This is a genomic window from Microcoleus sp. PH2017_09_SFU_O_A, from assembly GCF_020738625.1.
In the GTDB taxonomy this organism is placed as follows: domain Bacteria; phylum Cyanobacteriota; class Cyanobacteriia; order Cyanobacteriales; family Microcoleaceae; genus Microcoleus.
Map to the genome: position 1 here is coordinate 57,672 of NZ_JAEQCF010000035.1, position 90,098 is coordinate 147,769.

The following is a 90,098-nucleotide window of genomic DNA, read 5'->3' on the forward strand; positions in this document are numbered from 1 at the left end:
TTTTGCAAAGTTGAGTACAACTCCCAAACTTTCGGGAGATTCCCAAGTTTGACTAACTTTGCTAGTTTCAATAGTCAGTTTGTGCCAAAAACTGCCGATAACTGATTCGGGTAAATCGAATTGAGAGAGGGTTTCTAAAGGTGTGGCGGCGCTGGAAAAGTCATTTTTATTAAAATTGTCGTTTTGTTCTGCAAGCAAGACATTGCGGCCGGATTTGGCTAGAATTCTTGCACAGTGGCCTCCTGCTGGGCCGGCTCCTACTATTACTATATCAAAATTTTTTAAAGTCATCTTGCTATTAATTCGCTTCTAATGTCAAAACACCCGCCGAAATATCAACTACCAAGCGCCGATTTTTCAGCCATTGCCGGCCGATTAAAATTTCCGGTACTCCGTCACCTACGTGAACAGGAATATCGAATTCTTGATTGTCAATTCTGATTTTTCCTGCATAAAGGTCGAAATTAAATTCTCCCTTAGCTGTTCGCATTTTTTGTCGTCTAATATAAATCCAATCAAGTCCCTCTAAATCCTGAATATCCATTGCTAGCCAGCCCGAGAAACCTGTATCTAGCAGAGCATCAACAGGTAATTCTAAGCCGTTATCAGCAATCAATTCAATTTCAAAAAATAGCTCATCCTCATTACCAAATGTGCCTTGAATCATATCGTGCCACAAACCCCTGTAGGGTTGATGCGGAACATGAACGGGATAGCATTTGGGTGTTTCTGGCGGCACATTTTGGTGGCCACCATATCATCCTTGTCGATAAAATAGTCCCCGCTGTCGGGTTCAACTGCCATATACCAGTTGTAGTGGGTTTTAATCAATTCTGGTTTTAGGCGATCGAATGTTGGTTTGCAGCGCTGATAAAATGCTTCTCTTTCAGCGCGCCACTGCGCTTTCTTTTCTTCTGACCACTGAATTTCGGGGAATAACCTTCCGCGCCGTACTGTACGATTAGGCTTCACGTTAGTCATTGTTGATTCTCCTTTTGTGCAGTAAAGCTGAAGTAAGGTGGGCAGTGCCCACCCTACAATTCTAGCTAATTAGACGCTAACTGGTGACTTTTGGCGGCTAAATGTTGCTAAAATGCGATCGCACATTTGCGACGGATTCAATCCCAAAGTTGCAAAGGATTGCTCAGGCGTAGCATGATCCACCAATGTATCAGGTACACCCAAGCGCATTAATGGAACCAGGATATTGTTATCCATCAAAGCTTCGGCTACTGCTGAACCAAAGCCACCCATTAAACAGCCTTCTTCCATCGTGACAACTTTGCCGATTCGCTGTGCCAAAGGTAAGATTAATTCGGTGTCTAAAGGCTTGACAAAACGCGCATTAATCACAGTTGCTTCAATGCCATGTTCGCTCAACATCTCGGCGGTTTGCATTGCCGGATACACCATTGAACCGTAACCTAAGATTAGCACGTCATCGCCGTTGCGAAGGATTTCCGCTTTGCCGATCGGCAATTCTTCCCAACCTTCTTCCATCAGAGGCACGCCGTAACCGTTACCACGCGGGTAACGCATCGCGATCGGGCCTGTCGTGTGGTTGATGCCAGTGACTACCATCCGCTGCAATTCTGCCTCGTCTTTTGGCGCCATAATTGTCATATTTGGCAGACAGCGCAAGAAGGAAATATCGTACATTCCCTGGTGCGTGGGGCCGTCGGCGCCGACAATCCCAGCGCGATCCAAACAGAAGAACACTGGCAAGTTTTGGATGCAGACATCGTGAACTATTTGGTCGTATCCCCGCTGCAAAAATGTCGAGTAAATTGCGACAACCGGACGCATTCCTTCGCAGGCTAAACCTGCCGATAAAGTCACTGCGTGCTGTTCGGCAATCCCAACATCGATGTACTGTTTAGGTAGTTTTTCCTGAAGCTTGTCCAGACAAGTTCCGGTTGCCATGGCAGCGGTAATGCCGACTATTTTGGGATTATTTTCTGCTAGCTTGACCAGGGCGTGGGCAAAGACTTTCGCGTAAGCTGGAGGCTTGGGTTTTGTGGAAGGGATGCCTTTCCCCGTGGCTAAGTTAAAGGGATTTTGGGCGTGATATCCTACTTGGTCTTTTTCGGCGATCGCATATCCTTTCCCCTTCACCGTCACCACGTGAACTAACACAGGGCCTTGGATAGTATGACCTTGTTTGAAAGTGGCAATTAACTCTTCCAAATTGTGTCCGTCAACTGGGCCCATGTAGGTAAAGCCCAATTCTTCAATTACGGCTCCAACTTTCGATACGGCTAACCGTTTCATGCCTTCTTTGAGGCGTTCCATTTCTGGGGTAAAAGTTTCGCCAACAAAGGGAATTTGTTTGAATTGTTCCTCTAGGTTATCTTTGAGAAATTGCACCGGCTGCGAGAGTCGCATTTTGTTCAAATAGCGGGTAATTGCGCCGACATTGGGCGAGATTGACATCTCGTTGTCGTTGAGCACTACCATCACATTAGTTTTCGGCATATGGCCTGCGTGGTTGATCGCTTCGAGTGCCATACCCCCTGTCAGCGCACCGTCGCCAATGACTGCTACAGTTTTAAAGTTTTCGCCCTTGAGGTCGCGCGCCATCGCCATCCCTAAGGCTGCGGAGATGCTCGTGGAAGCGTGACCGGCGCCGAAGTGGTCAAATTTGCTCTCGCAGCGCTTGAGATAGCCTGCAACGCCGTCTTTTTGGCGCAGGGTGTGAAAATTGTTGTAGCGACCGGTGATCAACTTGTGTGGATAAGCTTGGTGGCCGACATCCCAGGTAACTTTGTCGCGATCGAGGTCGAGTGTTTGGTAGAGTGCTAAGGTGAGTTCCACTACACCCAATCCTGGGCCAAGGTGTCCGCCGCTAGCGGCTACTGTTTCTAAATGCTTTTCTCGAATTTGTCGGGCAATTTGTTCGAGTTGATGAATCGACAGGCCGTGTAATTGGTTTGGATGAGTCAGTTCGCTGAGATGCATATTTTAAAATCCCGCTCCTAAGAATTAGGACGAATCCTTAACAGATAATAGTTTGAGCCTGCGGCGTTCGGTACGCGCAAACTTAGAATATTTTACCTGTTATTTGAGAAAAACTGTTAGGCGTAAGATTTTTATTATTTTTGACCTGGTAATTATAATAAGTAAATCGCAAAGAGTCAATATAAAAAATGCCTAATTTGTTAGTTGCTAACGGCTAATTATTAGCTGCACGGGGATTATTATCGATTTAAAACAGTTTTTTGTAATGATGGCTGACTTTTTAACCATTGGGTTTCTGCAAGCGGACTGTGATGCAAAATCATTAACTGCGATTTCTTAAGAGCTTCTCGTGCGTAGGTACAACCTTGCAAATCGCTAAATTCAACTGGGAGCATCTCAGTTTTGCATTTATGCGAGCGTCCCCGCTCGCGTATTATAGGATACGCGAGCGGGGACAGCACTATAAGAAAAAAATGCTTTTTACAAAAATGAGATGCTCCCACTCAACTTCAACAAATTCTGCATCGTATTCATCAACTACTGTTCCCACTTGACCTCGATATAAGCCATGTTCGGGTAAGTCTTCTAGTAATGCAACGACATCAAGCAGTTTAATTATGAAATTCATTTTTAGATACCTTATTCATGGCACATAACATAGCAGAAGTCAAGTTGAATTGAGAGATTTTGCTTATTCTAATTGACGAGGATCTTCCGCAGGTGGATGCCAACCACCTTCTATAGCCTTTCTCAAAAAGGTGAGGTATGACTGACAGGTTATATAACCACTGAAACCAAGAGGGCCCAAGCCCAACAACGTACCTGATCTTTCTGAGAACCGCTATACCCAAAACCTGCGCGATCGCCGAATCGAATCCTCTTCATTTCATCATAACGTTCGTCATTAAGGTCAAGCCGATTGCAAGTTGCTCGATCTACTGAAGTTTTACTGACAATATTTAGACCATCTGCTGTCCAGATGAAATGTTCTGATCATTGCTGATGACGAGGATTAAATAAGAAAAATTCTTGCTGAGTTTCCTGGTCAATTCCCTTGGTGAAATTGTAGTGGCGTTCGTTGCAACGACGGCAAGCTAATGCTAAATTTTCACTGTCATCAGATCCGCCGAGAGATTTGGGCATGAGATGATCTATGGTAAAGCGATCGGGGCTTAGGTATTCTGGAGAGTGACAGTATTCGCAGAGGTATTTAGCTCGTTGTCGTATAAGTTGTGGAGTGCGATCGGACACCATTTGGCTTGGGTAGAAAGTTCGGCGTTAATCAAGGTAAAAATTCGGGATAGTTCGATGATGCCAGCTAATTCAGGAACTTCATCGGCAGTTAGTAAATCTAGTTTTTTTCTCTCTAGCAGTTCTTCCATGCGAGATTGAAGATCGTCGGTAAATCTGAATAAGTAAATATTCCCAAACTCTACCATTTTGAGACCTTGGGGCATCAAGGAGGAAGGTTTCACCATTAATTGAGTATTCATAGGAATTAAAGCTCGTAGATACTCTTGGAATATTGTAGCTTATAAGTTGCTAATTGAATTTGCAGAAGGAGCCATCTGATATCTTACACCATTCTTAATTACTTGTTTAGAAACAGGCAAGATGCCTGTTCCACAAGAAAATTTATCTTTTGTGGAACGGGCATCTTGCCCGTTCTTCACAATGGTGCAACATCTCAGATCGATCGCACTTCCGGCAATTTCTCGGCCCCAGTCGTATCAAAGACGATCGCGTGTTTAGTCGCGGGTACTAACCGCCGTAAAACTTGGATGTATCCCTCTGCATCGCCCCGGCGGTGGAAGCGCGCCACAACCAATCGCTGCATATTTGGCAATTGCCGCACAATACAGCAGGGATGAGAGTTTAATTTGGGCTTTGATGTTGGTATCATAGGAAAATCGTGCCCCGCGTTTGCGGGGTTGGGTAGAAAAGCGATCGCCCTCAAGTTTTCGACGCTAGGTGGGCGATCGTTTTCAGTGTACATAGATATTATCCGGTATATATGCACCGAAGTCAAGCAAAAAAATGGGCTACGTGAGACTGCGGATTCGAGAACTAGCTGAGCAAAGAGGTTGGACGTTCAAAGAAGTTGCCGATCGATCCGGAGTCAATTACAACACGGTAAAAAGCTACGGGAGGCGCGATGCTTTGAACACAGTCGATTTGTCTGCTGTCTACAAAATTGCTCGCGCCTTAGACGTGACGATGGAAGATTTAGTCGAGATTTTGGAATAGTAAGGGCGCGCTAATGGGATACGTGAGGCTGCGGATTCGAGAACTAGCTGAGCAAAAGGGTTGGACGCTAAAGCAAGTTGCCGATCGATCGGGAGTGAATTACAACACTGTTAGAAGCTACGTTCAGCGCGATGCTTTGAACACGGCCGATATTTCTGCTGTCTACAAAATCGCCCGCGCTTTCGACGTGACAATGGAAGATTTAGTTGAGATTTTGGAAGATTGAGGGCTCAGAAATGGGGCGAGTCAGGCTGAAGATTCAAAAGTTGGCTCAAGAAAAGCGCCCGACACTGCAAGATGTGTCTCCTCGATCGGCACAAGGTTTGCTTAGAAAAATGTATCAAACTTTTACAAATAAACCGATCGCACTCATAAAGCCGCTATCTTCGTGACAAAAGCACTTCGTCAGCATGAGTCCGGTTCTCTAACTTTGGATTATTCGACTCTACACCGCCCCCAACACCCGAAAGATGAAGATTTGTAATGTTTTGTCAACATCTTTGGGTTGCTGAATTAAAATCTTCTCATAAAAAAGACGAGCTTCTAGCAGGCAAAATTATGAAAAAAAATTTAAAACTCAGCTTATGAGATGGAATTCGCTGCTCTGACAAGGTGCAATAACAATGTAACTAATGTAACTTTTGATGCAAGAACCACTAGCATTAACCTTGTTGAAGGTCACAGGCCAATTTCTCGCCGTGCCTTCTGAAAATCGCTTTCCTCGTCGATCGCATCAAATTTCAAGTGCCATTACTTTGTTTGCACGACGGGAACCGCAGATGTAAAGGAAAAATTTAAGTCCAAAGCTGACGCACCAGAACTTTGAGCGACGGTTTTTTGACCGGCAACGAGGACAGAAACACAGTTTTTTCCTCCATCAAACCTGGTTTTTACGTCCAAAACTCAACTCGAATGAATGCAGTCGCAGCCAACATTTAGTTAGATGTTGCGATACAGCAAGTTGCGCGCTTGTACAGGGAGCTAACGGCAGTGATGGATCTCGATTGTTTACCTTACGGCGCAGGCCACGCCCAGGAAGGGGTCTGTCTGCTAGTGCGAATGGGGCCGTACCGCATTTTACTCGACTGCGGTATAGAGGATGTCGCACCCCTGTCAGCGACACTAGATCGATCGCCCCCAGTCGATTTCGTAGTGTGCACCCACGCCCACTCCGATCATGCCAGAGGTTTGCTCGCACTCCACCAGGCTTTCCCCCTGTTGCCAATTTACGCCAGCGAAGTCACAGCGCGACTGCTACCGCTTAACTGGCCGGCCCAGTCTCAGCAGCCAGAGTCGCATTTCTGTGAGGCTCTACCCTGGCAGTCGCCGATCGAACTGCGCCGAGGACTGAGCGTGCAGTTGTTCCCGTCGGGCCATTTGCCCGGAGCGGCGACTGTACTCTTGACCTATGAAGCCCCCCATCGCACCTACACCCTGGTTTACACCGGCGACTTTTTTCTATCGAATTGTCGTTTGGTGGAAGGTTTGCCGCTGGGACAACTCCGGGGCATGAAGCCCGACGTGTTAATTTTGGAAGGTAGTTACGGCACAGCGCGCCACCCTCACCGCCGACAACTGGAAAATCAGTTAGCCGATCGCATCCACCGCGCGATCGCCGACGGATGCTCGGTACTGCTACCCGCACCCGCCCTCGGTTTGGGTCAAGAACTGCTGATGCTGCTCCGCAGCCACCACTACTTCACCGGGCGCGACTTGGATATTTGGGTAGACGGCACTGTCGCCGACGGGTGCGACGCTTATCTGGAACTGCTGCCCCATTTTCCCACCGCCGTTCAAAACTTTGCTCTCCACCAACCTTTGTTTTGGGACGAAAGGGTGAAACCTCGCGTGCGCCGGTTGTCTGCCGAACAGCGCTCCGAATTGGGGAAAACCCCGTGTATTGTAATTACTGACCAAATTTCCGATTTGGGTTTGTACGTTGCCGATCGCACAAATCCTTGGATTTTACTCGCACCTCAAAAACCCGGATATCCCGTCAGGGAATGGTTTGCCAACTGGCAGGAATCAGGAGTTCGGCTCATTGAAACTTATCTGCTAGCCGAACACTGCGACGGGCCGGGAACTACCCAGCTCATCCACAATTTGCGTCCGCAGCACGTAATTTTAGTGCACGGTTCCCCTGCATATTTGGCTGACTTGGCTAACTTGGACGAGCTGCGAAACCGCTACCAGTTGCACACTCCGGCGGTAGGGACTGTTGTCGAATTGCCGATCGGGGAAATGTTTTTGCAGCCCGCTATCCCCGAAACTAACTATGAGGGAGAACTCAGCGAATTGGGGACAGAGGTAGCAATTAGCTTGCCGAGTCCGATTACAGCCGATCCTCGGTGGGCAAATTTTGCCGATACAGGTTTAGTAGAAGCGCGCTGGCAAGGCGAAGAACTGGTACTGCGCGGCATCTCCCAGCGGGAACTGCTATTTCAAGGCAACGCCGTTCAGGCAAACCTCGAATGCTGTGGCAATTGCCAGCACTACCGCGGCCAGCGCTGTTGGAACCAGTCCAGTGCTTTGTTTGGCTTTAAAGTCACTCCCGACGGTTTCTGTCCGGTGTTTGAAGCGATACCGGAGTCTGAATTTTTCATAGATGAGGAATTAGATGCGGAATAAACCTATTGTTGTCATTGCGATCGACAGCTTAGCGCGCTTTCTGATGAGGCGATCGCAGTATTTGTTGTTCGTCGGTTCTGCGTCTGTGACTGCTCTGGTGGCTCAGAGGCGAAAACTGGCGATCGAACTCAAATTTCCATCCTAAATAGCTTATTTGGTGACAATCCAGCAGATTTTTCGGCAAAACCCGAGTTTTGCCCCATTCCTCGACAAAAAAGGGAGAAAAGTCGTTTTCTTTTCCCCCAACTATTTTTTGTGACTCAAGCTAAGGATCAAAACTATTCTAAATTCGAGTCCGGGTAGTGATTGCGAATTTGCTCGGCTTCGGGACAATCGTCAGTAACTAGGGGTTCGCAGTTAGTTCTCGACACCGAAGCCAACTTCTGGGACACAGCTCCAATACTTTCTAGACGCACCATTTCTTCCCAGGAGCTAATTTCGTCTTCTTCGTCGGTTTCGTAGCGCAGCGTGACTAGATCCCCTTCAATATCTAGGATACGAGCGCGCTCTATCCAACGTTGCTGATCTCGAAGAAAAATAGAAACCTCACGACCATCACAACAGAGTTGATAGATTTTGCGCTGTAGCATTTGTCAGTTCTCCTGCGCAGTGTAACTTGCTTAAAATATGGCCTGTTTACAGTAACGTACTTTGAGTTTTACATCGGAAGGCACAGCCCTATGGACTGGCCAGTTTGACGTTTTCCGAAACTTTGGCACCTATGGGGGTTACCATATTTCATTTTACCACTAAATCTATCTTGTACGCTATTTATCTAAGTGCAGATTTTCGGGCCGGCGGCATCCCTCGCAAGAGGCATTTACCAGAATAGATGCCAGAATCAGGACTTGATTCGGGCCAGCCACCCTCCAAGCGGACTGTGCTGCGAGTCGCTCTCAATTGCTCCTTATGTTTCCCAGAGACATTACTAGATAGCGGTTTAATTCACATTTGGCGATCGCACGGACATTGCGGAGGCTCTCATCGGGGACGATCGCAAGGGCGATCGCCACCATTCCTGTGCTAACAACGGTAAAATCTCAAATGTAATCATACCTTGACATCGAACCCACGCACTCGTATACGCCATCAGACTAGAACTAAAACTCCCTCCCTTGTGCCGTGGCGTTAGAAAACCTACAGGTATAGACTTAGGAATGAGAATTAAATAACTTACATTTTTTATTGTTCTTGTGGGATGGGCGTCCCGCCCGTCCAGAAAAGACGGGTTCTTCTGGCCCATCCCACTTTCAAGAGTGTAAATTATTTAATTCGCGATCCTTAGGAATATCGACGTTTGCCAGCTTTGAGTAATGGTAAAAAATACAACTGCCAGTTTCCCTAAAAAAGCCGAAAATCAAGCTAGGGAAATTTCAGTATATCTCTTCAAACAAACAGTTAGGCAACCGACAATCAGAAATACAAGCCTCAAAAAATACCCCCAAATATTATCGAAGGCTCGCCCAAAAATAGGGAAAAATTGCCAAAAACTGACGAACTATCTGCAAAAAACTACAACAAAAATTAGCTATAAATACAGTCCAAATCTGGGTATTTTTGAAGGCTATCGAGCTCATTGCCAGCGCCTTATTATTTGGAAATATGGACACTGCCCAATGAAACATTCTCTACATATACGATGACAGAGCGTTGCTGCTTCTATTTGCAGGAAGTTCAGCAAATTACTTTCCTAGGGTTTGCTCTTCCTCTTTGTCCTTGTCCTTCTGGGTAGATTCATCATCAGCTTGACCGACCCCTTCCTTAAAACTCCGCAGCGTTTTGCCCAAAGCATTTCCCAACTCAGGAATTTTCTTGGGGCCAAAAATTAGAATAGCGACTACCGCAACAATGCCCAATTCGGGCAATCCCAGACCAAACATACAAAATCTCCGCGCTTACCTACTTTGCTTTTTCCCTGCGAATTACCGCTAGTGCATTTATTTTAGCGGAGAGTTTCCGGAAATCTTACTCATTACTCGGGTTTTTATGGCAATTTATTGCCCTGTGCCACTGTGAATACCTAGACTAATGTCACAGGGCTTTCAATAAGAGGGCAGATTTTTTTGTAAAACTTACTCGATCGCACGTCGAACTGCTGATATCCTTAAAAGTATCTACCTTGTTTACTGCATCCTGCAACCGTAGAATGAAGTTTTATTAAGCGATCGCCCGATAAATAAGAATGTTAGAAACATCCAAGCCTTCCCTGCGCGACCAACAGCACTACCTTATCCGCGAATTAGCCGATCGGATAGAATCAGTATGGCGTCGATACCTCGACCTCGAACCCTACCACCTCCCCGCTGAGTTGGGATACGTGGAAGGGCGGCTGGAAGGAGAAAAACTGATCATAGAAAATCGCTGCTATCAAACTCCCCAATTCCGCAAAATACACTTGGAACTGGCTAAAGTCGGGCCGCTGCTGGATATCCTCCACTGCGTGATGTTTCCCAGACCGAATTATGCTTTGCCGATGTTCGGCACAGACATCGTAGCAGGCAAAGGTCAAATTAGCGCCGCGATCGCAGATCTTTCTCCCCTCAATCCCGATCGAACTTTGTCGGAAACCTACCGCACTCGACTGCAAACTTTGCCCGTCAACCAGTTTTCTTGTCCCCGCCAAATTCCCGAATGGGGCGATATTTTCTCAGAGTTTTGCCTGTTTGTGCGCCCCGATTCACAGGAAGAAGAAAGCCGATTTCTAGACATAGTTGAATCCTACGTCGAAATTCACTGCAAACTCGCAGTCGCTTCGGAACCAGTTTCTGTAGCCGAAGAAGCAAAAATTCTCGACGCTCAAATTTACTACTGCACCCAGCAGCAGCAAAACGACAAAACCAGGCGCGTACTCGAAAAAGCTTTCGGTCAAGATTGGGCAGAACATTACATGACCGAGGTGCTGTTTGATTACCCTAAATAGCTAAAATCTGTTTACAATTGTTCCTACCTGGTTGGCAACTCCCCGCTCTCTCAAAGACGGAGATGCTCTAAAATTTCAGGATGTTCCGCTTCCTCACTCAGTCATTCATTAATTCAGCAACGCCGCAATTTATTACGGCGAAGTTGTGTTAATGAATTAGCATTCTGCGTCTGGTAAAACAACTTTGTTAACCTTAATTCGAGTTTGGCGATCGATATTTAGGGAGGTTTGGCAAAAGAACAGCCCTGCACTATTTTACTCGTCACCCACGACAACCGTATTTTAGACATAGCCGATCGCATTATTCCAATATAGCGCGAAAGATTGTAAGTGAGATATTCAACAATTCATTAACAATCCCCTCAATCGCCCAATCTAAAATCTCAAGCTATACCTCATGTACCTGAGAAATGCTATAGAAGACGGTCACCTCGCACAAGACACACAAACACCCGCTGCAACTGACCTTCTTTCAGCACAATTATTGTGATTTTGCTCAACTTATTTCCGAGATCCGGGACGTTTTGCTCCTACCTTCGCAGGGCTTTTTGTTCCACCTTTAGCTGCACTTTTAGAACTACTTTTAGCATTTTTTTGACCCTTGGCTCCTGCCAACTGGCTCTCATTTTCATTAGCCGGTCTGCCGGCAGGCGTTCTCGTAGTCCTAAAGGTAACATTCACCCCTTCATTCGACTGTTCCAACACCAACATCGGCGTCGGCTTCGCTTTTTGATCCCATTCAATGTGAACGATGCGACCTTGAATAGTCGGCTGCCAACTATCATGGTCATCTGAAGGACTCAGATAAGTTTCCAAACAATCAATAATTTGATTAATTGTCGCCGATGTTGCCTGAGTCGGCAGTTTCATCAGCTTAATTTGAATCCGAAACAGCACTCGCCTTTCTATTTTTACGGCTGGATCGCCAGTTTCGTATTCGATATCAAACATCGAATCTACTTGCCTGCCGCTGCCAGCAGTCCCGTTTTTATCTCCTACTGCACTCTGAGTCGGGCGCAGGGCAATACTAATTTTGTCTTTGACTTTTACTTTAATCTGGTTGACAATGGCAAAGTGAAAGACTTCTTCCGCCATCCGCATTCTCAGGTAGTCTAAATTAAAGTCTCGCGAGTGAATGAGGTCGGGGTTTTTTTCCATCTTTGATATGGTTTCCAGAGCCATTTTGTATTTTTTCTGGAGTTCTCTATTTCTAAACTCTTCAAATTTGAGCTTCTTACTCAAATCATCTAGTCTTAGCTTGGTAAATACCGCTAAACCGAGCAGCAATAATAACAGTAATCCCGACGCTCCCATCAAGATTTGGTCGGGGGACGGAGATCCTGGTTTAGCCTGTTTAGGTTTGGGAGAGGCTACTGCCAACCTTGGTTCTACAAGGATGATTTGGGTTGACATGGGCTTTTAAAGGGTAAATTTTGACGCTATATTTATACAGGATTCCAGAGTAGAGCTGGCAGTGTAACTCGATCGACCAACATTGACATCATTCCACCACCATCTTGCTATAACTGGATTTCTACAACTCGAACAGGCACCCTCTAATTAATACTTTATCTTTAACTGCAAGCAGGTTTCCGAAATATCGGAAAATCCCGCGCTGGCACCGGCAAAAAGAAATGGTGAATTGTCTGTGATAGATTATACCAATATAGGTCAAAAAAAAATTGTTCCGCAGCCTCCGTTTCTAGAAAAAGAAAAATAAGTACACATAAATCAATACTAACTCTCTCCAGCGATCGCCAAAAACACTTCTGGAGAACAACCGATCGAGAAGCGGACTCTCCTATCGGGTGCTAATTACTACTGTTCGATCGCTCCCGCCCTGCCAGCCCACCGGGAGGCTGGCTGTGAGAATAGAGCTATCGCGCGATCGAACAACGTGTCCTTAGCTAAGATTACAGCTAATACCACAAATATTCGATCGTGACCTACGAACCCCTGCATCACAAGTATCGCCCTCAGACATTTGCCGAATTAGTCGGTCAAGAGGCGATCGCCCAAACTCTCACCAGCGCCATCCTGCAACAGCGCATAGCACCAGCATATCTATTCACCGGCCCCAGAGGCACCGGTAAAACCTCTAGTGCCAGAATTTTTGCCAAATCCCTCAACTGTATTTCTACCGGCGCCCCTACCCCGACACCCTGCGGCAAATGCAACGTTTGTCAAGAAATTGCCCGAGGTTCCACACTAGATGTCATCGAAATCGACGCCGCCAGTAACACCGGAGTAGACAACATTCGGGACTTGATCGAACGAGCCCAATTTGCCCCCGTACAGTGCCGCTATAAAGTATATGTAATCGACGAAGTTCATATGCTCAGTACCCAGGCATTTAATGCCCTATTAAAAACCTTAGAAGAACCGCCAGATCGCGTCGTATTCGTCCTCGCCACCACCGACCCCCAAAGAGTATTACCAACCATCATTTCTCGGTGCCAAAAATTCGACTTCCGCCGGATTCCCCTCGACTCAATGACCTCTCATTTACACAAGATTGCCCAATTAGAAAATATCAATATTGCCAGCGATGCCGTACAAATGGTTGCTCAACTCGCCCAAGGAGGACTGCGAGATGCAGAAAGTTTGCTCGACCAACTCAGCTTATTTCCCGGTCAAATAACCATCGAAAAAGTTTGGGATTTAGTCGGCGCCGTCCCAGAAAATGACTTGATGGAACTACTACAGGCGATCGCAAACGATAACGCTACAGCATTAATAGACATGACCCGGCACCTCATGGATCGCGGACGGGAACCACTAATCGTGCTGCAAAGCCTCGCCAGCTTTTACCGAGATTTGCTAATAGCCAAAGCAGCACCACAACGGTCAAATTTAGTAGCTTTAACCGCCGCAACTTGGGAAAAACTCTGCGATTTTGCCCGCAATTGGGACGCCGAGTTAATTCTGGCAAGTCAGAAACACTTGCAAACCCACGAAGTACAAATTAAAAACACCACTCAGCCGCGATTGTGGCTGGAAGTAACGCTGTTGGGATTGTTGCCTTCAGCCATTAGAACTCAGCCACAACCAGCAGCCCAACCAGGTAGAAATATTGCTCAATCCCAAATTCACCCCCCCGAACCCCCCCAAGCTTTGGGGGGGAGTTCCACAGCTAATATCGAACAGCCTCCCGCAGCCAAACCTCAAAATCCGCCACCGACTTCGCAACCTATTGTCGATCGCACACAAAGCACACCTCCTGCCCCGATTCCCGAAGCGATACCAACTGCTGAAACGAGTCAAACCAATTATTCACCAACTAATTTAGGTAGCGAAATTGATTTAGATAAAGTGTGGCAACAGGTACTCGATCGCGTGCGGCCCCACGGGACTCAATCGCTACTCCGGCAACACGGACAGCTAGTAATGTTTAGCAATGATACGGCTTATGTTAAGATTAGTTCGCAGCCGTTGCTGAATATGGTTAAAGACAAAGTACCTAATATTGAAGAAGCTTTTTTGCAAGTGTTTAACAGTCGAGTAGCAGTAAAAGTAGTTTTAACAAATCCCGCTGCAACTAATAGTTCCCGCACCCAAGATTTGCCAAATTATAACGAACGTGTTGCCGAAACTCCTCGGAATTCTCCTGCTGCGATCGATGAGAATCAACAGGTGGAGCACCCGGGTAATTCTGAGATGGCAGGTAATTTTTTGGGGGACGGAGGAGAAGAGCAAAAACACTCTTGGGCGAACGAAAATACTGCTGCTAATGTGCCAAATGTTTCTGAACCGTTGCGGCAGATCAACACTTCTACAGACTCTCAGAATGAGTTAAATGCTCAGGCTGTAGCGGTACGGGCTGATGCTCAAGCTGTCGCGAATACGAGCAAGCAATGGGCTGATATGTTTGACGGGCAAGTAGTCGATTTGTCGGATGATTTAGAGATTTGGGAGTCGGAAACTTTTAGATTGGAATCTGAACCGGATTTTCCTGAGTTATCTTCTGATGTTGATGAGGATGATTTAATCGATTGGTAATCGATTGATTTTGGGAGTTCAATCAAGATGTTTGTAGTGAGGACTTTAGTCGGCCAATTTAGGGCTTGCTGAAAAAGTGTACGTACTGGAAAAACGAGGCTACACAGATTAACAAATAGTAGGTTTCTGGCTAAATTTCCCAAATTTAGCCATCAACGAACAAGGACAGTGCAAGGGTTTTGAGAATCTATAATCCTATAACTTGCACTTGTGAGAGTTTCAAAAGATTGAAGCCGTTATCTGGAAAACTTTCTACTTTTATTCAGCAAGCCCTAATTTAGATGCGGACTAAAGTCCTCACTACAAACCTATTTGACAGGTGTTTTACTGGGGCGGGAGGGAAATGTGGAGAATTTCGTCGTTGGCGCAGCCCTCGGAGCCGATCGCCGAAAATCCCGCCCTAGTGTAAACTCGAAATTCCTGCTCGTGTAGCGTCATCAAAAAAGCCACCGTAACACCCGCGTCAAAAGCCTCTCGCAACAACCGCGCCGTCAAAGCCCCTGCAATACCCCGCCGCCGAAAAGCAGCCGGCACACCAATTCCCGCGATTTCCGTCGTCTGGTTTTGCGGTGGCGTGCAGATTCCAGCGCCCGCAGGTTCGCCCGTTGCTGCGACGCGGGCGAGTACCGCAATCCCACCCGCCGCCAGAGTTTTCCGAAGACTGTCAACATCTTCAGGGCTGGGTGCAGCCTCTCCATAAGCCTCGTTTTGCGCCGCCACAGTACCCAAAAGTTCGTCATCGGAAACTGGCAGAATTAGCTCGATTTCCGGCGGAATCGGCAGCAATTTCTCCGATCCCGGAGTGCAAATCATCAGCGGTAAGCGTCCCTCAACGGTGAAACCAGCGGATATCAGGGCTTCTTCGACAGCGGGCGCGAGTTTCGTGACATACTCCAAACGTGGCTGTCGATCGCGGTCAGAGTACGCAGCAATTAGTGCGTTAACATCGGCGAGGGAGGGTGTGGCGCCATCTTCGGGAATCGCATAATTCAGATAAGGGTTGGTGGTGTGGGGGCTGAATGTAGCGAGGAAGGGGCCGATATGCTCGGTGTCGCGCTGCTGGCTGGCGGCAAAACGCAGGTATGCTTGAATGCGAGATTCCATAGATTTATTGCAAAAATAGTTAGGACGGGCAGGATGCCCATCCCACAAAAACTTTTTTTCTTCTTGTGGAACGGGCATCTTGCCCGTCCAAAAATAAGACGGGCAGGATGCCCATCCCACAACATCCCACAAAAACTTTTTTTCTTCTTGTGGAACGGGCATCTTGCCCGTCCGAAAATAAGACGGGCAGGATGCCCATCCCACAAAAACTTTTTTTTCTTGTGGAATGGGCATCTTGCCCGTCCGAAAATAAGACGGGCAGGATGCCCATCCCACAAAAACTTTTTTTTCTTGTGGAATGGGCATCTTGCCCGTCCGAAAATTTGATGAGAAGGAATTTTACAATTTTGTACGATACAATTGCTATCCTGAAAACCGATGCTTTTAAGCCGATTCTGGTTTTGGCAACGAAGACGGAAGCACCAACAATTCGGCAGTCGATCGCTTCTCAACCATTTCCTTAGTTATCGTACACCGCGTCACATCCTTGCGCGACGGCAACTCGTACATCACATCTAACATCAACTCTTCGACAATTCCCCGCAGTGCCCGCGCTCCTGTTTTGCGGCGGTATGCCTCTTGCGCGATCGCCCGAATCGCATCCGTCTTAAACTCCAACTGTACATTATCCATTTTTAGCAGCTTTTGATACTGCTTCACCAAAGCATTGCGGGGCTCCGTCAAAATCGCCATCAGCGTTTCCTCATCCAGCGGCTCTAACACCGCCGCCACCGGCACCCGCCCGATAAACTCTGGAATCATCCCATATTTTACCAAATCGTCCGGTTCCAGTTGCTTGAGCACATCAGCGGCCCGCTTTTCCTTCGGCTGAGCTTCTCCCGGCTGAATAAAACCCATTGACTTTTTACCCGTTCTCTGCTCGATCACTTTTTCCAAACCGACAAAAGCGCCACCGCAAATAAACATAATATTGCTGGTATCAATTTGGATGCAATCTTGATACGGGTGCTTGCGGCCGCCTTGGGGTGGTACATTGGCGATCGTCCCCTCCAGCATTTTCAGCAAAGCCTGCTGCACTCCTTCCCCAGAGACATCCCGAGTAATCGAAGGATTTTCGCTCTTGCGGGCAATTTTGTCAATTTCATCAATATAAATAATTCCGCGCTGCGCCTCTTCCACGTCCATATCTGCCACTTGCAGCAGCCGCAGCAAAATATTTTCCACATCTTCTCCGACATAGCCGGCTTCCGTCAGCGTCGTCGCGTCAGCCACCGCAAACGGCACGTCCAGCATATCCGCCAAAGTCTGAGCCAGGAGAGTTTTGCCGCAGCCCGTCGGCCCGATTAACAAAATATTCGATTTTTGTAGTTCTACTTCTTCCGGCGGGTGCTTGCCGCTATTTTTGGCATGGATAAAGCTGAGGCGCTTGTAGTGGTTGTAAACTGCCACCGAGAGGACTTTTTTCGCCTCCTCTTGACCGATCGCATTTTCGTCGAGATAATTTTTAATTTCCCTCGGCTTGGGAATTTGGCTCATCGAGATACTTTTGCCCGAGGTAGCGCGGCGTTTTTGCGTTGTTTCCTGCTTCGGAACCGCTGCTGCTGCGGGCACAGCACTCGAATCAAACAACTCCTCATCTAAAATTTCATTGCACAAATCAACGCATTCATCGCAGATATAAACCCCGGGGCCTGCGATTAACTTTCGCACTTGCTCTTGAGACTTGCCGCAAAACGAACATTTTAGATGGGAGTCGTACTTAGACATAACAGCCTCTTAATTCAGTGCAGTGACGTTTTCTCCCGCAGCCGGAAGGTTTTCTTTTGCGATAACTCGATCGACCAATCCGTAATCTTTGGCTTCATCGGCTGACATAAAAAAGTCGCGTTCTGTATCTGCCTCTAATTTGTCGATCGGTTGACCCGTGTGGTGCGCTAACAATTGATTCAGCTTACGCTTATGATAAAGGATTTCTTTGGCTTGAATCTCAATATCTACTGCTTGACCTTGAGCGCCTCCGAGCGGCTGGTGGATCATAATCCGGGAACTCGGAAGAGACATCCGCTTTCCGTGGGCTCCCGCTGTCAGCAGAAATGCGCCCATACTTGCAGCCAAACCGTAACAAATCGTCACCACATCCGGGCGAATTTGCTGCATGGTATCATAAATTGCCATACCCGCCGTTACCGAGCCGCCGGGGGAATTGATGTACATTTGGACATCTTTTTCTGGGTCTTCGGCATCTAGATACAATAGCTGAGCTACGATCGAGTCAGCCACTTCGTCGGTTACGGGAGTTCCTAAAAACACAATGCGCTCCCGCAGCAAGCGCGAGTAAATGTCAAATGCCCGCTCGCCCATCCCCGACTGTTCTAGTACCATCGGCACTACATTGCTGGGGCTGGAGCTGACATCAAAATCGTTATAGCTTGTAATTAGGTAATTGGAAGATTGAGATACCACCATAAGACACCAGTCAAGGATTCTAGACAATTTGCTGCTGATGAAAGCTTGAAATTAAGCCGCCAGCTTTTAACTATTATGCCTCTTCTGAAGCCAGATGGGGGGAATGGAGAGTTTTGAGCGATCGAGATTGATGGCTGCGATCGGCGTAACGCTGGTAGAGTGAATGAGTTAAAAGAGTTACTCACCAATCGTGGCTGTTTTTAGTATGCGCCAACCGAAACCCGGTTTCTGTTGCAAAAACTTGGTTTGACTGCGTGACCCTAAGAAACCGGGTTTCTAGCCCCCGCGCGCCATGTTATAGCAAGCATCAGGTGCGAGGCATTCGTATCAATTTAAGCTTAAGAGTTGATAAATATTCGTTTGCCCCCTAGGCTAAATCCCCCTTAAGAAGGGGGAATTTGAGTACCTCCGGATCTGGACCACACCATCCAACAACAATCTATAACTGCGTTTGACGTGCTTTTTAGCACAAATCTACGCGTTGTGCACCCTACGCTGGTAGTTTCTAGAAGCAAAACTAGAAGGTTTTACTCTTGGCCTACCACTTCCACGTCGATCGCGCTCGTGACTGCTTCAGCAGACTCTTCGGCGTCTGATTCTTCTGCTTCTTCCTCTGCTGCTGGAGTCAAAGAGCCTTCAGGTAGGAGTTCAATTGTCCCTTTTTCTTCCAACCATTTCAGGGTTTTTTGTTTTAGCAAGTCTTCTGCTACAAATTCCCGCAACTTTTCAGGGTCAAAATTCCCTTTGGGAAACTGCTTTCTGACTTTTGCTACTTCTGCTACTACTTCTGCTGGTTCAACAGATAAGGATTCCAGCTTGGCTACTTCTGCCAGAGCTAGAGTTTGTTTGAGCCTTTCTACTGCTTCCGGACGAGAGCGTTCCCGCATCGGCCCGATATTTTCTTCGGTAAACAGTTGGTTGATATCTATGCCATAATTTTTCAACTGCATGGCTTGTTGGTTGAGCAAATAATCGATTTCGCGATCGACCATTGTTGCGGGAATTTCCACATCTATGAGCTGAACCAGTGCTGCTGATATGGCTTTTTCCTTATTAACTGATAACTTGTTTTCTTGCTCTGTTTTAAACCGAGTTTCGAGGGATTCGCGCAGTTGTGCTAAAGTTTCAAACTCGCTAACTTCTTGGGCAAAGTCGTCGTCCAACTCCGGCAATTCCTTTTCCTTCAGTTCTTTCAGAGTAATCGTAAATACTGCTGGTTTTCCCGCCAATTCTTCACTGCTATATTCATCAGGGAACTGGACGGAAACTTCTCTAGTTTCTCCGGGGTTCATCCCGATCATGCCTTGAATAAAGCCCGGTACAAACTGATTCTCCGACAATTCTACTTGAAAGTCTTCGGCATCGCCGCCGGGAATTTCTGCGGGAGTTTCACCTTCGGCTGCTTCGGCAAATTTACCTGCGAAATCAACCAAAGCCATGTCTCCCAATTGAGCTGGCCGGCCTTCTACGGGGATTAAAGTCGCTTTGTCCGATCGATATTTTGCCAGTACCTCATCTACCTGAGCCTCATCATACTTAACTTCTTCTGCTTGAAGCTGCAAGCCGGTGTACTGACCCATTTTTACTTCGGGTTCTACATCAACCTTAGCCGAAAAAGTCAGAGGCTGTTCTGGATCGAACTTTCCTAGCAATTCTTCAAACTCAGTGCGGAGTTCAAAACTGCCAATTGCCGGAATTTTTTCTTGTTCGAGAGCTTTTTGCAGTGAATCATTAATCAAATTTTCCAAAGCTGTAGCTTTCAAGCGAGTCTGGCCCAGGCGCTGTAGCAAAACTTGGCGGGGAACTTTGCCTTTGCGGAACCCAGGAATATTGACCTCGCGAGCGAATTGTTTAATTACCTGCTCGTAAGCTTGTTTTGATTTTTCTGATGGCACTTCGATTTCCAAACCAATTTGACTGGCTGGAAGTTTTTCCTGGGTTACTTTCATCGGCTTTTGTGATATTTAACAATTTTGATAAAATACATACAAATCTGACTTTGCTTGCATTTTAAGTTTGTACGCTTTGACTTGTAGCGACATAACTACCAACACCTCTACCGGATGAGACTGTAAGTCGTTTCCGGCTACTTTTTTCGCTCTTGCCAAATAGTTTTGGTTTGAGGATACTAGGTTTTGCTGCTAGGAATGTGGAGGTTAAGTCCAGTGACGCTCCTACACCAATTGCAAGCGTTATGGTGTAGGCATCTGAGTCCTGTTAAGGATATCCAGATCTTCCTTCAAGGTACTCCAATTGTTTCCCTCTACGGCATTTTATAGTGAGGAACACGTCCCGCCCCACTCTTGGTTTCAAAAATGAAATTCCAAGCACCTTCGTGCCTTGAAAATTTTACTCGCAGGAGGCCGCCACAATTAAATGTGTCACTTCCCTACGAAACCCCCTATCTTCAGTTGTCAAGGTTCAGTATATTGGTAGCATTTTCGGCTGCCCAATAACTACAATCGTAGCATTCAAACCCTTACTGGGGAAAGTTTTGGTTCTATTTGCTCGTCTCCTGATTCACCCGCCCACTCCCAAGACCTGCGCTTGTTGGCAGGCGGGTGGAATCGTCATCTCGCTCGCCTTTCATCCCACAGTAAGTGGAGTATTACTATACTGTGGGGATTTCCGTCTGTCGAGCTAATAGCCGATGCACCATAGCATATATCGCCCTCGGATGTCAATCCGACCGGCATGAGCGGGCGATCGGATTGAATGGATGCGTTTGCTCAAATGCAGGTATCCCAAAACCAACTTGATGTGGATTGGGCGCGAGCAGATGGCAAAAGATGCTAAACTAAGATTGAGTACGATCGACCACCTCGGTTACTTGCACCCTTGCCATCTGCTCGCGCCCTGATGTCGCATAAAATTAATTTAGTTCGATCGGCTACTGTGCATTGAAATTGTATATTTCCTAAACCGATCAAAAATCCTCTCTCTCCCCCTCTCCCCCTCTCCCCCTCTCCCCCTCTCCAGATGCACAAAAGCTTATTCAGTATTGCAGTTATTTAAATTTTAGATTTCGATCGTTTAGACTCTAATTTGTGGAGGAAACTAATTTGTCTCAATCCTATCGAGTTGCCATTTTAGGAGCCACCGGCGCAGTCGGTGCCGAGTTACTAGAACTCCTGCACAGCCGGAGTTTTCCCATTTCAGACTTGAAGCTGCTGGCTTCGGAACGTTCAGCAGGCACAACTTTGCCCTTTGGCGGCGAGATGTTGCCGGTCGAAGCTGTATCGGAGCGATCGTTCGATAATGTAGATCTAGTGCTCGCCTCCGCCGGCGGTTCTATCTCTAAACTGTGGGCTCCGAAAGCAGTGGCAGCCGGGGCCGTGGTAATCGACAATTCCAGCGCTTTCCGTATGGATGCGACGGTACCTCTAGTTGTTCCCGAAGTCAATCCCCAAGCTGCGGCAACTCACCGAGGTATCATTGCTAATCCCAACTGCACCACGATTTTGATGGCAGTTGCCGTTTGGCCGCTGCACAAAGTTAAACCAGTCAAGCGCATAGTTGTAGCGACTTACCAGTCTGCCAGCGGCGCGGGCGCCAGGGCAATGGAGGAAATGAAAGATCAAGCCAGAGCAATTTTGGCAGGGGAAATTCCCAAAACCGATATTTTTCCCTACCCCTTGGCTTTTAACTTGTTTCCGCACAATACACCAATTAACGATTTAGGGTATTGTGAGGAAGAGATGAAAATGGTCAACGAAACTCGGAAGATTTTTGGTACTGACGAGATTAGAATTAGTGCGACTTGCGTCCGGGTTCCCGTACTCCGCGCCCATTCGGAGGCGATTAATCTGGAGTTTGCAGAGCCTTTTAGCCCGATCGACGCTAGGGAAATCTTAAAGGAGGCGATCGGCGTTAAGCTGGTAGAAGACTGGCAAGCTAATTATTTCCCGATGCCCGTCGAGGCCAGCGGTAAGGATGAAGTGCTAGTCGGCAGGATTCGCCAAGATATTTCTCACCCCTGCGGGTTGGAGATGTGGCTGAGCGGCGATCAAATTCGCAAAGGGGCTGCTTTAAATGCGGTGCAAATAGCTGAGTTGCTAGCAGACAAAGGTTTGCTGCAAATCCAACAAGCAGCGGCTATTTCTACTTAGGGCGAGTGGGCCCAAAAAATAGATGCAAGTCCCCTACGTCAGGAGTGGAGATCTCAAAATTTTAGAGCCTAGTTGAAGAACCCAGATTCATCTGTGGAGTCAATTTAACATCTAAAATTTAACATCTAAAATCGACTGAATCTGACAATAGGGCAATTGAAATGAAGATTTTAGATAAATCTTGCATCTGAAATCAAAAATTTAAAATCAAAAATCAACAGTCTAAAATCGGAGAAAGTGTGGTAAAGTTTGGACGGGTTCTGACTGCAATGATTACGCCGTTTAAGGAAGACGGCAGTGTTAACTATGCGGTAGCAGAACAATTGGCAATTCATTTAGCCGATCGCGGTACGGATAGCTTGGTAATGTGCGGAACTACGGGCGAATCTCCCACTATGAGCTGGGATGAAGAGTACCAATTATTTCAGGTGGTACAAAAGGCAGTAGCCGGTAAAGCTTTGGTAATCGCAGGAGCCGGGTCGAATTCGACCTCAGAAGCCATCGAAGCTACGCAAAAAGCAGCTAAACTCGGGTTAGACGGCTGTTTGCAGGTAGTTCCTTATTACAACAAGCCGCCGCAAGAAGGTTTGTACAATCATTTTCGGGCGATCGCGCAATCTGCTCCAGAATTGCCTATAATGTTATATAACATCCCCGGTCGCACTGGCCAGAATATGTTGCCCGAGACAGTAGCTCGATTGGCAGAAATCCCCAACATTGTGGCAGTCAAAGAAGCAAGTGGCAACCTAGATCAAGCAAGTCAAATTCGGTGCTTGACATCACCGGAATTTGCGATCTATTCTGGAGATGATTCCCTAACTTTGCCAATGTTGGCGGTAGGAGGATCTGGTGTAGTTAGCGTAGCCAGCCATCTGGTAGGAGAGCAACTGCAACAGATGATTAAAGCTTTCGAGGCCGGTCAAGTTCAAGTCGCTACCCAGATTCACTTGCAACTTTTTGACCTGTTTAAAGCTCTTTTTCTCACCACAAATCCCATTCCCGTTAAGGCAGCTCTTAAACTTCAAGGCTGGGATGTGGGTTCCACCCGTCCGCCCCTGTGCGCTCCGCCCGTTGAGGTAACTCAAAAGTTAAAGGACGTACTGAGTCAGCTAGCCGCAGTATCTGCTAGCTAGATAGGCGAGAACGAGTTTTCAGACAACTGAATATTAGTTGCGATCGGTCAGTAGTGCGAGCCTCGGAACTCGCGAACGTCATCAGTCATTAGTCATTAACTGTTAGTAAGTAACTGACTGTCAAGGATTAAAGACTGGGAATTAAAGACTCAAGACTGAAGACAACTGACTGTACGGGTTCGCAAAACCCGCAGGGGAGTTTTCCATCATAAATATGTGGAAAAAAATCGCCCTACTAACCAACAGCCGAAAAAAGACGACAGACAAAAGACAACAGACAACAGACTCATAACAAAAATAACTAACAAAGGATACGCATGATCAAAAATACAACTGCATCAGCTCTAAAAGTTATTCCCCTCGGCGGGCTGCACGAAATCGGTAAAAACACTTGTGTGTTCGAGTACGGCGACGAAATAATTCTTTTAGATGCAGGTTTAGCTTTCCCCACAGATGGAATGCACGGTGTAAATATTGTCCTCCCAGACATGACTTACCTGCGGGAAAACAACCACAAAATTAAAGGTATGATCGTGACTCACGGTCACGAAGATCACATCGGTGGCATCCCCTATCACCTCAAACAATTTGAAATTCCAGTCATCTACGGCCCGCGCTTGGCGATGGCTTTGCTCGCCGGAAAATTGGAAGAAGCCGGAGTGTCTCACCGCACTGAATTGCGGACTGTTCGCCCCCGGGATACGGTCAGAATTGGTAAGCATTTCTTAGTTGAATACATTCGCAACACTCACTCGATGGCCGACAGTTTCACTGTGGCAATTCACACTCCCGTCGGAATTATTATTCACACTGGAGACTTTAAAATTGACCACACTCCTGTAGACGGCGAGCATTTTGATTTGCAAAAGCTGGCGGAGTACGGCGAAAGAGGCGTGCTGTGCTTGATCAGCGATTCTACTAACTCGGAAGTTCCTGGTTTTACCGCTTCAGAACGTTCTGTAGCTCCGAATTTAGACAGAATTATCGCTCAAGCAACGGGACGAGTGATGCTGACGACTTTTGCTTCTTCGGTACACCGATTGCAAATTGTTTTGGAATTGGCTAAGAAAAACAATCGGTATGTCGGAGTGGTTGGCCGCTCGATGCTGAACGTCATCGCTCACTGCCGCAATCTCGGCTACATCAAATGCGAAGATAGTATTTTCAAACCGTTGAAAGAAATCCGCAATTTGCCAGATGACAAGGTTTTGATTTTAACTACAGGTTCCCAAGGCGAACCGATGGCGGCGATGACTCGCATTGCTAACGGCGAACATCATGAAGTGAAAATCAGAAAGGGCGATACAGTCATTTTCTCGGCTAATCCGATTCCTGGAAATACGATCGCAGTGGTAAATACGATCGATAAACTGATGATGCTGGGAGCAAACGTGGTTTACGGCCGCGACAAAGGAATTCACGTTTCCGGCCACGGCTGTCAAGAAGACCAAAAGTTAATGATTAACATGACTCGTCCCAAGTTCTTCTTACCCGTCCACGGAGAACACCGGATGCTGGTTCAGCACTCCAAGACTGCTCAAAGCATGGGCATTCCCGCGAGCAATATGGTGATTATTGACAACGGCGATGTGGTTGAGTTGACCGAAAATTCGATGCGACTCGGTACTAAAGTGCCTTCAGGAATTGAATTGGTAGACTCTTCGCGATCGGGCGTAGTCAAAGCAAACGTCCTCAAGGAACGTCAGCAGTTAGCCGGAGATGGCGCTGTAACGGTAGCGGCAGCTGTGAACTGGGAAGGCAAGTTAGTCGCTAAGCCAGAAGTCCACTTAAAAGGTGTAGTGACATCCGCCGATCGCGCGGAAACGATCGGACTAATCAATCAAACCATTGAAACAGTTTTGAGCGATCGCTGGTCGGAATTTGTCCTACCTGCTACTGCTGAATCGCCAGTTAATGTTGACTGGGTAGGAGTTCAAACCCAAATCGAAAAAGCAATTGGGCGAGTGCTGCGCCGGCAACTGCAAAGCAATCCGATGCTGGTATTCCTGATGCAAATTCCTGAAGAAGCAGTGCGATCGGAATTTGTGCAAAGAGCTCAGCTTTCGATTGAAGCACCTAAGCTAGCATCATCATCATCACCATCATCATCATCATCATCACCATCATTGCCATCCCCAGTACCAGTCCCGGCTAATGCAGTAACAGGTCGTCGTCGTCCTCGGACTGCTGCAAAAGTAGCTTCCGTTGTCTCCTAGTATTAGTAATCCCTGGCTTTGCGCCAGGGATTTGTTTTTCAACGGCAGATAATATCAAATCCGGTAGCATTGGAATTATAAGAGTGCGATCGTCTTAGCGATCGATCTATGTCGCTTTTCGATCCGCTCGCACTCTCACCAAAAGAATGGGTCTGAAGCCCCGTCCTTATAGGACGGCTTTAATTCTCTTTAATTTTATCGATTAGATCAATAATATATGGTATGGTCGAGTAAATCAAACAGCAAAAAATAATGAAAGCAAGGTATCAGTACAGAATCTATCCAACCGACCAACAACGACAGAGCTTGGCTCAATTGTTTGGCTGTGTTCGAGCTAGCCTGGAACGATGCTCTTGCACTTTGCAAGCAATCAGAAAGAAGATTTAAATCAGCAGAACTCCAGAAAATAGTAATTACTCAAGCCAAGCAATCCGAAGAAAGAGCCTGGCTAAGGGAAGTATCGGTAGTTCCTTTGCAGCAATCCGTAGCCGATTTGGAGACAGCTTTTAAGAACTTTTTCGATTCCTGCAAAGGCAAGAGAAAAGGACGTAAAGTTGGGTATCCCAAGTTCAAAAAGAGGACTAACAATTAATCTGCTAGATTTACTCTTCGCGGTTTCTCCAGGTCGGAGGACGGTGGTGTCTATTTAGCCAAGATTGGGATTGTCAAGCCGATTTGGTCGCAAAAGTTACCATCTGAGCCTAGCTCTGTCACGGTAATCAAGGATTGTACAAACCGCTATTTCCTGAGTTTTGTCGTAGAAGTTCAGCCAATTCAGTCTGAGGCTAAGAATCCAAGTATCGGGATTGATTTAGGGATTAAAACCTTTGCGGTGATGAGTAATGGCGAGAAAGCCGAAAGTCCTAGCTATAAAAAGTTAGACCAGAAAGTTCGCAAACTGCAACGCAAATTAGCCCGCCAACCAAAAGATTCTAGGAGAAGAAATGTAACTCGCATCAGAATTGCCAAGTTGCACAATCAAATTGCCGATACCCGTAAAGATTTCCTGCACAAATTGTCAACCAAAATAGTTAACGAAAACCAAGTGATTGTTTTGGAGGATTTGAACGTGTCGGGCATGGTCAAAAACCGGAAGCTTTCCAGGGCAATTAGTCGGCAAGGATGGAGAGAATTCCGAACACTTTGCGAGCGTCAGTCGGAGAAGTTTGGTAGGGAGTTCAAAGTAATTAGTAGATGGGAACCTACCAGTCAAGTGTGTGCAGACTGTGGGTTTAAATGGGGCAAGATTGATTTATCTATTCGTTCGGTTCTTTGTTTAAGTTGTGGCACCGAGCAAGATAGAGATGAGAATGCTGCTAAGAATATAGAACAAGTCGGGATGGGGAATCGCCACGACTTTAAACGGACGCGCTCGGGACTGTAAGACTACTTCGGTAGCTTTTCCCCGATGAAGCGTCAAGAATCACCGTTCCTTCAGGTCGGTGAGTATTTCAATCATCCAAATATATTATTCGGATGCCACCGGGAACGATCTAAATCCTATCGACCCTAAAAAGAAGGATTAGCTATTAAATTGGATCGATTTTTCATGGTATTTATTAAACAATGGGAGTGGTGGTAAAAGTTTTATTTTTACCACCACTCCCATTATTTAATTTTACTTAATTAAATGCTGAAACTTAAGCATTTATAGCAACCGCTTTCCTCAGTTATACCGTTTCAGTGTGAATGTTTTATAAAGCATCGAAAGTTAATTTTACCGAGCAACTAGGGCATCGGTTCAGTAAAAGAAATTGACACAAGTGGCATAGTATGTATGTTGATGTAGACCTTGGCAGGGCGATCGCATGAGGAAAAAAAAATGGTTGGCGATCGCGTCGCGATCTACTGTCGCCCTCATGCGATCGCCCCTACATAACACATATTTCGTTCTTTTTGTCAAAATATTCTACTGTACCGACGCCCTAGGGTAGACTATAAATAAGGTGTGACACCAATAAACTTTATGAAACGTAGAACATTTAATACACTACCTTTTTTTGCACTTGGACTCGGCTTCACAAGCTGCAATCCATTCCCATTTCATTCTGATTCCCCTCCTAAAGAGCGCGGTATTGAGTTGACTGGTGAAAATGATTCAAATTCCTTTGCTGCTCAAAATCAGCTTAACTGGATGGGGCACTGGTTAAGGGAAGATAAACGCGAGGTTTTGGTACGAGAAGTGGCACAAGAGTTCTCATTTTTACATCAGAATATCGCTCTCAAACTTAAATTTTGGCAACAACTGAATTTGGCGCATAAACCGGGGACAGCCAAAGCGATCGCATCTGCAATTCGATCGGGAAAGTTAGATTGGGATATTGTTTGGTTGGATGAAGATATTTACACCCTAGTTTCAGAAGAGTTAGGCAATCCTAAATGGGGAGAACAACATCTCGTCAACTTTGAAGAAGTTGCAGGATTTACAGAAACACAAAAACCTTTTATTATTCAAGATCCGAGCTATCGCAATCAAACCGGGGGATTTTTAGTCGGCCCTTATATAGAGGGATATTATCATGCGCTGTTTTATAATAAAAATGTTGCCGCTCAAATAGGCATTAAAATCAAATATGAAGGAATGACTTTTGATGACCTCCTCGGTTATGCTGAAGCTGTAAATCTCTACAATCGCCAAACTAAAAATAACATCGCCACATTTTATGAGAGCAAAGATTGGATGACACTAGAGATTCTGTTTCAAAATTTAGTCAAATCAGAAATTTTAGATTTTAAGGAAGCCAAATCGGAAGTCGGTTCATCTGAAAAGAATGCTGCCCTCTTCAAAACATTACAAGCATTAGAAACGCTAGGTAAGTTTAATCCATTGATTCCATCGCATCGAGAAAATAATTGGGCAAATACCCGACATCTCATGTTGGACGATCGCGCTCTCTTTTATGTCAATGGCACTTGGATGTACAGCCACTGGCACGGAATGGATGCTCAAAAAATGTCTAAGATTGTCCCTGTAGAACTGCCTTCTTTTCAAAAAACTAACCATTATTTAGGAGGTTATATCCCAACTTGGGGAGTCTTAAAAAACTCTAAAAATCGCGATAGCGCTATTAAATTGCTGATGAATTGGTGTACACCAAAAGTTGCAGAAAAATGGGTTCGCTATACCAGAAATCCGACGGGAATTAGGGGAAATCTCGCTGTTGCTGAATCTGGGATAGATAGTTTCGGAGAGTTTCAAAGTGATATCACTGCCCGGTATGGTGCCAATGTGCATTATTCTAACTACACGGGTTATCTATTTGGAGCCAAAAATCGCAATTTATCGAAGGTGCTTCATCAACAAATCAGAAATCTTCTAGCGGGTGAGATTACTGCTAAAAATTCCTACCAACAAATTTTATCGAAAATTCAATAAATCATGAAAAAGTTTTGGCAAAGCTTAGCATTTAAGATTGGGACAGCAGTCATTGGTGTTGAGATCGTTGCACTCACTTTAATGGGTTCTTACTATGTCAATCGATTTTCTAATGAGATTGATAAAACACTCACAACACAAATCCAATTGCCAGCAAAACTAATTGCTCAAGGGTTGCTAAATTATGAAGCAGTCAGAGATCGCGCTGTGATGGAAAACCTTGTGGGAGAAAAGTTATTAGATACATTAGCAATTGGAACTAACGGCAAAGTCTATTATTCGATGAATTCAGAGGATGTAGGCAAATCGGTTAAAGCGATCGCAGGCTTCAAGATTGAGGAAAACTTCGAGCAAACCTTTAAGGTGAAGCAAGTCATCGCAGTTTCCGATGGATTAATCCACATTGCACCGCTGCGTCTAGAAGATGGAAAATTGATTGGTTTTTTGTATATCAAAGCTGGAATCGAGCGAATTCAAAACCGCAAGAAAGACATTATTATTATATTTTTACTGGGGTCATCTGCTTGTATTGCTGCAACATCTGCTGCAATTTTATTGCTGTTTAATTCTACAATATTTAGCAGAATTAAAGAAATTTTACAGATTCTCAAACAAGTTGAATCCGGCAGTCTAGATGTGCGCTGCGATCGCAAAATTCAATCCGATGAAATAGGAGAGCTGCAATTGGGTGTGAACTCTACAATTGAGCGATTATCCGATTTGCTAAGTAACTTAGAACAGCGAGTTCGCGATCGCACTGAACAATTAGCAGGGGCTTTAAAGGAAAATAAAATTTTACTTGAAGAATCCCAACAGCGCGCGATCGAACTCAAACAAGCTAAAGAAGCTGCCGACAATGCCAATCAAGCCAAAAGCGAATTTCTCGCTAATATGAGTCACGAACTGAGAACTCCACTCAACGGCATTCTTGGTTATGCCCAAATCCTTCAACGTTCCAAGCACTTGGAGAAAAAACATAAAAAAGGATTGGGGATTATTTATCAATGCGGATATCACCTTTTAACTTTAATTAACGATATTTTAGACCTCTCTAAAATTGAAGCTCGCAAACTAGAACTCATTCCCACAGATTTCCATTTTCCCTCTTTTTTAGAAGCAGTTACCGAAATTTGTCGCGTCCGTGCCGAAGAAAAAGGAATTGACTTTATATACGTACCCGAATCTAACCTACCTGTCGGTATTCATGCTGATGAAAAGCGGCTGCGACAAGTCTTAATTAATTTGCTGGGAAACGCCATCAAATTTACAGAACAAGGTGGCGTGACTTTCGCGATTCAAGCACAGGCGATCGCATCAGATCCATCAACCTATCGCTGGCGCTTCCAAGTTAGCGATACAGGAGTTGGGATGACTCCAGAGCAATTAGACACAATTTTTCTACCCTTTGAACAAGTGGGAAATACGAAAAAACAAGCAGAAGGCACTGGCTTGGGACTGGCAATTAGTTGGAAAATTGTGGAGTTAATGGGCAGTCAAATTAAGGCACAAAGCCAACTGGGTAAAGGAAGTATTTTCTCTTTCGATATAGAAGTTCCAGAATCGCAAAGTTGGGCAACAATTTCTCGCACCTCTCAACAAGGTACGATCGCAGGATATCGAGGCACAAAACAGCGCATTTTAGCGGTGGATGATAAGTGGGAAAATCGTGCAGTATTAGTTAATCTTCTTGAACCAATTGGATTTGAAGTTATCGAAGCAAGCAATGGAAAAGAAGCGCTAGAAAAAGCCGTTACACAGCCACCCGATGCAGTGATTACAGACTTAATGATGCCTGTAATGCACGGCTTTGAATTGCTGCAACACCTGCGCCAATCGCCAACATTGAAACAAGTCGTTGCGATCGCCTCCTCAGCCAGTGTCTTTGAAGCCGATCAATTTCAAAGTTTGGATGCGGGTGCAGACGACTTTTTGCCCAAACCCATTGACGCAGAATTGTTGCTGGCTTTGCTACAAAAATATCTGAAGTTGGAATGGGTGTATGAAAATGTGGCGACACCAGAACCGACACCTCCTGTATCCGACATCCGAGAGTCGCAGCTACCCCCAGCCAACCTTCTAGCGCAACTGAACGATTTAGTCAAATGGGGGGATTTAGACGAACTTGCCGAAGTTGCCGCATATGTACAACAAACTCATCCGGAATGCGCTGCTTTCGCTCAACACTTGATTCAACTGGCACAAAATTGTCAGGTGAATGAGCTAAGACAAGTATTAGGAAAAGCTGTTAATGCGTAAATATTTGAGATTAGACTATTGACTGATTTTATGATGCAGATATAGCAATCATTGCAGGAGTCGTAAAAGTTTTACCCCTCCCAACCCTCCCCTTACTAAGGGGAGAAAGTAAGAAATTCACAAATGATTTAGGATTGCTATGGTCAGAATACTGAACAAGAAAACAAGAAGTTGCTCTTTCGTCCTCCGACTATCAGGGGGATGCGAGGGGGATCTCCGGGGAATTAACAGTGTTAACTGAACCGTATTGATTCATAAATCAGCTTTTTTAGTGTCAAATTTTCTCAAAAAAAATCAATCGATTTTAACCACAAATAAACGCAGATAGATTTAACAACTATCTGCGTTCATCTGTGTTTATCTGCTTAAATCTGCGGTCAAAAATCAACCACCAGCAACGGCTGGGACAATACTCACTTCATCACCATCTTTAAGAGCAGTTTCCGTACCTTCCAAAAACCGGATGTCTTCGCTGTTGACGTAGAAGTTGAGAAATCTTCGAGGCGATCCTTGTTCGTCGCACAGGCTTTTTTTGATGCCGGGACAATTTGTTTCTAACGCTTCAATCAGTTCGGAAATGTTTGCACCACCGCATTCTATTGTGGCTTGATTGTTAGTGAATTTTTGCAGTGGTGTGGGAATTAAAACTTTAACGGTCATGGTTAGTTGTTAATTGTGAGTTGTCAGTTGTGAGTTGTCAGTTGTTAATTGTTAGTTGTTGATTCCAATAACCAATAACCAACAACCAATAACTATTAAACAGAAGCTTGCTGCCATTCCAAACGTTCGAGTGTCCGGGCGCGTTCGAGGGCGCGCTCGAAGGCTTCCAGTTTTGGTTCGAGGGTGATGGGTTCGCCGATGTAACCTTGGACGGCTTCTTGGGTTTTCAAGCCGTTGCCGGTGATGTAGGCGACGGTGGTTTCTTCGGGGTCGATTTTACCTGCTTCTACGAGTTTTTTCAAGACTGCGATCGTCGTGCCGCCTGCGGTTTCGGTGAAGATGCCTTCGGTTTCTGCTAGCAGTTTCATGCCTTCGATGATTTCGGTGTCGCTGACGGATTCGATGTTTCCGCCTGTTTTGCGGGCGATGTCGAGGGCGTACATTCCGTCTGCTGGATTGCCGATCGCGATCGATTTAGCAATTGTATTCGGTTTGACTGGTGTTACGAAGTCGCGACCTTCGCGGTATGCTTGGGCGATCGGGGAACAGCCGTCAGCTTGAGCGCCGCTGAACCGGACTTTCTTGCCTTCAACCAAGCCGACTTCGGTGAATTCGTTGAAGCCTTTATAGATTTTGGTGAACAAAGAACCGGAAGCGAGGGGAGCAACTACGTGATCGGGCAATTTCCAACCTAGTTGTTCGATAACTTCGTAGCCGAGGGTTTTCGAGCCTTCGGAATAGTAGGGGCGCAAGTTGATGTTGACAAATCCCCAGCCGTGTGTATTGGCTACTTCGCAGCAGAGGCGGTTAACTTGGTCGTAGTTGCCGTGAACTGCCATCACAGTCGGATTGTAAATTAAGGTGCCTAGGACTTTGCCTGCTTCTAAGTCGGAGGGGATGAAGACTACGCAATCTAGTCCGGCGTGGGCGGCGATCGCAGCCGTGGAGTTAGCTAAGTTGCCAGTGCTGGCACAAGATACTGTTGTGAAACCCAATTCTCTCGCTCGGCTGAGGGCGACTGACACCACTCTGTCCTTAAAGCTCAGAGTGGGCATATTGACGGCATCATTTTTAATGTAAAGATTTTTGAGACCGAGGCGGCGCGCTAAGCGGTGGGATTTTACTAAAGGAGTCATCCCCGTGCCGACATCGATGACGTTTTCTGTAGCGACTGGTAAAAATTCGCGGTAGCGCCAGATTGAGTTGGGGCCTGCTTGGATGGTTTGGCGAGTGACGCGGCGGCGGATGGCGTCGTAGTCGTACTTGACTTCTAGCGGGCCAAAACAGCAATCGCAGACGTGCTTGGCTTGGAGTTCGTACTCTTCGCCGCATTCTTTACATTTGAGGGCTGTGAAGGTTGCTGCTGTGGATTGGGTTCTGGTCGCCTGGGTCATAGCTCAACTCTCTAGTTTTGCGATGTTTTCTTAAGTCTTAGGAAAGATTAGCACGCTCGATCTACCCCGTCAACTATACCCGATTTTTTTAGTCGGGATTAATTTTTGGCAGTTTCTTGCCCGAAATTGGAGGTTGACTGATAGTCCTCAATCTCTTTCTCAGAAAGGGTTTTAAGCTCTGCTGGGGAATGCTGGCCCAGAGGAAAATTATCTCAATTAACCGAACTCAAGAACAATTTTGCTGCAAAACTAATTTCAAAACTTTATAAAGTTTTTTGTGCTGGGTAAGTCCTAGACGCAACTCTCATATTTAAAGCAAAGGTACGTTGTTGCGATGCAAGCGCTCTTTCATAGATATAAAGAAAGAGCGCTGAAGCGCAACTACGTACCTTGAGGAAATCCAAAATTGTATTATCCACCGCTGACGGGGGGGATGAGTACAACTTCGTCGCCGTCTTGGAGGATGGTGTCGGGGGAGACGAATTCTAGGTTGACGCCGAAGCGGGTACGATCGCGCCACTGTTCTAATTGAGGGTATTGGCCGATCGAGCTTTCGAGCACTTCAGATACCGGGGTTTCGGGAGGAAGTTCTAGTGTAAGTTCCGAAACGCCGTAGGCTTCACTGAAGGCGGCGAATAGTTTAACGGTGATGGTAATCGAAGAGTTAGACACGGCTGTTTTGTGCGATCGACAGTTTGGCAATAATCAACTACACCATACAATTAATTGAGAATTACGCGCACCCAGGCTTAGAATTGAAAGCGGCAATCTTTAGTTAATTTTTAGCAGAGCTGGTAAAAATGACCGTTGATTGCAGCATAAAATCCGAACAGTCTTGTATGCCCATCGCTCTTACCAACCAGGCGTTAGAAGCAGTTGGCATCCACTTAAATGCAGCTAGCGAAGATTGAGTTAGCTGGTGTTGAGCCGAGGGCAAGACTACTTTTTGAGGAGGCGGTATCGATACTTCCCCGTAATTGTGGGAGAGTAGCAAAATATCGAACTAACTTTAGCGAGTAACAAAGCAGACTATGCTCTGCTAACTGGCTGATTCCCGACGAAAAATCTGGTTGTCCAGTCCAGCTTATAATTTCCAAAGCTTTGCTCCGCTTAGGAAGCGTGCCCTTCGATCTCAGAATAATAGTCAAGTTAACGCGAACCTGATATTTATGGCAAGTAACGATTTTAAAGTGCTTCAAATTATTGAAGCTAAAGGCTGGTATGCCTTTGGGAGTACGAAGCAAAGCCAGCACGTTGAGAGGTGGGTAAGGCCTGTGGTGTGTTGGGTTTTAATAGAAGATAAAAAAAAGCGGCGGATTGTGACTGCTACCGCTAGCTATCAGATCCAGATTGATGACAAAGAAGTCGAGTTTTTTGCCCATGAAAGCGAAATTCAAGATATCGAGAGCCTCCCCAAGTCTGTCTCGGTATCGGAATTTCTCAAAACAGAAGATTGAGATCGGGTGCACAAGGAGATTGTTTAACAAGTTATTAATCATTCCTTAGTAATTCCTTAAACTTGCTGCCGGATGCTTTTTCAATTGGAGGCAAAATCACTCTAATTGAGGAGAGGAGGAGAATTTATACTTTTGCCTTGCCTTCGGTATCTCTAGCCAAAGGTCTTCGGTACCCCAAAAAATAAAGAGGCCGGAAGATTGCTGGCATTGCCAACACGCTTCCGACCTTTGCTGAATAACAGGGTATGCATATGTTTTTAAAGTATGGCAGGCAAGCCTTATAAATATCAAGAGGACTATTGCAATCACCCACAGTAATTCCTTAAACTTGCTGCCGGATCCTTTTTCAATTGGAGGCAAAACCACTCTAATTGAGGAGATGCCAGATGAGAAGATAGCGAGAATTTATATTTTTGAGTTGCCTTGTGCGTCTCTAGCCGAAGGTTTTCAGTACCCAAAAAATAAAGAGGCCGAAAGATTGCTGGCATTGCCAACACGCTTCCGACCTTTGCTGAATAACAGGGTATGCATATGTTTTTAAAGTATGGCAGGCAAGTCTTCTAGATATCAAGAGGACTATTGCAATCACCCACTTTTACTTTTTGGGTATGTTTGCAAGGCTTCTACTATTTTAGACTGGAATTTTGAAATTTGAGGGCGGTGATGGTTACAGGTTAAGGATTCTAGCTATTTTTGTGTAGCACTCGCTACATAAAAAAGGCGGGTCGATCGCACATCCTGCCTAAATTGTTTGCATTCAAAGAGCAAAAGTGCGATGGCTACACCCCGGCTTGGGTGCTGCGAGTTCAAACGCCACTAGCAACAGGTTCAGGCATCTGCTGCCGCATCCGTCGCCCCAGGAAGGCCATCCGCACACCGCCCGCCGGCCCTAAAGTCACCCCTCGGCGTTTGGCTTGTACGGGCTTTTTCTCGGCTAAGGTTAAGTCGAAATCGCGCAAAATGGTTGCGATCGCCAGTTTCATTTCCAACTGCGCCAGCGCTAAGCCGATACAACGGCGACTACCGCCCCCAAAGGGCAAATATTCGTAAGGCGAGAATTGCCTCTCCAAAAACCGTTCAGGCTTGAATTGCAGCGGTTCTGGATACAAATCTTCCCGGCGGTGGGTTAAATAAATTGAGCCGAAAACCACCGTACCCGGTTCGAGTTGATGGCCCATTAGTTCCACGGGTTCCCGCACTACTCGCGGAAATGTCAGCATTCCCACTGGGTAAATTCGCAGTGTCTCTTGACAAACTGCACTCAGGTAAGGCAAGCGGGAAATCTCCATTGGGTCGGGGTTTTCGCCCAAACTGTCCAATTCTGGCAGCAGTTTCTGGCGTACCGAGGGCAAACTGTGAATCCAGTAAAAGGCCCAAGCTAGCGCTGTTGCTGTGGTTTCGTGGCCAGCAAACAACAGCGTCATTAATTCGTCGCGCAATTCTTCATTCGTCATTGGTTCGCCGTTTTCGTCGCGGGCGGCCATCATTAAGCTGAGAATGTCGGTACGATCGGCATTTGGTTGCTGTTTGCGCTCTTCTATTTCGCCGTCCATCAGTTCGTGAATTTTTTGGCGCTGCTGTTTCATGCGTCCCCAAGGACTCCAAGGGCCCCAATCTTGCTGCAACCAGGGCAGAAATAGGATACTCGATCGCACCGGAGAGCCGGTCATATCGATAATTGAAGCCAGCAGCGGGGAAAGTTGCTGCAACCGCGGCCCTTCATTCAGTCCGAAGACTACTTGCAAAATTACCCGCATGGTGATTTCCTGCATGGCTGTGCGGGCGACAAAAGGTCGATCGACCTTCCACTTGCTAGCAACATCTTGGGTAATATCGCAAATTTGCTGGCCGTAGTTTCGCATCCGTTCCCCGTGAAAGGGTGGCATCAATAATTGACGTTGCCGTTTGTGCTTTTCTCCGGAGATTACAATCATCGATTGTTCCCCCAGGACTGGTTTGAGAATACCGTTGATATCGCCTGGAGCATCAAGCGCCTTGCTGTTGAGCATTTCCTGGATCGCTTGCGGGTTGTGGATCATCACGAAGGGTTCAAGGTTGCCCCATCGAGTCGTGAAAATCTCCCCGTACTTTTTGGCGTTGCCGTCCATGTATGTCAGCGGATCGCCAATCCATTGAATTAGTTGCAAGAAGGGGGGGTTTTCGGGGCCGTCAGGTAGGGTCATAAAAATTTTGTTGGTGTTACAAGAGGCGGGCACCATCCATAGGAATTACGTAGAAACTGGTTGTACGCTCTCCCATAATTTTAAGGGATTATTCTCGAACGGTACTCACAATGTCCTGTCCGAGCTCTGTAAAACGGACTGTTTTAATTTGCCAAGGAGCATAACTGGTTAAGGTTTGGCGCACGCCTCCGAACAAACCTAACATCTGACAGCTTGACAGATTTTGCAATTTCTGGCGCGAATTCCCTGAGGCCCGTAAATCTACGGTAGCGATGCCGAGGTCGCGATCGATTTTAAGCCGATAACCAACTAAACCCAGACTAGCGAAAATCTCCTGCTTTAATACTTCATTAACGGCCGATGACATTAACTGGTTATCTGGGCCTGTAACTGTTGCTGGCTTCAGACTTTGACAAAGATTGTCTACCTCATAAACCGTAACTGTAGCTGTGCTTTCTGGTACTTTGGTACTCGGTAAAACCGAGCTAACAGAGTTAGAGGGCTCCGGTGGGGCCGATCGACTATCAAGTTGATTGCCGGTTAGCTGTAGGTGCGGGAACTGACGGGTTCTTGCTGAGGGTTGGCTCTGGTTTTCGGCTGATTTAGCTGCTGCATCGTAGCTAGAACAACTGCTACCCCCGATCAAAATTAATCCAGTCGCTAAATACCCGAACTGTTTGCAGATAAGGTTCATAACTTTTTAATACTCAACTAAACGTCAGTGTAGGTCGGGCAGAATTTTGGTGGTAGCAAGCACTTAATCCCTAATTACACTCACTTAGAAGTATTTCCGCAGTATGAAGACGAAAATAAGTTCAGAGTTATTGTTTAATAGTCCGGACAGTTTTTAGATCGCAGCCTGAAACCCTTGATTTACCCGAAAGCGTATCGTGTGCCTCGTTAGCGTAGCCCTCGCAGAGGATCGCCATGAAACCCTGATTCTACGGTCGGCAATCAAAAATGTCCGAAATATTGCTTGCTAATACCTTTATTTTAGTGTTAGATTACACAAGAGGGGTATCTCCCCTCATTGGTGCAACCCTGCCGTCTTCGTATCTCCGCAGATCGACCTCGCGATTTAAATCACAAGTTAGATCAAATACCTTGTCAGTGGTGTGATGTACCCGATGCAAATTTAGCTATTCCAAGGTCTGAGGTAACAGCCTCTTTCCGGTTGGCGAAAGCTTGAGTTTGATAGTAGTAATGACGACAGAATTTAGAGTTGGCCACGTATTGTGGCATGGTTCAACAACCGCGCCGAAAGCACCGCGATAAGGAATGTACAAGTAGCGAACAACATACAGAAGATTTCAGCAAACTGAAGTACAAAAAAAACTGGTTTCCGTAAGGCTGCACCTGTGAGTGTCGGCCATGATTCCGAGTTTCTGATGTGCAGTCGATCGAGCTGAAATTTGCTGTGATTTGGATCTCTAATTAACTTGCGTATCAAGATTATTATCGCAGAATCAGGTGCTTTTTGTAACAAATTTACTAAAAATCGAGCGAAAACATGATCGAACAGCAATTAACAAAAGTTTTGGCGACAGCAGCGATCGCCCTGTGCGCTCTGACAGTGGCTTCTGCGCCAAGTTATGCCCGGCCGACAGTGGGGGAAAGCGGATTTTGGTGCAGCACCTCGACAGGTGCGCCGGTGACGCTGTACCAAAACCCTCAAGGTGCAGTAGAGCCTTGGATTGAGTGGACTTCTGATTATTTTTCCGGTTCGGGCTACGATCCGGCAACTCGGTGTCAATTGGTCAGCCAACGCCTCGAAAGCTATCGCCGCAACCGAATGCTGAGGTACATTACCGTTGGTCAGATGAACGGCCAAAATGTCATCTGCACGGCGAATCAAGTCAATGGTGTGTGCCAAAATTTGATTTATACCCTGCGGCCGGGCCAAGACCCGATCGGCTCTTTGTATAATTTGTTAGCTTGGCGTCAAGGACAGGTGGGGATGCCCTCTACGGAGGAAAGCAGCCAAATTCCTTACATTGATGTGAGAGAAAAGCTAGGGGAAAAACTAGGGGAAAATATGGGCGATCGGGCGCAACTGCCCCCTTTTTCTGGGCCCTCGGAACTGCGGTAAAGACTGGAAAATTGCCAATCTCATTGCCAATTCCCGGGGGTGACGTGGAAAACTTGGCGCGACAGGCGACGATACGCATCAAGACCTCGAAATCCTCGGGTTCTGGGGCGATCGTCCAGCGCCAGGGACAAACGTATACTGTGTTGACTAGCTGGCACGTTGTGGCTTTCGACAAGGGCGATCGCACAATTATCACGAGCGACGGCCAGATCCACCAACTGTTGGGAGTTCCGCAGCGACTGGGCGATACCGATCTGGCGATCGCTAAATTTCGCAGCGCGATCGAGTATAAAGTAGCGCCGATTGGCGCGCAGCAGCCAGCGGTGGGAGAGCCGCTGCTGGCGGCCGGATTCCCTGCGGAGACTGGGGCGTTGGCCGTAGCGCAGGGGTTCGTAGAACTGCTGCTGCCAAAATCTTTACCTGAAGGCTATAGCTTGGGCTATACAAATGAGGTTAAAATTGGCATGAGCGGCGGCCCGATTTTTAATGCCAAAGGTTTCTTGGTTGGGATTAACGGTCGAGGTAAGTATCGAGATCCCGGTTTTGGCGTCTATGCTTTTGAAGATGGAAGTGAACCGACGCCGGAATTATTGGAAAAGATGGTTAAATCTAGTTGGGGAATTCCTATCAGTACATATTTGCAGTTCGTCTCGTCTCATGTGGAGAGTTAGCGATGAATTCGTGGGGTTTGCGGTTTGATGCGCTGACAGTCATTTTGACCGGTGCAGTAACGGCGGCAGCAATTGTCGGCCCACAATATGCTGCTTGTGCTAAAACAGCCCAAGAAATTGCAGAGGTAGCGATGTTCACAACTGTAGAAGTGAACAACACGCTGGGTTTTGCGGCTGGTGGCTCAGGAGTAATTATTGCTAAACAGGGGAATATTTACACTGTTCTGACGGCGAATCACGTAGTGGCAAGTCTCGCCCAAGAATACAGCATTCGCACTCATTCGGAAAAAAGCTATACAGCAATCAGAATACAGCGACTCCCGAAAAACGATCGCGATATAGACTTAGCTTTGATCCAGTTTCAGAGCCGAGATCGGTATCCAGTAGCGCCGATCGGTGAATCGCAACGTGCTGTTGTCGGTTCTACTATTTACGTTGCTGGCTATCCGCTACCAGTCGCCTCTGGATCTGAAAGAAAACTCGAATTTACTGCTGGTATTATCTCTTCTCGCGTCGGTCGCGCATCATCCGGGTACGGATTGCGCTATCAAGCTGTGACAAGGCGTGGGATGAGTGGCGGGCCTGTATTTGATGCTGATGGCAGGGTTGTGGGAATTCACGGCCAGGGTGATACTGTTGGTACGGTGCAGAGCCAGTGGAACGGTCAGACTGAGGAAATTAAAACTGGGTTGAATGCCGCAATCCCGATCGATGCTTTTACGGCGTTGCGATCGCAAACCTTACCTAACGGGTTTGATATTCTCAGCAATATTGCCATCAACCGCAGCTCTCCCCAAACTCAACCGAATCTCCAGCGGGGGGGATTTGTGTGCGATACCTCAACGGGAGAACCAGTGACTGTATATCAAAATCCCCAAGGGTTTAGAGAGCCTTGGATTCGCTGGAATTCTAATTTCTTTTCTAGTGCTGGCTACGATCCTCTGACTCGCTGTCAACAAGTGACTCAACGCCTAGATAATTATAACCGCAACAAACAGCTTAATTATGTCACTGTCGGTCTGGTAAACAATCAAAAAGCGATTTGCACGAGCAGCCGGATTAACGGGCCCTGCGAAGGTTTGATCTACACGTTGCGTCGCGATCAAGATCCAGCTCCTGCACTTAGCACTTTCTTTGTTTGGCTGGCGAATCAAAAGGCTAGACCGTCTCTTTTTGAAAGCGGCGCTCCGATTTATATTAATCTTGGGGAACGACTAGATGTAGATATTGCCGAGCCCTAAAGAAACAGTTTGTAGTGCGGACTTCAGTCCGCTTTATGCTGCGGACTGAAGTCCGCACTACAAACCTTACTTATTGGAGTCAATCGATCGGACGCGATAGAAAGGTTGCGCTCAGAGTAAAAAAAGCAGATAGCCTTTCGGCTTCGCTCAAGGTAAAAAGAAGGAAGACGGAAGAAGGAAGAGGGAATAAAATTAATGGTTTCAGCAATCAACAAAGTTGTCACCGCTTTGGGGATTGCTATAAAAATTTGAGATATTTGACAGATTTATGATTCGACATAGCAGAAGTGATGATTTTTTGCAACACAAAAGCTATAAAATTACTGTTACTTAATCCAAGTCAAATTTTTCAGGTATAAAGAAGCATGACTGCAACTACGCCGAAGGCAACGTCAGCAATTCCTAGTTTTTGTGAAGGAATCCAGTATTTCTCGGAGAATGTGCCGGGTTTTGAGACTTACGGGAAAACACCTGCGATCGCCCAAGGAAGCAATTCGATCGCCGATCCAGCAGATCCAGCCGCCGTCTTTCAAACGATGCTCGGAGCAGACGCCCTGCGCTACTTAACGCTGCAAATCACAGCCAGCAAGGCATCGGGACATCCGGGGGGTTTTGCCAGCCAAGCTGAGGCCTACGCTGCGTTGGTGATGTTGGGACACAAGAACATTGTCACCGAAGTCGGGCACCACGCGCCAGGATTTTATAGTGCCATGTTTCTCGATCGATCTTTAGAAGACATGGGAATTACCAAAGTACAGCAAGCGCGCGATAAATTCCGCGAAAAAGACGGTTTGTTAGGACATCTTTCCGGTTTCATTCCCGGCCTTTTAGCACCAGCCGGCCCCCTCGGACAAGGACAGCATTTCGCAATGGCGGGCGCACTTTTGCACCCCGACAAACTGTTTCCTTTCACGATGGGCGACGGTGGGATGGGCGAACCCTATCCGATGAGCAGCATGGGACATTTCCACACAGCTTATCCGAAAGCTACTAACTTTTTGCCAGTGTTAGTTTGGAACGGATATTCCCAAGAACATCACAGTATGGTTTCGACTAAAACTAATGCTGAAATGATTGCTTATTGGCAAGGAAACGGTTTTAAAGAAGTCATCTTAGTTGATGCTAAGGAATTTGATGACAAAAATCAACCGGAAGCTTATGTTGACAGCACGGCTTTTTCCCTCGAACAGCGGATGGCATTTACCAAAGCTGTTTTAGAAGGAGTTGACAAAGCGGCAAAATCTGCTCTCGGCGGCAAATTAACTGTGTTTATTATCAAACAGTTGAAAGGTGCTGGCGTACACGCACGCGGAGCAAAATCTCACAACCTTTATCCCAAAGATACCCTCGATGCTCCGCACATTGTCAGCGCCTTAAAACAGCGGGCTTTGACTGCTGAGGCGTGGCAGTTGGTGCGGACAAATTGCGAACGTGCTGGTGGCGGGCCTGCTGCGAAAACCGTTGTTACTGAGTTTGCATTGCCGCTAGCAGATTTGGGAGAATTGCCTTTAGAAGAATTTGCGGTTGGTGGAGAAGCGAAGATTTCGACAACTGCAATGGGACGTTTGGTGGGAACTGTCGGCGAGCGCGATCGCACTTTTCTTGTCACCAATGCAGACGGCAACGAAGCATCAGCAATTGCCAACATCAACCAAGCTCTCAAAATCATTCACCCGACGACGGATGATTTGTACAATCAATCGCCCAACGGTCAAGTTTACGAACCTTTGAGCGAAGATGCTTGCGCGGGTTTGGCAGTAGGATTGTCGCTATTTGGAGCGCGGAGTTTGTGGTGTTCCTACGAATCTTTTGCCATCAACGGTTTACCAATTTGGCAAACTGTAACGCAAGCAATGGCAGAATTGCGCCGTGCAACTCCGGCAACTGTCACCTTATTTACAGCGGGTGCATTGGAGCAAGGCCGCAACGGTTGGACGCACCAACGCCCGGAAATTGAGGCTTATTTTGCGGCGATGATGCGTAACGGAAATGTGTTTCCTTTGTTTCCACCGGATGCTAACAGCATTCAAGCTTGTTACGATTGGGCTTTGAGTGCCAGAAATAAGGGAGTTGTGATTACTGCGAGCAAGTCGCCGCTGCCAATTCGTACTACTTTTGCACAGACTCGCCAAGGTTTAGAAGATGGTGGAATTGTGTTGCACGAAACAACCGGAAATAAGAAAGTTGTGTTTGCTGTTGTCGGCGATATGACTTTAACGCCGGTGTTTGAAGCGGCGGCATCATTGGAGAAAGAAGGCTTGGGAGTGCGGATTGTTTCTGTTGTGAATCCCCGCCGTTTGTACCGTTCCAGCGATGTTGCTTGGAATACTTGTTCGGAAGCTGACGGTGGCTTTTTGAGCGATGAGAAATTTGCCGAAATGTTTGGTGGAGATGCCTTGATTGGCGTGACAGGCGGTGCTTCTGGGATGTTGGAGCCGGTGATGCTTCGCAGCAATTGCCCGCGCGATACTTTCGCATGGAAGCGGGGGGAAACCACTGCTAGCGCTGGTGAGTTGATGGCGTTTAATGGGTTGACGGCTGATGCTTTGACGAAAAGGGCGATCGGGCTAGTTGGTTAGGTTATAATTTTCAAGTCTCCCGGTTTGTTACCGGGAGATTCTTAAGGATTGAAAAGGTATGTTGTTGCGATGCAAGCGCTGTTTAATAATCCAAGAAAGAGCGCTTAAGCGCAACTACGTACCAAGAAAGGTATGTTGTTGCGATGCAAGCGCTCTTGAATAATCCAAGAAAGAGCGCTTAAGATGCAAGCGCTCTTGAATAATCCAAGAAAGAGCGCTTAAGCGCAACTACGTACCAAGAAATATGATAATTATATCCTGCGATTATTGTGGCAAAGACTGCCCGGACGACAATCGTTTAATGCCTTCCATCGCCGTAGTTTCTCCAGCTTTATCGCCGCCATCGCGGGCAATTTTCAAAGCTCGCTCGTAGGAGTTGAGAGCTTTAGGATATTGACGGAGACTTTCATAAATCGCGCCCATATTGTTAAACAAGCGTCCCATACTTGTCTTGTCACCGATAGCTTCAAACATCGGTATTGCTTGCTGAAAATAGATCAACGCTTGAGTATCTTTGCCTTGTTTGCGACAGGTAAGTGCCATGTTGTTGAGGAGGCGGGCGACGCCAGCCCTGTCTCCGATTTCCCGGCGAATTGCTAAGGCTTGATGGTAAAATTCCATCGCTCTGTTAAAGTCGCCGATGTTGTAATAGACGCCGCCCATGTTATTGAGGGTACGGCCTAAATCGCGCCGATCGCCCTCTGTGGTGCGAATCGTCCGCGCTTGCTGGTAAAATTCGATCGCCTTTGCGTAATTTACCTGCTCTGCGTACACTGCCGCGATGTTGTGAAAAGATTCTGCTATTTGAATTTGGTCGTTGGCAATTTTTGCAAGTTCCAAAGCTTCTTGGTGCAGTTTCATCGCTTCGTCAAAATTGTCCGCAAGTCGGTTGACGAAACCGATGAGATTGAGAGTGTGGGCAATGCGGGGCCCTTCGCCGATTTCTCGGTGAATGGCTAAAGCTTGTCGCAAAACTTCCAAAGCTTTGGACTGCGAACCCATTTCGGTGTAAACTTCCCCGATATTGTTGAGGGTTTCTCCGATTCCCGGTTTGTCGGCTAGTTGCTTGCGAATTGCCAAAACTTGCTCAAAAGTCTGGATTGCTTCTCGAAACAAACCCTCACGGTGCTGTTTGACTCCTGTTTCAAAGAGTTTGTCTGCTTCCGTTTTGGGATCTGTTGCTTGGGCACGCGGGGCGAAGCTATCCCGTAGGGAATCGCCCGATCGAGCTGGCCTGGCATTTATAATAGGGGCAAATGCCCGAGCGTCTGAAATTTCCAGCAAGCTGAGTGCGGGCGATACCACAATACTTATAGCTGCGAGATAGCTGAAGCGGTAAGAGTGGCAATACACCGATCGAGTCCTCCAAAAGCCCATTTATAAATAAGATAGACCTCTTTGGGGTGTTTCTGCCAAGTTTTTTTCTGTGTCGCTAGCCTCTGATACCAGTTTCAACAAAGAATGCAACTTTAAGCAAGTTGCAAACTCATGCACAAGCAGTCAATTCCACTTCTTCAATCCAAAATCGAAAATGGCTTGGCTTGGCTTATGTCTTACCATAAAGAATTGGTTGAAAGCCCGCCCGATCGGGAGAAATTAAAATCAGACTATTCATTACTCCAATACTCGGACTTAAGGGTAGAGGTAGCTCTCAAACTGTCAACTGTCAACTGTCAACTGTCAACTGTTGAACAGACTGCCATAATCAGCGGCATATAGTTGAGAGCGGAGATGACAGCAAAGTTTTTGCTCGGTGGAAGCGATATTTTTTCTGGACTGTGCAAGATGATGTCCTGTTTGTCAACTGTAATCCAAGCAATTCCTGACAAGACTTGAACTTCTCGATGATTTTGAGGCAACCTATACACCTCGTTTTTCATGAGGATTATGCGATCTGGCGCTGCACATTCGGAATATCTTTGAAGCATAGCATCTCCTTTGGAATTAATTATCCAAAATCAACAATTTCCCCGAATTTTCTGGCGGGCTGGTTTATCAAAATCTTGGCTGCTCGCAAACAATCGAAACTCCCCCACACAAGCAATAATCTACTATTGGCAATAACGCCGATCGATCCAAGCGCGTATTTCGTCATCTGTCGCCGCGCTCTTAGAGCGACCAGTCGCGCGATCGCAACCGTGCCAGCAAGTGTTACCATTGCGATCGCAGGTTTGCCAAATTCTGACCTCGTTTTCGCCAGCAGCGGCGGTGAGCAAACCTTGCCAAAGTTGATTGATAGCTGAAAAGAGCGATCGGCTTTTTGGCTTTTTGGCATATTTAGCTCGCTCGTTAATCGAAACAACGCTTGTTTTTTCGGGATACCGCACTTTTTCGTAAGTTGACATAACAAACACCTTCAAATTCTTAATTAAACAAAAATTGCACAATCAAAAATCGCAGCTAAAAGGAAGCAATAACTTGCTCGCAATTACAGCACTTTTGATAGCTCTGCAACTCCTGTACAATTAAATCTTTTAGCTAATATATCCACCCTAGCTCTGGGCAAAACAACAATCAAATCATTACTTGCATAGGTTGTATGAATAAAATCGATAGATAAATATATCAACCGCACCCGACAGTTAGTAGGACGTTATTAATTGCTGAAAACCTTGCCTTCGAGTCCTTTTTCCTGGGAGCATCTCAGTTTTTCAAGAAGCATTTTTTAAAGAGCGGACTAAAGTCCGTACTACGAACCTTTTTTGAGCGGAACACTGTAAATGCACAACTGAGATGCTTCTTTTTTCCTTCTTCCCTCTGTCAACTGTCAACTGTCAACTGTCAACTGTCAACTGTCAACTCTTCCTTCTAGGAAACGCTATGAATGACATCAACACACGGCGGATGAAACTCTCCCAGATTCAGGCTTTGATAGCAGTAGCCGACTGTGAAAACTTTAGCGAAGCGGCTTTGCAAATGGAACTTTCACAATCCGCAGTCAGCCACGCCATCGCCTCTTTAGAAACAGAATTGGGTGTGCAATTGTTCCATCGGGGGCGACACGGTGCTCAACTGACGCCGGTGGGGGAAAGAGTGGTGCTTCACGGGCGTCAAATTGTGCGATCGTTAGAAATGATGGTAAAAGAAGCGGATTTAGAGAAAGGTTTGCAGGGAGGCCAGGTGCGGATAGTGACGTTTCGCAGCGTCGCAACTCATATCCTACCGGGTATTATTGCTCAATTTCGCGATCGCTTTCCCAAGATTGCTGTCAGCATTACCGAAGTGTATTATACCCAGGCTGTGGAGGAAGCTTTGCGATCGGGCAAAGCAGACATCGGCTTTGTTTCTCTTCCCATCTCAGATGAATTTGAAAGTAGAGAAATTTTGCGGGATAAATACGTTGTGTTGTTGCCGCCAACTGCCAAATTATCAAGTGCTAAGATTACTTGGGAAGAATTAGCAAATCATCCGCTGATTTTGCAGCCGCCGGAAACTGCTTGTTCTATACCCCTACGCAAATATTTAGCAACTTCGGAGTTTCCCTTAAATATTGCTTACGAACTCAGCGAAGATTCAACTATTGTCAGTATGGTGATGGGCGGTTTGGGTGCTACAATTATGCCGCGTTTGGCGGCCGAACCGATACCTGCTGAGGTAAAAGTTTGCAGTTTACCAGCGGCTTTTGAAAGGGTAATTGGGGTGGCTGTTTTGAGGGACGCGCTGTTAATTCCGGCCGTGTTTGCGTTTTTGGATTTAGTTAAAAGTGCGACAGAGATTGAATATGATACTGATTTTCCGATTAATCCTTCATGATAAACCTAAGTTATTGGTTATTGCATAGATTTGGATTCTTTGACCGCAGATATCAGCGAATGAACAAGGATGAACGCGGATGGGATTTTATCTGCGTTTATCTGCGTTCCTCTGCGGTTAAAAAAAAATATAGCTCCATAATTACGAACAACCAATAATATGAATCAACCATCAGTGCTCTCTCTCACCCAGTTGCGTAAATTCACCTCCGCTTCTACCTCATCTACCTGTGCTGCTGCCAAAAATTCGTAGAGCTTGGACTTGGGGAGAATCGGAAAAGTGGGGCTAACAGATACTTCCAAATACTCATCATTCTCCAGCTTATAAATTCGCCATTCTCTACCATCGTACCGCCACAACTCCGGTACTCCCATACTGGCATAGAGAGCAGGCTTGTTAATATCAGTATGGGTGATATCTATTTCTACGACTAAATCGGGTGGCGGATCTGTTGCTAAATCTACTGTACGACCGGCTACGAGGGGCTGATTTTGGATGTAATAGGCATTATCGGGTTCTGCACCGCGCTCTAGATCCGATCGATCGAGGGTTGTCGAACCCATTGTTTTTATCTTTAAACCTAGTTCTCTCACCAAAATCCGAATCAAAAACTCGATTAAGCGTGCTGAAAATTCGTGTTCTTCTAAAGGCATGGTAATTTCTAAAGTCCCTCGATCGAATGTCAATGTAGCCGCTCGTTTATCGCCAAAAATCTGGAGCAGTTGTTGATAACCCTCCCAAGTAATATCTCTAAACACCACTCGCTGTTCGCCTCGGAGTAACGGTGGTGCGATCGGCGCAACAGAAATCATATTTTTTTACTTCCAGCTATGATATTTCTAGGATAACAGAAGGAACAGGCTTTCCGGCCTGTTCCACAATTAATAAAATTATTGATTGTGGAACGGGCCGGAAAGCCCGTTCTTAAAAATAGTCAACAAATTTTATTTACTCTTATCTGTTCTCTGCCGCAAAATAAATTCAGCTAGCGCTAAATCAACGGGCGTTGTAACTTTTAAATTTGTCTCTTCCCCCTCCACAATTTGCACTGGTAAACCGCATTTTTCAAACAAAGCTGCATCGTCTGTAACTTCCCAACCTTTCTCCCGCCCTTGTTGGTGACACTGCTTTAACAATTTCACTTCAAATCCTTGGGGAGTCTGGGCAGCCCACAAATGGCTTCTGTCCGGTGTGTCTCGCACGATTCTAGACTCATCCACCACCTTAATCGTATCCTTGACCGGGACGGCGACAATCAAGCCCGGACAGCTTAAGAGAGCTGCTGAAGATCGATCGAACAATTCAGGAGTTGCTAAACACCTGGCGCCGTCGTGAATCAACACGCGATCGGCATTTGGCGGCAAGGCCTGCAAACCGTTGTAAACTGACTCTTGCCTGGTAGCCCCTCCTTGAATCAGTTCCACGGGCTTGAGCAAAGCTAAATCGCCCAGAATTGCCTTAAAATCAGGAAAATCTTCAGGCTGGCCCATAATGCCGATCCAGCTAATCTGCTGCGAAGCTTCAGCGGCGGCCAAAGTCCAACTCAGCAAAGGTTTTTCCAGCAAAGTCAGCAGCAGTTTGTTCCGCTGACTACCCATCCGTCGCCCCGAACCCGCCGCAGGAATTAATAAGTGCATTAACTAACCCTTCTTCACCCAACTAGGTATATATTAAAAGCGTCCTGTAATTTTCAGTCAGTTGTTTTGCTGTCAGCCAGTAGCTTTTAACGTCTTAAAATACTATAAGCTGATAGCTGAAAGCCGATCGCTGAGAGCTACCTCGATAGATAATAGCCCGATCGTTTATGATGCGAATACTAGCACTTGTCCCAGGCGGGATTGGCGACCAAATTTTATTTTTCCCTACCCTTGATGACCTCAAGCAGTCTTATCCAGAGGCTCAGATTGATGTCATCGTGGAACCGAGGGCGAAGGGCGCTTACCGAGTCTGCAAGTCTGTCAAAGAAGTCTTGACGTACAATTTCAAAGATCGCAATGCGATGGCTGATTTGGGAAATTTACTGGGCGTAATTCGCGATCGCGAATACGAAGCAGTTGTTTCTCTCGGCCAGCGGTGGACTGTAGGACTTCTGCTGTGGCTGACAGGCATTCCCCAGAGAGTTGGGTATTCTGGAACCAACGGCGCTCGATTTCTCACCGATTCGGTACCTCTGAAAACAGACCAGTACGCGGCTTCAATGTACCACGATTTGCTCCAAGGATTCAACATTAACAATCCAAGTCCTGCGATCGCAATTAGTGTACCAAAACAGGATATTCAGTGGGCGGAAGCCGAACAGCAGCGGTTGGGAATCAAAGAAAGCGGTTACATTCTAATTCACGGCGGTTCGAGTCAGCTAGCTTTGTCTAAAGGTATTGACAAAATTTACCCAATAGACAACTGGCAGCAAATCATCAAAGACTGCCAGCAGCGGCAGCCAAATTTACCCGTTGTGGTGGTGAAAGGGCCCGAAGATGAAGCCTTCGTGAAAAAGTTAGTCGAACTCTGTCCGAGTGTAAAAGTTATCTCGCCGGATGATGTCGGCAAGTTGGCGGCCACCATTGCTGCTGCTAATTTGATGATGTGTACTGACAGTGCGCCGATGCACTTAGCTGTGGCGGTTCAAACTTATACAATAGCTTTGTTCGGCCCGACTGAACCTGCAAAATTGCTGCCCAAGAGCGATCGCTTTTTGGGAATTAAATCTCCTACTGGTAAAATGGCTGACATTTCTCCTCAAGAGGTTTTGAAGAAAGTTTGGGGAGGCTAATTTAAGAGGGCGGGTTTTGTACGGGAATTATCTGTTGTCTGGAAGTTGGCTTGCTTAACCCGCCCCTTGTATAGTCTTTATCAAAAAGATGAGGCAGAAGTTTAGATTTTAGATTTTAGATTGAGGGATTGAGGGATTGAGGGATTGAGGGATTGATTGGTCAATACTTCATCTTTAGCTCGCTCCACTATACAGCGGTTCTCAAAAAAGTGAGGTATGCCTTATGCCCTATGCCCTATGCCCTATGCCCTATGCCCTATGCCCTATGCCCTATGCCCTATGCCCTATGCCCTATCGTCCGCGAATCTTTCGCTCGCTCCACTATATACTGAAAAACTGCGATTATTCTCCACCGCGAAGAAGCTTTATTGAGTGCATCTCAATGCAAGCAAATATATCTGTAGGGGCGAAGCATGACCGCAATCAATATGGGATTATAACTAATAACTTATATCCGGTCATGCTTCGCCCTCTTCAAAAACCAGATGCACCCACTTTATTGATGGCTGAAGATACTTTCAAAAAGTCGAAACAGCCGGAAACAAAGAAATTAGATCAATAAATTTTGAATTCGGAACAAGCAGAAATTGAGCAAATGAAAGACTGGTACCAAGCTTAGTACAAGGAGTAATTTAGCTCCACTAAGCAATATGTGACAGAAAGCCAAAAAACAAGTGATAGGAATCACAGCGTGTCAATTTTTCATGAAATACTTGCTTGACAAAAGCTAGAAATCTTGCTACTGAAAAGTGGCAAAAACCTTGGGCTAACATTAATATAGCTCGAACAGGGCTGTCAGCAGTTGTCTGAATTCACATCATTTCATTTTTTACGTAAAAATACTGTAGACAATTCAGAAGCCCTACCTCTAAAGTATGAGAATCACTACAAAGCTATATACAGGGTAGTCAATGATGTTGAACAGCTTGGAATCAAACACAACTTATCAATCAAACGCAGCCGGGGACGAGCTAATGAGCATTTTAACAAAAGAAATTGAAGCGAAAGAACTTGAGAAACGAGCAAAAAATCTACAGCGCAATTCCTTGGGATTAGGTAAAACTTATCTTCGGATTTTAGAATCTGGAGGGTATCTGGGCTGCTGAGCCGAAATTTCATCCTAATTTCATTTGGCAGTGAAAGACTAGGTTGAGGAGATAAATTTTAGCTCTTGGTCATTGCTTAGCAGTCGTTTCTTGAAAAATGCTAATAAGTAGCTCCGGTTAATTCGGTTGACTTACTTCTTTTGGCAAAATACCAACCGCTAAGCCTGTGGCACTCAACCTCATTTCCAGGAAAATGCCAACGATGATATTTCACCAATATTCTCAATCTCCGGCAATTATTAGCAGCTTTTCAATAACTTTGTTAAGCCTAATTTTGCTAAATTCTCCTACCGCAGTTTTCGCCCACGCGGGACACGGAAATGAATTTCACCAAAGCGGCGAAACAACTCAAACTCCTGCTGCTATTTCTGTAGATGCCGTAACAGCAAAACGGTTGGGAATTAAAGTCTCTCCGGCTACCCGACAGCGACTAGATATCGGCATCAAAACCACAGGACAAATTGAAACTTTGCCAAACCAAAAGGTAGAAGTTACTGCTCCGGTTGCTGGCAAAGTGGTAGAGTTGTTAGTTAAGCCTGGAGACAAGGTATCAAAAGGTCAACCGGTTGCGGTTTTGTCGAGTTCAGAATTAGGACAGTTGCGCGTTGAATCTCTCTCGAAACGAGCGGAAGCTGAGGCAGATTTGCAGCAAGCACAAGGCGATTTGAAACTAGCACGAGAAAATTACGATCGCCAAATTCAAATCTCTGAAGCAGAAATAATACAAGCCCAAACTCAACTGACAGCGGTAACTAAGCAGTACCAACGAGAGCAAGAATTAGTAAACAAGCGTTCAGTTGTCAAAGTTGCTAAGGAAAATTATCAACGTCAGATTGAAATAGCGCAAGCAGAGATAGCGCGGGCGGAAACTGAACTGACTGTGGCTAAGGAACAGTTCGATCGCGATCGCGAGTTAGTTGCGTCAGGGGCGATCGCGCGGCGTACAATGCTAGAGTCGCAATCCCACTTCGCCGAAGCCAAAGCCAATGTTGCGAAGGCCAAAAGCCGTCCCGAAGTTATTAAAGCCGAAACCGAAATTAAACAAGCCGAAGTAGATCTGCCGGTGCGGGAATTGCGCGATTCCCAAGGCAAGGTGGCAGAGGCAAAAGCTCAACTCACCAAGGCTCAGAGCCGCCGGGAAGTCTTAGAAGCCGAGAATCAGGTCAAACGTGGCAAAACTGCCGTACAAGTCGCTCAGTCGCGCATTCGCTTAGCCGATGCGGCTTATCAAGCACGGCTGCAACAATTAGGTGCTGTTGCGAACGATCGAGGACTTGTCACCGTAATTGCTCCGATTTCTGGTACGATTGCCGATCGCGCCATCACCCCAGGAGAGTCTGTAAGCGCTGAAAAACCGTTGATGAGCGTCTTAAATGACAGCCGGGTTTTTGCCACCGCCAACATCTACGAAAAAGACTTGAATCAGGTAAAACAGGGCCAGGAAGTCAGGGTGAAAGTTGCTAATTTGGGCGATCGTATTTTCAATGGAAAAATCACCTTAATTGGCTCATCCGTGCAAGGAGAAACGCGAGTTATCCCAGTGAAAGCAGAATTAGATAATAGTAACGGCGAGTTAAAGCCGGGATTGTTTGCTGAGTTGGAAATTTTAACTAACAAAAATGTTACTAATGTTTTAGCAATTCCGAGTACAGCGGTAGTAGATGTTAGCGGTAAAAAAACCGTTTACGTCCAAAATGGCGATGCTTATCAAGCGGTTGACATTGAAGTCGGTCAAACTGCGGGGGATTTAGTAGAAATTAAGAGCGGTTTATTCGATGGAGATTTGATTGTAACCCAGCGGGCGCCTCAACTTTACGCACAATCTCTGCGAGGCGGTAGTAAGCCATCAACAAGCGAGGAAAAGAAAGAGGTAAGTCCTAAGGTAACAGAGGTTAACTTTAATAATTTGCCTGTGTCTTTATTGTGGGCGGGAGTTGGGGGAGGAATTGCGATCGCATCCTTGACTTTCACAGCCGGGGTATTTTTGGGAAAACGGCGCAAATTTCCAGCACTAGCAGCATCTCAAAGTCATGCCAAAAATGGTTTTTCTACCTCCGCAGTGGCAATCAATGCGAGTAAAGTAGATGAATTGCCGCATGATGACAACCACCGTGTTAAAAGCCAGGAGGCAGAAACCCAGAGTTTAAAGTAAAATTTTTGTTTACAAGTAATCACCTTGTCTGAGAGTTGATTCATTTATCTGCATCTAGAAATCTGTGCGATTCTTCTCGATCACAAATATACATCATAGGTTTTTTACGCCCTTTGAACTGAGCGCGCATGATTACTCGTTTTGAGCGCTTTGGCGGGACTGGATTGTAGTCTGTTTCGCCAAAGTTTTTTAGAGTTTGTGAGTATTTGTTGGGTGCTTTCATAATAACTATGATGAACATTCGATTGGTTATTTAAAGGATTTGTAAGGTGCGTCGCTACGAGATTGTCGTTTTTTTTGAGGATTGTAGATGGCGACGCACCCTACAGCTACTGACAGCTTACATAACCCTTAAACCAAGAGGGCTGAAGCCCAACAACGTCCGCGAATCTTTCTGAGAACCGCTATAACTTATAAATCAGACTTAAAAGAGAAACGATTTCATCCTAATTTCATTCTTGGGTGTCAATCTAGATTGAATGGCTATTTAACTGTCAACTGTCAACTGTCAACTGTCAACTGTTTAAATGTTCAGCACTATTCTGAGATGGGTAATTAATCGCCGCTGGCTAGTCGTTCTCGCCACCATTATTATTAGCCTTTGGACATTATATATCATCCCCAAAATGTCCCTCGATGTCTTCCCGCCTTTTGCACCGCCGCAAGTCGAAATTCAGACAGAAGCACCGGGCCTCGCACCGGAAGAAATCGAGTCTTTAGTAACACTCTCGATCGAAAGTGCGATTAACGGAACTCCGGGAGTAACAGCAGTGCGATCGTCTTCGGCTGTCGGCATTTCTGCTGTTAAGGTAATCTTTGATTGGGGAACCGAAATATATCAAGCCCGCCAGTTGATTACAGAAAGATTGCAACAAGCTCAAAGCAAACTCCCGGCTGGAGTAGAAACACCACAAATTTCTCCGACAACTTCTCCGGTTGGTTTGGTAATTACCTATGCTTTTACATCAGAAACTACTCCGCTGATGGAAGTGCGCCGTTTGGTTGATTGGCAAGTCACAAATCGCCTTTTGGCAGTGACTGGTGTTGCTCAAATCGTGGCTTACGGCGGCGAACAAAGGCAGTATCAAGTATTAGTCGAACCTGCTAAGCTAAAAGCTTTTAATGTGTCCTTGCAGCAAGTTGCGGAAGCGACGAAGGCTGCGAATGTTAATGCGCCGGGAGGCTATTTAATTACACCGGATAAAGAAACGTTAATTCGAGGCGTGGGGCGGATTGAATCGGTGGCAGATTTGCAGCAATCTGCGATCGCCTCTCGTCAAGGAACACCAGTCAGAATTGGTGATGTCGCTGATGTTAAAATTGGTGCTGCAATCAAGCGGGGAAACGGCAGTTTTAACGGCAAAAAAGCTGTGATTGTGATGGTAAACAGACAGCCCGTTGCCGATACTCCGACGGTAACGAAGGCGGTTGAGGCGGCAATGGCTGAGGTACAGCAAGCTTTACCTAAGGATATTAAGGTGACAGTGACTTTCCGGCAGGAAGAGTATATCAACTCTTCGGTGGAAAATGTGCGATCGGCTTTAGTTGAAGGCAGTATCATTGTCACCATCATTCTCATCCCGTTTTTGATGAATTGGCGCACTCTGACGGTGGTTTTGCTCGATTTCTTCCTAACTTGGCTGTTCGGGCTGCTGGCGATGTATTGGCTGGGTTTGGGATTGAATACGATGACTTTGGGTGGTTTGTCGGTGGCGATCGGCACTGCGATCGACGATGCGATTGTTTATGCTGAAAATACCTACCGCAATTTACGAGAAAATACGGCTTCTGGGCATCCGCGCCCGGTGATGGATGTGATTTTTGATGGCTCTCAAGAGGTGCGCGATTCGTTAATTGGAGCAACGGTAATTGGGATTGTGGTGTTTTCGCCGATTTTTACTTTGCCGGGTGTAGAAGGTCGAATTTTTACGCCGATGGGAATTACTTATTTGGTGGTTGTGGTGATTTCTAGTTTAGAATCGCTGTTCGTTTCTCCGGCGCTTTGTGCTATTTTATTACCGAACAAACGCATGAGTGCCAAGGAACCTTGGTTGCCGAGATTTTGCAAAAAAATATATCACTTTTTCATCCAATTATCAATGCGGTATTCGGCGATAGTTTTAGTTTTAGCTGCTGCTAGCATGGTGGCTGCATTAGTTGTTTTGCCTTCCTTTGGACGGGTGTTTTTGCCGGAGTTTCAGGAGCAAACTTTGGTGAATACTATTCTGCTTTATCCGGGGGTGTCTTTGGAGACGACGGATAGCGCGGCTTTTGCGATGGAAGATGCACTTAAGGACGATCGCAGATTTGAATACGTGCAAGTGCGATCGGGCAGAGCTCCGGGCGATGCTGATGCTGCGGGTGTCAATTTAGCTCACATCGATATTGGTTTGAGCGAGGAAGGAATGAAAAATCGGTCGAAAACTTTGGAGTATTTGCGGCAGGAATTTGCGAAATTGCCGGGAGTTGCACCAAATATCGGCGGTTTTATTTCTCACCGGATGGATGAGGTTTTGTCCGGTGTCAGAAGTCAAATTGCTGTGAAAATCTTTGGCCCGGATTTGAATCAACTTCGCACTATCGGTGCTCAAGTTGAAGCGCAAATGAAAACTGTGAAGGGAATTGTGGATTTGCAACTGGAACCGCAGGTGCCGGTGCAGCAGATTCAAATTAAGTTTAACCGCCAAGCTGCGGGTAGATATGGTTTGAAAATCGGAGAACTTTCGGAAATCATCGAAATAGCTTTAAATGGCAAAGTTGTTTCTCAAGTGTTGGAAGCACAGCAAACTTTTGATTTAGTTGTGTGGTTGCAGCCGTCAGCCAGAAACAATCTCGAAACTATTCAAAATTTGTTGGTTGATACCCCCCCTCTTTCCCCCCCTTATAAAGGGGGGGATGAAAGGGGGGGTAAAATTCCCCTGGCGCAAGTTGCGACTGTTACATACGGTACGGGCCCAAATACGATTAACCGCGAGAATGTGTCGCGGCTGATTGTGGCGGCGGCTAATGCTAAAGGTAGGGATTTGCGATCGGTTGTGAATGAAATTCAAGCTAAAGTCAAGCGGGAGGTGCAGTTACCGTTTGGTTATTTTATCCAGTACGGCGGTCAATTTGAGGCGGAACAAAGGGCTTCGCAGAATATTATGGTGTTTAGCGCGATCGCCTTTTTGGTCATTACCGTCTTGATGTACTTGTCCGTTAAGTCGATCGCTTCAACTGCGATGATTATGATCAATTTGCCGATCGGCTTAGTTGGAGGAGTAATTGCTGTAGCTTTGACTGGCGGTATAATTTCCGTCGCTTCCCTGGTTGGGTTTGTCACATTATTCGGCGTAGCTACCCGCAACGGCTTGCTGTTAGTAGACAACTATAACTCTAAATTTGCTGAAGGAATGCCCTTTCAAGAAGCCGTTGTTAAAGGCTCGATGGAACGCCTCAACGCCATTTTAATGACCGCTTTAACTTCAGCTTTGGGTTTAGCACCGTTAGTCTTAGAAGGCGGGCCAGGAAAAGAAATATTACAACCTTTGTCGATCGTAGTTTTAGGAGGATTGTTTACTTCTACGGCGTTAACTCTGTTAGTTTTGCCAGCTTTGTACGCTCAATTCGGGAAGTTTTTACGGCCTCAAGAACCTGAGCCTGTTGCTGAAGATGAAAAAACTGGTTTAAGTGCTTTCTAGCAACGATTCGGGCTATTGCTGAAGATTTTTTGATGATTTTCCTTGACAAGCGAATTTCTTCATGGTACCCGCCACGTGATTTATCCGTGGAATCAATCCCAAATCGAAAATCCTCAAGCCCCCGAATTTATCCGTGGAGTCGCCTCTAAAATCTAAAATCTAAAATCTAAAATCGATTGACGCCCTGTTTTAAAATGCCATAATTTACGAATAATTGTCCGTAAAGAGTCAAGCACATGAAAACGATCAAATCAAGTTTAATTATTCTCGGCAGTATCGGACTGCTGTTTTTGGGAGCTTGCGGTAAAGGCGACGAAGCAAGCGATACAAAAATCACTCCAACACCCCCTCCTGCTGCCTCAAAACCTGTCTCTTCCGCTCCCGCCGCTGCTCCTGCTGGTGCAAAAGGAGCTAAAGGCGGTCAAGTTGTCAATGCTGGAGCTTACCATTTAGAGTTTGTACCTGAAAAACAAGCTACTGGAACTCACTTAGATTTGTACCTGCAAAAAGGCGATAAAAAGGAACCGGTTCCTGACGCAAAAGTGTCAGCACAAGTGCAGTTGCCGAGTGGAAAGCAACAAACCCTAGCTCTCAAATACGATCCTGAAGGCAAACATTACGCTGTTGTATTTCCCGGCAAAGATCCAGGCCAGTATCCTGTGAAGGTGAATGCGGATATTAAGGGAGAAAAAGTAGACGGTCGTTTTACATTCACTCAATAGTTTGAGTTGAATTTAGTTGTAAAAACCCGGTCGGATCGACCGGGGTTTTGTTAATTTAGAGTTGAAGAATTAATTATATCCTAACGCAATTGGTACTTTTCAAAAGGTACGTAGTTGCGCTTTAGCGCTAAAGCGCAACTACGTACCTAGCGCGACATAAGGTTACTTTTTATGAGAATTTTGCTAGTTGAAGATGAGCCAGATTTAGGAAAGGCGATCGATCGCACTTTGAAGCAAGAAAAATACATAGTTGACTGGGCCCAGGATGGGAATGAAGCTTGGGAATATCTAGATAGTCAGTGGACGGAATACACCCTAGCCATCTTTGACTGGTTGCTTCCGGGATTGTCGGGAATAGAATTGCTGCGAAGATTGCGCGCCAAACATAGTTTTTTGCCAGTTTTGATGCTGACAGCCAAAGACAGGATGGAAGATAAAGTGGCGGGATTGGATGCGGGGGCTGACGATTATTTAGTCAAGCCCTTCGGGATGGCGGAACTGTTAGCAAGGTTGCGGGCGCTGCAAAGGCGATCGCCCCAAATACAGCCCCAACAGATACAAATCGGAAATCTCGCCTTAGATTGCGGGAATCGCACAGCTTTTTATCTCAATCAAAACGGCACCAACCAAACAATTTCGCTGACTAACAAAGAATTTCAATTGTTAGAATATTTGATGAAACATCCGAACCAAATTGTCACGACTGACCAAATTCGGAATCAGATATGGGAAGCCAGCGCAGATACTTTTAGCAATGTAGTAGCCGCTCAAGTGCGCTTGCTGCGGCGCAAACTCGAATCCGTTGGCTGTGCGAACTTAATTGAAACTGTCCACGGCGTCGGATATCGGATGAAAAGTTGAATTCTGCCTTCAAAATTACTTTTAGACTCGGCGGTTGAAACCGCGTCTACACAAACAATGTCCGCCTCCGCGGACTAAGAAAAGTTGAAATCGCATTTACACAAACAAAGTCCGCCTTTGCGGACTCAGAAAAGACTATTTATTTTCCTCCCTTCTACTAATTCTCTCTTTTCTCCTTCTCTGCGTCCTCTGCGTTCTCTGCGGTAAATAAAAAAATATCATCCCAATCAATTACCAATTACCAATTACCAATTACCCAATCATGAATTGTGAATCAAAATAAACTATTTAACCGCACTCGATCGCAATTAGCGATTTCCTACGCCGCAGTCATGGGTTTGATTTTAAGCTTGTTGGGATTTGGTGTATATAAGGCGATCGCCCACGCGCACTGGATTGCGATCGATCGCGAACTAGAATCGGTAGCGGGGACACTCCACGATAGCCTCGAAATCAAGCTACAGCAACCCGGACGCCTAGAACCAATCGTCAATGAACTTTTGCCAAACCTCCGCGTAATTGGAGTTAACGGCGTTAAAGAACAGTTAGCCGATCGCCATATTTTAAGCGCTATCAACCAAAGCTATTACTATATTCGTTTATTTGACTCTTCTGGGAAATTGATTGCTACAGCAGGCGCTTATCCCGAAGCATTACCGCCGATATTTAACTCTCAACACTGGCAAACAATCGCTGACAGCCAAGGCAATATTTATCACCAAATTTCTGTATCACTGCACACAAACACGCTGCAAGATTGGGGATACTTTCAAGTAGGACGGAGCTTGCAAGACTTCAACAGTTATCTCAGTACAGTGAGATTAATTTTGAAATTAGGATTGCCGACAGCCTTGATTTTGGTGGTTTTTTCTAGTTGGTGGCTGGCAGGATTGGCGATGAAACCGATTTATTCTTCTTACCGACAAATCCAACAGTTTACGGCGGATGCTGCCCACGAATTGCGAACGCCTTTAGCGGCATCTCAAGCAACTGTAGAATCAGCGCTGTTGATGCCACAATTGGATGAGAAAGAAGCACGGGAAATTTTGCAGACTGTCGATCGCCAAAACCGACGATTGACTCAGTTAGTCACTGATTTGTTGCTGTTGGCGCGGATGGACTCTCAGGTGAAATCCGTTAGCGAAGCCCTCGAAGAGGATCGCCCTCAGCTTTGTTGTTTAAACGACTTGGTGGGCGATTTAGTCGAGGAATTGGCTGCTTTGGCGAGATCCTCCCAGGTAGCGCTAACATCCGAAATCCGCGTACAGCATCCATTGAATGTTGTCGGAGATGCCGATCGACTTTACCGTCTGGTTACTAACTTAATTGTCAACGCCATTCAATACACTCCCCCTGGCGGAAAAGTCACAGTAATCTTAGATTGCACTCACCAAGAGGCGATAATTCAGGTGCAAGATACCGGGATTGGGATAGCGGCGGCAGATTTAGGGCGGATATTCGATCGCTTTTACCGAGTCAACAAATCTCGATCGCGCCATACCGGCGGATCGGGACTCGGATTGGCGATCGCCCGCGCGATCGCCCGCGCACACCGCGGCAGCCTCAGCGCGCGTAGCGAATTGGGCTGTGGCAGCACCTTTGTCCTGCGGTTGCCTTTGTGAGCTATGATGTGGGGAAAACTGACATCTTGCACCATTTTCAAGAACAGGCAAGATGCCTGTTCCACAAAGACTAAATCTTGTTGTGGGGTGGGCATCCTGCCCGCCGATGATAGTTTGCACCATTTTCAAGAACAGGCAAGATGCCTGTTCCACAAAAACTAAATCTTGTTGTGGGGAGTAGGGGTTGGGCATCCTGCCCGCCCGTGAAAGGCTTATTGAGAATTGTGCAAGATGTGAGGAAAACCGAATCATCTTTTTGTGGTAATCCCTTCGGCAATATGTAGCGCGATCGCCCAAAATCAATAAATAGTGATTAATCATCAGTCAGCAGAGAGAAAATCTATGACAGTTTTAGAACAGGGAACAATCTCAATCCATACCGAGAATATTTTCCCGATTATCAAGAAATCGCTATACACCGACCACGAAGTCTTCTTGCGGGAACTAATTTCTAACGCCGTCGATGCCATAGCCAAACTCAAAATGGTTTCCCGTTCCGGCGAATACAGCGGCGACATTGGCGAACCACAAATCAATATTGCGATCGACAAAGAAAACAAAACACTCTCAATTACCGACAACGGCATCGGCATGACAGCCGATGAAGTAAAAAAATACATCAATCAAGTCGCATTCTCCAGCGCCGAAGAGTTTATTCAAAAATATCAAGGCAGTGGCGATGACGCGATTATCGGTCACTTTGGACTCGGTTTCTACTCTTCTTTCATGGTAGCTCAGAAAGTAGACATAGACACCCTTTCTTACCAAGAAGGCGCACAAGCAGTACACTGGTATTGCGACGGTTCACCCGCTTTTGAACTATCAGAATCTGCCCGCACAGAACGCGGTACTACGATTACTCTTACTCTCCAAGACGAAGAACTAGAATATGTAGAAGCCACTCGCATTAAGCAGTTAATCAAAACTTATTGCGACTTCATGCCAGTTCCGATCAAATTTGAGGGAGAGGAACTCAACAAGCACAAGGCAATTTGGCGGGAAGCAGCCAGCAATTTGCAGAAAGAAGATTACTTAGAATTGTACCGCTATCTTTACCCGTTCCAAGACGAGCCGCTACTTTGGGTACACCTGAATACAGATTATCCTTTCATTGTCAACGGCATTCTTTTCTTTCCCAAACTGCGGCCGGATGTCGATGTTACCCAAGGTAATATCAAGCTATTTTGCAACCAAGTTTTTGTCAGCGATCACTGCGAAGAAATCATCCCAAAATTCTTGATGCCGCTGCGGGGAGTCATTGACAGTACCGATATTCCGCTGAACGTTTCTCGCAGTTCTTTGCAAAGCAATCGCACAGTCAGAAGAATCGCTGATTATATTGCGAAGAAAGTGGGCGATCGCCTGAAAGAACTTTACCGCGACGACCGCGATGAATACATCCGTTGCTGGCAAGATATCGGCACTTTTGTCAAGTTTGGATCTCTCAACGATGATAAGTTCAAAAAACAAGTCGAAGATATCTTAATCTACCGCAGCACCTACGAACCAACAGCAGAAAAACCAGAAATTGCAACGCCAGAAGTGCAGGTGCAAACTGAGGACGGAGATTTGTGGCAAGATGTTACTCCAAAATCGGACAGTTCTACTTCGACGCAACCTTACACGACGCTGAAAGAGTATTTGGAACGCAATCAAAAACGCCACGAAAACCGCGTATTTTACTGCACAGAACCTGCGTCACAAGCAACTTACGTCGCCCTGCACAAAAGCCAAGGTTTAGAAGTGCTGTTTATGGATTCTTTCATTGACACGCACTTTATCAGTTTCTTGGAACGCGAATACTCAGATGTTAAATTCTCGCGGGTGGATTCCGACATCGACGACACGCTAATTGACAAAGAAAAAGAAGCCGAAATTGTCGATCCGGCGACTAATAAAACTCGCAGCGAACAAGTTAAAGAACTGTTCCAAAATGCTCTCAACAAGCCAAAAGTAAACATCCGCACAGAAGCTTTGAAGTCTGACTCTGCTGAGGCGGCGCCACCTGCGATCGTCCTGTTACCAGAAGCTTTGCGCCGGATGCGCGATATGACGGCGCTTTTGCAGCAGCAAGCAGCGCAATTCCCCGATGAACACGTTTTGCTGGTGAATACGTCTCACCCGCTGATTCAAAATCTGGCTAATTTGAGTCAGGGTGCGATTATTCAAGGCGGCGGCGAGTCTCCCTCGGCGCAGTTGGCCAGCATGATTTGTCACCACGTTTATGACTTGGCTTTGATGGCCCAGAAGGGTTTCGATGCTGAAGGGATGCAGGAGTTTGTCGAGCGATCGAACCATGTCTTGACAAAATTGACTGAACGTGCAATGTAATTAACCCCCCTCCCTTGCTAAGGGGGAGTGGTTTTATACAAACTAGGTACGTTGTTGGGCTTCAGCCCTCTTTATAAGATTAGGAAAGAGGGCTAAAGCCCAACAACATACCTTAGCCCAAGCGCAAGCCAACTGCGGAAGCAAAAGTTGATTTCCCTTGCTGAGAGAGCGATCGGAGGTTTTCTTGTCCCCCCCTTAACAAGGGGGGCTAGGGGGGTAGTCCGCAGTTGCTCTATAATGAAAGGCTGCATCAAAAACAAGTAGTCTGGAGGGCAATATGTCACGGAAATGTCAGCTAACGGGTAAGAAGGCGAATAACGGTTTTGCGGTTTCTCACTCGCACCACCGCACTCACAAGTTGCAAGGCGCTAATTTGCAGTGGAAGCGGATTTGGTGGCCGCAGGAGAAGCGTTGGGTCAAGTTACACCTTTCTACGAAGGCGATTAAAACCTTGGAGCACAAGGGTTTGGAAATTATGGCTAAGGAAGCTGGAATTAATCTTTACAAGCTTTAAATAATCTTGTTAGTTGAGCAAAGGGCGATCGTATACATTAAAAGTGCGATCGCCCTTACTTTTATATACTGAAAAAGTTGAGGCAGAAACCGGGTTTTTTTAGATAAACACTGCATCATAACCTTAAATTTAGATAAAAAACCCGGTTTCTTGGGCATTGATGCGTCCAGGAAATTTTAACTTTTAGAGAAAAACCTGGATTAGAGGAATTTTCGGCATTTCAGTAAATAAGTAGTCATCCTCCCCTTACCTTTAACTTCGATCGCACCGCGGCTTTCAAAAAAATACTTTTCTCGCAATTGCTGATAAGTTGCCACTGTCACCTGAATGCACCCAGGCGAACCGTGAGATTCCATGCGGGAAGCGGTGTTAACGGTGTCTCCCCACAAATCGTAAATAAATTTTTTAATACCGATGACTCCAGCGACAACCGGGCCGGTATTGATCCCGATTCTGATACTAAAATCTTGATTGTGGGTATTGCTGAATTCAATAATTGCCTGCTGCATATCCAGGGCCATTTCTGCGATCGCCTCTGCGTGATCTGGGCGAGTAATTGGCAGCCCTCCCACTACCATGTAAGCATCGCCAATCGTCTTAATTTTTTCCAAACCGTGCCTTTCTGCTAAGTTGTCAAAAGTCGAAAAAATATCATTCAGCAACGCAACTAATTCTGTTGGAGAAACTCGCGCACTCAATTGAGTAAAACCTACGATGTCCGCAAATAATACAGTAACATCAGCAAAAGTATCTGCGATCGTGCTATCTCCCCGCTTCAACCGATTTGCTATTTCTTCAGGCAAAATATTCAACAACAACCGTTCTGACTGTGCTTGTTGAACTCGCAGTGCATTTAAAGTTTCATTGAGAGCATTAGTTCGTTCTTCAACTCTAGATTCTAACTCTTCATTCAGCTTGCAAAGCGCAATTTCAGCCCGCCTGCGGTCTGTGACATCCGTACCGATTGCCAGCAGCCCCGCGAACTTTCCGGCCGCATCAAACAGCGGTTTATTTGCCCAGGATACGCAAACGCGAGATCCACTGCGCCGCATACTTTCATTTTCATTTGTTGTATACTGTTCCGGGTTATTTAAAATATTGCTCAATAACACGGCCAGGTCGTTTCCCCCTGTATCTGTCTGGGGTAGAATTGTGCCAACTGCGTGTTTTCCCAGTATTTCTTCTTCTCTGTAACCAAAAAAATTCTGTGCAAACTCGTTAAAAAAAGTAATATTACCTTCTGTATCTAGTTTTAAAATAATGCTGTTAGCATTTTCGACCAATTCCCGATACTTAACTTCGCTTTGCCGCAGCAAATCCTCTGCTGATGCGCGTTCTGCTACTGTGGCAGCTAACAGCAGCGAAGTAATTACAATTACGCTCATGAAAGCCTGCAAAAATAAGATTGCTTGATTAATATTTATGGCTTTGGTAATAAACGGGCCAGATCCCTGAGAGCCTCCCCAAATGGCAATACTGGATACAATAAAATATGCTAAAACAGCTCCGCGCTGACCGAATTGAATGGTTGCCCAAATCACCAACGGAAATGGCAAGTATTCTAGGGGATAGCCGGATAGATTACTATCAGTTTTTGATGTGTATACTAGCCAACTGACTATTATTAATAGTAGCAAACATATGGCGCATAAAATTATATTTACAAGTGTTTTAATCTTAATTTTTTGTTGATTGCGTGTCGCTATCTTTTGGTAAAAGATTAGCAGCATAGGAGTAAAAATCAAAACTCCTAAGGTGTCTCCAAGATACCAATTCCACCGAATTTCCCAATATTCGCTCCAGTCAATAAGACCAGTCAAACACAGCCGCAGCGTGCCGAGAGTGCAGTTGATTTGAGTGGCAACTACAGCACCGCAAAAGATTAAACTGACTACATCAATTAGTCGATCCAGTGAGGGGCGAAACTTGAACTGTTGCAGCAAAGTAAATGCACATAAAGCTTGCAAACAACCGCAAAAAGCACTAATTGTTGCATTTATTAAGGATATTTTGAGGTTGAGAGTCTCGTAAAAAAATACGCCTAAAGCTATTCCCGGCCAAAGGCGCCGACCAAATAATAAAACTGCTGCTTGGGCAATTCCTGCGGGCGGCCAGACGCAGGTAGCTAATTTATTCACGCCGGGGATTGAAGATGCTATTTTAGCTCCTAAAGCGTAAGCAAAGGCAATGACAGCTATTTTTCCTAAATATTGCCAATTTATAGATTGAATAAATCGCATAAATTGATTTTTGTTTTGGTTCATAGTGACTTTTATATTTTTAACTAACTATACCAACCGTCAAAACTATTAGGAGATTTTTAATTATTTAAATAGAATTGTTGGCTTTGTTTGTACGGGCTAAGCACAGGTGCGTTGCTACTCAAAAAATTGATTTAAATTGAGGTTTTTTCACTAGCGACACACCCTACAACTACTATTACTTCTTCCTTTTTGCCTCTTTCATTTTCCTTATTTTATAACTTGATTCCTGTGAGAAAATAAGTGTTCATCTCGCCTTTGCCTTTGACTTCAATGGTGCCGCGACTTTCTAATAAATACTTGTCCTGCAATCGCTCGTAAGTTGCAGATGTAACTTGAATTTGACCGGGTAAGCCGTGAGATTCCATACGGGAAGCGGTGTTAACTGTGTCTCCCCACAAATCGTAGATAAATTTTTTGATGCCGATGACTCCGGCGACAACCGGGCCGCTGTTGATGCCGATTCTGATGCTGAAATCTTGATTGTTGGTATTGCTGAAGTCAATAATTGCCTGCTGCATATCCAGGGCCATTTGGGCGATCGCCTCTGCGTGATCGCTGCGGGGCATGGGAAGCCCTCCCACTACCATGTAAGCGTCGCCAATCGTCTTAATTTTTTCCAATCCGTGCTTTTGGGCTAGGCGATCGAATGTCGAAAAAATCTCGTTAAGCAAGGAAACTAATTCCGGCGGAGAAATTTGGGAGCTAATTTGAGTAAAACCGACTATATCTGCAAACAATACTGTGACTTCGGCAAAAGTATCGGCGATGATGCTTTGGTCTTGTTTGAGTCTTTCGGCGATCGCTTGCGGCAAAACGTTGAGGAGGAGACGGTCAGATTTTTCTTGTTCTAAGCGCAAAGCTGCTTCAGCTTCTTTGCGAGTTGTGATATCTTCGACAGTACCTTCGTAATAAAGCAAATTTCCATGTATGTCGCAGACAGTATAAGCATTTTCGGAAATCCAAATTATACTGCCATCTTGGCGGTAAACTTGAGATTCAAAATCCGATACTTTGCCGTTTGTTCGCATTAAGTGGATGACTTCGGCGCGGCGTTCCGGGTCTACATATAGCTGGCGGTTGATATCAGTTAACTTTTCCAGCATTTCCTCACAGGAACTGTAACCATAAATGCGAATTAAAGCTGGGTTAACGCTAAGATATTCTCCATCTGGAGTAGTTTGAAAGATGCCGACGATCGCATTTTCAAATATGCTGCGGTATTTTGCCTCAGCTTGTCGCAGGGCTGCTTCAGCGCGCTGGCGTTCTCGCGCTTCCACTGCAAAAGTTACAGAGTCTGTTAGAGAAACAGCGAAACTTTGTTCTTCGATAGTCCAATAACGCGGCATTCCTACGTGTTCCAAACAGAGGACTCCTGCTGTTTCTCCGCCTATCTGAATCGGCGTATCTAGCATGGAAGTGATGCCTAACGGAATTAGGTAAGCTTCCACAAATTCTCTAGTTCTAAAATCTTTTTGGGCGTCAAAGGCAGCAATTGCGCGCTCTTCTCGGAGTGCTTGAAAATAGACAGGATAGTCTGCTTCTGCTAATTCCATACCCTCTGAGTGCTGGTTGAGGGCGCGATCGAACAAATCCAGGCACTCCATCTTGGATTTAGGGCGATCGTACAACCAGATACTCGATCGCGCAACTTCCAGAGTACGGCTAGCAGTTTCAGTGATTTCTTGAAGCGCTTTGGTTAAGTCGCCTTGATTCAGCGCTTTATTTTTGGCTAAATCAATTAATGCCGATTTCTGTTTCTGTAGCTGAAGTTCGCTTTGTTTCAGGGCATTTGTCCGCTCTGCAACTCGGATTTCCAGCTTTTCGTTCAGATGAAGCAGCTCTATTTCAGCTTTTCGGCGATCGGTGATATCTGTCCCGATGCAGAGGATGCCCAAAAGTTCTCCTGCTGCATCAACCAGCGGCTTATTTGCCCAAGACACCCAAACGCGAGATCCGTTACGCCGAATATTTTCATTTTCATAGCTAGTAAAGCGATCGGGATTTTGTAAAATCTGATTGTAAACCAACTCTAAGTTATTCCCTTCGATGTCGCTCATGGGAATGATTGTTCCCACAGCACTTTTCCCCAGGATTTCTTCCTGATTGTAGCCAAAGAATATTTCTGCAAACTCATTAAAAAAAGTAATCGTGCCGTCGGGAGATAGTTTGACAATAATACTGTTAGCATTTTCCACCAATTCTCGATATTTAATTTCGCTTACTCGCAGAGATTTTTCTGCCTCCGCGCGTTCGGCTACCGTCGCGGCTAATAACAACGAAGTAATCGTAACTACCGCCATAAAAGCTTGTAAAAATAAGATAGCCTGACTAATATTTTCGGCTTTAGCTATAAATGGCCCAGATCCGTGAGAACTGCCAAAAATTGCGATACTTGACACAAGAAACGATCCTAAGACAGCGGCCCGCTGACCGAATTGGAGCGACGCCCAAATTATCAAAGGAAACGGCAAATATTCCAGGGGATAGCGAGAAATAGAAGCTTCATTTTTTGACTCAAAGACAAGCCAGCTTACCCCAATTAATAATATTAACCATACTCCCCGCCAAATTAAATAATTTTTAGGGAGTTCGGTTTGTCTTTTTAAGCGATCGGCGGTTGCCTTAGGACGCAAAAATATTAAAATCAAAGGAGTTAAAATTAAAACTCCCATTGCATCTCCCAGCCACCAATTCCACCGGAGCGACCAGTATTCTGCCCAATCTACTTTGCCAGCTAAATATATGGAAAACGCGCCAATAGTGCAACTAATCTGAGTAGAAACTAAACCGCCCAATAAAATTAAATTAACTACATCTTTCAAACGTTCTAGAGACGGACGAAACCCCAGCCAGCGCAGCACAGTGGCTGCAAAAACAGCTTGCAAAACTGCTCCTACGTTGCCTCCCACCCAAATTGCAAATATCTGTTCGCTTGGGTTAACTAAATTGAGGAAAAATATACCCAAAACAATCGCAGGCCAGGCTTTTGGGCCAAACAATAAAAGTCCGGCTTGTGCAATTCCTGCGGGCGGCCACACCGAGGAAGCAAAGGGATTGACACCTTGAATTGCAAATGCTAGCCTCGCCCCCACGGCGTAAGCGATCGCCACGAGAGTTACTTGGGCTAAGTAGCGCCCTATTCGGGATTGAGGGAATCGAAGAAACTGATTTAGGTTCAGATTCATGTCGAGTTTTAAGTTTTATATAAGTTTATGTAGGGTGCGCTGCGCGCACCTTGCTAGCCTCAATGTAGGTGCAGCAAGCACCTTATACCAATTTTTTGTGAGGCTACTCCCGAATCCGATCCCCCCTAACCCCCCTTAATTAAGGGGGGGACAAGATTCCGGTCAAAGTCCCCCCTCCCACCAGGGGAATTTAGGGGATCGAGATATATGCAACTTCACATTAAATTGGTATTACCGTTACAAAAACTTATTTGATGGCAGCATCAATCCACTGTTTTAAAGTAGAATTGACTTCCTCAATCAGAATTTCATGGGCTTTGTGAGTTGCTCTTTCCACAACTTCAACTTTCCCTAATTTCACCGAACGACCCGGAACAATGCGATAGGGAATGCCGATTAAATCTGCATCTTTGAATTTAACTCCTGCTCGTTCGTCGCGGTCATCTAGTAAGGTTTCAATTCCGGATTGGTTGAGTTCATTGTAGAGTTTTTCGGCGACTTCTACTTGTTGGGCGTCGGAAATATTGGGGATGCTAATGATGGCGTGATACGGCGCGATCGCCACTGGCCAGATTATTCCGTCTTTATCGTAGGATTGTTCTACCGCAGATTGAGCCAGCCGCGACACGCCGACGCCGTAGCAGCCCATGATAAAGGGCATTTCTTCGCCTTGTTCGCTGGTGTAGGTGGCGCCCATCGCTTGCGAGTATTTGGTGCCTAATTGGAAGATGTGGCCGACTTCGATGCCTCTGGCGGTTTGCAAAGTTTGTTCGGGATTGTGCACCGCCCGATCGCTCTTTTTAGCAGTTCTGACGCCCACAACCGTTGCTGGTAGCTGAAATTCTTTACCCCAATTAGCGCCGACCACGTGGTATCCTGACTCATTGGAACCAGTGACAAAGTTTGTTAGATCGACGGCAGTGCGATCGACCAAACGCAAAAACTTAGAATTTACCTCCTTACTTCCAGCGATATAATCATCAGCAACATCCGGAGCCATATAACCCAGAGGCAAAGATTTAGCCGCCCATTTCCGCTGAGCTTCCGCATCAGGAACAGTCAAAAATAGGATTGTTTTAGCTTGATAATTTCCCGCTAACTTTGTCAATTCATTCAGCAACTTTACCTGATTCACATCTTGGTCACCGCGAATGCTTACCAACACCAAGACAGTCATGCCATTATCATAAACAGCCTGATAAAGCACATTTTTGACAACTTGCGTCGGAGAACACTTCAAAAACTTGCAAAGTTTAGCAATTGTTTCAGTTCCCGGCGTTTCCCGCTTTTCAAAACTTGCAAAAGGCGAAGCTTGGGCATCAGCAGGCATCGACACAGCCTTCTCCACATTAGCAGCATACTGACCATCTTCAGTATATAGAACTTCATCCTCACCCGCTTCTGCCAGCACCATAAACTCTTGAGAACCAGAGCCGCCAATCGCACCAGAATCAGCATCTACCGCTCGGAATTCCAAGCCCGATCGGCGCAGCATATTGCTGTAAGCTTGAGCCATATCCTGATAAGTTTTCTTCAAACTTTCTTCACTCGTGTGAAAAGAATAGCCATCTTTCATAATAAATTCGCGGCCACGCATCAACCCAAAACGCGGGCGAATTTCATCACGAAACTTAGTTTGAATTTGATAGAGATGTACGGGTAATTGCCGATAAGAACGAATCATATCCTTAGCAATTGTAGTAATTACCTCTTCGTGAGTCGGGCCCAGTCCAACTTCTCGCTGCTGCCTATCCTTCATAGCAAACATAATACCTTCAGCTTGAGTGTAGGTATCCCAGCGGCCGGATTCCCGCCACAAATCGGCCGGTTGCAGTTGCGGGAGGAGACATTCTTGAGCGCCGGTAGCGTCCATTTCTTCGCGCACAATTTGGGATACTTTTTTAAGAACTCGCCACATCAAAGGGAGATAAGCGTAAATACCGCTACCGATGCGTCGGATGTATCCAGCACGGAGTAATAGTTTGTGGCTGGGGATTTCTGCTTCTGCGGGGTCTTCCCGCAGGGTGACGAAAAGCATTTGAGAGAGTCGCATTGGCTGATTTCCTTAAAATACCGGATAATTGTCATCTCAGATTAACTTCTGATATTATCAGAACTCAGCCTGATTTGATGAAATCTATGAATAAACTTTGGAAAAATTATCAAAAAGGTATGGCAGCATTTGATAATTGTCACCATCCTACTCTCCTATCTCAGTGGATTGCATTACAAGATGAAATTGGAGAATTTGTGCGAGAACCTAACTTAAGCGAAATTTGGGATATTCTTCATGCTGCTGGTCGATTGCTGTACAAATTAATCGGAATTCCTTTACATCTGGTAGCCTATCCTACTGTTCGCAAACACAGCGAACGTTTTGAGGAGTACGGCTGTATTCGCAGCCGGCGCAACTGTGAGGGGAAATGCTGCAAACAGTTGACGGTTGATAGTTGACAGTTGACAGTTGACGGTTGACAGTTGATAGTTGACAGGGGGAGCATCTCAGTTTTGTAAAAAGCATTTTTTTATTATTCATAGTGCGAGCGTCCCCGCTCGCGTACTGTACAATACGCGAGCGGGGACGCTCGCACTATAAATGCAAAACACAGATGCTCCCGTTGACAGGTAGGGGCAGTGCCCCCGTGAGAACCCTCTCTTAGTTGATAGTTGCCCGTGAGGTTTTTAAACAGTTTATAGCTGATAATTCTCATAACCAGATTCATTCACGATCAATTCGCAAAACAATATCTCAAAGAACTATTAACCCCTCTCGGTAATGTCGCAACCAGCCATGACATTGCTGGAGAAGTGAGGCAGATTGACGTTTTTTTTGCCCCAAAAGCGGAACCGGATGTAGAACCCACAGCCCTCGGCATTCTGGGTCAAATTGCAGCAAAACCCGCTGTAATTGAACCATTCCGCAGTCCTGTGCAAACCGGAGAAATTCGCAGTTGTCTGGGTAAACTCTTTGATGTCCATGCCGAATATGAACGAGTCGCCACTAGAGATAATACCCGGATTGCAGAGGCTGATTTGCCGCAACTCTGGATACTGTCGCCGACTGTTTCCGATGCGATGCTAGCTGGATTTGGGGCGACTTCTGAACCTGAAAATTGGGTAAGTGGAGTTTATTTTTTGAATGTGTCTCTGAAAGCAGCAATCATTGCTATTCACCAACTCCCCCGCACTCCCGAAACGCTGTGGCTGAGGGTTTTGGGGAAGGGAAACGTGCAAAAGCAAGCTATTGCCGAATTGAGAGAATTACCGTCTGATAATTTGTTTCGGTTGAACGCGTTAGAATTGTTGTACAACTTGCGAACGATATGAGAAGTCCGCCAAGACATAGATCGAGAAGATCGGGAGTTAATTATGGAACTGTCACCGCTCTATTTAAAACGGCTTGAAGAAGCAACTCAGCAAGGTATTCAGCAAGGTATTCAGCAAGGTATCCAAGAAGGTCTCCAAGAAGGTCTTCAGCGAGGTATCCAAGAAGGTCTCCAGCGCAGTCAACGCCTGATAGTTGAGAGTATGCTACAAGTTAAATTTGGCGAAATTGATGAACCATTAGCCCAAATAATCGAGCCTTTGATTGAGCTAGAACCTCTCGATCGCACGCGACTAATTAGGCAGCTCGATCGCTCTGAATTACTAGCTCGTTTTGAACAAAAAAATCAACCGGAATCCTGACTCAGCAGCGCACTTTACAATCTGTAGGGTGCGCTAAATATCATTTTATTATTTATCATCGAGAAAATGCGGAGTTAATTATGGAACTATTACCCCTTTATTTACAACGGCTTGAAGAAGCAACTCAGCAAGGTATTCAGCAAGGTATTCAGCAAGGTATTCAGCAAGGTAAACGCGAGACTCTTGAGAGTATATTACAAGTAAGATTTGGCGAAATCGATGAAGAATTAGCCCCAATAATTGAGCCTTTGATTCAACTAGAACCCATCGAGATCATACGACTGAGTATGCAGCTCGATCGCCCGGAATTACTAGCTCGTTTTCTCCCGGAAAAATCAAACGGAATCCTAACTCTCTAGCGCACTCTACGATATGTAGGGTGCGCCGCATCGTACCTTACTACTATAGATCGCCCCCGCTTCAAACTTGCCGGGTGCATCTGGTTTTTGAAGAGGGCGAAGCATGACCGCATATAAGTTATTAGTTATAATCTTATATTCACTGCGGTCATGCTTCGCCCCTACAAACATATCACTCACAAAAAAAACCATTTCTGACTTTAGAGGGATTTATTCTTCAGCTTCAAGAGCCATAATCAGCAGTAAGGATGACATAACTAGAGAACTGATTTACTACTCATCCGGATTGCACGAATCAAGGCTTCCTTAAGATAAAGCCTGACGAAACAAACCACCATCTAAAAAGTTGCAAATCCCCTACTTAAAAGTTAGGGGCAGATTTCAATATGCCTAATTCGGCATCAAACTTTAGGAGGTAATTTATGTTTGAAAGCGAGTTATTAATGTCGCTGTACAGTCCCAAATTCAATATTGGTCAAATGCCAATAGAAATAGATGTCCCGTTTGACCACCCCGATCTCGGAGGGCTGATGTTTCTGAGCCCTCAGTTTTTTGTGGCATTAATCGCCGGAGTCATCATGGCTTTTGGCTTCCAATTCCTGTTAACAAATTTCTCGATCGCCGCCAAAATCTCCAACTGGGATGAGGCTTTACCCGACGATGACGATGATGAGTCCGAAAGTTTGGGCACTAAAGTTCGCAAGATCGAAGGCTTGGTCGGCGGTTGGATTTTAGTCACAGTTAACCTAGCTTTATTCTTAGCTTGTTTTCTGGCGGTCAAACTAACTTCAATTGCCTCGGTAGATGGAGCGGCAATTATTGGTGTGGTCATTTGGTCGGCGTACTTTTTAACGCTGGTATGGCTCGGTTCTAGCGCCGTCGGTTCGATGATTGGTTCCTTGATTAAAACTGCTTTTTCCGGCATTCAAGGTGTCATGGGTACTGCTGGTTCCGCGATCGGCGGCAAGATGGCTAGCGACCAAATGGTAAACACTGTAGAGGCGTCTGTGGCTGCTGTCCGCCGCGAGTTGGGCTCGGCTGTAGACCCGGATAGCATTCGCGAAACCATCCAAGATTATGTCGGTTCTTTGCAGTTACCGAAGCTGGATGTTAAGGAAATTCGCGGTCAATTTGAAAAGTTGCTGGGCGATACTGATATCAAATCTCTGGCGGGAAGCGATGTTCTGAAGAATGTTAACCGCCAGACTTTTGTGGATTTAATTAGCAGCCGCAGCGATTTTTCTAAGGAAGAAATCAATCAAGTTGCCGACCAACTCGAAGGTGTTTGGAAGCAAACTTTCGGCAAGCAGCAAGATAAGAAAGACCCGAATTTAGAGTTGGTTGATTTTCTCAAGTTTGCGGCTCCAGATTTGCTGAAGTCTGATGAACTCAATGCCAAGCTATCTCAAATTCTGGAAACTCGGGAAAACAAATCAGAATCCAGCAGCGGCATGAAGCGCGCGATGCTGTTGGGTGTGGAAGCTCTTGTCGGCACTGTTTTGTCGCGGACGGATTTGTCGGATTTGGATGTGGAAAAAATCTCTGGTCAGTTGCAGCAATTGACTGAAAAAGGCAAGGAACAAGCTAAATCTTTGGCTTCTAAGGTGGGCGACAAAGTGCCTGCGCTGCCTTTCAATACAGCGAAGGCTGATGTGGAAAATTACTTGCTAAATGCTCAACCTTGGCATCTCAACCGAGAAACTATCAAGCAGGAATTTAGGGATGTTATTTACGATGCCGAAGCTTCTCCGGGAGCTGTTTTGGGCCAGTTAGAGATGTTAAATCCTGAGTATTTTGCAGGCATTCTGAGGCGCCGTGAGGGCTTCAGTCCGGAACAGGCTGCGGAAATTTCTGAACAGCTTGAAAGCGTGCGCCAAGAAGTTCTGGAAATTGTGCAAGGTGCTGCTGGTGAGGAACAGTCTCAAGATTTGCGTAGTCGGATTGAGAATTATTTGCGATCGACTGGCAAGGAAGAATTGAATCCTGAAGGTATCGAGAAGGACTTCCAAGCGCTGTTGGAAGATCGCGATGCTGGTTTTGAGGCTTTGCGCGATCGCCTGTCACACTTCGATCGCGATACTCTGGTACAATTGCTCGGCCAGCGGGAAGATTTTAGCCCCGAGGAAGCGGATCAGTTAATCGGGCGGCTCGAAAGTTCGCGCGATCGCGTAATTTCCAAAGCACAAGAATTGCAAGAGCAAGCGAAATCGAAAGCGCAAGAAGTGCGCCAAAAGGTAGAAGAGTATCTCCGCAATACTAATAAGGAAGAACTCAATCCTGAAGCGATCGAGCGCGAGTTTCAAACGCTGTTAAGCGACCCGCAAGCTGGTTTGAAAGCGCTGAGAGAACGCTTGTCTCAATTCGATCGCGATACTCTGGTGCAACTGCTGTCGCAGCGCCAAGATCTCAGCGAAGAACAGGTAAATGGGGCGATCGACAAAATCGAATCCGTGCGCGACAACATTATCCACGCGCCGCAAATAGTTGCAGACAAAGCTAAGCAGCAGTACGAGGAAGTTACTGCCCAAATTGGCGAGTACCTGCGCCATACTAACCTGGAAGAACTCGATCCTGAAGGCATCAATCGGGATTTGACCAAATTGTTTGAAAATCCGAAAGAAGGTGCCTTGGCGCTGCGGGAAAGACTGTCTCAGGTCGATCGCGAAACCTTGGTCAAGTTGCTTTCGCAGCGCGAAGATTTGAGCGAAGAACAAATCAATCGGACGATCGATCGCGTGCAAGATTCGATTCGCAGCATCGTGAAATCGCCCCGCCGCTTGGCATCTCGCGCTCAAAAAACTGTCAAGGATTTCCAAGGAAGTTTGGAAAATTACTTGCGGAATACGGACAAGGAAGAGCTCAATCCTGACGGTATCAAGCGAGATTTGCAGTTGCTGTTTAACGAACCCGGAGCGGGGATGCAAAGTTTGGGCGATCGGCTGAAGCACTTTGACCGCGGTACTTTGGTAGCCTTGCTGTCCCAGCGGGAAGACATTTCCGAAGAGGAAGCGAACCAAATTGCCGATCGTATTGAATCTGTCCGCAACGAGTTTGTCGAACAAATTCAAATGGTACAAGACAAGTTCCAGTCAACAATTGACGGTATTTTCTCAAAAATCCGGGATTACCTCAATTCGCTCGATCGGCCGGAGCTCAATTACGAAGGAATCAAGCGGGACTTCCGCAAAGTATTTGACGATCCGCAGGCCGGATTTGACGCGATTAAACAGCGTTTGGGTGAATTCGATCGCGGTACTTTAGTAGCGCTACTGAGTTCTCGTTCCGATATTTCCGAGACAGACGCTCACCGAATTGTTGACCAAATGGAAGGAGCCCGGGACAGCGTTATATTGCGCGCCGAACGCCTGCAAACTGAAGCCAAAAAACGGATTAAAGAGATCAAGAACAAGACCAAACAGCAAGCAGAAGATGCGCGGGAAGCCGCCGCAACTGCTGCTTGGTGGTTGTTCGGTACGGCTCTAACTTCTGTGGTGGTTTCGGCATTGGCTGGAGCAATAGCAGTCGGCGGTATTTCGGGTTTGTTTAGCTAGAATTTCCACAAGTTTCCATTAAAGTTCTCCTGATTCTAGGCTGGCTGTGTTCCAGCCTATTTTCTTTGAAATCCTATTATCTCGGTTCCTACGTAAAAAAAGGTTCGTAGTGAGGACTTTAGTCCGCAAAAATTAATAAGGACTGAAGTCCTCACTACAAACCTTACTGTAGAAAGTTGGTAGTGAGGACTTTAGTCCGCAAAAATTAAGAAGGACTGAAGTCCTCACTACGAACCCTACTTTAGAAGGTGGTAATGGATGAAGGAACTATTATTCCCGTGCCTCCTAACTATCAACTTCCCGAAGCTGGACAAGCTTTATTAGGAAAGATTCAAGGCATGGACTTTCAAGAGCAAATTGATTTCCTGCGCGGTACAGTTTTAGAAATGGGTGCCCAAGTCGCTCCGGGCGCTGGCATTTAATTTGAGTAAAGTAAGGTGGGCATTAAACCTTTTGCAAAAATAGCTAGGAACGGGCTCTTCTGCCCGTTCCACAGAAAAAATTCTTTTTGTGGAACGGGCATCTTGCCCGTTCCAAAATTTGATTAAAAGGAATTTTGCAAAAGATATATAGCGGTTCTCAGAAAGATGAGGTATGACTGACAGCTTATATAACCACTAAACGAAGAGGGCCCAAGCCCAACTACGTACCTCATCTTTTTAAGAAAGGCTATATAGCGGTTCTCAGAAAGATGAGGTATGACTGACAGCTTACATAACCTCCCAGACAAAGAGGGCTAAAGCCCAACAACGTACCTCATCTTTCTGATAGCCGCTATATATTTATATTGCCCACCTACCGATTCCAGCTAATAAGTGAATTCAGCAGCTATGTTCCCTACAAGTTTCGGCGCACCTGCAATTAAATGCATCTCTTCGCAGCCAACTGCGAGCAATGGCTGACCTAAATTTAGATTGGCAAAATGACTCTCTTCAGAGATTTCTACTTCGCCTTTGATAAAGCCGATGCGAGACTGGAACTCTCCTTTAAACATTAGCAAATTTGTGCGATCGGCGCTAAAAATATTTCCGCTCAAAGGTAGGGGAAATCCAAAACTTTGTTTGCTGTAATTGAGACTGCACAGTTGCAGATTTCCTTGGCTAACTGTGACGCGGTAGCCTAGCGGTGATGCTTTTACTGAATCGCTGCCTTCCCAACTAAACTGAGCTAATTCTTTAGGAAGTCCCCAAATTTCGCGCCCGCCAGCTACTGAGTTAGGGTTGTCTACGTAGATGTGCGAAATCCAAGCGCCCCATTTTCCTGCATAACTGGCGATCGCGCTAACTACAATTAACTCATTGTACTCCATCACGGAACCCAGCCCGTAGGAGGATATATAAATGCCACCTAGCGTTTTTCCTGGCAATAAACAGACAATTTCTAACTCAGAGGGAACCAAGGGGCGCACTCGTGCTACATCTACCAATTGCAAAGTCTGAACAGCATAACCTTGCAGGTGCCAAGGAGCAGGTGAATATACCATTTTAAGTGATTTTAGATCTGATATTTTATATTTATTTTAGCTTAGGCTCTAAAACAGCAACAGGTTTTGGTATTTTTCATAAAATCCCGGTATATTCACGCATAAGAAAGATTAATCTGCGAATAGCGAGCAATTAGTTGACATTTGAGCAAAAGTTAAATATCGTCTACTTAGTGAATATTTAGAAGGAACCTAAACCTGTATGCTGACATCTTACAAGCCAGATGTTTTCGATAGTTTAGAGCATTTTTTCACGGCAAGAGACCTGCTGGAACAAGCCCAAGACAACATGACCGAACTCGGTGCTATCATCCGCAGTCACGGCTTGCAAAAACAGGTTGGTATCTGCTTGCTTCACAAACACTTTGACCTCTCGGATAACGAGAGGTTGGTTGAAGAGTTTGATGGCAACAATGCTTATGTTAAGCCAACCGCAGAATACGGCGATGCTATTCCTTATATGTGGAAGGTGGAACAAAATCAAGCATCAGGCGAATGGGTTTGGTTTCCCTTAGAATTTGTCCGCGTTACTGAAGCTGTTTTGGCAGCAGTTGAACGGTCAGAAGCTGTTGTCAATAACTCGGAATTTCTGAATGAAATTGCGGGTAAACTGTCAGAATTGGGAATGACTGGAATGTTCGGGATCAGCATTTTGCACCGAGATGCAATTAAGGTTGCTGAGGGCGAAATTTTGGTGGAAAGCACAGACGATGAAGCCCGCGTCTTGACTTTTTCTTCGGTTCCTCGCCAGAATGTCGATCGCACAACTTTAACACAAACTCTCTGGCAGTTCCCGAATGCTGAAGGGTTTGAGGTTGGGGCGATGTGTTCTCACTGCACTCACTGCACGCATTGCACTCATTAAGCAAGATTTCCCAACTTTAAAAAGTTCGCAGTCAGGACTTCAGTCCTTGCTTTACAAACTTAGAAGATAGGACTAAAGTCCTTACGGGAGCATCTCAGTTTTGATGTTTTGATTTTACAGTGCGAGCGTCCCCGCTCGCGAGTATAGATCGCGAGCGGGGACGCTCGCACTGTAAAGAAATTGCTTTTTTGCAAAAGTGAGATGCTCCCGTCCTTACTACGAACCTGAAACTTAGAAGATAGGACTAAAGTCCTTACTACGAACTTCAAATAGGGAATATATGACTAAAGTCCGATGCTGCAAACAGGTTTTTAGTAAGTGCGATTGAGCAATATTAAATAATGTGCAATCTCCGTCAAAGTATAGTAATTTATCGCTGTCAAAATCTGGAGTTAGAAACTACAAAAGAGTGCACAATTCCCCGAGTGTGGCTGAGTTCGGGTACGCAGCTAGCTGTTGACACTTCGCCCGATAGCCTTCAGTATTGTGAAGGTGCTTTTATGCCCAAAGAACCTTGGAGGGAACCGACGCCCGCAGAGTCGGCACTGCTTTGGACAGACGAACCGCCGCCCCACTATGCGGGTGTCGGAATTGTGCGTTTACCTGCGGATGTTTTGGCTTTGTTGGCTGATGCTGCTATCGCTTCGCTAACCACTCCCCTACAGGTGGCTGAGTTTAAGTCTCAGAAAAAATGCGGACAGATACTCGATCGACTAATTGACTATTTTAAGCCTTTTTGTCTGTCGGATTCGTCGCCAGTTATCAGCGGTATGGGAGGCCGACAGCCGGGATTGAGTACGGCGACAATTGATAACAAACGCGGTTGTCGCAACGGTTTGCATACTGATAGTTGGGACAATCTGCCGCTGGATAAAAAGCAGGAGGCTACTAATCGGATTTGTGTGAATTTAGGGCGGGACAGCCGTTATTTTTTGTTTGTGAATTTGACGGAGATGGACATTTTTCAAATGCTGGGATGTTCTGGTGCTGATATTGGGAAACCTTGGACGCGACAGTTAACTTATCAGTTTATGCAGCGCTACCCAGAATATCCGGTGGTGAAGCTGAGAATTGCACCGGGTGAGGCTTATATTGCACCGACTGAAAATATGATTCACGATGCTTCTACGGCAGATATGAAGCATTTGGATATTAAGGTGATGATGCGCGGTTATTACAGGATTCCAGTATGAACTTTGATGACAGTTCTGTGGCAGATTCACTAAAGGAAGAGGGGAAATTGCAACAGTCGATCGCGCTTTACGAAAATGCGATCGTCCAAAATCCCAATTCGCCCTCAGCTTACTACGATTTAGGAAAAGCCCTGCAACAAAACGGCCAAATTGCCGCAGCCGTCGCCTGTCACCAAAAAGCCATTCTCCTGCAACCAAACTTTACCGCCGCTTACTTCCCGTTAATGTACGCGCCCCTCCCCAAAGATTCTCCTCTCATTGACGGTTTGGTGGCTCTGTACCGCGAAGTTATCGAGATTTTGCCAAATTTTCCCTTAGCCTACATTAACTTGGCTGTGGCGCTGAGCAAGCAGGGAAAAATCCAGGAGTCGATCGCCCTTTTCCAAACCGCAGTCCGCTTGCAAACTGTAGCATCTCGCCCGGAACTGTCGCAAGTAAAATGGAATTCAACCCAATTGCGCGAACCCGATTTCATCATCATCGGTTCTCCGAGGTGCGGCACAACTTCTCTCTACAAATATATCACTTCGCACCCGCAGATTTTACCTGCTGCCAATAAAGAAATCTGTTTCTTCTCAGAACATTTCAACAAAGGATTAGCTTGGTATCAAGCGCACTTTCCGCCGCCAATAGACGCGCATCATTTTTTGACAGGAGAAGCAACTCCGACTTATCTGACTCACCCGCTAGCTGCGTCAAGATTGCACGGATGTTTGCCAAAAGTTAAGCTGATTGTGATTTTGCGAAATCCAGTCGATCGCGCTTTGTCGCACTATCAAATGCTGGTGAGGCGCGGAACGGAATCCAGGACGTTTGAAAAGGCGATCGATGCCGAGTTACAATTACTCGCAGACGCTACCGAAACAAGTTTAGCAGATAAAAGTTATTGGAAAGATTGTCATTATATTTATAAGAGTCTTTATGTTTGCAGTCTCAAACAGTGGATGAATCTTTTTCCCAGGGAACAGTTTTTAATATTGCAGAGTGAAGAATTTTATGCGAATCCGGCTGCGACACTCAGCCAAGTCTTTAATTTTTTAGATTTACCAGATTATCAACTCCGCGACTACAAACAATATAACGGTGGTAATTATCAGCCGGCGAATGATGTTGTCTGTCAGCGACTGCACGAATATTTTCAGCCGCACAATCGAGAATTAGCCGAATATGTGCAGAGAGACTTTGAATGGTAAGCAAAATAAATAAAGTCCTAGATGCAACTGTCATATTAAATATAAGGTACGTAGTTGCGCTTCAGCGCTCTTGTCTTATATATATAAGAGCGCTGAAGCGCAACTACGTACCTAAAAATTAGCCACCATGAGAGTGTCATTTGCATCCATGATTGAGATAATTAACCAGTTAAGGTGCGCCTAGCGCACCCTACATCTTATCCGCGCTTGTCCGCGTTCATCTGCGGTTAAAAAAATCCAAACCTACTTACTCGCATAACCAGTGCTCACCAAAAACTCGCGCAACTTCCCAAAGAATTGAGTGCGATCGCGCCCTTGATAAACTCCCTCCAACAACCGCCAACCTTCTGCCTCCTGGCCCGCGACATACTTGCTCGCCATGAAGGCCGCCAACACGCCTTTTACCTCTGCATCTTCGCTCGATCGCTTCCGAGATTCCAGCCACAACTCAGCACCATTGGTGTATACTTCCACCGGATATTGCTTCGTAACATCTTCCATTTTACCTGGCCGGTACTGCCAAATTTGCAGCGGTAAGCGAGAATCCGCATAATTGGTAAAAGCCTCAGCAAATCGCCCGTCCAGACTCTTGAACTCCGGGATATCATTTTTGCCAAAATCGACAATTTCGTAACTCACATTGCCCCAAAAATGCTTGATGTGAGTGTATTTCTTCGCGGCTGAGTCGTAGCGGTAAATAAACGAATAATTGCAGCAGCGGACGCCGCTTTTAATTGAGACTAAATCTGCCAGCACTTCCGGTTCCTTGTCGCCGTCCAAATCGCGGATTCGCACGGATAACAAACGCCCTTCGGATACTTCGTCGCTGGCTTTTTTGTCGGGATTGTCTGCTAGAGAACGAGTGGGAATCAGCACTGGTTCTTCTAGTAACGTTTTACCGTCACGGATAATTTTGATGCGGATATTTTTAGCATTTTCTGCTTCTTTGACAAAAGACACTTCTGCCCTAACTTTCCCAAACTCCGAGATTTCTGTGGTTCTCGGCGGGCCGATATTCGGCGGAACTTGCGCGATGTATTGCGAGGGAACTAAGGCTGTTTTGCCGGGTTTGGCGATCGCCTGACACAGAAAAGTTGCTACTTCGGCGCGCGTTGCATTGCGTGTCGGTTCTAGCTGTTTGACGGCGGGATAGTTGACCACAAGTTGTTTTTCGGCGGCGGCGGCGATCGCATTTCTCGCCAATTCGGGAATGTCTCGCGCATCTTCAAAAGTCGCATTCAAAATCTCAGGCGCTGAACCAGCAGGCGTATATTTCAAGCCGCTGCTTAAGGCGACCAAAACCTGCCAGCGGGGAATGTTCAAAGTCGCGTTAAAAATACTACCACTGGAACCGGACATAAAACCCGTTTGATATGCTTCTCGAATTGCTTTATAACCCCAGTAATTCGTGGGAATATCTGCAAAGTCGATCGGATTCCGGACGGTTTTGGCATCAGGAAAAGCCCTCCGCAGCATCGCTGCAAACTCAGCGCGGCTGACGGGGCGGTTCGGGCGAAAAGTGCCGTCTTCGTAATAGCCGCTGATGATTTTTTTCTCGGCTAATTCTTCTATGCAGGCTTGAGCCCAATGGTCTTTAACATCTTTAAATTTGGCTTCTGCCAATGCTGGCGCTACATTCAGCCCTGGAAATACTAAATTGCCGATGATTATTCCCAAGGCTACCACTAAAGCGATGACAGCTTGACGTTTGTGCGATCGAACCATACCACAGCCTCCTCATAATTCGCAAATATACCAAAACCTACAGCACTTATGCACTCATATTAAAGAAACCGGCTTTTTTTACGAAAATCTTTGGCTGTAGCCCTCAAATTAGGTGAAAAACCCGGTTTCTTTGGTGGGAATGCGTAATTCCTATTGTAAAAAACCCTCGTTTCTGACTATCTCTGCTAAAACAAAGCAGCAGTAGCGCCTGATACACGGAAGCGTGGAATAATATAGGTGATAGCAACTTTGTCACCTGCGATCGCGATGTTATCCCCAAAGGAACTAACTCTTAGAACTGTTGTAGGCGGAAAGGATAAAGTTGCTCCTGGTGGAACTGTACCCAAATAAGTCTCTATCAAGTTCCCTGTTGTACTGTTAAAGCGATATACAGCGCCTTGAGACTCGTAAGAGCTGGCTCCAATCAGAATCTCACTGTCTGTAACTGCCAAACTACCTCCGAAACCATCGTTTGTGTATAAGTTGAAATCGGGTTGGTTTGGGTTGGAAAATTTTCGGATCAATGAGCCTGTATTGCCGTCAAACAGGTACGCTGCACCCCTACCGCTATCGGCAAATGGCGCTCCGATGAGAACATCATTACCAACTGCTGCGATCGCCTTGCCGAAAGTAAAGCTGCCGTCTCCAGGATCTGGGCTTGGTAAAGTCTGGAGAAGTTGACCGGTGATGCTATCGAACAGATAAACTGCTGCATTAATGGACGGTTTGTCTGTTAAGCCTGCGATCGCAACTTTGTTTCCGACAGCACTTGCATATTCGATCGGAAAAAGATTTCTCGGGATGGGACTGAAAAAACTTTGGAGTAGCGCGCCTGTATTGGAGTCAAACACGTATGCAGGAGCCACTTCTTGATAACTGAAAGGTAAGTCTGGAGGGGGAGAAATCAGAACGTTGTTACCAACAAAGGCGACTTTTCTAGCAGCGTCCAAGTTAGAAAGTTTGGTATTGTCAGTGCTGAAGCTTTGGAGTAAGCCACCTGTATTCGTATCAAACAGATATGATTGGTTGTAGTCAGATGCAATCAGGGCTTTGTTGTTAGCTAGAGCGACTTGAGTGCCAAATACAACAACAGGATATCCCGGCCCCGGCGGAAAAAAAGACTGCACGTATTTCCCCGTATTGGTATCCAACAAGCTAGCAGATCCTGCAGATTTTACAAAAGGGGCGATGCCTCCGAAGAGCAGTCGATCGCCGTCGGCTGCGATCGCATTGACGAAAGTGAAGGTTTCAATCGGAGAGGGTGGGTTACTATCGTCTAGAACTTTTAATGTAGCTGTATTCTGCGTGCTAATATTGGTGATGCCCGTAGGTTCGGTCAATGTCAGCAAAGCCGATCGAGGATAATGACGAATTTCATCATCGACTAAAGGAATATTAACAGTTTTAGGTGTAGTGTCTCCAGCGGCAAAATTGACTGTACCTAACTTGACTGGAAAAAAGGCAGCATTTAAGTTTGATGGCCGCAGGCTGGCCCCAACAAATGGATTGGGATAATCCAGCGTTACTGTAGCGCTGACAGCAGCGTCACTGCCGTCTGTGCGAGTCACGGTGACAGTTTTGGAAACACTGCTTTCATTGGTGATGAAATCATTGGTGCTAAAGGCTAACGTGCCGGGAACAATAAAGTCCGATCGAGCTAAAGTGCTGCTGCTAACATCTTTTAAAACTGCCAAAAACTCCCCTGTATTTTGCTGAATTACAGTATCGTTTGGATTTTGAGAGTCGGGCAAAATTCTGAGATTTTCAAACTGAAGCCCTTCTGCTAAGGCAATTTTATCCTCGCCCTTGTCAAAATCAGTAATAGTATCTGCTAGAGCAACTGTAGAACCGCCGAGTTTATTTGTGAGTACAAATACGTCATTGCCTTCGTCTCCGGTGAGAGTATCTACACCAATATCGCCGTTGAGAGTATCGTTGCCGAAGCCGCCAAACAGTGCATCATTACCTTTTCCTCCCCGCAAAATGTCGTCGCCTGTCAAACCGATGAGAGAATCGTTGCCTACTTCGCCTTTGAGTAAGTCGTTGCCATTTTCTCCTACCAGCAAATCCTCGCCTTTGCCGCCATAAAGTGAATCGTTGCCATCATTGCCAAAAATGTGATCGTCACCAGCATTCCCTAGAATCAATTCTGCATCTGAGGAACCCGTTACAGTATCCTCTCCGCCCAACAACCAGCCTCCCCCAGAAAAATTAACAAGTTGTCCCACGAAAAGCGTAACATTTTTCGATGTGTCGTCTCCTACCAAGCGCGGCGGGTTATAAAAAGTGTCTGCTTTTAGTGCCATCTTCGCGTCCTCTTTCCTAAATTGAACTTTTGAACATAAACCGGGTTTTTCGATCGCAATACTTGCTGAAACCCTTAATATCCGTTTAAAACCAGATTTTTGAGTTTCCAGGAGCGATCGCACTGACGCCATCAGGCAGAAATTTGTTGCCAAAGGCGATCGATTGTTACAAACTTGTAACCTTTATACAACAGCAATGGAATAATTTTATCAGCAGAAGTCGCCACATCTTCGCCGCCGCAATAACCGTCGTGCAGTACAATTATTGAACCATTTTCTGTTTGCTGCACGACGCGACTCGTAACTTTCATCACCCCCGGCCGCACCCAATCTTCCGGGACAACACTCCACATTACCGGGCGATATTCCCACTGTTGCAATAACTCTAATGTTCGCGGCGTAAAAATGCCGTTTGGCGGCCGCACGTCGCGGATTAATTTTGGGTCTAAATCGCAAGCTTTGCTAATTGCTTTTTGCGTGTCTGCTAAACTTAGTTTGAGTTCGTGAGTTTTGAGTTTGGCAAACGATACGTGCTGGTAGCCGTGGAGGCCGATCCAGTGTCCGCGATCGTATACTTCTTTAGCCGTTTCTGGATGCCTGTCCACGCAAAAACCCAGCCAGAAAAAACTCGCTTTGATGTCGTATTTATCTAAAACTTTTAGCAATTGAGGTGTGTGCAGCCGGTGCGGCCCGTCGTCAAATGTTAGGGCAATTTCTCGGCTGTTGATATCTCCCGTCCACAGACATTTGGGAAAAGCCGATTTGAGAATGGGATGAACGACAGGAAACAAAGGTGCTAAGGGCATTGGTTAATGTTGCGAAAGTGCGATCGGGTAGAAATGAAGCTGCATTACAATAAATTAAACTTAACTCAATCGAGGTAAATATGACAACTGCCGTTGATATTGGAACGCTAATTATGTGCACGCCGGGAACTTGCGGCGGCCACCCGCGAATTGCAGGAACTAGAATTACAGTAGAAAACATTGCTATTGATTTTAATGCCGGGATGACTCCACAACAAATCATTGATGAAATACCGCACTTGACTTTAGCACAAATTCATGGGGCATTAGCCTACTATTTTGCGAATAAAGACCAAATCGACACGGATATAGCAGCAGAAAATGCTGAGTGGGAGTGCTTGGAAGCAGAATCTATGGGGTGCATCTGGTTTTTGAAGAGGACTCTCGCATGACCGCATATAAATTATTAGTTATAATCCCATATTTACCGAGGTCATGCTTCGCCCCTACAAACATATTTGCTTGCACAAGCCGCTGCACCCAAAAAAATGTGGGACGATGCTCTGAGCAGCATCCTATTTATTTTTGCCCGAGGTCTATTTGATAATTGTGAATTGTAACTTGTGAAAGATTTAATTTTTCTGGTATTGCACAAAGTTGATCTGTAATGTACAATTTACTAGCTAACAATATAAAATTGAGCGAAGCAAATGCAAAAATACGTTTGTACAACTTGCAATTATGTCTACGATCCAGAAGTAGGCGACCCCGACGGAGACATAGCGCCCGGTACAGCCTTTGAAGATATCCCAGACGATTGGGTTTGTCCCACTTGCGGGGTGACAAAATCCGATTTTGAACCAGAAGAATAAGCGAGAAAAAAATTGTCCGATCGAATGTTAAAAATTACAGTCATAGGCGGTGGCGCTGCGGGTTTTTTTAGTGCAATTACCTGCGCTAAAACCTACCCGCAAGCCCGCGTCACTTTACTAGAAGCAGGCCGCCAAGTCCTGGCAAAAGTTCGCATTTCTGGCGGCGGACGCTGCAATGTCACTCATGCTTGTTTTGACCCCGGTGTTTTAGTGCAGAATTACCCCAGAGGTGGAAAAGCTCTGCGCGGTGCTTTTACTCGATTTCAACCCCGCGATACTGTTGATTGGTTCGCCAGTCACGGTGTGAAATTGAAAACAGAAGAAGATGGGCGAATGTTTCCGATTACAGACGATTCGGCGACAATTGTTAACTGTTTGATCCGCGCTGCTGAGGATGCAGGCGTGAGAATTCGCACGGGCGATGCAGTCGTTTATGTAAAGAAGTTAATGGGGAATGGCGCAGAAGACGGTCACGGGGATATTGCCTCTACATTTGAAGTTGAGTTGAAGTCGGGGGAGAGTTTTAAGTGCGATCGCATTTTACTCGCTACAGGTAGCAATCCGTCGGGTTTCAAATGGGCAAAAGAGTTAGGTAATACTGTAGAAGTGCCAGTCCCTTCTCTATTTACTTTTAATATTGCTGATAACAGAATCAAAGATTTAGCCGGAGTTTCGGTTCCGAATGCTAAGGTGAAATTGCCGGGAGCAAAATTAGAACAAAGCGGGCCTTTGTTAATCACTCACTGGGGTGTCAGTGGCCCTGCTGTACTCAAACTTTCGGCTTGGGGTGCGAGATTTTTGCACGATCGCCATTATCGAACATCTGTGCTGATTAATTGGCTTCCCCAGTACAATGCAGAGGTTTTGCGGCAGCAACTGCTGGGAGTCAAATCGCAGTTGTCGCACCGATTAATCGTCTCTAGCTGTCCGTTTCCGATGCCGCGCCGCCTCTGGGAACGTTTGACAAGTTCGATCGGCATTGACGAACAAAAACGCTGGGCTGACTTATCCAATAAGGCGATCGATAAACTCCTCCTCGAACTCGTCCAAGGCGAATATCAAATCGCAGGAAAAGGCGCATTTAAGGAAGAATTCGTCACCTGCGGCGGTGTCAACCTCAAGGAAGTGGATTTCAAGACAATGGAAAGTCGCCGCTGTCCCGGACTTTTCTTTGCTGGCGAAATCTTGGATATCGACGGCGTGACGGGCGGTTTCAACTTCCAAAGTGCGTGGACTACGGCGTGGTTGGCTGGAATCGCGATCGGCAAATGATACTATTTTAGGCTTTGAGATTGGTCGATCGAGGTTTGGGACTTGCGATCGGCTTGCCAGTATTAAATTTTGTGTTATTTTTGAATCAAGGCGCATCAACTGTGCGTCAACTTCAGAATGCAGACAAAATTCGCAGTTTTGCGTACTTAACATCGGGTGAGAGACATGAAAAACTTGAATCTACAAACCCTAAAGTTCGATCGCCACCTTGACTCACCTTTCCTCGAAAACAACGGCTTACTGGAATTCAACCCCAAATTTATCACTCCCGAATTTTTAACAACCTGGACGTTTGAAACACACCTGTACGACGAAAAAGTTGCGATCGACCACTTTGTCATCACATTTCCCAGTCGCACTCAACTCGAAAACTACGCCGAATCTTTTCGCCCCTTCGGCGCCAAAACAGTTGAAGGCCCCGACTTATTCCCAATCAACTTTTGTTCGGAAAACATTAACATTCCCTCCGATTTATGGCTGCATTTAATGACATTATTAATGCCAGCCGGAGGCTTAGTAGTATTGGATGCGCCCCACGCAGCCGGCGACCAAAAAAACCGCTTCCAGCAAGAAAGAGGATTAGCAGCAGTTCACCACGTCGCGATTCGAGTGGAAAACGTGCAGAATGCTGCTACAATATGGCAAAATAAAAACTTCAAGCCCCTGTCAGATCAACCTTTAAACTACGGTTCATTAACCCAGTGGTTTCTGCAAAACCCCGCCGGACAAATCATCGAATTAATCGAACGGCGCCCCGGCAATAACGCCACTTTCGACTGCAAAAACATAGTAGGTTTGCGCTTGAGCGAAGGAAGTTCGGCAACGGATTCTGTAGCGGAGGTAACGGATGTCAGTCAAAAGTCTGAGGAAACGCGGCTCAAATAACAAATAACAAATAACAACCAATGCCCAATTCCCAATTCCCAATTCCCAATTCCCAATTCCCAAATATATGATTGCAGTAAAAGTTCCAAAAGTCACTTTTCAACCGCCCACATTCAACTCAATTGAAGAAGAACGCCGCCACCGCAAACAGCGTTTAGCCGCCGCACTCAGATTATTTGGTCGTTTCGGATTCAGCGAAGGAATTGCCGGACACATCACCGTCCGCGACCCCGAACACCTAGATTATTTCTGGGTAAATTCCTTTGGAATGCACTTTAGTTTAATTGGAGTCAGCGACCTAATTTTAGTCAACCACAAAGGCGAAGTTGTTGAAGGAAATAAACCCGTAAACGAAGCAGCATTTGCCATTCATTCGCAAGTTCACGCAGCCCGGCCCGACGTAATCGCAGCAGCCCACGCCCATTCACCCTACGGCAAAAGTTGGTCGAGTTTGGGCAAGTTGCTTGACCCGCTGACTCAAGATGCTTGTTCTTTTTATGAGGATCACGCTTTATTTGACGATTACACCGGAGTTGTTTTGGAAATCGAAGAAGCTAAACGCATCGCCAAAACTTTAGGAGATAAAAAAGCAATTATTTTACAAAATCACGGACTGTTAACAGTAGGTGAAACAGTAGATGAAGCAGCTTGGTGGTTTATTGCAATGGAACGTTCTTGTCAGGCGCAGTTAATGGCCGAAGCAGCCGGAAAACCCATTCTCATCAAGCCAGAATGTGCTCGTTTGACACAGCAGCAAGTAGGCTCTCACCGCATGGGATGGTTTAGCTTTCAACCACTTTATGACATGATTGTGCGCCGAGAACCAGACTTGTTAGATTAGCTATGTGGTGATAATTGGTAGGGTGCGTCGCTACCAGATATTCAACAAACTTGTAGATTATAGATGGATCCCCACCCTACTCTAGACTTGTAGGGTGGGTCATACTTTTATGCTGACATCGATTCCAACCAAGTTATCAAATCCTGTTGACTGGTAAAATCTAGCAAAATTTCTCCTAAATCATCTAATTGTTGGGAAGATAACTGCTGGATGCGAGTTTGGATTGTTGCTGGTATTTCACCAGTACGTCGCGTGATTTGACGCAAAATTAATGCTATTTGTCCCTCAATTAGACCTTCTTGACGGCCTTCTTGGCGACCTTCTTGCATCCCTTTGATAACAGCACCGCGTTGGTCTTCAAAAAACATTTCCCGTTTTTCTAATGCTTGTAATTCCTCAAGGTTTAAACTTGACCTGTTGGCGATATTAAAAGCTGTTTGCATTTCGGGTACTGATGCAAATTTTTCCGGTATTTCCTCCAGTTCGGGAGCATTTTTGATAAAATAAGTCCAA

At 45.9% G+C, this 90,098-nt stretch carries 79 protein-coding genes and 3 pseudogenes (1 of these 82 only partly in view); 48 read left to right on the plus strand and 34 right to left on the minus strand.

Annotation, left to right across the window (positions count from 1 at the left end; genetic code table 11):
• From JGK16_RS14770 to JGK16_RS14805, 8 genes are all read right to left on the minus strand, one after another.
• On the minus strand, window positions 1–291 hold the start of the coding sequence (locus JGK16_RS14770) for an NAD(P)/FAD-dependent oxidoreductase (protein ID WP_293191061.1). It extends 930 nt beyond the left edge of the window; only the first 291 of its 1,221 coding nucleotides appear in the window; it begins with the start codon at window positions 289–291; its stop codon lies off the left edge, out of view.
• A gap of 7 nt (window positions 292–298) precedes the next feature.
• Window positions 299–667: an aspartyl protease gene (locus JGK16_RS14775; RefSeq protein ID WP_293191059.1), complete on the minus strand. Its 369-nt coding sequence runs from the start codon at window positions 665–667 to the stop codon at window positions 299–301.
• Window positions 664–981, minus strand: coding sequence for a hypothetical protein (locus JGK16_RS14780; protein WP_293191057.1), 318 nt, complete (start codon window positions 979–981; stop codon window positions 664–666). The genes JGK16_RS14775 and JGK16_RS14780 overlap by 4 nt, the downstream gene beginning before the upstream one ends.
• Before the next feature lie 69 nt (window positions 982–1,050).
• On the minus strand, window positions 1,051–2,958 hold the full coding sequence (gene dxs / locus JGK16_RS14785) for a 1-deoxy-D-xylulose-5-phosphate synthase (protein WP_293191055.1): 1,908 nt from the start codon (window positions 2,956–2,958) through the stop codon (window positions 1,051–1,053).
• A 460-nt stretch (window positions 2,959–3,418) separates the two neighbouring features.
• Window positions 3,419–3,586 (minus strand): DUF4926 domain-containing protein, encoded by a 168-nt coding sequence (locus JGK16_RS14790; protein WP_293180968.1) that lies wholly within the window; start codon window positions 3,584–3,586, stop codon window positions 3,419–3,421.
• A 365-nt stretch (window positions 3,587–3,951) separates the two neighbouring features.
• Window positions 3,952–4,101: an HNH endonuclease gene (locus tag JGK16_RS14795; RefSeq protein WP_293180971.1), complete on the minus strand. Its 150-nt coding sequence runs from the start codon at window positions 4,099–4,101 to the stop codon at window positions 3,952–3,954.
• A 29-nt stretch (window positions 4,102–4,130) separates the two neighbouring features.
• Window positions 4,131–4,451 (minus strand): hypothetical protein, encoded by a 321-nt coding sequence (locus JGK16_RS14800; RefSeq protein WP_293191053.1) that lies wholly within the window; start codon window positions 4,449–4,451, stop codon window positions 4,131–4,133.
• A 194-nt stretch (window positions 4,452–4,645) separates the two neighbouring features.
• Window positions 4,646–4,954, minus strand: a complete 309-nt coding sequence (locus JGK16_RS14805; RefSeq protein WP_325315026.1) for a hypothetical protein — start codon at window positions 4,952–4,954, stop codon at window positions 4,646–4,648.
• 41 nt (window positions 4,955–4,995) lie between these two features.
• Between JGK16_RS14805 and JGK16_RS14810 the strand changes: the two genes are divergently transcribed.
• The 6 genes from JGK16_RS14810 to JGK16_RS14835 all read left to right on the plus strand — a co-directional run bounded on the left by JGK16_RS14810 (window position 4,996) and on the right by JGK16_RS14835 (window position 7,978).
• A complete protein-coding gene (locus JGK16_RS14810; RefSeq protein WP_293180977.1) occupies window positions 4,996–5,205 on the plus strand; it encodes a helix-turn-helix transcriptional regulator in 210 nt (69 codons plus the stop codon).
• A gap of 13 nt (window positions 5,206–5,218) precedes the next feature.
• The gene (locus JGK16_RS14815) at window positions 5,219–5,431 is read left to right on the plus strand and encodes a helix-turn-helix transcriptional regulator (protein ID WP_293180980.1); all 213 of its coding nucleotides are present in this window, start codon (window positions 5,219–5,221) and stop codon (window positions 5,429–5,431) included.
• Window positions 5,432–5,441: 10 nt separating this feature from the next.
• On the plus strand, window positions 5,442–5,597 hold the full coding sequence (locus JGK16_RS14820) for a hypothetical protein (RefSeq protein ID WP_293180983.1): 156 nt from the start codon (window positions 5,442–5,444) through the stop codon (window positions 5,595–5,597).
• Between the two features lie 252 nt (window positions 5,598–5,849).
• A complete protein-coding gene (locus JGK16_RS14825) occupies window positions 5,850–5,990 on the plus strand; it encodes a hypothetical protein (RefSeq protein ID WP_293203215.1) in 141 nt (46 codons plus the stop codon).
• Between the two features lie 208 nt (window positions 5,991–6,198).
• A complete protein-coding gene (locus tag JGK16_RS14830) occupies window positions 6,199–7,833 on the plus strand; it encodes an MBL fold metallo-hydrolase (RefSeq protein WP_293191049.1) in 1,635 nt (544 codons plus the stop codon).
• Window positions 7,823–7,978, plus strand: coding sequence for a hypothetical protein (locus JGK16_RS14835; RefSeq protein WP_293180989.1), 156 nt, complete (start codon window positions 7,823–7,825; stop codon window positions 7,976–7,978). The genes JGK16_RS14830 and JGK16_RS14835 overlap by 11 nt, the downstream gene beginning before the upstream one ends.
• A gap of 133 nt (window positions 7,979–8,111) precedes the next feature.
• Here JGK16_RS14835 and JGK16_RS14840 read toward each other — a convergent pair whose 3' ends face one another.
• Window positions 8,112–8,423: a DUF6679 family protein gene (locus JGK16_RS14840; protein WP_265236321.1), complete on the minus strand. Its 312-nt coding sequence runs from the start codon at window positions 8,421–8,423 to the stop codon at window positions 8,112–8,114.
• Window positions 8,424–9,146: 723 nt separating this feature from the next.
• Here JGK16_RS14840 and JGK16_RS14845 point away from each other — a divergent pair.
• On the plus strand, window positions 9,147–9,476 hold the full coding sequence (locus JGK16_RS14845) for a hypothetical protein (RefSeq protein ID WP_293203218.1): 330 nt from the start codon (window positions 9,147–9,149) through the stop codon (window positions 9,474–9,476).
• Between the two features lie 39 nt (window positions 9,477–9,515).
• On the opposite strand, the gene tatA is transcribed toward JGK16_RS14845, so the two are convergent.
• Window positions 9,516–9,713 carry a twin-arginine translocase TatA/TatE family subunit gene (gene tatA / locus JGK16_RS14850; RefSeq protein ID WP_293181000.1) on the minus strand — a complete coding sequence of 66 codons (198 nt, stop codon included), beginning with the start codon at window positions 9,711–9,713 and terminating at the stop codon, window positions 9,516–9,518.
• 302 nt (window positions 9,714–10,015) lie between these two features.
• On the opposite strand from tatA, the gene JGK16_RS14855 reads away from it, so the two are divergent.
• The gene (locus tag JGK16_RS14855) at window positions 10,016–10,753 is read left to right on the plus strand and encodes a phycocyanobilin:ferredoxin oxidoreductase (RefSeq protein ID WP_293155731.1); all 738 of its coding nucleotides are present in this window, start codon (window positions 10,016–10,018) and stop codon (window positions 10,751–10,753) included.
• A gap of 210 nt (window positions 10,754–10,963) precedes the next feature.
• Window positions 10,964–11,068, plus strand: a pseudogene (locus tag JGK16_RS14860) (ABC transporter ATP-binding protein); the annotation flags it as partial.
• Between the two features lie 186 nt (window positions 11,069–11,254).
• On the opposite strand, the gene JGK16_RS14865 reads toward JGK16_RS14860, so the two are convergent.
• Together JGK16_RS14865 and JGK16_RS14870 are read right to left on the minus strand one after the other, a co-directional pair.
• Window positions 11,255–12,166: a hypothetical protein gene (locus tag JGK16_RS14865; protein WP_293181003.1), complete on the minus strand. Its 912-nt coding sequence runs from the start codon at window positions 12,164–12,166 to the stop codon at window positions 11,255–11,257.
• Window positions 12,167–12,571: 405 nt separating this feature from the next.
• Window positions 12,572–12,715: a hypothetical protein gene (locus JGK16_RS14870; RefSeq protein ID WP_293181006.1), complete on the minus strand. Its 144-nt coding sequence runs from the start codon at window positions 12,713–12,715 to the stop codon at window positions 12,572–12,574.
• Here JGK16_RS14870 and JGK16_RS14875 point away from each other — a divergent pair.
• Window positions 12,695–14,752: a DNA polymerase III subunit gamma/tau gene (locus tag JGK16_RS14875; protein WP_293181009.1), complete on the plus strand. Its 2,058-nt coding sequence runs from the start codon at window positions 12,695–12,697 to the stop codon at window positions 14,750–14,752. The two genes, JGK16_RS14870 and JGK16_RS14875, sit on opposite strands and share 21 nt — an antisense overlap.
• 324 nt (window positions 14,753–15,076) lie before the next feature.
• Here JGK16_RS14875 and JGK16_RS14880 read toward each other — a convergent pair whose 3' ends face one another.
• From JGK16_RS14880 to tig, 4 genes are all read right to left on the minus strand, one after another.
• Window positions 15,077–16,162 carry a GNAT family N-acetyltransferase gene (locus tag JGK16_RS14880; protein WP_293203221.1) on the minus strand — a complete coding sequence of 362 codons (1,086 nt, stop codon included), beginning with the start codon at window positions 16,160–16,162 and terminating at the stop codon, window positions 15,077–15,079.
• Between the two features lie 78 nt (window positions 16,163–16,240).
• Window positions 16,241–17,584, minus strand: coding sequence for an ATP-dependent protease ATP-binding subunit ClpX (gene clpX / locus JGK16_RS14885; protein ID WP_293155744.1), 1,344 nt, complete (start codon window positions 17,582–17,584; stop codon window positions 16,241–16,243).
• Between the two features lie 9 nt (window positions 17,585–17,593).
• On the minus strand, window positions 17,594–18,283 hold the full coding sequence (gene clpP, locus JGK16_RS14890) for an ATP-dependent Clp endopeptidase proteolytic subunit ClpP (RefSeq protein WP_293181015.1): 690 nt from the start codon (window positions 18,281–18,283) through the stop codon (window positions 17,594–17,596).
• A gap of 527 nt (window positions 18,284–18,810) precedes the next feature.
• Entirely contained in the window at window positions 18,811–20,232 is a 1,422-nt protein-coding gene (gene tig / locus JGK16_RS14895) for a trigger factor (RefSeq protein ID WP_293191043.1), read from the minus strand.
• A 1,113-nt stretch (window positions 20,233–21,345) separates the two neighbouring features.
• Between tig and JGK16_RS14900 the strand changes: the two genes are divergently transcribed.
• From JGK16_RS14900 to JGK16_RS14925, 8 genes are all read left to right on the plus strand, one after another.
• Complete coding sequence (locus tag JGK16_RS14900; RefSeq protein ID WP_293191041.1) at window positions 21,346–22,392, plus strand: aspartate-semialdehyde dehydrogenase; 1,047 nt, start codon at window positions 21,346–21,348, stop codon at window positions 22,390–22,392.
• A 239-nt stretch (window positions 22,393–22,631) separates the two neighbouring features.
• Window positions 22,632–23,525 carry a 4-hydroxy-tetrahydrodipicolinate synthase gene (gene dapA, locus JGK16_RS14905; protein ID WP_293181024.1) on the plus strand — a complete coding sequence of 298 codons (894 nt, stop codon included), beginning with the start codon at window positions 22,632–22,634 and terminating at the stop codon, window positions 23,523–23,525.
• Between the two features lie 317 nt (window positions 23,526–23,842).
• Window positions 23,843–25,741 carry a ribonuclease J gene (locus JGK16_RS14910; protein WP_293191039.1) on the plus strand — a complete coding sequence of 633 codons (1,899 nt, stop codon included), beginning with the start codon at window positions 23,843–23,845 and terminating at the stop codon, window positions 25,739–25,741.
• A gap of 252 nt (window positions 25,742–25,993) precedes the next feature.
• On the plus strand, window positions 25,994–26,128 hold the full coding sequence (locus tag JGK16_RS32745; RefSeq protein WP_363319154.1) for a helix-turn-helix domain-containing protein: 135 nt from the start codon (window positions 25,994–25,996) through the stop codon (window positions 26,126–26,128).
• Window positions 26,067–26,333 carry a hypothetical protein gene (locus JGK16_RS32750; protein WP_363319161.1) on the plus strand — a complete coding sequence of 89 codons (267 nt, stop codon included), beginning with the start codon at window positions 26,067–26,069 and terminating at the stop codon, window positions 26,331–26,333. Before JGK16_RS32745 ends, JGK16_RS32750 begins: the two co-directional genes overlap by 62 nt.
• An 81-nt stretch (window positions 26,334–26,414) precedes the next feature.
• Window positions 26,415–27,125: a transposase gene (locus JGK16_RS32755; RefSeq protein WP_363319694.1), complete on the plus strand. Its 711-nt coding sequence runs from the start codon at window positions 26,415–26,417 to the stop codon at window positions 27,123–27,125.
• 582 nt (window positions 27,126–27,707) lie between these two features.
• Complete coding sequence (locus tag JGK16_RS14920) at window positions 27,708–29,117, plus strand: extracellular solute-binding protein (RefSeq protein ID WP_293191037.1); 1,410 nt, start codon at window positions 27,708–27,710, stop codon at window positions 29,115–29,117.
• A 3-nt stretch (window positions 29,118–29,120) separates the two neighbouring features.
• Complete coding sequence (locus tag JGK16_RS14925; protein ID WP_293181033.1) at window positions 29,121–31,373, plus strand: ATP-binding protein; 2,253 nt, start codon at window positions 29,121–29,123, stop codon at window positions 31,371–31,373.
• Window positions 31,374–31,757: 384 nt separating this feature from the next.
• Here the strand turns inward: JGK16_RS14925 and JGK16_RS14930 are convergent, their stop codons facing one another.
• From JGK16_RS14930 to JGK16_RS14940, 3 genes are all read right to left on the minus strand, one after another.
• Entirely contained in the window at window positions 31,758–32,033 is a 276-nt protein-coding gene (locus tag JGK16_RS14930; protein WP_293181036.1) for a MoaD/ThiS family protein, read from the minus strand.
• 95 nt (window positions 32,034–32,128) lie between these two features.
• Window positions 32,129–33,427, minus strand: a complete 1,299-nt coding sequence (gene thrC / locus JGK16_RS14935; RefSeq protein WP_293181039.1) for a threonine synthase — start codon at window positions 33,425–33,427, stop codon at window positions 32,129–32,131.
• A 411-nt stretch (window positions 33,428–33,838) separates the two neighbouring features.
• Window positions 33,839–34,099 (minus strand): MoaD/ThiS family protein, encoded by a 261-nt coding sequence (locus tag JGK16_RS14940; RefSeq protein ID WP_293181042.1) that lies wholly within the window; start codon window positions 34,097–34,099, stop codon window positions 33,839–33,841.
• Between the two features lie 497 nt (window positions 34,100–34,596).
• Here JGK16_RS14940 and JGK16_RS14945 point away from each other — a divergent pair, with 497 nt between their 5' ends.
• Complete coding sequence (locus JGK16_RS14945; protein WP_193973219.1) at window positions 34,597–34,884, plus strand: hypothetical protein; 288 nt, start codon at window positions 34,597–34,599, stop codon at window positions 34,882–34,884.
• Between the two features lie 806 nt (window positions 34,885–35,690).
• Here the strand turns inward: JGK16_RS14945 and JGK16_RS14950 are convergent.
• Window positions 35,691–37,067: a cytochrome P450 gene (locus tag JGK16_RS14950; protein ID WP_293181047.1), complete on the minus strand. Its 1,377-nt coding sequence runs from the start codon at window positions 37,065–37,067 to the stop codon at window positions 35,691–35,693.
• Window positions 37,068–37,155: 88 nt separating this feature from the next.
• A complete protein-coding gene (locus tag JGK16_RS14955) occupies window positions 37,156–37,761 on the minus strand; it encodes a hypothetical protein (RefSeq protein ID WP_293181050.1) in 606 nt (201 codons plus the stop codon).
• Window positions 37,762–38,577: 816 nt separating this feature from the next.
• Here JGK16_RS14955 and JGK16_RS14960 point away from each other — a divergent pair.
• The 5 genes from JGK16_RS14960 to JGK16_RS14980 all read left to right on the plus strand — a co-directional run bounded on the left by JGK16_RS14960 (window position 38,578) and on the right by JGK16_RS14980 (window position 43,647).
• Entirely contained in the window at window positions 38,578–39,156 is a 579-nt protein-coding gene (locus JGK16_RS14960; RefSeq protein WP_293181053.1) for a COP23 domain-containing protein, read from the plus strand.
• 11 nt (window positions 39,157–39,167) lie between these two features.
• A complete protein-coding gene (locus JGK16_RS14965; protein ID WP_293203224.1) occupies window positions 39,168–39,827 on the plus strand; it encodes a serine protease in 660 nt (219 codons plus the stop codon).
• 2 nt (window positions 39,828–39,829) lie between these two features.
• Window positions 39,830–41,068 (plus strand): COP23 domain-containing protein, encoded by a 1,239-nt coding sequence (locus JGK16_RS14970; RefSeq protein ID WP_293181059.1) that lies wholly within the window; start codon window positions 39,830–39,832, stop codon window positions 41,066–41,068.
• Window positions 41,069–41,082: 14 nt separating this feature from the next.
• Window positions 41,083–41,340, plus strand: coding sequence for a hypothetical protein (locus JGK16_RS14975; protein WP_293181062.1), 258 nt, complete (start codon window positions 41,083–41,085; stop codon window positions 41,338–41,340).
• A gap of 93 nt (window positions 41,341–41,433) precedes the next feature.
• Window positions 41,434–43,647 (plus strand): phosphoketolase, encoded by a 2,214-nt coding sequence (locus JGK16_RS14980; protein ID WP_293181065.1) that lies wholly within the window; start codon window positions 41,434–41,436, stop codon window positions 43,645–43,647.
• A gap of 264 nt (window positions 43,648–43,911) precedes the next feature.
• On the opposite strand, the gene JGK16_RS14985 is transcribed toward JGK16_RS14980, so the two are convergent.
• The 3 genes from JGK16_RS14985 to JGK16_RS14995 form a co-directional block, all read right to left on the minus strand.
• On the minus strand, window positions 43,912–45,024 hold the full coding sequence (locus tag JGK16_RS14985; protein WP_293203227.1) for a tetratricopeptide repeat protein: 1,113 nt from the start codon (window positions 45,022–45,024) through the stop codon (window positions 43,912–43,914).
• A gap of 296 nt (window positions 45,025–45,320) precedes the next feature.
• Entirely contained in the window at window positions 45,321–45,575 is a 255-nt protein-coding gene (locus tag JGK16_RS14990; protein ID WP_293181071.1) for a hypothetical protein, read from the minus strand.
• Window positions 45,576–45,698: 123 nt separating this feature from the next.
• Window positions 45,699–45,992 carry a hypothetical protein gene (locus JGK16_RS14995; RefSeq protein WP_293191035.1) on the minus strand — a complete coding sequence of 98 codons (294 nt, stop codon included), beginning with the start codon at window positions 45,990–45,992 and terminating at the stop codon, window positions 45,699–45,701.
• Window positions 45,993–46,467: 475 nt separating this feature from the next.
• On the opposite strand from JGK16_RS14995, the gene JGK16_RS15000 reads away from it, so the two are divergent.
• Window positions 46,468–47,400: a LysR family transcriptional regulator gene (locus JGK16_RS15000; protein WP_293191033.1), complete on the plus strand. Its 933-nt coding sequence runs from the start codon at window positions 46,468–46,470 to the stop codon at window positions 47,398–47,400.
• A 164-nt stretch (window positions 47,401–47,564) separates the two neighbouring features.
• Here the strand turns inward: JGK16_RS15000 and JGK16_RS15005 are convergent, their stop codons facing one another.
• Both JGK16_RS15005 and ispD read right to left on the minus strand, forming a co-directional pair.
• On the minus strand, window positions 47,565–48,212 hold the full coding sequence (locus JGK16_RS15005) for a Uma2 family endonuclease (protein ID WP_293191031.1): 648 nt from the start codon (window positions 48,210–48,212) through the stop codon (window positions 47,565–47,567).
• 132 nt (window positions 48,213–48,344) lie between these two features.
• Window positions 48,345–49,037, minus strand: coding sequence for a 2-C-methyl-D-erythritol 4-phosphate cytidylyltransferase (gene ispD, locus JGK16_RS15010; protein WP_293181083.1), 693 nt, complete (start codon window positions 49,035–49,037; stop codon window positions 48,345–48,347).
• Between the two features lie 170 nt (window positions 49,038–49,207).
• On the opposite strand from ispD, the gene JGK16_RS15015 reads away from it, so the two are divergent.
• From JGK16_RS15015 to rpmB, 10 genes are all read left to right on the plus strand, one after another.
• Window positions 49,208–50,170, plus strand: coding sequence for a glycosyltransferase family 9 protein (locus JGK16_RS15015; RefSeq protein WP_293181175.1), 963 nt, complete (start codon window positions 49,208–49,210; stop codon window positions 50,168–50,170).
• A gap of 382 nt (window positions 50,171–50,552) precedes the next feature.
• Window positions 50,553–50,732: a hypothetical protein gene (locus JGK16_RS15020; RefSeq protein WP_293181086.1), complete on the plus strand. Its 180-nt coding sequence runs from the start codon at window positions 50,553–50,555 to the stop codon at window positions 50,730–50,732.
• Between the two features lie 412 nt (window positions 50,733–51,144).
• On the plus strand, window positions 51,145–51,276 hold the full coding sequence (locus tag JGK16_RS15025) for a hypothetical protein (protein WP_293191029.1): 132 nt from the start codon (window positions 51,145–51,147) through the stop codon (window positions 51,274–51,276).
• 202 nt (window positions 51,277–51,478) lie between these two features.
• A complete protein-coding gene (locus JGK16_RS15030; protein ID WP_293191027.1) occupies window positions 51,479–53,428 on the plus strand; it encodes an efflux RND transporter periplasmic adaptor subunit in 1,950 nt (649 codons plus the stop codon).
• Window positions 53,429–53,955: 527 nt separating this feature from the next.
• Window positions 53,956–57,108: an efflux RND transporter permease subunit gene (locus tag JGK16_RS15035; RefSeq protein ID WP_293203230.1), complete on the plus strand. Its 3,153-nt coding sequence runs from the start codon at window positions 53,956–53,958 to the stop codon at window positions 57,106–57,108.
• A gap of 236 nt (window positions 57,109–57,344) precedes the next feature.
• On the plus strand, window positions 57,345–57,830 hold the full coding sequence (locus JGK16_RS15040; RefSeq protein ID WP_293196842.1) for a hypothetical protein: 486 nt from the start codon (window positions 57,345–57,347) through the stop codon (window positions 57,828–57,830).
• A 171-nt stretch (window positions 57,831–58,001) separates the two neighbouring features.
• Window positions 58,002–58,691 (plus strand): two-component system response regulator RppA, encoded by a 690-nt coding sequence (gene rppA, locus JGK16_RS15045; RefSeq protein WP_293181098.1) that lies wholly within the window; start codon window positions 58,002–58,004, stop codon window positions 58,689–58,691.
• Window positions 58,692–58,960: 269 nt separating this feature from the next.
• Window positions 58,961–60,313 carry a two-component system sensor histidine kinase RppB gene (gene rppB / locus JGK16_RS15050; protein ID WP_293203233.1) on the plus strand — a complete coding sequence of 451 codons (1,353 nt, stop codon included), beginning with the start codon at window positions 58,961–58,963 and terminating at the stop codon, window positions 60,311–60,313.
• 342 nt (window positions 60,314–60,655) lie between these two features.
• Complete coding sequence (gene htpG, locus JGK16_RS15055; protein ID WP_293181104.1) at window positions 60,656–62,644, plus strand: molecular chaperone HtpG; 1,989 nt, start codon at window positions 60,656–60,658, stop codon at window positions 62,642–62,644.
• 277 nt (window positions 62,645–62,921) lie between these two features.
• Window positions 62,922–63,158 carry a 50S ribosomal protein L28 gene (gene rpmB / locus JGK16_RS15060; protein ID WP_293150949.1) on the plus strand — a complete coding sequence of 79 codons (237 nt, stop codon included), beginning with the start codon at window positions 62,922–62,924 and terminating at the stop codon, window positions 63,156–63,158.
• A gap of 200 nt (window positions 63,159–63,358) precedes the next feature.
• On the opposite strand, the gene JGK16_RS15065 is transcribed toward rpmB, so the two are convergent.
• The 3 genes from JGK16_RS15065 to proS form a co-directional block, all read right to left on the minus strand.
• The gene (locus JGK16_RS15065) at window positions 63,359–65,422 is read right to left on the minus strand and encodes an adenylate/guanylate cyclase domain-containing protein (RefSeq protein WP_293191023.1); all 2,064 of its coding nucleotides are present in this window, start codon (window positions 65,420–65,422) and stop codon (window positions 63,359–63,361) included.
• Window positions 65,423–65,634: 212 nt separating this feature from the next.
• Window positions 65,635–68,607 (minus strand): adenylate/guanylate cyclase domain-containing protein, encoded by a 2,973-nt coding sequence (locus JGK16_RS15070; RefSeq protein ID WP_293181110.1) that lies wholly within the window; start codon window positions 68,605–68,607, stop codon window positions 65,635–65,637.
• Window positions 68,608–68,854: 247 nt separating this feature from the next.
• Entirely contained in the window at window positions 68,855–70,660 is a 1,806-nt protein-coding gene (gene proS, locus JGK16_RS15075; RefSeq protein ID WP_293191021.1) for a proline--tRNA ligase, read from the minus strand.
• Window positions 70,661–70,746: 86 nt separating this feature from the next.
• On the opposite strand from proS, the gene JGK16_RS15080 reads away from it, so the two are divergent.
• The 5 genes and pseudogenes from JGK16_RS15080 (at window position 70,747) to JGK16_RS15100 (ending at window position 76,626) form a co-directional block, all read left to right on the plus strand.
• Window positions 70,747–71,061, plus strand: coding sequence for a hypothetical protein (locus JGK16_RS15080; RefSeq protein WP_293181117.1), 315 nt, complete (start codon window positions 70,747–70,749; stop codon window positions 71,059–71,061).
• Window positions 71,062–71,316: 255 nt separating this feature from the next.
• A pseudogene (locus tag JGK16_RS15085) lies at window positions 71,317–72,294 on the plus strand (hypothetical protein).
• A 62-nt stretch (window positions 72,295–72,356) separates the two neighbouring features.
• Window positions 72,357–72,653: pseudogene (locus JGK16_RS15090) on the plus strand (hypothetical protein); the annotation flags it as partial.
• A 422-nt stretch (window positions 72,654–73,075) separates the two neighbouring features.
• Window positions 73,076–76,204 carry an MFS transporter gene (locus JGK16_RS15095; RefSeq protein ID WP_293191019.1) on the plus strand — a complete coding sequence of 1,043 codons (3,129 nt, stop codon included), beginning with the start codon at window positions 73,076–73,078 and terminating at the stop codon, window positions 76,202–76,204.
• A gap of 254 nt (window positions 76,205–76,458) precedes the next feature.
• Window positions 76,459–76,626, plus strand: coding sequence for an orange carotenoid protein N-terminal domain-containing protein (locus tag JGK16_RS15100; RefSeq protein ID WP_293181124.1), 168 nt, complete (start codon window positions 76,459–76,461; stop codon window positions 76,624–76,626).
• A gap of 386 nt (window positions 76,627–77,012) precedes the next feature.
• Here the strand turns inward: JGK16_RS15100 and JGK16_RS15105 are convergent, their stop codons facing one another.
• Window positions 77,013–77,687, minus strand: coding sequence for an acetoacetate decarboxylase family protein (locus JGK16_RS15105; protein WP_293181127.1), 675 nt, complete (start codon window positions 77,685–77,687; stop codon window positions 77,013–77,015).
• A gap of 202 nt (window positions 77,688–77,889) precedes the next feature.
• On the opposite strand from JGK16_RS15105, the gene JGK16_RS15110 reads away from it, so the two are divergent.
• The 3 genes from JGK16_RS15110 (at window position 77,890) to JGK16_RS15120 (ending at window position 80,938) form a co-directional block, all read left to right on the plus strand.
• A complete protein-coding gene (locus tag JGK16_RS15110; protein WP_293191017.1) occupies window positions 77,890–78,552 on the plus strand; it encodes a glycerol-3-phosphate ABC transporter substrate-binding protein in 663 nt (220 codons plus the stop codon).
• A 341-nt stretch (window positions 78,553–78,893) separates the two neighbouring features.
• Window positions 78,894–79,745 (plus strand): hypothetical protein, encoded by an 852-nt coding sequence (locus JGK16_RS15115; protein ID WP_293181133.1) that lies wholly within the window; start codon window positions 78,894–78,896, stop codon window positions 79,743–79,745.
• Window positions 79,742–80,938, plus strand: a complete 1,197-nt coding sequence (locus JGK16_RS15120; RefSeq protein WP_293181136.1) for a tetratricopeptide repeat protein — start codon at window positions 79,742–79,744, stop codon at window positions 80,936–80,938. Before JGK16_RS15115 ends, JGK16_RS15120 begins: the two co-directional genes overlap by 4 nt.
• 243 nt (window positions 80,939–81,181) lie before the next feature.
• Here JGK16_RS15120 and JGK16_RS15125 read toward each other — a convergent pair whose 3' ends face one another.
• From JGK16_RS15125 to JGK16_RS15135, 3 genes are all read right to left on the minus strand, one after another.
• On the minus strand, window positions 81,182–82,663 hold the full coding sequence (locus JGK16_RS15125) for an S-layer homology domain-containing protein (RefSeq protein ID WP_293181139.1): 1,482 nt from the start codon (window positions 82,661–82,663) through the stop codon (window positions 81,182–81,184).
• A gap of 185 nt (window positions 82,664–82,848) precedes the next feature.
• A complete protein-coding gene (locus tag JGK16_RS15130) occupies window positions 82,849–84,969 on the minus strand; it encodes a hypothetical protein (protein ID WP_293181142.1) in 2,121 nt (706 codons plus the stop codon).
• Between the two features lie 131 nt (window positions 84,970–85,100).
• Window positions 85,101–85,775 carry a polysaccharide deacetylase family protein gene (locus tag JGK16_RS15135; protein WP_293181145.1) on the minus strand — a complete coding sequence of 225 codons (675 nt, stop codon included), beginning with the start codon at window positions 85,773–85,775 and terminating at the stop codon, window positions 85,101–85,103.
• An 80-nt stretch (window positions 85,776–85,855) separates the two neighbouring features.
• On the opposite strand from JGK16_RS15135, the gene JGK16_RS15140 reads away from it, so the two are divergent.
• The 5 genes from JGK16_RS15140 (at window position 85,856) to JGK16_RS15160 (ending at window position 89,585) form a co-directional block, all read left to right on the plus strand.
• Complete coding sequence (locus JGK16_RS15140) at window positions 85,856–86,167, plus strand: DUF433 domain-containing protein (RefSeq protein ID WP_293181148.1); 312 nt, start codon at window positions 85,856–85,858, stop codon at window positions 86,165–86,167.
• A gap of 258 nt (window positions 86,168–86,425) precedes the next feature.
• Window positions 86,426–86,587 (plus strand): rubredoxin, encoded by a 162-nt coding sequence (gene rd / locus JGK16_RS15145; protein ID WP_293181151.1) that lies wholly within the window; start codon window positions 86,426–86,428, stop codon window positions 86,585–86,587.
• 24 nt (window positions 86,588–86,611) lie between these two features.
• Window positions 86,612–87,859, plus strand: coding sequence for an NAD(P)/FAD-dependent oxidoreductase (locus JGK16_RS15150; protein WP_293181154.1), 1,248 nt, complete (start codon window positions 86,612–86,614; stop codon window positions 87,857–87,859).
• A gap of 165 nt (window positions 87,860–88,024) precedes the next feature.
• A complete protein-coding gene (locus JGK16_RS15155; RefSeq protein WP_293181157.1) occupies window positions 88,025–88,744 on the plus strand; it encodes a hypothetical protein in 720 nt (239 codons plus the stop codon).
• Window positions 88,745–88,811: 67 nt separating this feature from the next.
• On the plus strand, window positions 88,812–89,585 hold the full coding sequence (locus tag JGK16_RS15160; RefSeq protein WP_293181160.1) for a class II aldolase/adducin family protein: 774 nt from the start codon (window positions 88,812–88,814) through the stop codon (window positions 89,583–89,585).
• A gap of 107 nt (window positions 89,586–89,692) precedes the next feature.
• Here JGK16_RS15160 and JGK16_RS15165 read toward each other — a convergent pair.
• On the minus strand, window positions 89,693–90,098 hold a 406-nt coding region (locus JGK16_RS15165), incomplete at its 5' end, for a DUF4351 domain-containing protein (RefSeq protein WP_293181163.1).

Bases quoted from the DNA above. Each gene is read 5' to 3' on its own strand.
- JGK16_RS14775 (WP_293191059.1), bottom strand. From the start codon at position 667: ATGATTCAAGGCACATTTGGTAATGAGGATGAGCTATTTTTTGAAATT.
- JGK16_RS14780 (WP_293191057.1), bottom strand. From the start codon at position 981: ATGACTAACGTGAAGCCTAATCGTACAGTACGGCGCGGAAGGTTATTC.
- dxs (WP_293191055.1), bottom strand. From the start codon at position 2,958: ATGCATCTCAGCGAACTGACTCATCCAAACCAATTACACGGCCTGTCG.
- JGK16_RS14790 (WP_293180968.1), bottom strand. From the start codon at position 3,586: ATGAATTTCATAATTAAACTGCTTGATGTCGTTGCATTACTAGAAGAC.
- JGK16_RS14795 (WP_293180971.1), bottom strand. From the start codon at position 4,101: ATGCCCAAATCTCTCGGCGGATCTGATGACAGTGAAAATTTAGCATTA.
- JGK16_RS14800 (WP_293191053.1), bottom strand. From the start codon at position 4,451: ATGAATACTCAATTAATGGTGAAACCTTCCTCCTTGATGCCCCAAGGT.
- JGK16_RS14805 (WP_325315026.1), bottom strand. From the start codon at position 4,954: ATGTACACTGAAAACGATCGCCCACCTAGCGTCGAAAACTTGAGGGCG.
- JGK16_RS14810 (WP_293180977.1), top strand. From the start codon at position 4,996: ATGGGCTACGTGAGACTGCGGATTCGAGAACTAGCTGAGCAAAGAGGT.
- JGK16_RS14815 (WP_293180980.1), top strand. From the start codon at position 5,219: ATGGGATACGTGAGGCTGCGGATTCGAGAACTAGCTGAGCAAAAGGGT.
- JGK16_RS14820 (WP_293180983.1), top strand. From the start codon at position 5,442: ATGGGGCGAGTCAGGCTGAAGATTCAAAAGTTGGCTCAAGAAAAGCGC.
- JGK16_RS14825 (WP_293203215.1), top strand. From the start codon at position 5,850: ATGCAAGAACCACTAGCATTAACCTTGTTGAAGGTCACAGGCCAATTT.
- JGK16_RS14830 (WP_293191049.1), top strand. From the start codon at position 6,199: ATGGATCTCGATTGTTTACCTTACGGCGCAGGCCACGCCCAGGAAGGG.
- JGK16_RS14835 (WP_293180989.1), top strand. From the start codon at position 7,823: ATGCGGAATAAACCTATTGTTGTCATTGCGATCGACAGCTTAGCGCGC.
- JGK16_RS14840 (WP_265236321.1), bottom strand. From the start codon at position 8,423: ATGCTACAGCGCAAAATCTATCAACTCTGTTGTGATGGTCGTGAGGTT.
- JGK16_RS14845 (WP_293203218.1), top strand. From the start codon at position 9,147: ATGGTAAAAAATACAACTGCCAGTTTCCCTAAAAAAGCCGAAAATCAA.
- tatA (WP_293181000.1), bottom strand. From the start codon at position 9,713: ATGTTTGGTCTGGGATTGCCCGAATTGGGCATTGTTGCGGTAGTCGCT.
- JGK16_RS14855 (WP_293155731.1), top strand. From the start codon at position 10,016: ATGTTAGAAACATCCAAGCCTTCCCTGCGCGACCAACAGCACTACCTT.
- JGK16_RS14865 (WP_293181003.1), bottom strand. From the start codon at position 12,166: ATGTCAACCCAAATCATCCTTGTAGAACCAAGGTTGGCAGTAGCCTCT.
- JGK16_RS14870 (WP_293181006.1), bottom strand. From the start codon at position 12,715: ATGCAGGGGTTCGTAGGTCACGATCGAATATTTGTGGTATTAGCTGTA.
- JGK16_RS14880 (WP_293203221.1), bottom strand. From the start codon at position 16,162: ATGCCCATTCCACAAGAAAAAAAAGTTTTTGTGGGATGGGCATCCTGC.
- clpX (WP_293155744.1), bottom strand. From the start codon at position 17,584: ATGTCTAAGTACGACTCCCATCTAAAATGTTCGTTTTGCGGCAAGTCT.
- clpP (WP_293181015.1), bottom strand. From the start codon at position 18,283: ATGGTGGTATCTCAATCTTCCAATTACCTAATTACAAGCTATAACGAT.
- tig (WP_293191043.1), bottom strand. From the start codon at position 20,232: ATGAAAGTAACCCAGGAAAAACTTCCAGCCAGTCAAATTGGTTTGGAA.
- JGK16_RS14910 (WP_293191039.1), top strand. From the start codon at position 23,843: ATGATCAAAAATACAACTGCATCAGCTCTAAAAGTTATTCCCCTCGGC.
- JGK16_RS32745 (WP_363319154.1), top strand. From the start codon at position 25,994: ATGAAAGCAAGGTATCAGTACAGAATCTATCCAACCGACCAACAACGA.
- JGK16_RS14920 (WP_293191037.1), top strand. From the start codon at position 27,708: ATGAAACGTAGAACATTTAATACACTACCTTTTTTTGCACTTGGACTC.
- JGK16_RS14925 (WP_293181033.1), top strand. From the start codon at position 29,121: ATGAAAAAGTTTTGGCAAAGCTTAGCATTTAAGATTGGGACAGCAGTC.
- JGK16_RS14930 (WP_293181036.1), bottom strand. From the start codon at position 32,033: ATGACCGTTAAAGTTTTAATTCCCACACCACTGCAAAAATTCACTAAC.
- thrC (WP_293181039.1), bottom strand. From the start codon at position 33,427: ATGACCCAGGCGACCAGAACCCAATCCACAGCAGCAACCTTCACAGCC.
- JGK16_RS14945 (WP_193973219.1), top strand. From the start codon at position 34,597: ATGGCAAGTAACGATTTTAAAGTGCTTCAAATTATTGAAGCTAAAGGC.
- JGK16_RS14950 (WP_293181047.1), bottom strand. From the start codon at position 37,067: ATGACCCTACCTGACGGCCCCGAAAACCCCCCCTTCTTGCAACTAATT.
- JGK16_RS14955 (WP_293181050.1), bottom strand. From the start codon at position 37,761: ATGAACCTTATCTGCAAACAGTTCGGGTATTTAGCGACTGGATTAATT.
- JGK16_RS14960 (WP_293181053.1), top strand. From the start codon at position 38,578: ATGATCGAACAGCAATTAACAAAAGTTTTGGCGACAGCAGCGATCGCC.
- JGK16_RS14970 (WP_293181059.1), top strand. From the start codon at position 39,830: ATGAATTCGTGGGGTTTGCGGTTTGATGCGCTGACAGTCATTTTGACC.
- JGK16_RS14980 (WP_293181065.1), top strand. From the start codon at position 41,434: ATGACTGCAACTACGCCGAAGGCAACGTCAGCAATTCCTAGTTTTTGT.
- JGK16_RS14985 (WP_293203227.1), bottom strand. From the start codon at position 45,024: ATGGGCTTTTGGAGGACTCGATCGGTGTATTGCCACTCTTACCGCTTC.
- JGK16_RS14990 (WP_293181071.1), bottom strand. From the start codon at position 45,575: ATGCTTCAAAGATATTCCGAATGTGCAGCGCCAGATCGCATAATCCTC.
- JGK16_RS14995 (WP_293191035.1), bottom strand. From the start codon at position 45,992: ATGTCAACTTACGAAAAAGTGCGGTATCCCGAAAAAACAAGCGTTGTT.
- JGK16_RS15000 (WP_293191033.1), top strand. From the start codon at position 46,468: ATGAATGACATCAACACACGGCGGATGAAACTCTCCCAGATTCAGGCT.
- JGK16_RS15005 (WP_293191031.1), bottom strand. From the start codon at position 48,212: ATGATTTCTGTTGCGCCGATCGCACCACCGTTACTCCGAGGCGAACAG.
- ispD (WP_293181083.1), bottom strand. From the start codon at position 49,037: ATGCACTTATTAATTCCTGCGGCGGGTTCGGGGCGACGGATGGGTAGT.
- JGK16_RS15015 (WP_293181175.1), top strand. From the start codon at position 49,208: ATGCGAATACTAGCACTTGTCCCAGGCGGGATTGGCGACCAAATTTTA.
- JGK16_RS15020 (WP_293181086.1), top strand. From the start codon at position 50,553: ATGCAAGCAAATATATCTGTAGGGGCGAAGCATGACCGCAATCAATAT.
- JGK16_RS15025 (WP_293191029.1), top strand. From the start codon at position 51,145: ATGAGCATTTTAACAAAAGAAATTGAAGCGAAAGAACTTGAGAAACGA.
- JGK16_RS15030 (WP_293191027.1), top strand. From the start codon at position 51,479: ATGATATTTCACCAATATTCTCAATCTCCGGCAATTATTAGCAGCTTT.
- JGK16_RS15035 (WP_293203230.1), top strand. From the start codon at position 53,956: ATGTTCAGCACTATTCTGAGATGGGTAATTAATCGCCGCTGGCTAGTC.
- JGK16_RS15040 (WP_293196842.1), top strand. From the start codon at position 57,345: ATGAAAACGATCAAATCAAGTTTAATTATTCTCGGCAGTATCGGACTG.
- rppA (WP_293181098.1), top strand. From the start codon at position 58,002: ATGAGAATTTTGCTAGTTGAAGATGAGCCAGATTTAGGAAAGGCGATC.
- htpG (WP_293181104.1), top strand. From the start codon at position 60,656: ATGACAGTTTTAGAACAGGGAACAATCTCAATCCATACCGAGAATATT.
- rpmB (WP_293150949.1), top strand. From the start codon at position 62,922: ATGTCACGGAAATGTCAGCTAACGGGTAAGAAGGCGAATAACGGTTTT.
- JGK16_RS15065 (WP_293191023.1), bottom strand. From the start codon at position 65,422: ATGAACCAAAACAAAAATCAATTTATGCGATTTATTCAATCTATAAAT.
- JGK16_RS15070 (WP_293181110.1), bottom strand. From the start codon at position 68,607: ATGAATCTGAACCTAAATCAGTTTCTTCGATTCCCTCAATCCCGAATA.
- proS (WP_293191021.1), bottom strand. From the start codon at position 70,660: ATGCGACTCTCTCAAATGCTTTTCGTCACCCTGCGGGAAGACCCCGCA.
- JGK16_RS15080 (WP_293181117.1), top strand. From the start codon at position 70,747: ATGAATAAACTTTGGAAAAATTATCAAAAAGGTATGGCAGCATTTGAT.
- JGK16_RS15095 (WP_293191019.1), top strand. From the start codon at position 73,076: ATGTTTGAAAGCGAGTTATTAATGTCGCTGTACAGTCCCAAATTCAAT.
- JGK16_RS15100 (WP_293181124.1), top strand. From the start codon at position 76,459: ATGGATGAAGGAACTATTATTCCCGTGCCTCCTAACTATCAACTTCCC.
- JGK16_RS15105 (WP_293181127.1), bottom strand. From the start codon at position 77,687: ATGGTATATTCACCTGCTCCTTGGCACCTGCAAGGTTATGCTGTTCAG.
- JGK16_RS15110 (WP_293191017.1), top strand. From the start codon at position 77,890: ATGCTGACATCTTACAAGCCAGATGTTTTCGATAGTTTAGAGCATTTT.
- JGK16_RS15115 (WP_293181133.1), top strand. From the start codon at position 78,894: ATGTGCAATCTCCGTCAAAGTATAGTAATTTATCGCTGTCAAAATCTG.
- JGK16_RS15120 (WP_293181136.1), top strand. From the start codon at position 79,742: ATGAACTTTGATGACAGTTCTGTGGCAGATTCACTAAAGGAAGAGGGG.
- JGK16_RS15125 (WP_293181139.1), bottom strand. From the start codon at position 82,663: ATGGTTCGATCGCACAAACGTCAAGCTGTCATCGCTTTAGTGGTAGCC.
- JGK16_RS15130 (WP_293181142.1), bottom strand. From the start codon at position 84,969: ATGGCACTAAAAGCAGACACTTTTTATAACCCGCCGCGCTTGGTAGGA.
- JGK16_RS15135 (WP_293181145.1), bottom strand. From the start codon at position 85,775: ATGCCCTTAGCACCTTTGTTTCCTGTCGTTCATCCCATTCTCAAATCG.
- JGK16_RS15140 (WP_293181148.1), top strand. From the start codon at position 85,856: ATGACAACTGCCGTTGATATTGGAACGCTAATTATGTGCACGCCGGGA.
- rd (WP_293181151.1), top strand. From the start codon at position 86,426: ATGCAAAAATACGTTTGTACAACTTGCAATTATGTCTACGATCCAGAA.
- JGK16_RS15150 (WP_293181154.1), top strand. From the start codon at position 86,612: ATGTTAAAAATTACAGTCATAGGCGGTGGCGCTGCGGGTTTTTTTAGT.
- JGK16_RS15155 (WP_293181157.1), top strand. From the start codon at position 88,025: ATGAAAAACTTGAATCTACAAACCCTAAAGTTCGATCGCCACCTTGAC.
- JGK16_RS15160 (WP_293181160.1), top strand. From the start codon at position 88,812: ATGATTGCAGTAAAAGTTCCAAAAGTCACTTTTCAACCGCCCACATTC.